This is a genomic window from uncultured Agrobacterium sp. (assembly GCF_913777885.1).
GTDB lineage: Bacteria > Pseudomonadota > Alphaproteobacteria > Rhizobiales > Rhizobiaceae > Agrobacterium.
Genome location: NZ_CAJYTV010000001.1, coordinates 1 through 113,991, shown reverse-complemented (window position 1 = coordinate 113,991; position 113,991 = coordinate 1). Strand labels below are relative to the sequence as shown.

107 protein-coding genes, 1 tRNA gene and 1 pseudogene (1 of these 109 only partly in view) are annotated in these 113,991 nt (G+C 58.1%); 66 read left to right on the top strand and 43 right to left on the bottom strand.

The features are described 5' to 3' along the window. The 8 genes from murA to yacG all read left to right on the top strand — a co-directional run. A protein-coding gene (gene murA / locus QZ869_RS00545; protein ID WP_296097716.1) for a UDP-N-acetylglucosamine 1-carboxyvinyltransferase crosses the window boundary here: on the top strand, positions 1–590 show its 3' end. It extends 703 nt beyond the left edge of the window; only the last 590 of its 1,293 coding nucleotides appear in the window; its start codon lies off the left edge, out of view; it ends in the stop codon at positions 588–590. A 177-nt stretch (positions 591–767) separates the two neighbouring features. Beyond that, positions 768–1,205, top strand: coding sequence for a DUF2948 family protein (locus QZ869_RS00540; RefSeq protein WP_296039095.1), 438 nt, complete (start codon positions 768–770; stop codon positions 1,203–1,205). A gap of 140 nt (positions 1,206–1,345) precedes the next feature. Continuing rightward, positions 1,346–2,644 (top strand): histidinol dehydrogenase, encoded by a 1,299-nt coding sequence (hisD, locus tag QZ869_RS00535; protein WP_296039094.1) that lies wholly within the window; start codon positions 1,346–1,348, stop codon positions 2,642–2,644. Positions 2,645–2,647: 3 nt separating this feature from the next. After that, a complete protein-coding gene (locus tag QZ869_RS00530; RefSeq protein WP_296039092.1) occupies positions 2,648–3,121 on the top strand; it encodes a UPF0262 family protein in 474 nt (157 codons plus the stop codon). A gap of 2 nt (positions 3,122–3,123) precedes the next feature. Next, on the top strand, positions 3,124–3,603 hold the full coding sequence (locus QZ869_RS00525) for a low molecular weight phosphatase family protein (protein WP_296102001.1): 480 nt from the start codon (positions 3,124–3,126) through the stop codon (positions 3,601–3,603). A gap of 107 nt (positions 3,604–3,710) precedes the next feature. Continuing rightward, on the top strand, positions 3,711–3,929 hold the full coding sequence (infA, locus tag QZ869_RS00520; protein ID WP_027673809.1) for a translation initiation factor IF-1: 219 nt from the start codon (positions 3,711–3,713) through the stop codon (positions 3,927–3,929). A gap of 30 nt (positions 3,930–3,959) precedes the next feature. Beyond that, positions 3,960–4,583, top strand: a complete 624-nt coding sequence (locus tag QZ869_RS00515; protein WP_296101999.1) for a Maf-like protein — start codon at positions 3,960–3,962, stop codon at positions 4,581–4,583. 5 nt (positions 4,584–4,588) lie between these two features. Beyond that, positions 4,589–4,801: a DNA gyrase inhibitor YacG gene (gene yacG, locus QZ869_RS00510; RefSeq protein ID WP_296018266.1), complete on the top strand. Its 213-nt coding sequence runs from the start codon at positions 4,589–4,591 to the stop codon at positions 4,799–4,801. Positions 4,802–4,848: 47 nt separating this feature from the next. On the opposite strand, the gene QZ869_RS00505 is transcribed toward yacG, so the two are convergent. Further along, positions 4,849–7,029 carry a DUF1217 domain-containing protein gene (locus tag QZ869_RS00505; protein ID WP_296101997.1) on the bottom strand — a complete coding sequence of 727 codons (2,181 nt, stop codon included), beginning with the start codon at positions 7,027–7,029 and terminating at the stop codon, positions 4,849–4,851. A 313-nt stretch (positions 7,030–7,342) separates the two neighbouring features. On the opposite strand from QZ869_RS00505, the gene flhA reads away from it, so the two are divergent. The 6 genes from flhA to QZ869_RS00475 are packed head-to-tail and all read left to right on the top strand — an operon-like array spanning position 7,343 to position 12,110. Next, entirely contained in the window at positions 7,343–9,433 is a 2,091-nt protein-coding gene (flhA, locus tag QZ869_RS00500; RefSeq protein ID WP_296018268.1) for a flagellar biosynthesis protein FlhA, read from the top strand. Further along, on the top strand, positions 9,430–10,182 hold the full coding sequence (fliR, locus tag QZ869_RS00495; RefSeq protein WP_296018269.1) for a flagellar biosynthetic protein FliR: 753 nt from the start codon (positions 9,430–9,432) through the stop codon (positions 10,180–10,182). Before flhA ends, fliR begins: the two co-directional genes overlap by 4 nt. A gap of 5 nt (positions 10,183–10,187) precedes the next feature. Further along, complete coding sequence (locus QZ869_RS00490) at positions 10,188–10,595, top strand: hypothetical protein (protein ID WP_296039083.1); 408 nt, start codon at positions 10,188–10,190, stop codon at positions 10,593–10,595. 41 nt (positions 10,596–10,636) lie between these two features. Then, positions 10,637–11,191, top strand: coding sequence for a rod-binding protein (locus QZ869_RS00485; RefSeq protein ID WP_296018272.1), 555 nt, complete (start codon positions 10,637–10,639; stop codon positions 11,189–11,191). A 23-nt stretch (positions 11,192–11,214) separates the two neighbouring features. Beyond that, positions 11,215–11,580: a hypothetical protein gene (locus QZ869_RS00480; RefSeq protein ID WP_296018273.1), complete on the top strand. Its 366-nt coding sequence runs from the start codon at positions 11,215–11,217 to the stop codon at positions 11,578–11,580. Next, a complete protein-coding gene (locus QZ869_RS00475; RefSeq protein ID WP_296018274.1) occupies positions 11,577–12,110 on the top strand; it encodes a hypothetical protein in 534 nt (177 codons plus the stop codon). The genes QZ869_RS00480 and QZ869_RS00475 overlap by 4 nt, the downstream gene beginning before the upstream one ends. A gap of 225 nt (positions 12,111–12,335) precedes the next feature. Here QZ869_RS00475 and fliP read toward each other — a convergent pair whose 3' ends face one another. The 10 genes and pseudogenes from fliP to flgB all read right to left on the bottom strand — a co-directional run bounded on the left by fliP (position 12,336) and on the right by flgB (position 18,550). After that, positions 12,336–13,073, bottom strand: a complete 738-nt coding sequence (fliP, locus tag QZ869_RS00470) for a flagellar type III secretion system pore protein FliP (RefSeq protein WP_296018275.1) — start codon at positions 13,071–13,073, stop codon at positions 12,336–12,338. After that, positions 13,070–13,633 carry a flagellar basal body-associated FliL family protein gene (locus QZ869_RS00465; protein ID WP_296018277.1) on the bottom strand — a complete coding sequence of 188 codons (564 nt, stop codon included), beginning with the start codon at positions 13,631–13,633 and terminating at the stop codon, positions 13,070–13,072. Before QZ869_RS00465 ends, fliP begins: the two co-directional genes overlap by 4 nt. 79 nt (positions 13,634–13,712) lie before the next feature. Next, positions 13,713–14,438: a flagellar basal body L-ring protein FlgH gene (gene flgH, locus QZ869_RS00460; protein ID WP_296018278.1), complete on the bottom strand. Its 726-nt coding sequence runs from the start codon at positions 14,436–14,438 to the stop codon at positions 13,713–13,715. Then, positions 14,435–14,965 carry a MotE family protein gene (locus QZ869_RS00455; protein ID WP_296018279.1) on the bottom strand — a complete coding sequence of 177 codons (531 nt, stop codon included), beginning with the start codon at positions 14,963–14,965 and terminating at the stop codon, positions 14,435–14,437. Before QZ869_RS00455 ends, flgH begins: the two co-directional genes overlap by 4 nt. Next, a pseudogene (locus QZ869_RS00450) lies at positions 14,962–15,999 on the bottom strand (flagellar basal body P-ring protein FlgI); the annotation flags it as partial. The gene QZ869_RS00455 and the pseudogene QZ869_RS00450, both read right to left, overlap by 4 nt. A gap of 83 nt (positions 16,000–16,082) precedes the next feature. Next, entirely contained in the window at positions 16,083–16,571 is a 489-nt protein-coding gene (flgA, locus tag QZ869_RS00445) for a flagellar basal body P-ring formation chaperone FlgA (protein ID WP_296101996.1), read from the bottom strand. A gap of 17 nt (positions 16,572–16,588) precedes the next feature. Next, positions 16,589–17,377, bottom strand: coding sequence for a flagellar basal-body rod protein FlgG (gene flgG, locus QZ869_RS00440; protein WP_296018281.1), 789 nt, complete (start codon positions 17,375–17,377; stop codon positions 16,589–16,591). Between the two features lie 18 nt (positions 17,378–17,395). Then, positions 17,396–17,743 carry a flagellar hook-basal body complex protein FliE gene (locus QZ869_RS00435; RefSeq protein ID WP_296018284.1) on the bottom strand — a complete coding sequence of 116 codons (348 nt, stop codon included), beginning with the start codon at positions 17,741–17,743 and terminating at the stop codon, positions 17,396–17,398. Next, positions 17,743–18,159, bottom strand: coding sequence for a flagellar basal body rod protein FlgC (flgC, locus tag QZ869_RS00430; protein ID WP_296018286.1), 417 nt, complete (start codon positions 18,157–18,159; stop codon positions 17,743–17,745). Before flgC ends, QZ869_RS00435 begins: the two co-directional genes overlap by 1 nt. Position 18,160: 1 nt before the next feature. Then, the gene (flgB, locus tag QZ869_RS00425; protein ID WP_296018288.1) at positions 18,161–18,550 is read right to left on the bottom strand and encodes a flagellar basal body rod protein FlgB; all 390 of its coding nucleotides are present in this window, start codon (positions 18,548–18,550) and stop codon (positions 18,161–18,163) included. A gap of 208 nt (positions 18,551–18,758) precedes the next feature. On the opposite strand from flgB, the gene QZ869_RS00420 reads away from it, so the two are divergent. The 3 genes from QZ869_RS00420 to QZ869_RS00410 all read left to right on the top strand — a co-directional run bounded on the left by QZ869_RS00420 (position 18,759) and on the right by QZ869_RS00410 (position 22,455). After that, on the top strand, positions 18,759–20,516 hold the full coding sequence (locus QZ869_RS00420; RefSeq protein ID WP_296101994.1) for a hypothetical protein: 1,758 nt from the start codon (positions 18,759–18,761) through the stop codon (positions 20,514–20,516). Between the two features lie 111 nt (positions 20,517–20,627). Further along, positions 20,628–21,527, top strand: coding sequence for a bifunctional methylenetetrahydrofolate dehydrogenase/methenyltetrahydrofolate cyclohydrolase FolD (gene folD, locus QZ869_RS00415; protein WP_296101991.1), 900 nt, complete (start codon positions 20,628–20,630; stop codon positions 21,525–21,527). Positions 21,528–21,726: 199 nt separating this feature from the next. Continuing rightward, positions 21,727–22,455 (top strand): hypothetical protein, encoded by a 729-nt coding sequence (locus tag QZ869_RS00410; RefSeq protein ID WP_296101990.1) that lies wholly within the window; start codon positions 21,727–21,729, stop codon positions 22,453–22,455. 102 nt (positions 22,456–22,557) lie between these two features. Here QZ869_RS00410 and QZ869_RS00405 read toward each other — a convergent pair whose 3' ends face one another. After that, positions 22,558–23,586, bottom strand: coding sequence for a LacI family DNA-binding transcriptional regulator (locus QZ869_RS00405; RefSeq protein WP_296039112.1), 1,029 nt, complete (start codon positions 23,584–23,586; stop codon positions 22,558–22,560). A gap of 274 nt (positions 23,587–23,860) precedes the next feature. Here QZ869_RS00405 and QZ869_RS00400 point away from each other — a divergent pair, with 274 nt between their 5' ends. From QZ869_RS00400 to QZ869_RS00375, 6 genes are all read left to right on the top strand, one after another. Next, positions 23,861–25,222: an ABC transporter substrate-binding protein gene (locus QZ869_RS00400; RefSeq protein ID WP_296075852.1), complete on the top strand. Its 1,362-nt coding sequence runs from the start codon at positions 23,861–23,863 to the stop codon at positions 25,220–25,222. 97 nt (positions 25,223–25,319) lie between these two features. Continuing rightward, positions 25,320–26,333, top strand: a complete 1,014-nt coding sequence (locus tag QZ869_RS00395) for a carbohydrate ABC transporter permease (protein WP_296101988.1) — start codon at positions 25,320–25,322, stop codon at positions 26,331–26,333. Position 26,334: 1 nt separating this feature from the next. Beyond that, complete coding sequence (locus tag QZ869_RS00390; RefSeq protein ID WP_296039066.1) at positions 26,335–27,495, top strand: carbohydrate ABC transporter permease; 1,161 nt, start codon at positions 26,335–26,337, stop codon at positions 27,493–27,495. A gap of 38 nt (positions 27,496–27,533) precedes the next feature. Further along, positions 27,534–29,189 carry an alpha-glucosidase family protein gene (locus QZ869_RS00385; protein WP_296101987.1) on the top strand — a complete coding sequence of 552 codons (1,656 nt, stop codon included), beginning with the start codon at positions 27,534–27,536 and terminating at the stop codon, positions 29,187–29,189. A 21-nt stretch (positions 29,190–29,210) separates the two neighbouring features. Further along, positions 29,211–30,299: an ABC transporter ATP-binding protein gene (locus tag QZ869_RS00380; protein ID WP_296101986.1), complete on the top strand. Its 1,089-nt coding sequence runs from the start codon at positions 29,211–29,213 to the stop codon at positions 30,297–30,299. Between the two features lie 377 nt (positions 30,300–30,676). Beyond that, positions 30,677–31,033: a hypothetical protein gene (locus QZ869_RS00375; protein ID WP_296039111.1), complete on the top strand. Its 357-nt coding sequence runs from the start codon at positions 30,677–30,679 to the stop codon at positions 31,031–31,033. A gap of 64 nt (positions 31,034–31,097) precedes the next feature. Here the strand turns inward: QZ869_RS00375 and QZ869_RS00370 are convergent, their stop codons facing one another. From QZ869_RS00370 to QZ869_RS00345, 6 genes are all read right to left on the bottom strand, one after another. Beyond that, on the bottom strand, positions 31,098–32,459 hold the full coding sequence (locus QZ869_RS00370) for a metallophosphoesterase (protein ID WP_296101985.1): 1,362 nt from the start codon (positions 32,457–32,459) through the stop codon (positions 31,098–31,100). A gap of 190 nt (positions 32,460–32,649) precedes the next feature. Beyond that, positions 32,650–34,467 carry a phosphogluconate dehydratase gene (gene edd, locus QZ869_RS00365; RefSeq protein ID WP_296101983.1) on the bottom strand — a complete coding sequence of 606 codons (1,818 nt, stop codon included), beginning with the start codon at positions 34,465–34,467 and terminating at the stop codon, positions 32,650–32,652. 108 nt (positions 34,468–34,575) lie between these two features. Further along, positions 34,576–35,274, bottom strand: coding sequence for a 6-phosphogluconolactonase (gene pgl, locus QZ869_RS00360; protein ID WP_296101982.1), 699 nt, complete (start codon positions 35,272–35,274; stop codon positions 34,576–34,578). Positions 35,275–35,286: 12 nt separating this feature from the next. Beyond that, entirely contained in the window at positions 35,287–36,762 is a 1,476-nt protein-coding gene (gene zwf, locus QZ869_RS00355) for a glucose-6-phosphate dehydrogenase (RefSeq protein ID WP_296101980.1), read from the bottom strand. A gap of 157 nt (positions 36,763–36,919) precedes the next feature. Beyond that, complete coding sequence (locus QZ869_RS00350) at positions 36,920–38,206, bottom strand: FAD-binding oxidoreductase (RefSeq protein ID WP_296015673.1); 1,287 nt, start codon at positions 38,204–38,206, stop codon at positions 36,920–36,922. A gap of 10 nt (positions 38,207–38,216) precedes the next feature. Then, a complete protein-coding gene (locus QZ869_RS00345; protein WP_296015671.1) occupies positions 38,217–39,653 on the bottom strand; it encodes a glutamine synthetase family protein in 1,437 nt (478 codons plus the stop codon). A 127-nt stretch (positions 39,654–39,780) separates the two neighbouring features. Here QZ869_RS00345 and QZ869_RS00340 point away from each other — a divergent pair, with 127 nt between their 5' ends. After that, positions 39,781–40,965 (top strand): NAD(P)/FAD-dependent oxidoreductase, encoded by a 1,185-nt coding sequence (locus QZ869_RS00340; protein ID WP_296101979.1) that lies wholly within the window; start codon positions 39,781–39,783, stop codon positions 40,963–40,965. Positions 40,966–41,089: 124 nt separating this feature from the next. Here QZ869_RS00340 and QZ869_RS00335 read toward each other — a convergent pair whose 3' ends face one another. Further along, positions 41,090–41,590 (bottom strand): hypothetical protein, encoded by a 501-nt coding sequence (locus QZ869_RS00335; protein WP_296101977.1) that lies wholly within the window; start codon positions 41,588–41,590, stop codon positions 41,090–41,092. On the opposite strand from QZ869_RS00335, the gene QZ869_RS00330 reads away from it, so the two are divergent. Further along, positions 41,580–42,449 (top strand): LysR family transcriptional regulator, encoded by an 870-nt coding sequence (locus QZ869_RS00330; RefSeq protein ID WP_296101975.1) that lies wholly within the window; start codon positions 41,580–41,582, stop codon positions 42,447–42,449. The two genes, QZ869_RS00335 and QZ869_RS00330, sit on opposite strands and share 11 nt — an antisense overlap. A 100-nt stretch (positions 42,450–42,549) precedes the next feature. Here the strand turns inward: QZ869_RS00330 and QZ869_RS00325 are convergent, their stop codons facing one another. Together QZ869_RS00325 and aceA are read right to left on the bottom strand one after the other, a co-directional pair. Continuing rightward, positions 42,550–42,795 carry a hypothetical protein gene (locus QZ869_RS00325; protein ID WP_296015665.1) on the bottom strand — a complete coding sequence of 82 codons (246 nt, stop codon included), beginning with the start codon at positions 42,793–42,795 and terminating at the stop codon, positions 42,550–42,552. A gap of 87 nt (positions 42,796–42,882) precedes the next feature. Beyond that, on the bottom strand, positions 42,883–44,172 hold the full coding sequence (aceA, locus tag QZ869_RS00320; protein ID WP_296101973.1) for an isocitrate lyase: 1,290 nt from the start codon (positions 44,170–44,172) through the stop codon (positions 42,883–42,885). Between the two features lie 240 nt (positions 44,173–44,412). Between aceA and QZ869_RS00315 the strand changes: the two genes are divergently transcribed. From QZ869_RS00315 to QZ869_RS00290, 6 genes are all read left to right on the top strand, one after another. Then, the gene (locus QZ869_RS00315) at positions 44,413–45,831 is read left to right on the top strand and encodes a short-chain fatty acyl-CoA regulator family protein (RefSeq protein WP_296101971.1); all 1,419 of its coding nucleotides are present in this window, start codon (positions 44,413–44,415) and stop codon (positions 45,829–45,831) included. 298 nt (positions 45,832–46,129) lie between these two features. Beyond that, positions 46,130–47,227, top strand: a complete 1,098-nt coding sequence (locus tag QZ869_RS00310) for a polyamine ABC transporter substrate-binding protein (RefSeq protein ID WP_296039045.1) — start codon at positions 46,130–46,132, stop codon at positions 47,225–47,227. An 84-nt stretch (positions 47,228–47,311) separates the two neighbouring features. Next, positions 47,312–48,469, top strand: coding sequence for an ABC transporter ATP-binding protein (locus tag QZ869_RS00305; RefSeq protein WP_296101969.1), 1,158 nt, complete (start codon positions 47,312–47,314; stop codon positions 48,467–48,469). 11 nt (positions 48,470–48,480) lie between these two features. Next, positions 48,481–49,389, top strand: coding sequence for an ABC transporter permease subunit (locus QZ869_RS00300; protein ID WP_296015656.1), 909 nt, complete (start codon positions 48,481–48,483; stop codon positions 49,387–49,389). A gap of 3 nt (positions 49,390–49,392) precedes the next feature. Further along, the gene (locus QZ869_RS00295; protein ID WP_296039041.1) at positions 49,393–50,205 is read left to right on the top strand and encodes an ABC transporter permease; all 813 of its coding nucleotides are present in this window, start codon (positions 49,393–49,395) and stop codon (positions 50,203–50,205) included. A 58-nt stretch (positions 50,206–50,263) separates the two neighbouring features. Beyond that, positions 50,264–52,222, top strand: a complete 1,959-nt coding sequence (locus tag QZ869_RS00290; RefSeq protein ID WP_296101967.1) for an acetoacetate--CoA ligase — start codon at positions 50,264–50,266, stop codon at positions 52,220–52,222. A 237-nt stretch (positions 52,223–52,459) separates the two neighbouring features. On the opposite strand, the gene QZ869_RS00285 is transcribed toward QZ869_RS00290, so the two are convergent. Both QZ869_RS00285 and QZ869_RS00280 read right to left on the bottom strand, forming a co-directional pair. Further along, positions 52,460–54,085, bottom strand: a complete 1,626-nt coding sequence (locus tag QZ869_RS00285; protein WP_296102045.1) for an iron ABC transporter permease — start codon at positions 54,083–54,085, stop codon at positions 52,460–52,462. Between the two features lie 125 nt (positions 54,086–54,210). Then, positions 54,211–57,993: an ATP-binding protein gene (locus QZ869_RS00280; protein WP_296101966.1), complete on the bottom strand. Its 3,783-nt coding sequence runs from the start codon at positions 57,991–57,993 to the stop codon at positions 54,211–54,213. Positions 57,994–58,306: 313 nt separating this feature from the next. On the opposite strand from QZ869_RS00280, the gene QZ869_RS00275 reads away from it, so the two are divergent. The 3 genes from QZ869_RS00275 to QZ869_RS00265 all read left to right on the top strand — a co-directional run bounded on the left by QZ869_RS00275 (position 58,307) and on the right by QZ869_RS00265 (position 60,878). Next, positions 58,307–58,383: transfer RNA gene (locus QZ869_RS00275), tRNA-His, on the top strand. 235 nt (positions 58,384–58,618) lie between these two features. Next, positions 58,619–60,154: a Ppx/GppA phosphatase family protein gene (locus QZ869_RS00270; RefSeq protein WP_367115302.1), complete on the top strand. Its 1,536-nt coding sequence runs from the start codon at positions 58,619–58,621 to the stop codon at positions 60,152–60,154. A 1-nt stretch (position 60,155) separates the two neighbouring features. Next, positions 60,156–60,878 (top strand): RlmE family RNA methyltransferase, encoded by a 723-nt coding sequence (locus tag QZ869_RS00265; protein WP_296101962.1) that lies wholly within the window; start codon positions 60,156–60,158, stop codon positions 60,876–60,878. A 2-nt stretch (positions 60,879–60,880) separates the two neighbouring features. On the opposite strand, the gene QZ869_RS00260 is transcribed toward QZ869_RS00265, so the two are convergent. Next, positions 60,881–62,278, bottom strand: a complete 1,398-nt coding sequence (locus tag QZ869_RS00260) for an MFS transporter (RefSeq protein ID WP_296101961.1) — start codon at positions 62,276–62,278, stop codon at positions 60,881–60,883. A 194-nt stretch (positions 62,279–62,472) separates the two neighbouring features. Between QZ869_RS00260 and QZ869_RS00255 the strand changes: the two genes are divergently transcribed. The 3 genes from QZ869_RS00255 (at position 62,473) to QZ869_RS00245 (ending at position 65,703) form a co-directional block, all read left to right on the top strand. Further along, entirely contained in the window at positions 62,473–63,468 is a 996-nt protein-coding gene (locus QZ869_RS00255; RefSeq protein ID WP_296101959.1) for an MBL fold metallo-hydrolase, read from the top strand. A gap of 219 nt (positions 63,469–63,687) precedes the next feature. Next, entirely contained in the window at positions 63,688–65,193 is a 1,506-nt protein-coding gene (gene guaB, locus QZ869_RS00250; RefSeq protein WP_296015641.1) for an IMP dehydrogenase, read from the top strand. Positions 65,194–65,301: 108 nt separating this feature from the next. After that, positions 65,302–65,703: an MAPEG family protein gene (locus QZ869_RS00245; RefSeq protein WP_296015690.1), complete on the top strand. Its 402-nt coding sequence runs from the start codon at positions 65,302–65,304 to the stop codon at positions 65,701–65,703. An 11-nt stretch (positions 65,704–65,714) separates the two neighbouring features. On the opposite strand, the gene QZ869_RS00240 is transcribed toward QZ869_RS00245, so the two are convergent. Both QZ869_RS00240 and QZ869_RS00235 read right to left on the bottom strand, forming a co-directional pair. Beyond that, positions 65,715–66,602 carry a hydrogen peroxide-inducible genes activator gene (locus tag QZ869_RS00240; RefSeq protein ID WP_296074939.1) on the bottom strand — a complete coding sequence of 296 codons (888 nt, stop codon included), beginning with the start codon at positions 66,600–66,602 and terminating at the stop codon, positions 65,715–65,717. Positions 66,603–66,675: 73 nt separating this feature from the next. Then, positions 66,676–67,626 carry a LysR substrate-binding domain-containing protein gene (locus QZ869_RS00235; RefSeq protein ID WP_296015639.1) on the bottom strand — a complete coding sequence of 317 codons (951 nt, stop codon included), beginning with the start codon at positions 67,624–67,626 and terminating at the stop codon, positions 66,676–66,678. Positions 67,627–67,824: 198 nt separating this feature from the next. Here QZ869_RS00235 and QZ869_RS00230 point away from each other — a divergent pair, with 198 nt between their 5' ends. Continuing rightward, a complete protein-coding gene (locus QZ869_RS00230; RefSeq protein WP_296101957.1) occupies positions 67,825–68,121 on the top strand; it encodes a DUF1127 domain-containing protein in 297 nt (98 codons plus the stop codon). A 154-nt stretch (positions 68,122–68,275) separates the two neighbouring features. On the opposite strand, the gene QZ869_RS00225 is transcribed toward QZ869_RS00230, so the two are convergent. The 6 genes from QZ869_RS00225 to QZ869_RS00200 form a co-directional block, all read right to left on the bottom strand. Continuing rightward, a complete protein-coding gene (locus tag QZ869_RS00225) occupies positions 68,276–69,649 on the bottom strand; it encodes a glutamate--cysteine ligase (protein WP_296097661.1) in 1,374 nt (457 codons plus the stop codon). 140 nt (positions 69,650–69,789) lie between these two features. Further along, positions 69,790–70,527 carry a 16S rRNA (uracil(1498)-N(3))-methyltransferase gene (locus QZ869_RS00220; RefSeq protein WP_296101956.1) on the bottom strand — a complete coding sequence of 246 codons (738 nt, stop codon included), beginning with the start codon at positions 70,525–70,527 and terminating at the stop codon, positions 69,790–69,792. 33 nt (positions 70,528–70,560) lie between these two features. Further along, positions 70,561–72,069 carry an inorganic phosphate transporter gene (locus tag QZ869_RS00215; RefSeq protein ID WP_296101955.1) on the bottom strand — a complete coding sequence of 503 codons (1,509 nt, stop codon included), beginning with the start codon at positions 72,067–72,069 and terminating at the stop codon, positions 70,561–70,563. Positions 72,070–72,128: 59 nt separating this feature from the next. Continuing rightward, entirely contained in the window at positions 72,129–72,602 is a 474-nt protein-coding gene (locus tag QZ869_RS00210; protein WP_296016928.1) for an NUDIX hydrolase, read from the bottom strand. Between the two features lie 168 nt (positions 72,603–72,770). Continuing rightward, the gene (locus QZ869_RS00205) at positions 72,771–73,526 is read right to left on the bottom strand and encodes an HAD-IIB family hydrolase (protein WP_296101953.1); all 756 of its coding nucleotides are present in this window, start codon (positions 73,524–73,526) and stop codon (positions 72,771–72,773) included. Beyond that, on the bottom strand, positions 73,523–74,860 hold the full coding sequence (locus QZ869_RS00200; protein ID WP_296101952.1) for a glycosyltransferase family 1 protein: 1,338 nt from the start codon (positions 74,858–74,860) through the stop codon (positions 73,523–73,525). Before QZ869_RS00200 ends, QZ869_RS00205 begins: the two co-directional genes overlap by 4 nt. Before the next feature lie 219 nt (positions 74,861–75,079). Between QZ869_RS00200 and QZ869_RS00195 the strand changes: the two genes are divergently transcribed. Next, the gene (locus QZ869_RS00195) at positions 75,080–76,357 is read left to right on the top strand and encodes a DUF3422 family protein (RefSeq protein WP_296016923.1); all 1,278 of its coding nucleotides are present in this window, start codon (positions 75,080–75,082) and stop codon (positions 76,355–76,357) included. 32 nt (positions 76,358–76,389) lie between these two features. Here QZ869_RS00195 and QZ869_RS00190 read toward each other — a convergent pair whose 3' ends face one another. Beyond that, positions 76,390–77,295 (bottom strand): LysR family transcriptional regulator, encoded by a 906-nt coding sequence (locus QZ869_RS00190; RefSeq protein ID WP_296101951.1) that lies wholly within the window; start codon positions 77,293–77,295, stop codon positions 76,390–76,392. A 112-nt stretch (positions 77,296–77,407) separates the two neighbouring features. Between QZ869_RS00190 and QZ869_RS00185 the strand changes: the two genes are divergently transcribed. The 3 genes from QZ869_RS00185 to glcF are packed head-to-tail and all read left to right on the top strand — an operon-like array spanning position 77,408 to position 81,374. Further along, positions 77,408–78,841 (top strand): FAD-linked oxidase C-terminal domain-containing protein, encoded by a 1,434-nt coding sequence (locus QZ869_RS00185; protein ID WP_296101950.1) that lies wholly within the window; start codon positions 77,408–77,410, stop codon positions 78,839–78,841. A gap of 17 nt (positions 78,842–78,858) precedes the next feature. Then, a complete protein-coding gene (glcE, locus tag QZ869_RS00180; protein WP_296102043.1) occupies positions 78,859–80,055 on the top strand; it encodes a glycolate oxidase subunit GlcE in 1,197 nt (398 codons plus the stop codon). A 2-nt stretch (positions 80,056–80,057) separates the two neighbouring features. Continuing rightward, positions 80,058–81,374 carry a glycolate oxidase subunit GlcF gene (gene glcF, locus QZ869_RS00175; protein ID WP_296101948.1) on the top strand — a complete coding sequence of 439 codons (1,317 nt, stop codon included), beginning with the start codon at positions 80,058–80,060 and terminating at the stop codon, positions 81,372–81,374. A 160-nt stretch (positions 81,375–81,534) separates the two neighbouring features. On the opposite strand, the gene QZ869_RS00170 is transcribed toward glcF, so the two are convergent. Continuing rightward, positions 81,535–82,257 (bottom strand): L,D-transpeptidase, encoded by a 723-nt coding sequence (locus tag QZ869_RS00170; RefSeq protein ID WP_296097645.1) that lies wholly within the window; start codon positions 82,255–82,257, stop codon positions 81,535–81,537. A gap of 182 nt (positions 82,258–82,439) precedes the next feature. On the opposite strand from QZ869_RS00170, the gene QZ869_RS00165 reads away from it, so the two are divergent. Next, positions 82,440–83,069: a DNA-3-methyladenine glycosylase I gene (locus tag QZ869_RS00165; protein WP_296101946.1), complete on the top strand. Its 630-nt coding sequence runs from the start codon at positions 82,440–82,442 to the stop codon at positions 83,067–83,069. Positions 83,070–83,077: 8 nt separating this feature from the next. After that, positions 83,078–83,509 (top strand): hypothetical protein, encoded by a 432-nt coding sequence (locus QZ869_RS00160; RefSeq protein WP_363315092.1) that lies wholly within the window; start codon positions 83,078–83,080, stop codon positions 83,507–83,509. A gap of 5 nt (positions 83,510–83,514) precedes the next feature. Here QZ869_RS00160 and QZ869_RS00155 read toward each other — a convergent pair whose 3' ends face one another. After that, positions 83,515–84,552, bottom strand: a complete 1,038-nt coding sequence (locus QZ869_RS00155) for a putative sulfate exporter family transporter (RefSeq protein WP_296101944.1) — start codon at positions 84,550–84,552, stop codon at positions 83,515–83,517. Positions 84,553–84,633: 81 nt separating this feature from the next. Between QZ869_RS00155 and QZ869_RS00150 the strand changes: the two genes are divergently transcribed. Next, on the top strand, positions 84,634–85,548 hold the full coding sequence (locus tag QZ869_RS00150) for a LysR family transcriptional regulator (protein WP_296101942.1): 915 nt from the start codon (positions 84,634–84,636) through the stop codon (positions 85,546–85,548). Positions 85,549–85,611: 63 nt separating this feature from the next. Here the strand turns inward: QZ869_RS00150 and QZ869_RS00145 are convergent, their stop codons facing one another. The 4 genes from QZ869_RS00145 to QZ869_RS00130 all read right to left on the bottom strand — a co-directional run bounded on the left by QZ869_RS00145 (position 85,612) and on the right by QZ869_RS00130 (position 87,965). Next, the gene (locus tag QZ869_RS00145) at positions 85,612–85,986 is read right to left on the bottom strand and encodes a DUF305 domain-containing protein (RefSeq protein WP_296101940.1); all 375 of its coding nucleotides are present in this window, start codon (positions 85,984–85,986) and stop codon (positions 85,612–85,614) included. A 730-nt stretch (positions 85,987–86,716) separates the two neighbouring features. After that, a complete protein-coding gene (locus QZ869_RS00140) occupies positions 86,717–87,481 on the bottom strand; it encodes a hypothetical protein (RefSeq protein WP_296101938.1) in 765 nt (254 codons plus the stop codon). 3 nt (positions 87,482–87,484) lie between these two features. Beyond that, entirely contained in the window at positions 87,485–87,754 is a 270-nt protein-coding gene (locus QZ869_RS00135; protein ID WP_296101937.1) for a type II toxin-antitoxin system RelE/ParE family toxin, read from the bottom strand. After that, positions 87,738–87,965, bottom strand: coding sequence for a DUF6290 family protein (locus QZ869_RS00130; RefSeq protein WP_296016896.1), 228 nt, complete (start codon positions 87,963–87,965; stop codon positions 87,738–87,740). The genes QZ869_RS00135 and QZ869_RS00130 overlap by 17 nt, the downstream gene beginning before the upstream one ends. A 153-nt stretch (positions 87,966–88,118) precedes the next feature. Here QZ869_RS00130 and hisS point away from each other — a divergent pair, with 153 nt between their 5' ends. The 5 genes from hisS to QZ869_RS00105 are packed head-to-tail and all read left to right on the top strand — an operon-like array spanning position 88,119 to position 92,299. Then, positions 88,119–89,636, top strand: coding sequence for a histidine--tRNA ligase (gene hisS, locus QZ869_RS00125; protein WP_296101935.1), 1,518 nt, complete (start codon positions 88,119–88,121; stop codon positions 89,634–89,636). A 6-nt stretch (positions 89,637–89,642) separates the two neighbouring features. Next, positions 89,643–90,011, top strand: coding sequence for a VOC family protein (locus tag QZ869_RS00120; protein ID WP_296016893.1), 369 nt, complete (start codon positions 89,643–89,645; stop codon positions 90,009–90,011). 16 nt (positions 90,012–90,027) lie between these two features. After that, entirely contained in the window at positions 90,028–91,149 is a 1,122-nt protein-coding gene (locus tag QZ869_RS00115) for an ATP phosphoribosyltransferase regulatory subunit (protein WP_296101934.1), read from the top strand. Then, positions 91,146–91,844, top strand: coding sequence for an ATP phosphoribosyltransferase (gene hisG, locus QZ869_RS00110; protein ID WP_296097633.1), 699 nt, complete (start codon positions 91,146–91,148; stop codon positions 91,842–91,844). Before QZ869_RS00115 ends, hisG begins: the two co-directional genes overlap by 4 nt. 44 nt (positions 91,845–91,888) lie before the next feature. Continuing rightward, a complete protein-coding gene (locus tag QZ869_RS00105; RefSeq protein WP_296101932.1) occupies positions 91,889–92,299 on the top strand; it encodes a GFA family protein in 411 nt (136 codons plus the stop codon). A gap of 50 nt (positions 92,300–92,349) precedes the next feature. Here the strand turns inward: QZ869_RS00105 and QZ869_RS00100 are convergent, their stop codons facing one another. The 3 genes from QZ869_RS00100 to groES all read right to left on the bottom strand — a co-directional run bounded on the left by QZ869_RS00100 (position 92,350) and on the right by groES (position 95,019). Beyond that, on the bottom strand, positions 92,350–92,796 hold the full coding sequence (locus tag QZ869_RS00100) for a DoxX family protein (RefSeq protein WP_296101930.1): 447 nt from the start codon (positions 92,794–92,796) through the stop codon (positions 92,350–92,352). Positions 92,797–93,010: 214 nt separating this feature from the next. Then, positions 93,011–94,645: a chaperonin GroEL gene (groL, locus tag QZ869_RS00095; RefSeq protein ID WP_296016884.1), complete on the bottom strand. Its 1,635-nt coding sequence runs from the start codon at positions 94,643–94,645 to the stop codon at positions 93,011–93,013. Positions 94,646–94,722: 77 nt separating this feature from the next. After that, a complete protein-coding gene (gene groES / locus QZ869_RS00090) occupies positions 94,723–95,019 on the bottom strand; it encodes a co-chaperone GroES (protein WP_062425989.1) in 297 nt (98 codons plus the stop codon). A gap of 169 nt (positions 95,020–95,188) precedes the next feature. Here groES and chrA point away from each other — a divergent pair, with 169 nt between their 5' ends. The 6 genes from chrA to QZ869_RS00060 all read left to right on the top strand — a co-directional run bounded on the left by chrA (position 95,189) and on the right by QZ869_RS00060 (position 103,127). Continuing rightward, on the top strand, positions 95,189–96,508 hold the full coding sequence (gene chrA / locus QZ869_RS00085; protein WP_296101928.1) for a chromate efflux transporter: 1,320 nt from the start codon (positions 95,189–95,191) through the stop codon (positions 96,506–96,508). Between the two features lie 102 nt (positions 96,509–96,610). Next, positions 96,611–97,459, top strand: coding sequence for a TIGR01459 family HAD-type hydrolase (locus QZ869_RS00080; protein WP_296102040.1), 849 nt, complete (start codon positions 96,611–96,613; stop codon positions 97,457–97,459). A gap of 113 nt (positions 97,460–97,572) precedes the next feature. Next, positions 97,573–98,553: a bifunctional riboflavin kinase/FAD synthetase gene (locus QZ869_RS00075; RefSeq protein WP_296101927.1), complete on the top strand. Its 981-nt coding sequence runs from the start codon at positions 97,573–97,575 to the stop codon at positions 98,551–98,553. Positions 98,554–98,792: 239 nt separating this feature from the next. Beyond that, positions 98,793–101,696, top strand: a complete 2,904-nt coding sequence (gene ileS / locus QZ869_RS00070) for an isoleucine--tRNA ligase (protein WP_296101925.1) — start codon at positions 98,793–98,795, stop codon at positions 101,694–101,696. 234 nt (positions 101,697–101,930) lie between these two features. Further along, entirely contained in the window at positions 101,931–102,563 is a 633-nt protein-coding gene (locus QZ869_RS00065; protein WP_296016870.1) for a hypothetical protein, read from the top strand. A gap of 81 nt (positions 102,564–102,644) precedes the next feature. Further along, a complete protein-coding gene (locus QZ869_RS00060) occupies positions 102,645–103,127 on the top strand; it encodes a GNAT family N-acetyltransferase (protein ID WP_296101923.1) in 483 nt (160 codons plus the stop codon). Positions 103,128–103,144: 17 nt separating this feature from the next. Here QZ869_RS00060 and QZ869_RS00055 read toward each other — a convergent pair whose 3' ends face one another. Continuing rightward, positions 103,145–103,597 carry a nucleoside deaminase gene (locus tag QZ869_RS00055; RefSeq protein ID WP_296016867.1) on the bottom strand — a complete coding sequence of 151 codons (453 nt, stop codon included), beginning with the start codon at positions 103,595–103,597 and terminating at the stop codon, positions 103,145–103,147. 72 nt (positions 103,598–103,669) lie between these two features. On the opposite strand from QZ869_RS00055, the gene QZ869_RS00050 reads away from it, so the two are divergent. From QZ869_RS00050 to QZ869_RS00005, 10 genes are all read left to right on the top strand, one after another. Further along, positions 103,670–105,655 (top strand): pseudouridine synthase, encoded by a 1,986-nt coding sequence (locus QZ869_RS00050; protein WP_296101921.1) that lies wholly within the window; start codon positions 103,670–103,672, stop codon positions 105,653–105,655. Next, positions 105,655–106,212, top strand: coding sequence for a 16S rRNA (guanine(966)-N(2))-methyltransferase RsmD (gene rsmD / locus QZ869_RS00045; protein ID WP_296041489.1), 558 nt, complete (start codon positions 105,655–105,657; stop codon positions 106,210–106,212). Before QZ869_RS00050 ends, rsmD begins: the two co-directional genes overlap by 1 nt. Before the next feature lie 109 nt (positions 106,213–106,321). Further along, positions 106,322–107,260: a patatin-like phospholipase family protein gene (locus QZ869_RS00040; protein ID WP_296101920.1), complete on the top strand. Its 939-nt coding sequence runs from the start codon at positions 106,322–106,324 to the stop codon at positions 107,258–107,260. 91 nt (positions 107,261–107,351) lie between these two features. Beyond that, entirely contained in the window at positions 107,352–108,698 is a 1,347-nt protein-coding gene (locus QZ869_RS00035; RefSeq protein WP_296101166.1) for a TldD/PmbA family protein, read from the top strand. Positions 108,699–108,784: 86 nt separating this feature from the next. Beyond that, positions 108,785–109,594: a 3'(2'),5'-bisphosphate nucleotidase CysQ gene (locus tag QZ869_RS00030; protein WP_296101919.1), complete on the top strand. Its 810-nt coding sequence runs from the start codon at positions 108,785–108,787 to the stop codon at positions 109,592–109,594. Between the two features lie 71 nt (positions 109,595–109,665). Continuing rightward, entirely contained in the window at positions 109,666–109,902 is a 237-nt protein-coding gene (locus QZ869_RS00025; protein WP_296016853.1) for a DUF4170 domain-containing protein, read from the top strand. Between the two features lie 206 nt (positions 109,903–110,108). Beyond that, positions 110,109–111,425, top strand: a complete 1,317-nt coding sequence (waaA, locus tag QZ869_RS00020) for a lipid IV(A) 3-deoxy-D-manno-octulosonic acid transferase (protein ID WP_296016851.1) — start codon at positions 110,109–110,111, stop codon at positions 111,423–111,425. Between the two features lie 3 nt (positions 111,426–111,428). Next, positions 111,429–112,169: an HAD family hydrolase gene (locus tag QZ869_RS00015; RefSeq protein ID WP_296101917.1), complete on the top strand. Its 741-nt coding sequence runs from the start codon at positions 111,429–111,431 to the stop codon at positions 112,167–112,169. A gap of 166 nt (positions 112,170–112,335) precedes the next feature. Then, on the top strand, positions 112,336–113,367 hold the full coding sequence (lpxK, locus tag QZ869_RS00010; RefSeq protein ID WP_296101916.1) for a tetraacyldisaccharide 4'-kinase: 1,032 nt from the start codon (positions 112,336–112,338) through the stop codon (positions 113,365–113,367). Between the two features lie 108 nt (positions 113,368–113,475). Further along, positions 113,476–113,790: a hypothetical protein gene (locus QZ869_RS00005; RefSeq protein ID WP_296016842.1), complete on the top strand. Its 315-nt coding sequence runs from the start codon at positions 113,476–113,478 to the stop codon at positions 113,788–113,790. Positions 113,791–113,991 lie beyond the last annotated feature (201 nt).

Genomic DNA, 113,991 nt, shown 5'->3' with positions numbered 1-113,991 from the left:
GTGCGCGCCACCGCGTTCTTCCCGACCGCATCGAAACCGGCACCTACGCCATGGCAGTCGCCATGACAGGTGGCGACGTCGTGCTTGAAGGCACGCGCGCTTCGCTGCTCGACAACGCCATCGAAACGCTTCGGCTTGCCGGTGCCACCATCACGGAAACGCAGACCGGCCTTCGCGTGGTGCGCAACGGCAACGGCATTCGTCCCGTCGATGTCGTGACCGAACCATTCCCCGGCTTCCCGACGGATTTGCAGGCGCAGTTCATGGCCCTGATGACCAGGGCCGACGGCGTATCACACATCACCGAAACGATTTTCGAAAATCGCTTCATGCATGTGCAGGAACTGGCCCGCCTCGGCGCCAAGATTTCGCTCTCGGGGCAGATGGCGCGCATTGAAGGCGTGTCGCGTCTGCGCGGCGCACCGGTGATGGCGACCGACCTGCGCGCATCCGTTTCGCTGGTCATTGCCGGACTTGTTGCCGAAGGCGAAACCATGGTGTCGCGCGTCTATCACCTGGACCGCGGTTTCGAGCGTCTCGAAGAAAAACTGAACCGCTGCGGCGCGAAAGTCGAGCGCGTTAGCGACTGAGCCTTCATCGCCGATCCTTAACGAGGGGCCGTGTCCGTTGAAGAACCGGCCCCGACTGCCTATCTCAAGATCAACCACTTGAACGATGACGCGAACAACCCGTGTGGTGCGCGTCGTACTTCGCATATGTTGAACGCGAGAGCGCGGACCTGTCCGCGAGATGAGGACCAAGAAACGATGAGCGGCCTTAAACTCATGGCGCTGGATGGCGAGGATCTCGCCATTATTTCCACTCACATGCAGGACAGTGTCTTCAAGTTGAAGGACGTGTCTTTCGATCCCCGTCCCGGCCAGCTCGTTCTGTCAGCCAACCGTTTCGTTTGGGAGCATGGCGGCAAAACGAACCATCCGCCGGAGCGGTGCCGGTCTGCGCTGGTCCTGAAGCGTGTTGCGTCAGTCCGCTCCAGCGGCATCAACCGCAACGACAAGGAACAGGTCCATTCGCTTCTTGCCATCCGTTTCATCCAGAAGGGCGATGGACCCGACGGCACAATTGAGCTCACGCTCTCTGGAGGCGGGGCTATCGCGCTCGATGTGGAATGTATCGAGGCGCAGTTGACCGATCTGAGCGGTGCCTGGGAAACCGAGTCCAGACCTGTCCATCCGGCGGACTAATTAGAAGCGGTGAAGCGGGCGGGGAATTGCCTTGCCCGCATGTTTCGATTTATGCCACATACCCATGTGCCGTCTGCTTTCGAGGCGGCTGAGAGTTTCGCCTCGCCGGCTCCGGGAGGCTTCAAAAAGGGTGAAGTGAAGTGGCAATCTGGCTGGAGCAATCGTCTTCTGATTTCGAACGGGATTTCGCTGCGTTCCTGACGACGAAACGTGAGGTTTCGGAGGATGTGAACGCTGTCGTGCGAGACGTTATCGACGATATTCGCAAGCGCGGCGACGAGGCTCTGGCGCATTACTCTTTGAAGTTCGATGGGCTGGATTTTTCAAAAACCGCCATGCGTGTCACGGAAGCGGAAATCGATGCGGCGGTGAGCGCGGTCGATTCTGAGGTTCTGGATGCGCTCAAGCTTGCGGCGCAGCGGATCGAGAAACATCACGCACGGCAGATGCCGAAAGACGATATCTATGAAGACGATATCGGCGTCGGCCTCGGCTCCAGATGGACCGCCATCGAAGCCGTTGGTCTGTACGTTCCAGGGGGCACTGCAAGCTATCCAAGCTCTGTGCTGATGAATGCGGTGCCGGCGAAGGTCGCGGGCGTCGAGCGTATCGTCATGGTCGTTCCGGCCAACGCGGGAAAGATCAATTCGGCTGTGCTCGCAGCGGCGCGTATCGCCGGTGTCGAGGAGATCTACCGCATAGGCGGTGCGCAGGCTATCGCAGCCCTGGCCTACGGCACTGAGACCATCGCCCCCGTTGCCAAAATCGTTGGACCGGGCAATGCTTATGTCGCGGCCGCCAAACGCCAGGTGTTCGGCACGGTGGGCATCGACATGATTGCAGGCCCGTCTGAAGTGCTGGTGATCGCCGACAGGCATAACGACCCGGACTGGCTGGCGGCCGATCTTCTGGCGCAGGCCGAACATGATCCGGGTGCGCAATCCATTCTCATCACCGATGATGCAGACCTGGGCCGCGCTGTCGAAAAAGCTGTAGAGAGACAGCTGAAACAGCTCTCGCGTTCTGAAACTGCGACCGCAAGCTGGCACGACTTCGGTGCGATCATTCTGGTCGATGATCTCTCCAAATCTGTTCCGCTGGCCAACCGTATCGCGGCCGAGCATCTCGAACTGGCGGTGGATGACCCGGAGACACTGATGGCGGGCGTTCGCAACGCGGGTGCGATCTTCGTTGGTCGTCATACGCCCGAGGTCATCGGCGATTATGTCGGCGGATCGAACCACGTTCTGCCGACGGCGCGCTCGGCCCGTTTCTCCTCTGGACTCTCTGTTCTGGATTTCGTCAAGCGCACCTCCATCCTGCGGCTTGGCCCCGATCAGTTGCGCCAGCTCGCACCTGCTGCCATCACGCTTGCCAATTCGGAAGGGTTGGACGCGCATGCGCGGTCGGTCTCCATTCGTCTCAATCCGGAAGGGTAGGAGATGGCGGCAGGCGACTTCAGACTCTGCGACGTCGTGCTGGACGAAAGCATCGGCCGGTCGACGCCTGACGTGGAACACGAACGCGCCGTTGCCATCTTCGATCTGATTGAGGAAAACTCCTTCGAGCCCCTCGGTCATGAGGGCGGGCCTTATCGGCTCAATATTTCGCTGGTGGAAGCAAAGCTCGTTTTCTCCATCACGACGCAGGAAGGACAAGATGTTGCCACACACATTCTGTCGCTGACACCCTTCCGTCGGATCATCAAGGACTACTTTCTGATCTGCGAAAGCTACTACGAGGCGATCCGCTCATCCACGCCAAGCCAGATCGAGGCGATCGACATGGGACGGCGCGGCATTCACAATGATGGATCCCAGACACTGATGGACCGTTTGTCGGGAAAGATAAAGGTGGATTTCGATACCGCCCGTCGCCTCTTTACCCTCGTCTGTGTCCTCTATTGGCGGGGTTAGGCATGGAAGGTCCGGCCGCTCCAGACTTGAAAGAAAAGGCCCCACGCGCCATATTGTTCATGTGCGGCATGAATTCCATTCGCTCTCCCATGGCGGAAGTCCTTGCCAAACAGCTCGTTGCGCCCGGAATTTATATCCAGTCCGCTGGAGTGAGGGCTGGCGAACGTGACCCCTTCGTCGATGCGGTTCTAGATGAATCCGGACTGACGCTCGGCAAGCATAAGCCACGTACGATGGATGAGATCGAAGATGACTTCTTCGATTTGATCATAACCCTGACACCCGAGGCCCATCACGCCGCACTCGAATTGACGCGCTACAATGCGCTCGATGTCATCTATTGGCCGACGATGGATCCGACGGTGGAGACGGGCTCTAGAGAACAGAGGCTGGAAGCCTATCGCGAGGTTCGCGATCACCTGAAAAAGCTCATTTCGGAGCGTCTGCCGCAACGCGCGCAGCCATTTTCGGAAACGCTTTGAAGCAGACGACAATTTAGGTTCACAAATGTGCGGCGATTGTGTAGTTTCCGCGCAATTTTCCCGGGCAGTTTTCGCCCGGCATCATCAACAGGAAGAAACAAACCTATATGACAAAAGAAGAAGTCCTTGAATTCCCGGGCGTCGTGACCGAACTCCTGCCCAATGCGACGTTCCGTGTGAAGCTGGAAAACGAGCATGAGATCATCGCTCACACGGCAGGACGCATGCGCAAGAACCGTATTCGCGTTCTCGCTGGCGACAAGGTTCTGGTCGAAATGACACCTTACGACCTGACAAAAGGCCGCATCACCTACCGTTTCAAGTAATCGCCCGACAGATCGGACGGCTGGCAGAGCATGACAGACCCAAAACAAAAGCTGATTCTGGCTTCCGGATCGCCACGCCGTCTTGAGCTTCTTCATCAGGTTGGTATTGAGCCTTCGCGGCTGATGCCGATGGACATCGACGAAACCCCCGCGCGCCTCGAACATCCCCGCACGCTCTGCCGGCGCTTGTCGCTGCAGAAGGCGCAGGCCGCTTACAAGGCGGTCAAAGGCGAGCTGGCCTGGCGGGATGCCTATATTCTGGGATCGGACACGGTCGTCGCGGTTGGACGCAGGATTGTCGGCAAGGCGGAATATATCGAAGACGCCTCGGCAGCCTTGCACCTTCTCTCCGGCAGAAGCCATTGGGTCTATACCGGAATCTGCCTGATCACGCCCAGTGGCAGGGTTCGCCAGAAGGTGGCCGAAACCAAGGTCCGTTTCAAGCGTTTGTCGCAGTCCGAAATAGAAAACTATATCGCGTCGGGCCAGTGGCGCGGCAAGGCCGGAGCCTATGGGATACAGGGTATTGCTGGCTGTTTCGTTCAGAAACTCACCGGCTCCTACACCAATGTGGTTGGCCTGCCGCTCTACGAAACGGCCTCACTTCTGGCCGGTGAAGGCTTCGAGGTGACGTCTGGCTGGCAGGAAGGCTGAAAGCCATGTCCCAATCCAAAGTCACGCCGCTGAGAAAGGCGCAGCCTTGCCCTGAATGCGGAAAGCCCTCATCGCGGGAAGATTATCCCTTCTGCTCGGATCGCTGCCGCTCTCTCGATCTCGCGCGCTGGCTGAATGGCGCCTACGCCATTCCTGTTGCCGATGATGAAGAGCATGCTGAAAATCGCCGCCGTAGCGATTCCGATAGCGAGTATTGATCCGGGCTTCTGCTCGGAAACAGAACTCCCCCTGAAATTACGCAGCTTTAACCCGATCTCAACTGGGCAACGGCAAGCAGCGTATCCGCACTGATTGTCGCCGATCGTCCCATAAGGGTCAGGGCCGGGGACTGGGTGCTGCTGTTTTGCGTGTCATAAAGCGCGGTGAAGCGCTTTACCAGCTTGTCGACATATTCAGGGTCGCTCAGCTTATTCACATCGATATATTTTTTAACGAGGTCGGCCTGCTTGGCAACATCCATGTTGGCGATGGAGGAGGGCAGGTTATAGGTCGTCTTGAAGAACGCGAAGAGTGCTGTGTCGCCGATAATACCGTAGGGGCTGGAAACCTCTGGCGCCTTGCGCTTGAAGTAGAGCGCGAGGCGAACGCCGTCATTCTGTTGGCCCTGCTGAACTTCCAATGTCTGCTGAAGATACTGGTTGGTCGTTTCCAGAATGGCGCCGCGCTGCTGAACGCCTTTCATCGTGCTTTCGTCCAGCTTCCCCTGGTCGCTGAAGTTGAAGGAGGCAACGATTTCCGCGAATTTGTTGCTGCTTTGCGTGTTGACGAAGCTCTTCGGATCGGAGAGGTCCGACTTGAACATCCTGCGGAGATCTGCGGTCGAAACCTCCTTCGGATCAAGTCCATTCGCTTCCAAGACGAACTTGGTCAGGCGCGTGTCTTTGAGCAAATCGTCTGCTGTTTTGATGCTGGCAATAGTCGAGGTGTAATAGGCAATCTCTTTATCGGCGGCCTTGGAGGCAGTCTCTTTGGCAGCATCACTCAGGCCTCTGAGCTTGAGCGCTTTGTAATCGGTGGTCACCTGGGTGATCATTCGCTCCGACTGGGCGGTCAGCGGCGCTTCCGCCTCGCCGGTGGAGGTGAAATTGAAAGCTTTGACCAGTTCCACATATCGGTCGTCACCCAGCCTGTTGACGTAGCTTTTCCGGTCGTTGACGTCGCTTGAGAGAATTTTCTTGAGCTCGGAGTTCGACACTTCATCCGGATTGATGCCGAACGCCCTCAGCGCAACATCCCAGATTTCGGTCACTGCATTGTTGTTCTTGTCGTCATCCTTCGCATTGGAAACGAAGAAATCATCGACTTTCGTGACTTTCGCGATGCGGTTCTCGTAGTTGGTCACCGCGTCGGCGATCTTCTTGTCCGAGTCCTTGGTGAACGCCTTCACATATTGCGTCGCAAGGCTGCTCGCCTGCGCCGCTGTCTGGGGAGTGCTGCCAGCGGCAAGAGAACCGTCGCTTTGAAACTCGAAGGCTGAGAGCAACTTGGTGTTGCCATAGGTGGTGGCAAAGTTCTGGCTGTACATCAGGCTTGCAACGCTGCTCGCCATAATGGCAGGGTTAAGGTCGAAGGCCGTCTTGACGTAAGCGACGAGACGGCTGTCCTTGACCAGATCCTGCGCACTTTGGACCTGGGAAACATGCTTGTCCCAGTACCGTTGGTTGGCTTCCAGTAAGGTCTTGGAAGGATAGGTCGACATGCTGGCGACGTAGTCGAGCTTTAGATCTTCCGTCTGATCGCTCGTCTGCGCCTGGCCGTTTATGGTTCCGTCGGCATTGAAATTGAACAGACCCGTGAGCTTCTTCCAGGCGGGGTTCGACGCCGTGTTGGCAACGCTTTGGGGATCGTTGAGATCGCTCGTCAAGACCTGTTTCAGATACGCCTTCGATGTGTAGGTTGAATCAAGCCCGACGGCGTCAAGTACGTAGGCACGCAGCCGCGTATTGTTGACAAGATCGTCAACGCTCGTCACCGTACCGATGCGGGAGGCGAAATAGGCCGACTCTGTCTTGATATTCGTTTCTTCGGCAGTGAAAGAGGCCTTGTAAGCTTCGGTCGTACTATCCGCCTGCGCCGTGTTTTGAGCTACCTTGGTGTCGCCCTTGAAGTTGAAGGCCTGGGCAAACTGGAGATAGCGCTTGTCGGTCAGCGTATTGGCAAAACTCTTGCTGTCGCTGAGATCGCTTTCCAGCACTTTGCGCATGAAAGCCTTGCCATAGGTCATCTCCTCGAGACCGTATGCCTTCATCGCATAGGAATAGAGCCGGTAGTCGCCAAGCAGATCGTCGACGGTCTTTACCTTGCCGATATTGGCTTCGTAATATTCGGTGTCACGCTTGACGGACGCCTGACTCTCCACCTTGGACAGAGATGCCTTCATGTCCCGGTTAATGGTGAGATAGCTGTTATATGTCGACACAACCATGACAAGCCTTAGTTCGTTGAAGACCGTTCATGGTCTACGGATACGCGGTCATGGCGCAAATACTACACGCCACCATATTACAAGATGACGGTTGACCAAAGCTAAAAATTCTTTTTTCGCCCGTAAAACCCGGAAAATGCGGGCTTTTTGATCTCTTCTGGCCACTGTTCCTTTATGATGCCTGCCTCCACTCTCGCGCAAGCTTGAGGCGTTATTGCTCGGTTGTTGATCTGCGTCCAACAGGTCGGCAAGCCTTTTCATGATGGGAAGGTTTTGGATCGCCTGCCGGTTCTCATGATGAGATGGAGTTAAAATGGCTACCCCGCCCAGCGTAATGCCACTTCCGAAAGTCGCCCCGCGCGGACGCGACATTGGGTTTGCAGCGGGCATCGTTGCCATCTTGTGCATTCTGTTCCTGCCGATCCCACCCTTCATGATCGATATGGGACTGGCATTCTCCATCGCCTTTTCTGTTCTGATCCTGATGGTGTCACTGTGGATACACCGTCCGCTTGATTTCTCCTCATTCCCGACGATCCTGCTGATCGCCACCATGATCCGCCTGGCGCTCAACATCGCGACGACGCGTGTGATCCTGTCGCATGGTCACCAGGGCCACGACGCCGCAGGTGGCGTGATTGCAGGCTTTTCGAGCCTGGTCATGTCCGGCGACTTCGTCATCGGTCTGATCGTCTTCCTTATCCTGATCGTGGTGAACTTCATCGTCATCACCAAGGGTGCCACGCGTATCGCAGAAGTCGGCGCCCGCTTCACCCTGGACGCCATTCCCGGCAAGCAGATGTCGATCGATGCGGATCTGTCGGCAGGTATCATCAACGAGAAGGAAGCACAGCTTCGCCGTCGTGAGCTGGAAGAGGAAAGCTCCTTCTACGGTGCGATGGACGGTGCGTCGAAATTCGTTCGCGGCGACGCCATCGCCGGTCTGCTCATTACCATGATCAACGTCTGTGGCGGCATCATCATCGGCGTCTTCCGCCACGGTATGCCGGTTGGCGAGGCGGCTGACGTCTTCGTCAAGCTTTCCGTTGGTGACGGTATCGTCACGCAGGTGCCTGCTCTGATCGTTTCGCTGGCGGCTGGCCTTATCGTCACCCGTGGCGGCACCCTCGGCTCCACCGATACAGCCGTCATCAACCAGCTGAGCGGTTATCCGAAGGCACTGTCCGTTGCCTCCGGACTGATGTTCATTCTTTCTCTTGTGCCGGGTCTTCCCTTCCTGCCCTTCGTTTCCCTCGGTGCAGGCCTCGCGCTTGGCGCGTGGTTCATTCCCCGCCAGATGCAGCGCGATAAGGACGTCGCTCAGGCCGAAGAAGACCAGAAGGTGGCCGACGCCAACCAGGCTGAAAGCGAAACGGTCAAGAGCGTCTTGCGCACCACGGAGATTGAGCTTGCACTTGGCAAGCAGGTGTCACCGCGACTTCTTGGCGCGCATCAGGAACTCGGTTTCCGCGTGGGCAAGATGCGCAAGAAGTTCGCTGCGCAGTACGGTTTCGTCGTGCCGGAAATCAAGGTCACCGACGATATCGCCATTCCCGACAAATCCTACCAGATCCGCATCCATGGAACGACGGTCGCAGCCAATACGCTGCGCGTCGGTGAAGTGCTCGTCATTACCGGCAAGGGCCGGCGTCCTTCGGTTCCTGGAGACGATGTCAGAGAACCCGCTTTCGGCATGCCAGCCGTCTCGGTTCTGGAGCATTTCGTCGACGATCTGAGACGCGAAGGCTTCCACCCGATCGACAATATTTCTGCTCTGTTGACGCATGTCAGCGAGGTCATCCGCAACAACCTTCCGATGCTGCTGTCCTACAAGGACGTCAAGGTGCTGATCGACCGGCTCGATCCGGAATACAAGAAGCTGGCCGACGAGATCTGCTCATCTCACATGTCCTATTCAGGCCTGCAGGCCATTCTGAAACTTCTTCTGGCCGAGCGGGTGTCCATCCGCAACCTGCATCTCATTCTCGAAGCCGTCGCCGAACTGGCACCGCACCTGCGCAAGACCGAACAGATCGTCGAGCACGTACGCATCCGCATGGCCCAGCAGATCTGCGGCGACTTGTCCGACAATGGCGTCCTGCGGGTCTTGCGTCTTGGTACGAAGTGGGACGTGATCTTCCAGCAGGCGCTCAAACGCGATCCGAAGGGCGATGTCGTCGAGTTCGATATCGATCCGCGCCAGGTCGAAGAGTTCAGCAACGAGGCGACGAAAGTAATCCGTGAATATATGGATGTCGGACTGCCATTCGTGCTTGTCACTCTGCCTGAAACACGCGCATATGTGAGAATGATTACGGAACGACTCTTCAGCACCTTGCCCGTGTTGTCGCATGTCGAACTGGCAAAGGGCACGGAAATCAAGATACTCGGCTCCATTTCATGATTTCGGATCCACAAGGAACCATCATGGCGCTGTTCCTGGCCTTTTGCCGGATCGGCGCCTGTCTTATGGCGATGCCTGGATTTTCTTCAGCCCGGCTTCCTGTACAGATCAGATTGTTCCTTGCCTTGACCCTGTCGCTCGCGCTCCTGCCATTGCTGTGGGATGTGATCTATCCAGTGACGCAGGGCAATATCGTCGCCTTCTTCAAGGCAATGGTCTTTGAAACACTCGTAGGAGCGATGTTCGGACTCATTGCCCATCTCTATCTGCTTGGCATGCAGTTTGCCGCAACCGTCATGGGTACGGCGATAGCGTTTACCGGTCCACCGGCGCAGGATGTGCTGGAGGATACCTCGGAAAGCCAGCTTGCCAGCATGCTGACTTTCGGCGTCTTGCTGCTGCTGTTCATTCTCGATTTTCACCACGTGATCTTCAAGGCGCTGGTGGAGTCCTATACCTCTATCCCGCTTGGCGGACCCGTGACGGCGCAGCGCATGTTGATTAGCCTCACCGATACGCTCGCGGCCTCCATGAACGTTGCTATCCGGGTTGCGAGCCCCTTCATCCTGTACGGCTTCCTGTTCAACGTGGCGATTGGTCTGATCAACAAGCTAGCGCCACAGATACCGGTCTACTTCATCTCCACGCCCTATGTTCTGGCAGGCGGCTTGCTGCTTCTCTACTTCGGTATCGCCGCGGTGGTGAACCAGTTCGTCAACGGTTTCTTCCTCGTTTTTGCGAATATGTGAGTGACATGGCGGATCTATCGAAATCGAAGAAGCTCGACAGATTGGTAAAGGTTCAGGGGCACCTGAAGAAGATGGTCGAGAACGAATTGGCCATCACCACCCGCGAGCGGACCGAGCTTGCCGAACGGATCGAGGAGCTCACCGGCTATCTGACCACCTATGATCCGCTTCATCAGGATATGCTCAAACATTATGTGATGCGGCACAGTCGTCTGATGGCCCGCGATGTCCGTCTGGAGGCCATTCAGCAGGTTCAGGAAAACCAGCTGCTGAAGGAAACCAAGAAAGGCGAGAAGCTGGAGGACAAACGCGACAGCGCCCGCGAAGATGAGGCGAGGGAGCGTGACGACAACAGCATCTACGAACTTGTCGATCTGCAGATCAGCCTGAAGTCCAGCCTCCAGCAAGGTTAGGCGCTTATCGTCATCCGATCAAAACGTGAAAGGATGACGACGTGGCGATTTCTCCTCCAAGCGATCTTGTGCTTGATGTGGTCAATGCGGCCGACCCTATGCAGGTCTCCGCTGCGCGCGAAAAGCTGCGGGCGGTTAGTGCGACGAAGGAAGCTTCGGTGCTGACGGCCAGCAATGCCGGTTTTGCATCCGCCATCAACAGCTTCGAAACGCCGGAAAGCAAGGCGGGCTTCTCTCGGGTTCATGCGTCGAGCGATCATGAGAAAATCCCAGAAACCTACCGGAAGTTCGAAGCAAGCGTACTCAACACCTTCATCCAGAACATGATGCCGTCCGAAACCGAGGAAGTCTACGGCAAGGGCGTGGCCGGCGACTTCTGGAAAGGCATGATGTCCGAGCAGATGGCAGACGCCATGTCCAAGAAGGGCGGCATCGGCATTGCCGAACAAGTCTACTCGCAGGCGCTCCAGCACCAGCGCAACGCAGCCCCCGTGTCGGCCGGCAATGAGGACGACAAGAAGATCGCGATGAGCATGGTCACCGAGTTTCAGCGCCGCATCTTCTCTGACACCGACACCAAGAAAACCCAAAGCTGAGCAAGGCGGAGAGCTGAAGCAAGATGGAAATTGTCAATAACGACTACAGAATTCAGGCTGTTCTTGGCCGTCTCGAAACGGTCATCGACAACGAGAATGCCCGGATCGGTAAAGAGCCTGATTTCGATTTCAAACTGTCGAATGCCCATAAGAGCCGCTGCTTGTATGAATTGACCATGCTGATCCGCGATGTCGACGGGCCAAAGATCGCCGACGCTCATCGACAGCAAATCCTGGACATCAAGGCCAAGCTTGCCATCAATACACGTCGGGTCGAGGCCAGCCTCAAGGCTGTCAAGGCAGTCGTCGATCTGCTCAAGGACGCCCAGAAAAAGGCCGAGGATGACGGCACCTACTCGCTGCAACAATTCGCTCGTGAGGCGCAATGATTAAGCTGATTGCCACGGGGGTCTGGGTTCTTATCCTGACCCTTGGCGGGGTCTTTGCTGCTGCCAAGTTCGGCCAACCGCCGGCCGAGGATCATAAGGCCGATGCGCCGCCGCCTCCGCAGTATGTTCAGGGCGATCTGCTGACGCTGCCGGTGGTCAACGGCGGCAAAGTGTCCGGTTATTTTCTGGTGCGCTCCACGCTACTGGTCGATTCCGTCATGATGAAACAGATCAACGTTCCGATGCCGGCTTACATGACGGACGAGTTCTACGGCCTTCTTATCGGCGACAAGGTCCTCGACGTGAAGGATGCGGGCAAGTTCGATGTGGCAGCCTTTAAAACGAAGATCAAGGATGGCATCAACGCGCGGATGGAAAAGCCGCTCGTTCAGGACGTGCTGATCCAGCAGATGGACTTCATCTCCAAGGAAATCATCGATTCCAAGGACCCGACGCGCAAGCCGCAGAAGATCGTGATCAATACCGATCCAGAGCCGCCGAAACCGGCAGCGGCCAGCCCATCACACTGACCGCATCACCCCGTAAAGACACGGGGGGAATGTCCGGACCGACGATTCCAGTTGCAAGTTTCCCACGCAACAACATCGGTCCGGATGTCGGAATTACTTCAAAAAGCGACCATGCCAGGATGCTCTGTCGCGGGAAGCGTCGTTTTCGCAGTCTATCACGCGAAAGGACGTCAAAGTGTCGGCAAGCTCGGCGCTACGCGCCTGTTCCACTGGGGCGAAAAAGCTTCAGTAAAACGATCTTACCAGTGAGCCGACTAGCAGATTCCAGCCATCGATCAGCACGAAGAACAGGATTTTGAACGGGAGCGAGATGGATGTCGGCGGCAGCATCATCATGCCCATGGCCATGGTGATGGTCGCGACCACCATGTCGATGACGAGGAACGGCAAGATTACCAGAAAGCCGATTTCAAAGCCGCGCCGGATCTCGGACAGCATGAAGGCCGGGACGAGAATGCGGTATTGCGGCTGCGTACCATTCATCGTTTCCTGGCCGCGCTCGCTTGCTAAATCGACGAAAAGAGCCAGATCCTTCGGTCGCGTGTTGGCCAGCATAAAGGTGCGGAAAGGTTCTGCCGCCCTCTCGATCGCCTGCGCTTCCGTGATCTGGTTCTGCATCATCGGCTGGATTCCATCGTTCCACGAGCGCTCGAAGGTCGGCGCCATGACGTAGAAGGTCATGAACATCGCCATGCTCGTCAGGATCATGTTGGATGGCGTCGTTCCAAGCCCCATGCCCGAGCGCAGAATGGAAAAGGCGATGATGAACCGGGGGAAGCTCGTGACCATGATCAGGATGCCGGGCGCGATCGAAAGGATCGTCAGCAATCCGAAGGTACGAATGATCCATGCCGCAGCAGAGCCGTCGACAGGCAGATTTAACAAATCAGCCGGTGACTGCTGCGCAAAAGCAATCCCTGGGACCAGGGCGAAAGCAATCAGGCAGATGAGGGTGCGAATCATTCTATCACGAAGGTTTTGAATAAAACCTTGGATACGCGCCCTTTCGATCTGAGGTCAACAATCTCTGTCAGGTCATCCCTAAGATATTGGAAGCCGCGTGGGCCCTGAATTTGCTGGAGGGGCACTGTTCTGACATAGGCCATGAGTTCCTGGTGCAGTTCCTGCACCAGTGCGGGATCGGACGGGCCGTTGAATTGCAGGGCAAGTTCGAGCCTCACCCAGTTCTCCGCCGGATATCCTAGGTTGGTAATGATGGGATCGAGGTTTACCAGGCTTGGACCTGCCGCTGCGCCATGTCCCTCACCCTTGGGTGCTTCTCCATGCGCCTCTGCCTTCGGTGCCTCATGCCCGCCGGCTGCGGCAGTCTCTGCGGGCGCCTCAGGCGCGGGTGCCGGGACCGCAGTTGCCGTCGAGGCAGGTGGAGCCGGCACGAAAAGCATCTTGCCGACGAACCAGCCGCCGCCCAGCCCGAGAAGAGACAGAACCGCGACCGCGCCAATAACCGGAATAGGCGAGCTTTTCTTGGGTGCCGGTCCTTCAAGTGCCAACTGGTCGGTCATGGGTCTGTTGCCTGTCTATGATTTGCAGCTGGCCGAGCCGCGCCCTAACTGCCCTGTAGTACGAGATTTCGCGCGATCGTCAGATCGGCGAGAAGAGGTCGACGACCTGCTGTCCGACCGGCGGCTGCTGAACTTCCATCAGCCTGCCGCGGCCGCCGTAGGAGATGCGTGCTTCGGCGATCTTTTCGTATGACACGGTGTTTTCCGAATTGACGTCCTGCGGTCTGACGATGCCTGCGACGTTGAGGATGCGGATCTCGTGATTGACGCGCACTTCCTGCGAACCGCTTATCAGCAGGTTGCCGTTTTCCAGAATGCCTGTCACGACCGCCGCCACGAGAAGCGTCAGCTTTTCTGCGCGGTTTATCGAGCCCTTGCCGTTGGCTTCGCTGTCGTTGTCGAAGCTTAGAGACGAGTCCGCTTGTGGCTTCCAGCCGAGGATCTCCGCGTCTGCCTTCCAGCCGGTTTTTCTATTATTCTTCCGGCTGCGGTCAGTCTGGTTATCGAATGACGCCTTGTCGTTGATCTGAATGTTGACGGTCAGGATGTCGCCGATATTGAGCGCTCGCGAGTCCTTGAAGAGCGCCGCCTTGCTGTCGCTCCAAAGAGAATAGCCGCTGGCCGCATGCAGCGGCTGTTTCGGATAAGCCGACAATTGGGGGGCCTGACTGAACTGCAGGCCGCTCCCAATCGGGCTCATGGCCGGCGCATTGCCGATTTCTCTCAGTGTCTGGTTCTTCGTGACGCTCTCGCATCCGGTCAGGATGCTCGCGGCTGAAAGGGCGAGGATGAGCGCTTTTTTCATGACGGATCTCTTGATGTGTTTTTATCGGTCGCACTGGCCATGATCGAAGCGACAGTCGCCGCTTTCTTCGCGTCCATTTCGCTGAGGATCAGCCCGGACTGGCGTGCCGGCAGTTTCATGATGATGGCAGCGGCAATACCGGGGTTCAGTTCTTGCAGCTGAGGTGCAGCTGCATCCGGCTTCATCGTCTTGTAGACATTGACGAGATTGGCTTCTGCCTGCTGGAGGAAATCGTTGCGGCGCTTCAGCCAATCCTCATATTCGGCCTTGCGTGCCTCAAGGGTGGCAACGCGCGCATCGATATCCTGCTGGAGCTTCTCAAGATCCTGCTTTTGCATCAGATAACGCTGGTCGCGCGCCTGATCGATAATGTTGGTGCAGTATTGCTGGATTTCCTGCCCGCTGGTTTCGCCCGTGGTGACACGCACCTGCTCCTGGGCTCGTGCCGATGGCAGCGCGCCTGCAACAACGAAAAGGGCGAGAAGAACGCGCTTCGGCGTGAATATCTTGGAAGCGGTAACCGTCATTGCAATACCAACTCTGCCTGAAGCGCGCCTGCGGACTTGATGCCTTGAAGAATGGCGATGATGCCGTCCGGCTTGACGCCCATGTTGTTCAAACCGGCCACCAGCGACCGAAGGCTCGGACCTTCGAGAATGGCGACGGGGCCTCCGCTTTTGTCGGCCTGGATATCCGTCTGCGGCTGCACGGCTGTCTGACCGCGTGAGAAGGGGGCGGGTTGAATAACCTGTGGTGATTCAGTCACTTGCACTGTCAGCGTACCGTAGCTCACCGCCACCTTCGAAACGCGAACGTCCGCGCCTATGATGATGGTTCCCGTGCGCTCGTTGATGACGACCTTGGCCGGCGTATCGGTCTCGACTGCGAGGTTTTCGATGCTTGCCATCAGACGCGTCAGATCCGCCGTTCGTGGCTTCTGGATATAGACGACCTGTGAATCGCGCGCTTCTGCGATCGGCTCGCCGAAAGATGTACGGGCATAGGAGTTGATGGTGTCGGCAACGCGGATGGACGTCGAAAAATCCGGGTTCCTCAATTGCAGTACGAGATTGACGGAATCCTTGAATTGCGACGGCAGCTCGCGTTCGATAATCGCGCCACTTGGGACGCGGCCTGCGGTCGTGACGCCCTGTGTCAGCTGCGCTGCCTGCCCTTCGGCGTTGAAACCGGACACGATCACTGAGCCTTGCGCGACAGCGTAGATCTGGCCGTCGGCACCGGACATGGAGGTCATGATCAGAGTGCCGCCACGCAGGGACGAAGCATCGCCAAGAGAACTGACGCTGACATCCAGCCTGCTGCCGGGGCTGGCAAAGGGCGGCAGATTGGCCGTGACCATGACAGCTGCGACATTCTTCGAGGTGGTCTGGTTGCCCTGCATCGAAATGCCGAGATTTTGCAGCATGGCGCGCATGGACTGTTCGGTGAAGGGCGAGGAACGCATGCTGTCGCCGGACCCCTGAAGGCCGACGACAAGACCATAGCCGATCAACTGGTTTTCACGCCCGGCCTGCAAGGATGCGATATCCTTCACCCGCGCCACCGTCTGGGCTACGCCCTCGGATGCAGCCGCAAGGAACGTCATGGTCGCAATTGCCGCGACGAGAAAACCTTGACGAAAACTCATTGCTGGAGGACCTCCACGGTTCCGTCGCGCATTGCCGTGCCGTTGATCGTCACGCCGGTGTCCTTGTTTCGGACACGCACCACATCGCCCGCCATTGCATCTTCGATGGCAACGCCGGATGCTGACAGGTTCATGCCGTTCTTGCTGTAGGTGATGCGGACCGTTGCGCCTCGTTCCACCGCATAAGGATCGCGCAGGTCGCCGAGAGGAATGGTGCGTCCTGCGACAAGCGTCCTCTTGGACACTTTTCCGACGACGTCCTTGACCGATTCCGAGTAGCCCGGCGCGATGTTGGGATTGGTGACGGGAACCTCCGTCACCAGGCCGTGGGTAATGACTTCGCCAGAAAAAATCGTGGCTGTGGGGACGACAGCGAATTTCTGCTGCGACATTGCAAGCCCCGGTGCGGACATCGACACAGCCAATGCCATCACGAAAACTGCTTTGCGACCTTGAACAGGCATGATTTTCGGGCGGAACTTCATGTTACCCTACCTTCTCGTTACTTCAGGTTCTGGCTGACGATCTGAGCCATCTGATCGGCGGTGGTGATCACCTTTGAGTTCATTTCATAAGCGCGCTGGGCGGAAATCATGTCAGTGATTTCCTTGACGGAATCGACGTTGGAGCCTTCGAGGTAGTTCTGCTTCACGTAGCCGAAGCCGACCGACTGAGGCGTGGCATCGACAGCTGCACCTGAGGCGTCCGTCTGCGCAAAGAGGTTGTCGCCAAGCGGGCGCAGGCCAGCTTCGTTGGCGAAGTTGCTCATGCTCAGCTGGCCGACTTCGGTCATCTGTGTGGCCGTGCCGATACGAACCGAAACGATGCCGTCCGCACTGATCTTGGTTTCGGTCGCGTCCGTCGGAATGGTGATCGCCGGCAATACCGGATATCCGTCCGTCGTCACCAGACGTCCGGTGGAGTCCATGTTGAAGGCGCCCGCACGGGTGTAGAGCGTGGCATTGTCGGGACCCTGCACGCGGAACCAGCCCTTGCCGATGATAGCGACGTCGAGGTCGTTACCGGTTTGGGAAACGGGGCCCTGGATGTGAAGCTTGCGGACAGCCGATGTCTGGACACCGAGACCGATATTGGCGCCTTCCGGCACCATCGCCTGGTTTGCGCGGTTCATCACGCCCTGCGCACGTTCCGTTTGGTACAGCAGGTCGGTAAATTCGGCACGGCCGCGCTTGAAGCCGGTGGTGTTGATGTTCGCGATGTTGTTCGCGATGACCTCAAGGTTCGTCTGCTGGGCATCCATGCCCGTCGCTGCGATTGCTAAAGCTCTCATTTCTTAGGTCCTCACGGGTCAAATCTGCATTTTAACGACATCGAGATAAGCCGAAACGAGCCTGTCTCGCAGTGCTACGGCCGTCTTGAGGGTCTGGTCCGCCTGCATCACGGCATCGACGACCTCGCGCGTGCTGGCCTTGCCCTGTAGGCCGGCAAAAGACATGGCTTCGCTGGTCTTCAACGAGTCCATCGCGTCCTGTGCGACACCGCCCAACACGCTGGCGAAAGTCGGGCCGACAGTCGCGGTAGCGGCTGTGGATACGGCTGCGCCAGCGAAGGAGGTCAGTCCGCTCGCCACACCCTTGAGGCTGTCCATGGCGGAGTTGCTGGTCAGCGATTTTACGTTGTTGATGGAGTCGATCATCACGTAGCCTTCAATAGGTCTATGGTTGAGGTAATCAGATCGCGGGCCTGCTTGATGACCTGGAGATTGGCTTCATAGCCGCGGTTTGCTTCGCGAAGATCGGCCATTTCGATCAGCATGTTGACGTTCGGCAGCTTCACCATGCCCTTGTTGTCCGCAGCCGGGCTGTCCGGGTCGTATTCCTCGGTGAAGTTGGATTTGTCGAAGCCGAGCTTCTTGACCTGAACGAGATTGGTTCCGGTTGTGCGATCCAGCTCGTTGGCGAACGTTATCGTCTTGCGGCGATAGGGGTCGGCACCTGGCGTGTCGCCCGTCGTTCGCGAGTTGGCAATGTTTTCAGAAACGATGCGTAGGCGCGTGGCCTGCACGTCCATGCCGCTTCCTGCAATTTTCAACGACGAGGATAAAGAGTCCATCTTACTTGCCCACCGCAGTCATCATCATGGTGTGGAAGGAGCGCACGAGCTGGGTGTTCAGCTCGAACTGCCGCTTGATCTCGCCCGTCTTGGCCATTTCCGTCGACAGCGAAACGGTATTTCCCGATTCCTGGACGCCAATTTCACTGGCGAGTGGCGCGTCCTTCAGGCCGATCTTGCCTGCACCCGTAACAGCCAGCTCCATATGGGCGGGGTTGGTGCGGGCCATCTGCATTCCGACCGACTTCAGTTCGGATTCGAAAGGCGCGACTTCCTTTGCGCGATACTGCGGCGTATTGGCATTGGCAATGTTGGTAGCGACGACTTCCTGACGGATTGAAAGCCACTCGGCTTGCCGGGAAGCCAGCGCAAACAGCTGAATCGGCTGCATGACAATTCTCCGTGTTTAACCTGCCATTGGTCTAGAGACACAATCTTGCGCGGGACTTACGGAGGACGACGATGCTATCGGCGGGAAGCGGCATCGTCAGGTTTTAGCCGATCATTAACCATTTGTTTGCCATGGCCGTTTAGGTTTCATTGATAGTTCCGTCAGATGAACGGTCCCACAGCCCTGCGGGTTTGCGATGGTTTTGCACTTGAAAAGACGTGTCGGTTCGGCCTCCGGGCAGCCAAAGACAGGCAGGTGGCGCCGTGCGGCCCTTTCGTCGTGCTTCGTTCTGACCCTGGCTGCCACAGGCGCCGTCTTGCCATCGCTTCTCGTTCCCGCTTCACCCGCAACCTATGTCTCTCATGCTGTGGTGAAGATCTCCACTCCTGGCGCAGGTTCGATCGATACCGACCGCCTTGCCGCCTCCGTGCAGCAGAGCATTCTATCCCCGCTTTCGCTCACACTCGCCATTTCGGACTTGAAGCTAAAGCCGGGCGATGTGATGGGTGTTGCTGAAGAGGGGAGGATCGCGATGCTTGCGAAGCTTCTTCTGGGGGATGTGCAGCAGCAAATTCCAGTGAACGCCATTGAAGAGGCGTTGCGCAGTTCGGTGAAAATCACCGCGTCTTCGAAGAGCAGTATTGACATCGACGCCATGGCTGCAACGCCCCAGGCTGCAACGCGTATTGTCGATTACCTCGCAGGCCAGGTCGCCAAGACTGCCGGCGACGAACAGGCGAGCCCGGAATTACAGGCGGTTGAAAAGGCGCGAGCCGCACTCGATACCGCCGAAGGCGCGTTGACGGGGTTCCAGATGCGCAACGGCAACGACATCGTTTCCCGCATTCAGAACCTGCAGCAGTCGCTTCACGAAGCCGATGCGACGACCGCGGCTCTTGGACAGAAGGAGCATGATCTCGCGCAAGCCGTCACAAAAGTTTCGTCTATGAGGGCGGACGATGTGCTGACAAAGGCGCTGCCACCACTTGCTCCTTTCGATGCCCTCGCTTCGGTCAGGGACAACTACACCACGGCGAAACTTGCGCTTGACGACGTCAATGTCGATCACGGCCCGAAGCACCCCCGCACCATTGCAGCGCAAGGCGCAGTCAATGCCGCTCGGTCCGCCGCGATGCCCGCATTGCGCCGGGCTCTGGAAAGCGTCAAAGGCGAATTGAAGGAGGTTTCTGCCAGCCTCAACGCTCAGACGCGCCAGAAAACCGCAATCGAGGATGAGTTGCGCGCCATGGGGGCCGCACCCGCTGAACTCGCAAAGCTGGAGAAGGCTTTGGACAGCGCCAGGCGCGAGTATCTGGTTGCCAGCCAGAAGGCCGGTCCGTTTGCTGCCCCCGCCATCTCCTCAGTAGTCGCTAAACCGGCGTCGCCCGGTGTACTCCAGGATCAGAACTCCGGTATCATGAACGGCGTCATGGCCGCTGGCGGCGCGCTGTCTGGCATGCTGCTGGCACTTTTCCTGATGAGCTTCCGTCGTTCCAAGACAGAAGAGCAACATGAGATCGCCCCGCAGGAGGACGTTTCCAACACCGTGATCATCGACGACGCCTCGGCAAACGCCGAAGCTGCTCGCGATCAGTACTTCCAGATCGAACCCGATATTTTCCATGATATCGTCGCAGATGACATCGAGCTTCGCTCTGACGACCGGGCCTATGATCTTGAGCCGGACGAAGAGCCCCATTACGGCCTCCACGACGAGCCAGCCAACGATATTCCGCTCGATGAGCGTGTACGCCAGGTTCTTATGGCCAACCGCGTTCGGATGGAGAAAAAGGTGGAGCAGGGCGATGGATCCTGGCTGCCGCCTTTGCTTGCCGCAGCCTTGGAAGGCAAGGCTGAGCATATAGGGGCCGAGACGGAAGAGGTGCGTGCCCTGCGGCGGGAAATCGCCGCGCTGAGGCAAAGAGTGAGCGGCTTTGCCGAAGACGACATGCGGCGTCGCGCCTGATCCACTGATTTCTCCTTGCAATCTATAGCGTCGCGCAGCATTAGGGTTTCGCTCTAGGCAGGGTTCGCGGGCGAGCCGAGTCCCGCCGTGATGTTCTCAGGAGGCAGTCATATGGTGGTTGTGATCGACGGCAAGGCCAAAGCGGTATCCGTGACGGATGCTGTGAAAGACGCGGCGGAGCGGCTGGAGCGTGAAACCGGCAAAAAGCCCGGTCTGGCTGTGGTCATCGTCGGTGACGACCCTGCAAGCCACGCCTACGTGAACTCCAAGAGCAAGATGGCAAAGCAGTGCGGCTTCAACTCTGTGCAGCACACGCTGCCGGAAGAAACGACACAGCAGGAGCTTGCTACCCTGGTCGCGACGCTGAATGCGGACGCATCGATCCACGGCATTCTCGTTCAGTTGCCGCTTCCCAAGCATCTCGATTCCGATCCGATCATCCAGTCGATTCTGCCGGAAAAGGATGTCGATGGTCTGAGCGTCTTGAATGCCGGAAAGCTCGCTGTCGGCGATCTGAAGACAGGCCTGCTCTCCTGCACCCCGGCCGGTGCCATGCTTCTGGTTCGCAGCATCCATGGCGATGATCTGTCCGGCCTGAACGCCGTGGTGATCGGTCGTTCCAACCTGTTCGGCAAGCCGATGGGTCAATTGCTGCTCAACGCCAACGCAACGGTGACGATGGCGCATTCGCGCACTAAGGATCTGGCCTCCGTCTGCAAGTCCGCCGACATTCTGGTTGCCGCCGTCGGTCGCGCGCAAATGGTGAAGGCCGATTGGGTCAAGCCCGGCGCGACCGTCATCGATGTCGGCATCAACCGCATTCCCGCACCCGAAAAGGGCGAGGGCAAGTCGAGGCTCGTCGGCGATGTGGCGTTCGAAGAGGCAAGTGCGGTCGCCGCGGCCATCACGCCTGTCCCCGGCGGCGTTGGTCCGATGACGATTGCCATGCTGATGGCCAACACGGTGATTGCTGCGCACAGAGCGCTCGGCAAAGACGCGCCGACGTTCTGAGTTCAAAACCGAAAATATAAAAACATTCGGACACAAGACCGGATAGGTTTGTGCTGAATGCTGTTCTGCAAGAATGGTTTTAGCTCCGAAGAGTGGCGGCAGATTTTGCTTGCCATGCTCCATCAGTCGTTTGTGTTTGTCACCGACGCGGCGTAACCTGAAGATCGGCCACGCATGCCGGTTCTATAAGGACGCCGCAATGATTTCAGAAACCTTCGCAATCATCAGCAAGAATTTCCTATTTTACGTCGTTACAGTTTCTCTCATCATTGCTGCAATTATTCTGGATGATCATTTTTCTCACACATCGAGTCAGACCACGGGTTTCATCTGGATTTTGCTTTCACGATGGACGCAGGTATCCATGCTATACAATCGAAGATTTAAAGATCAGGGTCGACAATATTATTCACTGTCAAAAGATCTTGGTTTCTTCGGTAAAAATATTCTCATTATTCTATTGGCCACCGTCTCAGCCATCGCGACGGCGGTCTACTTCGGAAGCAATCAGGGCAATTTTACCGGTTTGGTGTTGATTTACGGTATTCTGTTTTCGTTGATCGTGTCTTCTGTTCTCTACGCTTTGATCGGCACGTGGCTACCTGCTGGGCTTTACGGATCTGCAACTCGCTTTGGTGACGCGCTTAGACGTGGATCTCGCACTTTCGCAAAGACCTTCGCCAGAATTTTCATCGCGATGGCGATCCCGGCCGCAATCTCTTTTATCGTCACCGCATTGATGTTCGCTCGCGGTGATTCCGGGAGCATCTTCGTCGCTGGAGTGATTAATTCCCCCTCTTTGCTAATTGCTATCTGCCTAAGCACGTTGGAGGCCGTGAGCGTCACTTACGTATCGGTTGTGCTAACGCGGGAATATATGCGCGCGGAGGGTTTGTCAGTGATGCCGACACTCGAGGCTGCGACGTAAAGTTGGGCATCGCCGGCCATAGGGGCTTGGGTTTTAACTGAGGCGGTCAGCTGCAGTTTGCATCAAATTTTACTGAGGCCACTAAGACAGCCGGGGGTAGATCTAACGAGGAGCGGGACCGGTCGAGGCGCGCACCACCAGTTCCGCTTTCCAAAGCTCCTGAAATGGCTCGTTGCGGCCGGTTTTGATCTGGCCGATCAGCCGCTCCGCAACCCGCATTCCTGCCGCTCGCAATGAAGATCGAGTTGTGGACAGGGGGACGGAGAAGTTTACCGGCTTCAAAAGCGGCAATACGTCGTCATGGGCGATGAGTGAAATATCTCTGCCGGGTCGCAGACCTCTCTGGTTGAGCGACCGGATGGCGCCAAGTGCCAGGGCAGTGGAGGCGCAAAGCACGGCAGTCGGCTTTTCAGGCTGGTCGAGCAGGCGCTCCATCGTCAAGAATCCTGCCTCATCCGTCATGACGCTGTGACTGACCTTGTCGGGGTGGAGCGATAGGCCCTGTGCAGCAAGCGCCGATTCCACGCCGCGATAGCGGCGAAACGCGAAGTCATAGCCGTCGGGACCGTTGATCAGCGCAATATTCTGGTGCCCAAGTTGCAAAAGTAGCGAGGCGGCGTCGTGGAATGCGCCCTCATTGTCGACATCCAGATAGGGGTAGTCAGGCTCGACGCCCCAGGATCGGCCGTGAACCATGAAGGGGATAGACAGGCTCTTCATCATCGCGATGCGGCTGTCGTTCTTTTTCATGTAAGCCAGATAAATTCCATCGACAGTGCCGCTTGCTGCAAGATCTTTCAGAACCTCTTCCTCGTCGCTAGGCTCAGTGGGCATGATGACGAGATGAAAGCCGTTCTTTGCCGAGACTTCGCCAAGCCCGTTGAGGAACTCTCCGAAGTGAACGTCGGACTGATGGTCCGGTCCCGTCTGCATGACGAGGCCAATGGAGCCGACCTTGCCGGTCGCCAGCCGCTGCGCTGCCGCGTTGGGTCGATATCCGTTCTGGCGCGCCGCCTCGATGATCTTCCGGCGCGTCTCGGCATTGACTTCGGGATAGCCGTTCAAGGCGCGGCTGATCGTCGTCTGAGAGATGCCAAGCAACTGCGATAGTTGTTTCAGATTCATGCCCAGCCTCCCTCTGCTGCTCAAGCCCGCGGACTCTGGAAAGGGACGGCTCCTCCACCGTCTCCAAACCGCTTTGAAGGCTAGCAAGTGTTGGAGCGCTAGACAATTCAAAAAACTCTGCTGCAGCGCAAATACAGTCTCTCGCACAGCAAAAGAGGACCAAATTTGGGATGATCATCAACCCTCTTGACTCTAAGCAATTCTCAATGAGATGAATAGGCAGCCAAAGCGCTTTGAAAAGACACGCCGAAGCCGATTAATGTGATGGGAGGTAGATCACATGAAAAAATTATTTTTAACGACCGTTGCCGTTGCCACGCTTCTGTCGGGCGCATCCTTTGCCGCCGATCTCAAATTCAAGCCGGGTGAAGACAGCAAGTTCAACTGGAAGAGCTACGAAGCCTTCAAGGCCGCCAATTCCAGCCTGAAGGGCGAAACGCTGACCATCTTCGGACCGTGGCGCGGCGAAGACGAAGCGCTGTTCCAGTCCGTGCTGGCCTATTTCGCCGATGCGACCGGCGTCAATGTCCGTTATTCGTCTTCGGAAAATTACGAACAGCAGATCGTTATCGACACGCAGGCGGGCTCGCCGCCAAACGTCGCGATCCTGCCGCAGCCTGGCCTTCTGGCTGACCTCGCCGCCAAGGGACTTCTCACTCCGCTCGGTGACGAGACGGCAAATTGGGTGAAGGAAAATTACGGCGCGGGCCAGTCCTGGGTCGATCTTGGCATGTACAAGAACAAGGACGGCAACAAGGCCTATTTCGCCTTCCCGTTCAAGGCCGACGTCAAGTCGCTGGTCTGGTACGTTCCTGAGAACTTCGAGGAAGCCGGTTACAAGGTGCCGGAAACCATGGAAGATCTCGTCAAGCTCAGCGACCAGATCGTGGCCGATGGCGGCACGCCATGGTGCATCGGTCTCGGCTCTGGTGGCGCGACCGGCTGGCCGGCAACCGATTGGGTCGAAGACTTCATGCTGCGCACGCAGCCGCTCGACGTCTACCAGAAGTGGACGACGAACGAGGTGAAGTTCAACGATCCGCGTGTCGTTGCCGCAATCGAGGAATTCGGCAAGTTCGCCAAGAACGATAAGTATGTTTCGGGCGGTGTTGCCGCTGTTGCCTCCACCGACTTCCGTGACAGCCCGAAGGGCCTCTTCGACATTCCACCGAAGTGCTACCTGCACCGTCAGGCTTCCTTCATCCCATCCTTCTTCCCCGAGGGAACGAAAGTCGGAACGGATGTCGACTTCTTCTACATGCCGACCTTCGCTTCCAAGGCAGATCTTGGCAAGCCGGTTCTGGGTGCTGGAACGCTCTTCACCATCACCAAGGATTCCAAGGCTGCGCGCGCGCTCGTCGAATTCCTGAAGACGCCGATCGCCCACGAAGTGTGGATGGCGCAGTCCGGCTTCCTGACACCGTTCAAGGGCGTCAACAAGGACGCCTATGCCAATGATCAGGTGAAGCGTCAGGGCGAAATTCTGACGACGGCCACTACCTTTGGCTTCGATGGTTCCGACCTCATGCCTGGCAAGATCGGCGCTGGCGCGTTCTGGACCGGTATGGTCGATTTCGTCGGTGGCAAGTCTGCCGAACAGGTCGCCAACGACATTCAGAAGGCCTGGGACGGCCTGAAGTAATCCTCAGATCCAGCCCGGCCGTCATTGATGCCGGGCTGTTCAGATAGAACGGCGCGGACCACACGGGCCGAATACACGCAAGATCGGGGAGGGAATGATGATCACGCAAATCGTATCCGCGCTGGGTGTCGTTATTGTCGGCGTCTTTGCCTGCGCCGCCTATTACTGGCTGTCGGACAAGGCGTTGCAGTTTATTTTTCCGGTGCGGGACGGCGATGTCATTCACGCTTCGCGCAATCTCAACCGCCGCGCGGCCATTCGTCCCTGGCTCTTCGTCGGGCCGGCCCTGCTGCTGCTTGCCGCCTATCTTGTTTACCCGGTCGTTGCGACCTTCATCCTGTCCTTTTACGATCGCACAGGCACCAATTACGTCGGCTCCGCCAATTATGTCTGGGCTTTTTACGACGCCGGTTTCCGCCAGTCGATCTTCAACAACATTCTCTGGCTCGCCGTCGTGCCAGCCGCCTGCACCTTCCTTGGTCTCGTTATCGCTGTGATGACTGACCGCATCTGGTGGGGTAACATTGCAAAGTCCATCGTCTTCATGCCGATGGCGATTTCCTTCGTCGGCGCGTCCGTCATCTGGAAATTCATTTATGAGTATCGCGGCGAGGGGCAAACGCAGATCGGCCTGCTGAACGCGCTCGTCGAGTTCTTCGGCGGCAATCCGCAGGTGTGGATTTCCATGCCCTTCTGGAACAACTTCTTCCTGATGATCATCCTGATCTGGATCCAGACCGGCTTCGCCATGGTCATCCTGTCGGCGGCCCTTCGCGGAATCCCTGAAGAAACCATCGAAGCTGCTGTCATCGACGGTGCCAATGGCTGGCAGATTTTCTGGAAGATCATGGTGCCGCAGATATGGGGAACCATCGCCGTTGTTTGGACCACCATCACCATCCTCGTCCTCAAGGTGTTCGATATTGTTCTGACCATGACCAACGGTCAGTGGAACACCATGGTTCTTGCCAATCTCATGTTCGACTGGATGTTCCGCGGCGGTGGTGATAGCGGGCGAAGTGCCGTTATCGCGCTTGTCATCATGGCAGCCGTCACGCCGATCATGATCTGGAACATCCGCCAGGCAAACCGCGAGATGGAGGGCCGCTGATATGACCATCGCAACCCGTCTGCGCCGCATCGGCCTGCCCCGTCTTATCGTCCATGCCAGCGTCCTCTTCATCGTTCTGCTCTGGCTTTTGCCGACACTCGGCATTCTGGTCAGCTCATTGCGCGATAAGGATCAGATCGTCGTCTCCGGCTGGTGGACGGCCTTCTCCAGTTCCAATCAAACGCAAGCGTTGCGTCTTGCCGATCCATCCACACAGACCCAGCAGGGAGACCGCTTCGTTATTGCCGGGAACGTCTTTGGTGAAGGCAAGAGCGGCCATGTCTCCGCCTTCGGCGTGCGTGTTCAGGAACCGGCAGCCTTCAAGGCCGGTACGTCTGCCGATCTCGGTGATGGCGAGACGCTCCAGCTCAACGAGGACGGCAGCTATCAATATAGCAAGAATGCCAGCTTCGAAGGATCGCGCGCAAAACGCGTCTATGTCGTCGTTTCCACGCCGCCAATCTTCACGCTCGACAATTATCGCACCGTGCTCCTCTCCGAAGGGATCGGTCAGTCCTTCGTCAACTCTCTGACAGTCGCCATTCCCGCAACCATCATTCCGATATTGATTGCGGCGTTCGCCGCCTACGCGCTCTCTTGGATGCGCTTCAGTGGCCGTTCGTTGATGATTGCACTTGTGGTCGGTCTGATCGTCGTACCGTTGCAGATGTCGCTCATTCCGCTGCTCCAGCTCTATAACTGGATCGGCAACGTCTTTGGCGTGCCGTCCAAGACCTATGCCGGCATCTGGTTGGCACACACAGCCTTCGGTCTGCCGCTCGCCATCTATCTGCTGCGCAATTATATCTCAGGCCTGCCGAAGGAAATCATCGAGAGCGCTCGCGTCGATGGCGCCAGCGATTTCGAAATTTTCGTCAAGATCGTCTTGCCGCTGTCCTTCCCGGCGCTCGCCTCCTTTGCCATCTTCCAGTTTCTCTGGACCTGGAACGACCTGCTCGTCGCCATGGTGTTCCTCGGCACACAGAAGGATGAACTGGTGCTGACTGGTGCGTTGAACGCGCTGCTCGGCTCGCGTGGCGGCAACTGGGAAATTCTTACCGCGTCGGCCTTCGTCACCATTATCGTGCCGCTCTGCGTCTTCTTTGCGCTCCAACGTTACCTTGTGCGCGGCCTCTTGGCTGGCTCCGTCAAGGGAGGCTGATCGAACCCATGAATGCTTTCAATCAACAGGACAATGCCATGACCGCGACCGTTTCTTCCGCTCTCACTCCCGACAAGGATTGGTGGCGCGGCGCTGTGATCTACCAGATTTATCCGCGCTCCTATCAGGACTCCAACGGCGATGGCATCGGAGACCTGAAGGGCATCACCTCCAGACTGGAACACATTACCAATCTCGGCGCGGATGCCATCTGGATCTCGCCCTTCTTCACTTCGCCCATGCGGGACTTCGGCTACGACGTCTCGAACTACGTCGATGTTGATCCGATGTTTGGCACGTTGGCGGATTTCGATGGCCTTATTACTGAGGCACATCGCCTTGGTATCCGCGTGATGATCGATCTGGTTCTGTCTCACACCTCCGACCAGCATCCCTGGTTCGTGGAAAGCCGGTCCAGCCGCAGCAATCCGCGGGCGGATTGGTATGTTTGGAGCGATGGCAAGCCGGACGGCACGCCGCCCAACAACTGGCTGTCGATCTTCGGTGGTTCCGGTTGGCAGTGGGACCCGACCCGCATGCAATATTACATGCACAATTTCCTGACCTCGCAGCCGGACCTCAATCTGCATAACCCGGAAGTTCAGGAAGAGCTGTTGAACATCACCCGCTTCTGGCTGAAGCGCGGCGTCGATGGCTTCCGCCTCGATACGATCAACTTCTACTTCCACGACAAGGAACTGCGCGACAACCCTGCACTTGCGCCAGAACGCCGCAATGCTTCGACCGCGCCTGCCGTGAACCCTTATAATTTCCAGGAACATATCTACGACAAGAACCGCCCGGAAAACCTCGAATTCCTCAAGCGCTTCCGCGCCGTTCTGGACGAGTTCCAGGATATCGCCGCTGTCGGCGAAGTCGGTGACAGCCAGCGCGGTCTTGAAATCGTCGGCGAATACACGTCGGGCGATGACAAGATGCAGATGTGCTACGCCTTCGAATTCCTGGCGCCGGATGCGCTGACGCCGGCCCGCGTTGCAGAGGTCCAGGCATCCTTCGCCAAGGCGGCTCCTGAAGGCTGGGCCTGCTGGGCTTTCTCCAACCACGATGTCGTGCGCCATGTGACCCGCTGGGGTGATGCGGTCGAGGACAAGGATGCTTTCGCCAAGGTGCTGTCGGCTCTTCTGATGACCCAGCGTGGCTCTGTCTGCATTTATGAGGGAGAAGAGCTTGGCCTGACGGAAGCCGACATCGCCTTCGAAGATCTGCAGGATCCCTACGGCATTCAGTTCTGGCCGGAATTCAAGGGCCGCGATGGCTGCCGCACGCCAATGGTCTGGGATGCCGGCCACGCGCAGGCAGGCTTCTCCACTTCCGACAAGACATGGCTTCCTATCCCGACGGAACACAAGATGCGCGCAGTCAGCGCGCAGCAGGGCAACGAAGGCTCCGTTCTGGAGCACTATCGCCGCTTCTTGGCGTTCCGCAAGCAACACCCTGCCTTTGCAAAGGGCAAGATCGAATTCCAGGACGCGGATGCGACTGTCTCGAGCTATACCCGCACGCTTGGCAACGAAACCGTGCTTTGCCTCTTCAACCTCTCCGCAGTCGCAGCAACGGCAAAACTACCGGACGGTGAGTGGGACGTCTTGGAAGGCCACGGCTTTTCGGCTGAACGGACTGGGACGACCGTAGAACTTCCGGCATGGGGCGCGTTTTTCGCCCGGCACGCGTAACAGGATAGGGAGGAGCACCGCATGACTGGACTTATTCTCAAGGGCATCCGTAAATCCTATGGTGAGGTCAAGGTCCTGCATGGGATCGACCTCGATATCAAGCAGGGCGAGTTCATTGTCTTCGTCGGTCCGTCCGGCTGCGGCAAGTCCACGCTTTTGCGCATGATCGCCGGTCTGGAGGAAATCACTGGCGGCGAAATGTATATCGACGGCCAGTTGGTGAATGAGATCCCGCCGTCACGGCGCGGCATCGCCATGGTGTTCCAGTCCTATGCGCTCTATCCACACATGACGGTCTACGACAACATGGCCTTCGGCATGAAGATCGCAAAGGAAAGCAAGCAGGAGATCGATCGTCGTGTTCGCGCTGCCGCCGAAATCTTGCAGTTGACGCAATATCTGGAGCGTCTTCCGAAAGCGCTCTCCGGTGGCCAGCGTCAACGTGTTGCCATCGGTCGCGCTATCTGCCGTAACCCCAAAGTCTTTCTCTTCGACGAGCCGCTCTCGAACCTCGATGCCGCGCTTCGCGTTGCGACCCGCATCGAAATCGCCAAGCTCAGCGAAAAGATGGCCGACACCACCATGATTTACGTGACTCACGATCAGGTGGAAGCCATGACGCTGGCAGATCGGATCGTGGTGTTGAATGGCGGTCGCGTGGAGCAGGTGGGTGAACCGCTGGAGCTTTACGAAAACCCCGCCAACCTCTTCGTCGCGCGCTTCATCGGCTCGCCGGCCATGAATATCATTGCCGCTACAGTAGAAAGTGCCGGTGAGACGACCATGCTCAAACTTGCCGACGGCAAGTCGCTTGCCGTTCACATCCCGACCGCGCAAAGCGAACAGGGCAAGGCGGCATCCTTCGGCGTGCGTCCCGAAGACCTGTCAATTGCGACCGGCGACGACTATCTCTTCGAGGGCAAGGTTTCCATCGTAGAAGCTCTGGGTGAAGTGACACTGCTCTACCTGGAGGCCCCGTCAGGTGAGGAGCCGATCATCGTCAAAATTCCTGGCATAGCACCTGTGAAGAAAGGCGAAACATTGCGCTTCTCTGCGCCGTCCGAAAAGCTACATCTTTTCGATGCACTCGGTAAAACATATCGGCGATAGTTCGCCGATATCTGCCCTACTGGTTTCAAAGACGTTTCTGCGCCAAGAAGCGGAAGTCGCTTTAGGTGTGTATCTCGTTTGCAGAGGGCTGACTTGCAAACGATACGCTCCAATATGAAACCTATTTCGGCATCGTCCATTTTGCTTGCTCTTCTGGAGAAGCCTTCATCGGGAAACGAGGCTTTTCCAGTCGCAAGGCGGTTTGAAATAGTGACCTTTACGAGGGAGGTCTGGCTGTCACCCCGTCGCCGTCATTTGAGAGAAAATTAAACTCTTCTGTTTTAGGATTCTTCGGTAAAGACTTGGAAAGGAACGTCGCGTTGAACGTGCGGGCAAATCTCGGTAAGCCGACCTACTTGAGCAAGGAAGAATCTTTCATGTACGACCGTGAAGGTCGGTTCAAGATGGAAGATACGATGAACGCGGCGCGCATCGAATATACCGAGAAAGCCGTCATGAACATGGCGTCCCGCCGTTGCGACGTCGTCAGGATTTCCCGGTCCGAAGCCGTTCTCGCATTTATCACGCAGTGTAGCTTGCCTGCTGAGTTTTATCTGGACATCCCAGACGCCCGCATCAACAAGATCGGCTGCGTGTTGATGAAGACAAATGCCAACAACACTGTGCAGGTTCGCTTCCTTCGCCTTCTCAATCAGAAGGAAATGGATCGCATCTTCGTCTTCAGCACCCATCCCGCCCATCGTGACCGGACGTTGGATCTGCGATCCTTTTGATCTGTGGCCTGCGAGAGACTTTCCGGCAAACGAAACTCGGATCTTGCGTGAGATCTTGCCTTCCTTACGCGAGCCCTTCAAGCACCGTTTGTTTGAGTTTCACATTCTCGACCTCGCTGAAAACAAGATCGTCACGACCGAAATAGGACTTATGGTTGGTGGCTGACCAATCGTTGCAAACAAGCTTGTAACGCTCTTTCGTTGCGGGCTTGTCCGGCATCGCGTAAAGATAGTCGCCGGTGCGTTTGGCGAGTGGAATATCGCCATCCTGGTTGCAACGGCTCAGAATCCGGTCCAGCACTTCGCCATCGACCTCCGTCACCAGCAATTTGCCCTCGAAGCGCAGGCACGCGTTGAAATCGTAGCGGCGAATGTCGCCTTTTGGCAGGCCAGCACCGAAGGAGGTGTGGCCCACGAATCCTACATCTGCGCTGGCCTTTGCGGCAATAAGCTCGGCCACGCGACGCCCTGCCTCATCCACAGTCATCGCTTCTGCCGTTTTGGCCACAACCTCCCGTTCTTCTGGTGTCAGATGTTGAGCAAGCGTTTTTTCGATTTGCGCGCCAAGGGCAGGGGAGGCCGCTGCGTTGCGATCGACCGCTATGGTCTCGATGGCTGCAGCTTGGCCGGGCGCTTCGATGGTTGCAACTGCCATTGAGGTGCACCACGATCCGGTGTGAATGTAGCGCGTGGCACCGACCTCATGCAGGAAGTTCAGGTGGTCATGGCCGCCCACGACCAGCGTGCCATCTGGCAGCACAGGCAGGATGTCACGGTCCGCCACCACACCGGCATGACTCATGACGATGTTGATGGCATCCGGCCTGACGATCTCGGGAAGGTTGGTCTTCGCCCATTCCACCGGCTCCGGGATTGTCAGCGCATCGCGCGCTACCTTCGGATAGGTGTTGATGGCGTTGGTGGCGAGCCCGGCCACGATGACCTTGCGTCCGTCCACTTCGAACGTCTTGCTTGCTGGCGCGTAGGGCGCGCCGCTCCGCTTGTCGATGATGTTGGAAAGTACGGTGATGCCGAGCCCCTTGGCCCGGCTGACGAAACGGCCAAGGTCGTTGTCGAGATCCGCCTCATGGTTGCCGATGTTCACCACGGTGGGTGCGAGCTTGGCAAGTGCAGCAAGGAAGCTCCACTCGATCTCACCTTGAGACCGCATCGCAACCGTATTGCCGCTTTCGAATAGGTCGCCATTCAGGAGAATGATGTGTGGGCTTTTGTCCGCGGAAATGCGCGTCTCGAACGCTGCGAGAAGCTGTCCCATACGCTCGTAGGCAGAGTGCAGGTCGGAGATGACGATGGCACGCAGCGGAGCCTTCTGATCGGCGGAGGCCGGCAAACGCATGAGCGGCAGCATGGCAGTTCCGGCCATGAGCTTCAGCGCATTACGGCGCGGGCGTGAGAAAAACGTCATACTGCCCCCATCAATTCAGCCTGCGGCACCGCCCCCGCGGCTGGCTGCACACGCCCTATAGGGCGACTATCACAGACGCATGACAGCAGAGGCGCGAGCCTTCACGTCAATAGGGGAGAACTGGAGAGGGGATGTCAAGGCGTGGCGCCAGAGCACGGCGGGTGCTCTGGCTGGGCGATGACTGGGCAGATCAGTGAAAGACGCTCGCGCCCTGATCTGCCGGACCGGCGTTGCGGCGGAAGGGAGCAAAAAGCTCACGGCCCATGCCCCACTCATTAGCAGAGAGATCGGCCCGTGCTGGCTCGCGCTTGGAAAGCTCTGCCGCCGAAACCAGAACCTCCAATGTGCCCGATACGGCATCGAGACGAATAATGTCTCCATCGCGGATGAGCGAGATCGGCCCGCCATCGCATGCTTCCGGTGTGACGTGAATGGCGGCGGGCACCTTGCCAGATGCTCCCGACATGCGTCCATCTGTGACGAGCGCCACCTTGAAGCCGCGATCCTGAAGCACACCGAGCGGCGGGGTCAGCCGGTGCAATTCCGGCATTCCGTTGGCCTTCGGTCCCTGGAAACGCACGACGGCGATGAAGTCGCGGTTCAGCTTGCCGTCCTTGAAGGCGTCCTGCAACTCCTGCTGATCGTGAAAGACGATGGCAGGAGCTTCGATAATATGACGCTCCGGCTTGACGGCGGAAATCTTGATAACGGACTTACCCAGATTGCCGGTCAGCATCTTCAAACCGCCCGTCGGCTGGAACGGTGTTTCGATACGCGAAAGAACTTTCGGATCGTGGCTCTCTTCCGGCGACGCTTCACGCTGAATGCTGCCGTTTTCGCCAAGCTTGGCATCGATCGTATAGGCTTCAAGCCCCTGACCGAAGACGGTGCGCACGTCATCATGCACGAAGCCCTGCTTCAGCAGTTGCTTGATCAGGAAGCCCATGCCGCCAGCGGCATGGAAATGGTTCACATCCGCAAGACCGTTCGGATAGACCCGCGCCAGAAGCGGCACGATGTCGGAGAGGTCGGAGATATCCTGCCAGGTCAGAACGATGCCCGCGGCCCGCGCCATGGCGATCAGGTGCATGGTGTGGTTGGTGGAGCCGCCTGTTGCATGCAGGCCGACCACGCCGTTCACGACCGAGCGCTCATCGATCATCTCCCCCGCAGGCGTGAATTCGTTGCCCTGCGCGGTAATCGCCAGCGCCCGCTTCACGGCTTCCTTGGTCAACGCGTCTCGCAGCGGCGTATTCGGATTGATGAAGGAGGAGCCGGGCATATGGAAACCCATGATCTCCATCAGCATCTGGTTGGAATTTGCGGTGCCGTAGAAGGTGCAGGTGCCGGGGCCGTGATAGGACTTGGACTCGGCCTCCAGCAGTTCGGCGCGACCGACCTTGCCTTCCGCATAGAGCTGGCGAATGCGCGACTTCTCGTCATTCGGAAGGCCGGTCGTCATCGGGCCGGCCGGAATGAAGACGGCTGGCAGATGGCCAAACGTTAGTGCTGCGATCACCAGGCCTGGCACGATCTTGTCGCAGACGCCGAGATAGACGGCGGCATCGAACATGTTGTGCGACAGGCCGATGCCGGCTGCCATGGCGATGGCGTCACGCGAAAACAGCGAGAGCTCCATGCCGGGCTGGCCCTGCGTGACCCCGTCACACATGGCGGGGACTGCACCCGCCACCTGCGCAATGCCGCCTGCGTCCTTGGCCGCATCACGGATGATCTGTGGGAAGACCTCGTAGGGCTGATGAGCCGAAAGCATATCGTTATAGGCGGTGACGATGCCGAGATTGGGAACCCGGTCGCCGGCAAGGATGTCCTTGTCGGCGGGGGAACAGACGGCAAAGCCATGAGCGAGGTTACCGCAGGAAAGGGTGGAGCGATGAACGCCCTTTGAGACCTGGAGACGAAGCCGCTCGAGATAGATCTCGCGATAAGGTTTCGAACGTTCAACGATACGGTCGGTAATTGCCTGAACGCGTGAGTCGGCAGCCATGGGCTTCATCCTGTCCTTCTGTGGAGCGTCGGCCACAGGTTTGGGAGAGCGGGCCGACGATCTTGTTTCATTGAAATACTGGCAGAGACGCCGCACGAATGCGGATCGTTACGGCGCCCAGTAGATGTTGAGTGTCGAATCCGCCCTGTTCAGCACGGATCGTATCGGCATCTCGTCCTCATCCAGATCGGACTGGGCCTTCGCAAGCGTTTCCTTTTTCGCCGCACCTTCAATGTGCAGAACGAGGAAACGCGCATCGTGGAGAGCCGAGAGGTTGAAGGTCAGTCTTTCCTCACCGGCGTTTTCCGCAGCCATGGTCAGGATGGTGCGAGGCTCGTCGAGATCGAGCGCTTCTTCCAGATTGTCACCGCCGGGAAAGAAGGACGCGGTGTGTCCATCGTTGCCCATGCCCAGGATCACGATATCGAAAGGATCGCAAATGTCTGCGGTCTTTGCTGTCGCCAGGGTTGCTGCGTCTTCAGGTGAAGCGGCAGACTGATAGAGTGGAACGAAATAGGCGGCCTTGGCTTCGTTTTGAAGAAGGTTGTCTGCGACCAGCTTGTGGTTCGAGCGATCATTGTCGGCAGGCACGAAACGCTCATCCACCAACGTGATGCTGACGCGGGGCCATTCCAGCTGTTGCTTTGACAGCGTCTGGAAGAAGAGCTTCGGTGTAGAGCCGCCCGAAACTGCCATGCTGGCAGCCCCGCGCTCGTCGATCGCGGCCTTCAGCTGAGAAACGACATCGCTGGCGAGTTTTTCCGCCAGTTCAGTCCCATTGGTGAAGACGTGCATGTTCGGTTCCATCCGCGTTTCCACTCAATCGGCCTCATGCCAGGTACGTCCGTCGCGCTCGATCAGCGCAATCGCGCCGCTCGGTCCCCAAGTGCCTGACGTATAACCCTGGACGCCCTGATTGACGGCTTCCCAGCTTTTCAGGATCGGATCGACCCAGTTCCACGCCGCTTCCACTTCGTCGCGGCGCATGAAGAGCGTCTGGTTCGAGCGGATAGTATCCATCAACAGACGCTCATAGGCATCCGGGTTACGCACGTTGAAGGCTTGCGCGAAGCTCATATCGAGCGAGACCTGACGCAGGCGCATGCCGCCCGGACCCGGGTCCTTGATGAGCAGCGACTGCTTAACGCCTTCGTCCGGCTGCAGGCGGATCACCAGCTTATTGGCTTCGATCTTGCCTGCGGCGTCGTCGAAGATCGAGTGCGGAATCTGCTTGAACGTGACCACGATTTCAGACACACGCGTGGCAAGCCGTTTGCCGGTGCGGATGTAGAAGGGAACACCTGCCCAGCGCCAGTTGCCGATTTCCGCCTTGAGAGCGACGAAGGTCTCCGTGTTGGAAACGCCGCCTTCAAGCTCTTCCAGATAGCCCTTCACCGCGCCGCCTGCCGATGCGCCTGCGCGATATTGTCCGCGCACGGTGTTCTTTTCGACATTGGATTGGTTGATCGGCTTGAGCGCGCGCAACACTTTCAGTTTCTCGTCGCGCACCGCTTCGGCGTTCATCGAGGAAGGGGGCTCCATTGCCACAAGGCAAAGCAGCTGAAGAATATGGTTCTGCACCATATCGCGAAGCGCGCCAGCCTTGTCGTAGTAACCTGCGCGGCCTTCAAGCCCGACGGATTCCGCGACCGTGATCTGCACGTGGTCGATATGTGTGGAATTCCACAGCGGCTCGAACAGGGCGTTGGCAAAGCGCAGAACCATCAGGTTCTGAACGGTTTCCTTGCCGAGATAATGGTCGATACGGAAGATCTGCTCTTCCTTGAAGACGTTGCCGAGCGTGTCGTTCAGCTCCAGCGCGGAAGCCAGGTCACGGCCAATCGGCTTTTCCACCACGATGCGAGTGGATTTGGTGATCAGCTTGTGGTCACGGATCTTGGAGGCGATGTCGCCAAAAATTCCCGGTGCGACTGCAAGGTAGAATGCACGGGTGCGATCCTTGCCTTCGTCGAGAAGCTTCTTCAGCTTGTCCCAGCCATCGTCTGACTTGGCATCGACCGGAATATAGAAGAGGCGCGCGCAAAACTTGGCAACCTGCTCCTCATCATATTCGCCAGACTTCAGATGCTCCTTCAGAGCGTCCTGTGCGAATTTGCGATATTCCTCATGTGTCATGACAGACCGGGAGGCGCCGATGATGCGGGTCGGCTCAGTCAACTGGCCTTCCACCTGGCGGTGGTAAAGGGCAGGCAGAAGCTTGCGTTCTGCCAGATCGCCAGTGCCGCCAAAGACCACGCAATCAAAGGGGTCAACGGGAATAATTTGACTGCTCATGTCGATTCTCTCGATCTCTACACGTTAGGGGGCATCCATAATCTAATCGATTTAAAAATGCCAGAGTTGACGTAACAAATAATGAATTTTGCCGCTGGCCAGTTATTCCACTGAGGGGTCCAACCGGCACTTTTGCGCAATGCGGAGGCAGACCAGTTTAAAACCTGTCTCTCAACGCATACCACGTCAGTGCCAGGAACAGGAGTGGCGCCCTCAGCGATGCCCCACCCGGAAACGATGGTACGTCGAGCGCGGCAAACTGATCCAGCGCCTTGTCCTTGTTGATCACCATATCGGCGTAAAGCTTGCCGCAATAGTTGGACAGCATTACCCCATGGCCGGAATAGCCGCCAATGGAGAGCACGCCGGGCATGACTTCGCGCACGAATGGCTGGCGTGTCATGGTTATTCCGACGGAGCCACCCCAGGCATGGGTCATCTCCACATTGCCAAGTGCCGGATAGATTTCTGCAATCTGCTTGCGGATGTGCTTGGAGATGTCGCGCGGCGAATCGGCCGTGTATGCTTCACGCCCGCCGAAGAGCAGGCGGTTGTCCGGCGTCTTGCGGAAGTATCGCACGACGAAGCGCGAATCGGCGACCGCTTCCTTGTCCGGAATGATGGATGGGAACTCGTCGAGCGGTGCCGTTGCCCCGATGAAGGAGCGGATCGGCATAACATGTGCTGCGGTGACATTCTCCAGATTGCCGATATAGGCATTGGTCGCGATCAATACCCGGGTTGCGGTGATCGTGCCGGTATGTGTCTCGATCAGCGTCTTGCCGCCCGACTGGCGGATCGCCGTGGCCGGCGTCATTTCGAAAATGTCGGCGCCCGCCGCCTTTGCGGCCCTCGCCAGTCCGACCAGCAGTTTCAATGGGTGAATATGGCCGGTGCCGGTATCGCGCACACCGCAATGATAGTGGGACGACCCCAAGCGATCTGCAGTTTCCGCCTTCTCCATGAAGGCAATCTGCTCATAGCCATAACGGCCTGTCATGGCATCAACGCTGTCGCGATAGCTCTTCTCGTAGGCGCGCTTGTGCGACACGTTCAACTGGCCGGGCAGAAACTCCATGTCGATCTGGTTGTCACGGGCAAAATCCAGCACATAGTGCTTGGCGTTTTCTGCAAGATCGAAGAGCGCCTTGGAGCGCTCGAAGCCGATCTTCTCTTCAAGCTCATCCGGCCAAGCGCGCTGCCCGGTGCCGAACTGCCCGCCATTGCGACCAGAGGCGCCATCGCCAAACCGATGCGCTTCGATCAGCGTGACGGAAATGCCTGCACGCGCCAGAGTGTAGGCCGCCTGAAGACCGGTGAAGCCGCCGCCGATAATGGCGACGTCCGCAGTCCGCGAACCATCCATCGCCGGATAGGTCGGCCTTTCGGCAACCGTATCCTGATACCATGAAACGCCCGGCGCTATCGGGCTCTGCCATGCCATATCGTTCACCTCAAACGTTCAGCAGTAGGAACTCGCGCTCCCAAGGACTGATCACCTGCATGAAGGTTTCGAATTCGCCACGCTTCAGGCCAGCGTAAAGACCGACGAATTCGTTGCCGAAGATGCGCTCGAACTGCTGCTCCTGCTCGAGCAACGCAACAGCCTCGAGCAGACCACGCGGAAGCTCGATCGAGCCTTCATTCGCCGTCTCGTAGGTCGGCTCGGTCGGCTCGATATTGTTCATGATGCCGAGCCAGCCGCAGCCGAGCGAGGCCGCGAGCGCGAGATACGGATTGGCGTCCGAACTTGGCAGGCGGTTTTCCACGCGCCGCGCCTGCGGGCCCGAGATCGGCACGCGAAAAGCGGTGGTACGGTTGTCGTAACCCCAGGCATTGTTGACCGGGCAGGCCATGTCCGGCGTCAGGCGTCGATAGGAATTCACATAGGGGGCAAGCATCACCAGCGCGTTGGGAACGTAGCGCTGCATTCCACCGACGAAGGAGAAGAACTCTTTCGACGGGCTGCCGTCCTTGTTGGAAAACACGTTTTGTCCGGTCTCGATATCGATGACGGACTGGTGAATATGCATGGCCGAACCGGGCTGGGCCTGCATGGGCTTGGCCATGAAGGTCGCGTAGATCCCGTGTTTAAGCGCCGCCTCGCGAATGGTGCGCTTGAAGAGAAACACCTGATCGGCAAGCTCGACCGGATCGCCATGGCGAAGGTTGATTTCCAGCTGTGCCGGACCCTCTTCGTGGATGAGGGTGTCGATCTCCAACCCCTGCTTCTCGGAGAAGTGATAGATGTCATCGATCAACTCGTCGAATTCGTTGATGCCGGCGATCGAATAGCTCTGTCCGCCGACGATGGAGCGGCCTGAACGGCCCTTCGGCGGATGCAGTGGGTAATCGGGGTCGTCGTTCATTGCCACGAGATAGAATTCGATTTCCGGCGCAACGACCGGCTTCCAGCCTTTTTCCTGATAAAGAGCGAGCACGTTCTTCAAGACGTTGCGAGGCGTATAGGAAACGGGTTTGCCTTCCTGATCCACCACGTCGCAGATGACCTGCGCAGTCGGATCGCTCTCCCATGGAACGACCGAGAGCGTGGAGAGATCGGGGACCAGCTTCAGGTCACTGTCACGCGGCTCGTAGCGGAAATTCGCGGTCTCGTCCGGATAATCGCCGGAAATCGTATGGCGATAAAGTGCGGATGGGAGTGCAAGAGATGTGTCACCGGTGAACTTCGCCGTCGGCATCATCTTGCCGCGTGGCACGCCAGCGAGGTCGGGGGTGATGCATTCAATGTCTTCGATGCCGCGTGCCTTCAGCCATTGCGCCGCTTCGCGCCAGGTGGAGACGCCGCGGGTAGAGGAGAGCTCAACGGGTGGTTTTTTCGCCATGGTTGCCGGTTTCTTCGGGCGGAGCATGGTTTTCTTGGGGGGCATAAATCACCGGGGTCTGTTTCGACTGGGTCCATAATAGTCAGACTTTGACAATTGGCGAGAGGGGAATGCGCATTGACAAGAAGCCTGACTTCGAAAAGAGGGAGTGCAACAAGGTTAAGGAAAATCCATGACGGAAAAATGTGATGTGCTGATTTTGGGGGCGGGCGCCGCAGGCATGATGTGCGCCATCCGCGCCGGTCAGCGCGGCCGCTCCGTCATCATTCTCGACCACGCCAAGGCGCCGGGCGAGAAAATCCGCATCTCCGGCGGCGGGCGCTGCAACTTCACCAACATCCATGCCGGGCCAAAGAACTACCTGTCGAAAAACCCCCACTTCGCCAAATCGGCGCTCGCCCGCTATACGCCGCGTGACTTTCTAGATCTGGTCGAGAAGCACAAGATCGCGTGGCACGAAAAGACACTCGGTCAGCTTTTCTGCGACGACAGCGCCAAAGACATTATCCGCATGTTGCTGACGGAGATGCAGGCGGTGAATGCCAAGCTGCGGCTCCAGTGCGAGATCACATTGGTAGAAGGTATGGCAACGGGCGGTTTCCGCGTGACGACGTCGCAGGGAGCGATCGAGGCGAAAAGCCTCGTCGTCGCCACGGGCGGGAAATCCATACCCAAGATGGGCTCCACCGGTTTCGCCTATCGTCTCGCCGAGCAATTCGGTCTCTCGCTGGTCGAGCCGCGCCCTGGTCTTGTGCCACTGACGCTCGATCCGGCACAGTTGGAACGGCTGTCGCCTCTCTCTGGCGTTGCGGTCCCGGCAGATGTCTCGCACGGGAAAACGGAGTTTCGCGAGGCGCTACTCTTTACCCATCGCGGCTTGAGCGGCCCGGCCATTTTGCAGATCTCCTCTTATTGGCGAGAAGGGGATACGGTTCGCCTGAAGCTTGAGCCGGAACAGGACATTGCCGAAAAGCTCAAAGCCGCCAAGAAAGCCAATGGGCGTCAATCCGCCCAGACGGTGCTTGGAGAGATTTTGCCAAAGCGGCTTGCGCAGCATCTCGTAGAGCAATCGAGCCTCACCAAACCTCTTGCCGATCTTTCGGACAAGATGCTGAGCGCTCTTGCGGCAAGCGCACAGGATTGGCAGATCACGCCCTCTGGTTCAGAAGGATATCGCACTGCCGAAGTTACCCTCGGCGGCGTCGATACCAGCGACCTCGACTCCAGGACCATGCAGGCAAAATCGGTGCCCGGGCTCTATTTCGTCGGCGAGGGTGTGGATGTGACTGGCTGGCTTGGAGGCTATAATTTTCAGTGGGCATGGGCGTCCGGTTACGCCGCAGGAGAGACCGTCTAGCGGCAATTCCAGTCAGCCTGCGTCCACGGAATTGCTCGAACGCCTTTCTCTGACGCATCCCGAATGTAGAGCGAAAACCACTTTCGCCAGAATTGCTGCAATGCCGCGATCCTTTAACATCTTGTTAAGAGGCCCGAGTCATGCTGACCTCTATGCCAGCACAACGCGAGTTGGAACATGAGGTCTCGCTGGACGCCGGAACCCGGCATTGAACGGTCAAGTTTTTCGTTGGAAGCCGCTCATGATGATGTCCAGAAATCGCGCTCGCGCCGTCGCTATTGCCCGTGCCCGCAATGACAACCTCCTTTTTGCCTTTCGTCTCAGCCTGATCGCGGCTGGTGCTGTCGCGGCATTGCTGGCCATTGCGTTTTAAGGCTTCAAGCCAAGACTTCAGTGCTGCAAATGCGCGCCGGATGATGCCTGGTGCGCAGGTTTCAGCGTAAAATTTTTCCTCTGCTTCCCGTCTTGCTTTCTGACCTTCAGGTGCTGGCACCTTGATGAGGGCAAAGGCCAAAAAAATATGCTGCATGATGAACTCCTTCCGATGAGCTTCATCATGTTGCACCGCCATTTCTGCTTTATCTGCCGCCGAAAGCGCCTTATGTTTTTTATTTATGAAAAACATTGGATGGGACACGTTTCAGCTTTTTCTTGACGTTGCACGGGGAGGCGGGCTGACTGGCGCGGCAAGCACCTCGGGCTTTAGCCCTGCGACGATCGGTCGCAAAATGCTTGAGCTTGAGCAGAAGCTTGGTAAGGCACTCTTCGTCAGGAGCCAGACGGGATATGCGCTGACGGGCGACGGTCGCACTCTTTTCGATAGTCTCCTTGCTATGGAGGAGGCCGCCGGAACGATCGATGGCTGGCTAAAATCGAGCGTCGCCACGTCTCTCGTCCGGATCGCGCTCGGCACATGGAATGCGCAGCTGATGATGAGCAACTTCGCAGCCATATGCAGCGAACGAGACAGCTTTCGCATCGACCTCTTCATTGCCGAGCAAAGAGCGACGCTCGCGCACCGCGAAAACGATATCGGCATCCGCGCTTTTGAACCGCATGAGCGCAATCTGGCGGCGATCAAGACCGGTGATGTGGCTTATGCGGCCTATCGTTTGCGCAATGCGCCTCAATCGGTCGCGGATCGCTGGATTGCGGTCGACAAGGAGAATGCGATTTCCGCGTACCTGCGCTGGCCGCATGAGGCTGCGCCAGACAAGATCCTGGTAACGGTAAACCGCCCCTCAGCGCTGCGGGAACTCATTCTGTCCGGCGCAGGCTCTGCTGTCCTGCCGTGCTTCATCGGCGATGCCGATGCACGGCTGGTGCGGGAGGGTGATGAAATTGAGGAGCTTCGTCATCAGCAGTGGGTGGTGATGAACAATGAGGACCGCCACCGCCGCGATATACGGACGGTGGCAGATCGAATGATCAAGTTGATCAGGCAGAATTCAGACCTTTACGCCGGTCGGACTGCTGGGCGTTGAAGCGGATCACGATCTCTCAGTTGCGCTTTAACGCTTCAGGTCCTTCTTCAGCCGCCTGTCGTTTTCGCTAAAGCCGCTCCATACATATGCGCGACGTGCTTTAGGCCGCAGCCTTGTTTTGCGCGACGATGACCGGGATCAGCAGATCGCCCCAGTTCCCGTCGCCGCCGTGATGGCGGGCAGAGCGGACGAGCTCGACGGAGATGCCTGCCTCGACCGCATTCATGACCGCCTGATTGAGGCGGTGGAGATCGTTTGCCAGCATGCGGATAGCAGCCTGCTGGTCCTGCGTCATGGCAGAGGACTGTTCTTCTGCCCGTTCTCTAACTCTCGAAATCGAAGCCATTGTCTTTCCTCCTCAAAGAGCATGCCGCAAACTGGCTGAATGACGGCATGCGTTAAAACAAGATCCAAAGCGTCTGAGCTTCAGCGGTTATTCTGCGGCCGGGCGGAACTGGTCGTGCTCGGTCGATTCCTTCATGGCAGTGGTGGATGAGGTGCCGCCGGAAATTGCGACGGAGACCGCATCGAAGTAGCCTGTACCGACTTCCCGCTGATGCTTTGTTGCGGTGTAGCCGTTGATTTCGGCTGCAAATTCCGCTTCCTGAAGCTCCGAATAGGCGGCCATCTGGCGATCCTTGTAGCCGCGTGCCAATTCGAACATGCCGTAATTCAGCTGGTGGAAACCGGCAAGCGTAATGAACTGGAACTTGTAGCCCATGGCGCCAAGTTCGCGCTGGAACTTGGCAATCGTCGCATCGTCCAGGTTTTTCTTCCAGTTGAAAGATGGCGAACAATTATACGCAAGCTTTTTGCCGGGATGAACCTTGTGAACGCCTTCGGCGAATTTGCGGGCCTGCTCCAGATCCGGCTTGGACGTTTCGCACCAGATAAGGTCGCAATAGGGCGCGTAGGCATTGGCGCGGGCAATGCAGGGCTCAAGCCCGTTCTTCACCTGATAGAAACCCTCGACGGTGCGACCGGCATCATAATCGACGAAGGGTCGATCCCGCTCGTCGATATCGGATGTCAGAAGTTTTGCCGCTTCCGCGTCTGTTCTGGCGATGACGAGGGTTGGAACACCCATGACATCTGCCGCAAGCCGCGCCGCCGTGAGGTTACGGATATGCGCCGCCGTCGGGATAAGAACCTTGCCGCCCAGATGACCGCACTTCTTTTCCGATGCCAGCTGGTCTTCGTAGTGAACACCCGCCGCACCCGCCTCGATGAAGGCTTTCATGATTTCGAAGGCGTTGAGCGGACCGCCGAAGCCGGCTTCGGCATCGGCAACGATCGGCGCGAACCATGTGTCGACCGAAAGACCTTTGCCTTCGGCGGTCTCGATCTGGTCGGCGCGCTGAAGCGTACGGTTGATGCGCTTGGCAAGTTCAGGTGCGGCATTCGCCGGATAGAGCGACTGGTCAGGATACATGGCGGATGCGGTGTTTGCGTCTGCCGCAACCTGCCAACCCGAAAGATAGATGGCCTTCAGACCGGCGCGAACCATCTGCATGGCCTGGTTGCCGGAAAGCGCACCGAGTGCATTGACGAAGCTTTCTTCGTTGATGAGCGTCCAAAGGCGGTTCGCGCCCATTTCGGCCAGCGAGTAGCGGATGTCGATCGAGCCGCGCAGCTTCAAAACGTCTTGCGCCGCATAGGTGCGCTCGACGCCATCGAAGCGTCCCTGTGGAGCGTTTGGAACAAGCTTGTAAAAATCAGTCATCTCTCTCTCCCATGTCTATGTGCTGTCGATCTTCGTCGCCGCTGCTTATCTTGAGCTGCATCGATCTGATGTGACAGAATTTACATCTCTCGATTTCGAATGGCTATATGAAAAGGAAAAACAGTGACTTGAAACGAGTTATGATGTATTGTCTTTGACAGAAGGCGCGTGTAAAATTGTAAATTTAGTAAATACGATCTTTGCTGTAACGTTGTTAGCTTTTGTTAAAAGTGGGGGATGATGGCGGAGACCAAGATATTCGCGGGGCCACGGGTGCGACGGGTGCGCAACGGCTTGGGGCTGACGCAAACTGCCATGGCGGAGGCATTGTCCATTTCTCCGTCTTATCTCAATCTCATCGAACGAAATCAGCGGCCGCTCACGGTGCAGCTGCTGTTGAAGCTCGCATCCGTCTACAAGTTCGATCTCGACGATTTGCAAGGCGAAAGCGGTGGCATTACCAGCCAGCTGCGGGAAGTCTTTGCAGATCCGTTGCTTGCGGATGAGATCCCTTCACCCCAGGAGCTGGTTGAAGTTGCGGAAGCCGCGCCGAATGCTGCCATAGGTGTCGTCAAGCTTTACAGAGCCTACAGCGAGCAGGCGAAGCGTTTAAGCGATCTCTCCGAACTCTTGGCGCGCGAGGGGCATCAGACGACCCTATCGGCTGCCCGCCTGCCCATTGATGAGGTCCGGCAAGTCTTCGAAAGCAGGCCCGGACATTTCCATGTCATCGACACGGCGGCAGAGGCTTTCCACGCCACGCTCGGCGCTGGCGACGATCTGACCTCGGCGTTGAGGTCGTGGTTGCAGAAAAACCATGGCATCGTCGTGCGTAGTCTGCCCGTGCATGCCATGCCGAACCTTAGACGCCGCTATGACCGGCACTCCATGCGTCTGTTTCTCTCCGAGCGGCTTTCGGGCCACGATCAGCTTCGCGAACTGGCCATGGAGGTCTCGCTGCTCGCGCTGACTTCGGAAATAGCGCAGGAGCTGGAGGGGCTTGCGCTTTCCGGTGAGGAAGCCCGGCGCATCGCCCGGTTCGAGCTGGCGCGCTATGCCGCACATGCCTTGATGATGCCCTATGCGCCCTATCTGGCTGCGGCCCAACGGGCGCGCTACGATATCGATGTGCTGCGCGCGCGCTTCAATGTGTCTTTTGAACAGGCGGCCAATCGCCTCGTTACCCTGGCAAAACCGGGGTCGCACGCGCTACCGTTCTTCATGATGGAAACCGACAGTGCAGGGAACCGCTTCCGCAAGGCCGGAGCGCAAGGCTTTCCGCAGGCAAAGTTCGGGGGCCTCTGTCCTCGGCTGAATATCCATGCCGCTTTTGCTCAGCCGGGGCAGGTTCTGGTCGAAAGCGTGCAGATGCCGGATCGTGAAACCTATGTGACCATCTCGCGCACGCTCGAAGGACCGCAGGCAGGCTTCGGCGAGCGGGTGCGCCGTACTGCATTGATGTTGGTGGTTGAGATGGCGCATGCCAAGGAGATCGTCTATGGCGATGCCGCCGGCGCGTCGGGCCTTGCCATCGCTATTGGGCCGTCGTGCAGGCTTTGCGAGAGGCAGGGATGTCTATCGCGTGCGGAGGCGCCTTTGACGCGCCCGCTTGGTCTCGACGAAATGGTGACCGGTCTCAGCGTCTTCGATTTCCAATAGAACGCCGTGTCTTCTGCTGGACACATTAACGACGCCCGACCCTTTTGGATCGACTTATGGGCGCAAAAATAGGGCCCCGGCTTTCGCAACGATACCATCGGGTGGCCCGGCAAAACCGGCGCCGCGGGGCTTTTGCGGTGATGGGTGGTGGGTCGTGCATATTTGCTCCACAGCGTCCTTTGCTCGAAATTTTCGCACTGCACATTTCTGCTTGCCGAGGCAGCTTTTCCTTTTTAGTCTCACGACAAAACAAAGGGGTTTGCGCAGTTTCTCATCATGCGCCACATCAGGAGAAATCATGAGTTACCGATCGCTTCGTTTCACTCTGGCTTTTGCCACGGCCGTTCTCTCTGCCGGCGCTGCCTTTGCCCAGGAAAAGGTCGTCCACGTCTATAACTGGTCGGACTATATCGACCCTTCGATCCTTGAGGACTTCACCAAGGAGACTGGCATTAAGGTCGTCTATGACGTGTATGATGGTAACGAGGTGCTGGAGACGAAGCTCCTGGCAGGCAATTCCGGCTACGATGTCGTAGCCCCCACGTCGCCCTTTCTTGCACGCCAGATCAAAGCCGGTGTCTATCAGAAGCTCGACAAGTCGAAGCTTCCGAACCTCAAGAACATGTGGCCGGAAATCACCACGCGTCTGGCGCAGTACGACCCCGGCAATGAATATGCCGTCAACTATATGTGGGGCACCACCGGCATCGGCTATAATGTCGCCAAAGTGAAGGCCGCATTGGGTGACGTGAAGATCGACAGCTGGGACGTCCTGTTCAAGCCGGAAAATGCCAAGAAGTTGCAATCCTGCGGGATCAATATTCTCGACGCTTCCGACGAGACCTTTGCGATTGCCATGAACTACATCGGCAAGAATCCCGACAGCAAGGACACTGCCGATCTCGAGGCTGGCGGCGATGTCTACAAAGCGATCCGCCCTTACGTGAAGACGTTCAACTCATCGGCCTATATCGATGAGCTGGCTAATGGCGATAGCTGCATCACCATCGGCTGGTCCGGCGACATCCTGCAGGCCAAAACCCGTGCAGAAGAAGCCAAGAACGGCGTCGAGGTCAATTATGTGATTCCGAAGGAAGGCACCTATATCTGGATGGATTCCTTCGCCATTCCTGCTGACGCCAAGAATGTCGAGGCGGCACACACCTTCATCAACTATATGATGAAGCCGGAAGTTGCTGCCAAGGCTTCAGATTTCGTCCAGTATGCAAACGGTAACCTGGCCTCCCAGGCGGTGATGAATCAAGCGGTTGCGAAAAACCCTTCCGTCTATCCAGACGAGGCGACGATGAAGAAGCTCTTCACCATCTCGCCCTATGGGCCGCGTGAGCAGCGCGTTCTGAACCGCGTCTGGACCCAGATAAAAACCGGAAGCTGATCCGTATTTGGACAGAAGGGGCAGGCAGTGAAAGCCTGCCCCTTTGACGTTCCGCCCTTTTCGCGAAACAACACAGAGCAGGTCATGGCGAAATCACTCGGTCCGGTAAAACGCAAATTCTCTCCCTGGACAGACCCCTCCTCGGTACCTTTCATCCGGTTCGAAAACGTGACCAAGCGGTTTGGTGATTTCACCGCCGTCGATAATCTGACGCTTGACATTTACGAGCGCGAATTCTTCTCGCTGCTGGGACCATCGGGTTGCGGCAAGACCACGCTGATGCGCATGCTGGCAGGCTTCGAGGAGCCGACGTCTGGTCGCATTCTGCTGCAGGGCAAGGACATTTCCGGCGTGCCGCCCTATAAGCGTCCGACCAATATGATGTTCCAGTCCTATGCACTCTTCCCTCACATGTCGGTGGAGAAGAATATCGCCTTCGGCCTGGAGCAGGATGGCCTGCCGAAACCCGACATCGCTGCGCGCGTCGACGAAATGTTGCGCCTCGTCAAGCTCACGGAATTTGCCAAGCGCAAGCCGAGCCAGCTTTCGGGTGGTCAGCGACAGCGTGTAGCTCTTGCGCGGTCGCTTGCCAAGCGGCCAAAGGTTCTTCTTCTGGACGAACCGCTTGGCGCGCTGGACAAGAAGCTACGTGAAGAAACCCAGTTCGAGATCATGGATCTGCAGCAGACGCTCGGCCTCACCTTCCTGATCGTTACCCACGATCAAGAGGAAGCCATGACGGTTTCGGACCGGATCGCGGTTATGGACAAGGGCATCGTCGTTCAGGTGGCAACGCCTGCCGAAATATATGAGGCGCCGAATAGCCGCTACGTGGCCGACTTCATCGGTGACATCAATATTTTCGAAGCCAAAGTCGAGAGCAAAACGCCTGCCGAAGCCAAGCCCGCGCAGGTAATGTTGGATTGCGAAGGCCTGAAGGTGACGGTGGAGCAGGATTGCGCCGCCGGCGTTGGCAGCCCGGTCGCTTTTGCGGTTCGCCCGGAGAAGGTTCGCATCTCGCTCGATGCGCCTGCCGATGGAACGATGAATGTCGCACATGGCGAGGTTTGGGACATCGGCTATCTCGGGGATTTCTCCATCTTCATCGTCAAGCTGGATGATGGTCGCATCATGCGCGCCGCCCAGGCCAATGTCTCGCGCCTCGTCGATCGCCCCATCACATTCGACGACAAAGTCTGGCTAACCTGGAAAACCGATTCCGGCCTTGTTCTGACCCGATAGGAGAGTGACAGATGGCGATCCCTTCTCCTGAAAGCCGCCGGAATCCACTGCAATGGCTGGTGGTGGCTGTTCCCTATTTCTGGCTCCTGCTATTCTTTGCGGCCCCCTTCTTCATCATCGTCAAGATATCGCTCTCCGATACGGCCATTGCCATGCCGCCCTATGTGCCGGTCTTCGAAGGCTTCAGCCGGATCGGGGAGTTCTTCTCGCAACTCGATTTCGACAATTACCTGTTTTTGACCGAAGACCCGCTCTATATCGAGGCCTATCTGTCCTCGTTGCGGATCGCGGTCATTTCGACGCTGCTGCTTCTTTTGATCGGCTACCCCATGGCGCTCGCCATGGCGCGGGCACCGAGCCACATTCGCCCGACTTTGGTCATGCTTGTCATCCTGCCGTTCTGGACGTCGTTTCTGATCCGCGTTTACGCCTGGATCGGCATTTTGAAGCCGGAAGGGCTTTTGACGGTTCTGTTCCAGACGCTTGGAATTCTCGGCCCGGACGAGCAGGTCAACATCTTCCGCACCGAGATTTCCGTCTTCATCGGCATCGTCTATTCCTATCTTCCCTTCATGGTGCTGCCGCTCTATTCGGCTCTGGAGAAACTCGACAACACGCTTCTGGAAGCTGCCGCCGATCTTGGCTGCCCGCCCTGGAAGGCCTTCTGGAAAATTACCTTCCCATTATCATTGCCAGGTGTGGTGGCAGGCTCGATGATCTGCTTCATTCCGATCACCGGTGAGTTCGTCATTCCCGATCTTCTCGGCGGCGCTCAGACGCTGATGATCGGCAAGACACTCTGGACCGAATTCTTCGGCAATCGCGATTGGCCGCTTGCCTCGGCGGTAGCCGTCCTGCTCTTGCTGTTGCTGGTCGTGCCGATAGCCATCTTCCAGAACCAGCAGAAAAAGGCGGGATGAGCGATGAAACGCGGTAAGTTCGACACGACCATCCTCACCCTCTGCTTCGCCTTTCTCTACATCCCGATCCTGATCCTGGTGATCTATTCCTTCAATGCCTCGAAGCTGGTGACCGTCTGGGGCGGGTTTTCATTTCACTGGTATCAAGCCATGTGGTCGAATGAAGGGCTGATGGATGCGGCATGGATCACCGTGCGCGTGGCAGTTCTGAGCGCTACCATCGGAACGATCCTTGGGACGCTAGCCGCCCTGTCGCTGACACGCTTTGCGCGCTTCCCGGGCCGCATATTGTTTTCCGGAATGATTTATGCGCCGCTCGTCATGCCGGAAGTCATCACCGGCCTGTCTCTCTTGCTTCTCTTCGTGTCTATTGGTGTCGATCGCGGTTTCTGGACGGTGGTCATCGCTCACACGACCTTCACCATGTGCTACGTAGCGATCGTCGTTCAGTCCAGGCTTCTGACGTTCGACCGTAGCCTGGAAGAGGCAGCGCTCGATCTCGGCTGCCCGCCGGTCAAGACCTTCTTCCGCATCACTCTGCCTCTCATTCTGCCAGCGGTCGTTGCAGGCTGGATGCTGGCATTTTCCCTGTCGCTGGACGATCTCGTGATCGCAAGCTTCACCACGGGGCCTGGCGCCACAACGCTGCCGATCAAGATCTATTCGCAGGTCCGACTGGGGGTGACACCGGAAATCAACGCGATCTGCACCATCCTCATTGCGTTGGTGACGATAGGGGTGATCTGCGCTTCGATCACATCCAAGCGGAACGAGCTCCAGCGTATGAGAGATGAGCATGCCGCTGCCAAAGGCTGAATGATATTCAGCATGCCCGACAAAGGCGTATCGTGACTGGGGCGGGAGGAGGCCACCAATGACTGATACAAATCCACTCTGGGTGCCCTCGGCCGAGCGTATTGCGCAATCGCCCATGACACAATTCATGCAATGGTGCGCCGATCGATACGCATCGAGCTTCGCAAATTATGATTCCTTTCACCGTTGGTCAGTGGATGAGCCCGAAGCCTTCTGGAGCGCAGTCTGGGCCTATTGCGGTGTCATCGGAGAGCCGGGATCACGAGTTCTGATCGAACGCGGAGATATGTTGAAGGCGCGCTTCTTCCCGGATGCCGAGCTGAATTTCGCCGAAAATCTCTTGATCCGCAGCGGGCCTGAAGATGCCATTATCTTTCGTGGCGAAGACAAGGCCGACGAGCGCTGGTCCTGGGATCGGCTAAGCGAGGAAGTCTCGCGGTTGCAGCAAGCGCTTAGCGATAAGGGTATCGCGCCCGGCGACAGGATCGCCGCCATGATGCCAAACATGCCGCAGACGGTCGCGCTGATGCTGGCAGCCACATCGCTCGGTGCGGTCTGGTCGTCATGTTCACCCGATTTCGGCGAGCAGGGTGTGCTGGACCGTTTCGGCCAGATCGGCCCGAAACTCTTCATCGCCTGTGACGGCTACTGGTACAATGGCAAACGTCAGGAGGTCGTCGGTAAGGCGAAAGCCGTGGCTGAGAAACTTGGCGTCACGCTACTTCTCGTGCCCTATGCAGGTTCTGCCGCCGATGCAGATCGGACGGATGAGCCGGGCCTTGTTCGATATGACGATTTCATTCGGGCCTATCGCGGTAGAAAGCTGCGCTATAGCCGTCAGCCCTTCAACCACCCGCTCTACATTCTCTTTTCTTCCGGCACCACCGGAGTGCCGAAATGCATCGTGCATTCGGCCGGCGGAACGCTTTTGCAGCACCTGAAGGAACATCGTTTCCACTGTGAATTGAAGGAGGGGGAGCGGCTGTTCTACTTCACCACCTGCGGCTGGATGATGTGGAACTGGCTCGTAACCGGGCTTGCCTCCGGCGCCACGCTCTGTCTTTACGACGGTTCGCCTTTCGCACCCGACGGCAACGCGCTGTTCGACTATGCGGAGAAGGAACAGTTTGCGGTCTTCGGCACCTCAGCCAAGTATATCGACGCGGTACGCAAGGCCGGTCTTGAGCCTGGAAAGACGCATGATCTTTCGGCGCTCAGGCTCGTCACGTCTACGGGGTCGCCGCTGTCGCCGGAAGGCTTCTCCTTCGTGTATGATAGTATCAAAAGCGACATACAGCTTGCATCTATCTCAGGCGGAACCGACATCGTCTCCTGCTTCGTGCTCGGCAATCCGGTAAAGGCGGTCTGGAAAGGTGAGATTCAGGGTCCGGGGCTTGGTCTTGCTGTGGACGTCTGGGACGACGCGGGCCAGTCTGTTCACGGCGAAAAAGGCGAACTCGTCTGCACCGCTCCCTTTCCCTGCCAGCCCATCATGTTCTGGAACGACGCGGATGGAGAGAAATACCGCGCAGCCTACTTCAGCCGTTTCCAGAATGTCTGGTGTCATGGCGACTTCGCCGAATGGACCGCCCATGGCGGGCTGATTATTCACGGACGCTCGGACGCGACCCTGAACCCGGGCGGCGTGCGCATCGGTACAGCCGAGATTTACAACCAGGTCGATACGATCGATGAGGTGCTGGAAGCGTTGTGCATCGGCCAGGATTGGGACGGCGATGTGCGCGTGGTACTCTTTGTTCGTCTGAAAGAAGGCGTCGCGCTCGGTGATGCCCTCACTGCACGGATCAAGAACCGTATCAGAACGGGCGCTTCGCCGCGCCATGTTCCGGCGAAGATCATTGCCGTTGCCGATATCCCGCGAACCAAATCCGGTAAGATCGTTGAACTTGCGGTTCGTGATGTCGTCCATGGACGCCCGGTCAAGAACAAGGAAGCGCTGGCCAATCCGGAAGCGCTTTCGTATTTCGAAAACATCGCTGTGCTGCAGAGCTTATGATGCTTGAAGCTTCGCAACGATTTGATAAATCCACTCTGTTTGCGGCGAGCTGGCACTCGCTAGGATTTGTTGCCCGTCAATGGTTGGATGTGTTTTTAACCTTCTCTTAAATTGAATTGTCCAAAACTGGGTTCAACGCGGGTCCATTCAATGAGCGGATGGAGAGCCGGTGGCTCCAAAAAACATGATGTATTTTTAGATCCTACTCTCGTTGAAAGCACAAATTCAGTGGCAGCGTCAGCTGCCTCTTTTTTGCGCGTCAGTATCCAGAGCGCTCGAAACGAAAACGACCGGGACAAGTCCAGCAGCGATGATGACGAGCGCCGGAAGTGCCGCATCCTGGACGCGCGCGCGCGAAGCGCTTTCATAGACCAGCGTTGCCAGCGTATTGAAGTTGAACGGCCGCAGCATCATCGTGGCGGGAAGTTCCTTCAGCGACTCGATGAACACCAGAAGAGATGCTGTAATTGCGGCGGGCCGGATGTTGGGAAGCAGTACACCCAACAATGTTTGAAGCCGCGTGCGACCAAGTGTTCGCGAAGCCATGTCGAGATGCGGCGACAGTTTCTGGAAGCCGGCATCGACCGTGCCTTCTGCAAGCGTCATGAAACGCACCCCATGGGCATAGATAATGGCAAAGGCCGTGCCGGATAGGAGGAGGCCGGTCGAAATGCCAAGATCGGCGCGCATCAGTCCGTCCACGGCATTGTCCAGGCCGGCAAGTGGGATCAGTACGCCGATCGCCAGTACCGTGCCGGGAATGCCGTATCCGAGCGAGCCGAGGCGAACCGCAAAACGTGTTGGCCATGCGGGACGCTCCCGTTGCGCATAGGCCAACAGAAATCCGCCCAAAAGAGTGAGAAGCCCGACGGGAATGGAAACCTCAAAACTATGGAGGAGCGCTTTGAACAGTTTCGGATCGGTGATGCTATTCAGGCGTTTGAGCGCATAGCTGCCGAGAACGAGTACGGGAACCGCAAAGCCTGAAAGGAAGGGGAGGGTGCAGGCGAGGCTGGCGAGACACGCTTTCATGGGCGCGAGCTTAACTCTGGCCGCCCGCTGATGCATCGTTGTCGCCTTGCCGGCGGCGAAGCGCTGTTGTCTGCGGGCTCTGCGCTCGATGACAATCAAAGCCGCGACGATGAAGACAAGGCACGCGGCAATTTGCGCTGCACCTGCAAGATTGCCGCGGTTCAGCCACGTCTCGTAAATCGTAAACGTCAGCGTATGGACACCGAGATACTCCACGGCACCAATATCGTTCAGCGTTTCCATCATCACCAGCGCGAGGCCGATGATGATCGCAGGGCGTGCCATCGGCAACTGCACCGATAGAAAAAGCCGTAGCGGCCCCACACCAAGTGTCCTTGCCGCATCTGTTGCGAACCGCCCCTGCAACCCAAAGGCCGCACGCGCCGACAGGTAGATGTAAGGATAGAGCACGGAGCCCAGCACCAGCACGGCCCCACCGAGCGAGCGGATATCGGGAAACCAGTAATCCCGGATGGTCTGATAGCCGAGAAGCGCGCGCAGACCGCTTTGCACCGGTCCGGCAAAATCCAGAAACTCGCCGAAGGCATAAGCTGCGAGGTAGGATGGGATCGCAAGCGGCAACACCAGAGCAAACGACAGCAGCCGCCGGAAGGGAAAGTCGAACATGTTGACGAGCCAGGCCGTCGTCACGCCGACGATCGTGGTGAAGGCACCGGTCATCGCCAGCAGGAGAAGCGTTTGTGCACCCGACCGAGGCAGCACGTTGACGAGCAGATGCTGCCAGCCAACGGAGCCGCCCGTAAGGGCGATGACGATAATGGCGATGAGCGGCATTGCGACCAGCGCAGAGAGAAGCATCGCCGCGATCATCAGCGGGCTGAAACGCGGTCCACTCCGCATTGATGCGAGGCTTGAATGTTCGGATGGCTGCAAGGCGTTTGTCCCTCCGTAGTCGTGCATTCGTTGACCACGGATGTTGCTAGTCCCTCACCGTGTCAATTCGCAAGAACCCGCTGCGATGGAAAGCTGATTTCCACCAGAGTTCCTTCATTCGGCGTCGAGGTGATGGCGAAATTGGCGCGATTGGCATCCACCATCGCTTTTGTCAGAGGGAGCCCGAGACCCGTGCCGTCGCCGCGTACCCGACTGCTGGATGCCGACACCTGACGGAACGGTTTCATGGCGTGTTCCAGTTCCGAGCGCGTCATGCCGATGCCTGTATCGCGGACGCGCAGGACCACGCTGCCATTTGCCTCATAGGCTGTGGACACGACGATCTGGCCGCCGGATGGCGTGAACTTGATAGCGTTCGACAGGATGTTGAGCAGAATCTGCTTGATTGAGCGCAGGTCGGCCACGACAGGCGGCACCGATTGCGACAATGCCGTACGGATGATCACACGCTGATTGTTGGCTTGTGGCTGAACAAGAGAAACCGCTTCTGCTATGGTTTCGTTGAGCACCACCGCCTTGAAGTCCACATCCATCTGCCCGGCTTCGATTTTGGAGATGTCCAGGAGATCGTTGACGATATCGAGGACGTGGCGGCCGGACCGCACGATGTCGTTCGAATACTCGATATAGCGCGGATTGCCGATCGGTCCGAACCGCTCGGTCGCCATCATGTCGGCAAAGCCGATGATGGCATTCAACGGTGTGCGGATTTCATGGCTGACGCGGGCCAGGAAATCGGTCTTGTGCGCATTGGCGGTTTCCGCAGCGCGCTTTGCGTTGCGCAGGTCTTCCTCTGTGCGCTTCCATTGCGTGATGTCGCGGATGACTGCGCAATATCCGTTGGTGGATTTGAGCCTACCGATCGTCATGAACAATGGCAGGAAGCCACCGGAGGCTTCGCGGCCAATGACTTCGCGACCATCATTCAGCACACTGGCGACACCGTTATTGGCAAGGCCCGAAAGATAATCCAAAATGGCGCGCTGGCTTTCATGCGCAAACAGCGTAACGAATGGCCTGTTGGCGATTTCGGCATTGTCGTAATTGAAGAGGGCGCTGGCAGAGCGGTTGAGCGAGCGAATATTCCCGTCTTCGCCCACTAGAACCACGCCGTCCGTCGCCGTTTCGAGGATGGAGTGAAGCTCCTCGATTTCTCCCTTCATCCGCGCGGCATCATGTGCCTCTTCAGGCGCAGAAGCCTCGAGCGGGGTGACGGAATCACGCGCGCCTTCAAGCGGGATGAGAGACAGCATCAGGGCGCTGGCGTTTTCCCACCGGACCGACTGGAGCTTTGCCCTCACAGGGATGAGTTCGTTCTCGGCACTGACGGCCACCATGCCACCGCTCTGTTCGGAAAACGTTTCCAGTTCATCCCGCTGAAGAAGCGCATCCAGGCCGCCGAGCGCCGCCAGTTCCTCAACATCTCCATAGCCGGTTAGACGCAGAAATTCCGGATTGGCGTGGATCAACTGATCGCCGCTGTGGATGAGAAGAGCAACCGGCATCTGGTCGACGGTTTCGGCCGTTAATCCCGTCGTCAAACGAGAGGATAGCGCGACTGCCACTTCATCTTCGCCATGGCCTTGCTCTTCATTGTCTGGCGCGACCTGCGCTTCCTCGCTGTCGCCATCCTTACCGATCATGCGGCTTCCGATTGGCGGATGAGTAAAAGCGACAGGCGCGTCTCCGCGCGTGTAGTCCTTGAACGCATCGTCATCGGTCTTCGTCGCTGCCTCTTCGTCGGCAATGACGTCGATGGGCGCGTTATCATCCGCCTGGATATGCGGCTCTTCGACCTCTGGCGACGCTGCGACGGCGTCGTCAACAGCTGCTTCGACCGCATTTTCGCTCAGAGGAGAATCCGACTTTGCCGCTTGCGAAACAGAAGTTTTATCGTCCTCAGCCTCGACGGGCTTCAAGGTCCGTCCGATTTCACGAAACGCTGCCTCTTCGCTGGCACTCAGACCATCGCGGCGATTGCGGTGCTCCTCGATGCGCACGACCTTGTCGGAATAGCGCCGGCCCTGTGTCTCAGCTATTTTCAGCACCGGAACCTCATGCTCCGGCGGTTGGTGAAAACGCTTCTGCTGCGTGTCTTGAACAGGGTACCCGGTTTCCGCTTCAGCCGAAACGTCATCTGCTTCTCTCTCGAAAGAGGAAGGAACGGTTTCAGGCTGAGCTGGTGACTCAACGGTTTCAGATGCACCCGCATCGACCGTGCGCTCCTCGCTCTCCTCACTTTCCTGATCTTCCGGATAGGGTTCTCCACTCAAGGCAAGCCCTGCCGCATGCGGATCTTCGACCGCATCCGCGACACGAACGATACCAAATCCTCTGAAGCCATCGAACTCGCGCGTGCGAGTATAGGTTGGAAGCGCTGCTAGATCGATGGGGACCGCGAGGGAAGTGCCTTCCACCGGCCAAAAGATCGTCTTGCCCGACCACGTGTCGCGACGCTTCAGCAGCTCGGCAATCTTGCCTTCCGGATCAAGATTGAAGAGCGCGGCGAGATCGGAAAAGCTCATGCCTTCGACGGCAGCCGCCTTCGGTCCGACGGCTTCTGCAAATTCATGCGAAATGGAACTGAAGCACCCGGCTGCGTCGATTTTCCAGACGAAGCGACTTGCTCGACCGTTGGGGTCAAACTCGAAGCGCGAAGAGCTCGCCGGACCTTTGTCATCGACTTGCGTTTCGGCTCGCGCACCCGTAGGCGACACATCTTCAACCGCCTTGTCATTCTCCGATTGAGAAGAGCCTTCTTCCGGCGTCCGCATATCCTCGTCGACACTGACAGGCTCGCTGTAGCTGGAACCTTCGTCGGGTGTCGTAGCCACTTGCCGCTCGTCGTCGTCTACCGTCGCAACATCGTCTGCGGGGGAAGCTCTCTCAGACACCTCCAACTCTTCGTCCGTATCTTGCTTGTAGGCGAGTGAAACCGACAGGTCCTCGTCAAAAAGCGCGTCGGCAATATTGTCATCATCCGCGTCCTGCCGCGCTTCGTCCGTTTCTTCGATCTGCTGGACTGCATCGAGAACGCTTTCGAACGCCAGTTGCTGCGCGAGGGATGGTTCTGGCGCTGTTTCCGCTCTCTCTTCGGCAATCTCGATCTGGGTTTCGGGCCGCACCTCCATAAAATCGGAGGAGGGGTCGAGCGTGCCGAGCGCGGTTTCAACCACGAAGACCAGATTGAGGGCCGGGTCCTGTGTCAACTGCGCGGTGGCTGCGGGCATATATCCCTTGCCGGTAGGGACGGGACGCTTCACCAGTTTACTCCCGTGGCGCGCCGCCATGGAGATCAGCGTTCGGGCGGTCTGCGGCGCGATCGCAAGATCGCCGAACCTGGGCGAGGCAGCAATCGTCGCCCCGGTATCATCCATCACCGCCATATGAATATCGGGATCGTCGAAACCCTCGATCATCCGGCTCGCGCGATCTTCGAGCGACGGAATCGATTGGTCCAGTACGGCCGAAAACAGCAATAGCGGCTGCTTCGGCCCCACTTCGATGACTTCGAGAGCCGCAGACACCGCCACGCTGCGGAAGCCGGATAGAATGCGGATCATGAATTTTTGACGATCACCGATCGCATGCAGCCTGCTTGCCGCACCGGCGACCTGCCGGAACGCCACGTCCTGCACCTTCGGCCCATGCTCGATGAAATCATAGATCATCGCTGCGCCGAAAAGAGCAGCACCGCGGCCATTAGCCCAAAGCGCATTTTTGAGGTCCATCGAGAACAGCGCAAGCGCCTCGCCATTGGCGAACTTTTCCCGCACGCGCTCATGAACGGCTATGTCGATAAACGGGTACTGAACGGCGGGCATGTCGGAACCTACTTTGGCACTACGTGACCTTCGCTGCCGCACGGCCTCCTCATGAGGCACAACACAGCCTGCATCGGCGTGACGTTAACAGAATCTTAAATAACTTCACAGGGCCGCTGGGTCCATAATCGCCGCTGGGAATTGGGAAATAGAGTTAATATCACATGGACCGGAGCTCCACCGTTACGGGTGATGGCCCAACCCGGGAAAACAGACTTGCTTTCCATGGGTTTTTTCGCAAAAATTAGAGAAGGACTTGCAAAAGGGAAAAACTCCCCGTATGTGAGCCCCGTAACGCGAAAGCGTCTTTTGTGCGGTTGTAGCTCAGTTGGTTAGAGCGCAGGTTTGTGGCACCTGAGGTCGGTGGTTCGACCCCACTCAACCGTACCATTCTCTTCTCCCCGTTAGTCAATTCGTCACACCGACTTGCGGGGAGAAGAGAATTTTTCTTTTTGATCTATCCCCTGCAGACTGTTCATCCTTGTCCGAAATGACATGCACGATTTTGCGCGCGACCAAAAATCGGTTGGCTAGAATGTCACATACTGGTAAGGTCTCCCCAACGTAACCTTATGAACGCCAGCGGCATGCCTTCGGGCTTTTGCGCGGCGGAGTGGAAAAAACAGTGATTGACCCCGGCAACGGCTCAAAGCCGTCGGAACCAGGGGCGTCGGTGGCAGAAAAAGGGAAGGCGAAGCGTTCCCGTCGTGGCAAGGGCAAGCGAGGCGGCAAGAACCGTTCCGCGTCTGCTTTGCCGCAGCTGCATATTGCCGACTCCCGTCAGGATGCTCCACCACCAGGCGGTATCGAGCCTGGAACGGAGCCGCGCAAACGCAAACGCCGCCGGCGTTCCGGCGGGCAGGGCGCTCAGAAAGCACATCCAGGCATTGCGGCAGACGGTTTGAAGCCGGACCTATCGGCGCGTACCGACCAGTTTCCATCCGGAAAGAAAAAATCGCGCAATCGCAAGCGCCCGCATCGTGATCCGCAGGGAAGGCCACTGGTGCCGAGCCAGGCGCCCCGGCCTGTTGCGAAGCAGAATGGCGCAGGCGCCAATGGTGCAGCGGTGGCAGTCGAGCACACAGGCTTTGCGCATTCGCGGCATGCGGGCGGACGCGAGGCCTTCGAACCCAGCGCCGACATGTATGCCGCGCTCGATCTCGGCACCAACAACTGCCGCCTTCTGATTGCGCAGCCGACACGCCCGGGCCAGTTCCGCGTGGTCGATGCTTTTTCGAGAATCGTTCGCCTCGGGGAAGGTCTGGTTTCCACCGGTCGCCTTTCCGATGACGCGATGGATAGGGCTGTTGAAGCCTTGAAGGTCTGCGCGTCAAAGCTTGCCGGACGGCCTATCCGTCGCATGCGGCTGATTGCCACCGAAGCCTGCCGTGCGGCGACGAATGGCGAAGAGTTTCTCGAACGTGTCACGCGTGAGACAGGCCTCAACCTCGAAATTATCAGTCGTGAGACGGAAGCGCGCCTTGCCGTCTCCGGCTGCTCTTCCCTGGTGGGACGTGAAGCCCGCTCCGTCGTGCTGTTCGATATTGGCGGCGGCTCGTCGGAAATAGCTGTCATCCGGTTGAACGAAAACCGCTCGAACCGGCTTGCCAACCACATCACCCACTGGACCTCATTGCCGGTCGGCGTGGTGACGCTCTCGGAGCGCCATGGTGGTCGCGATGTGACGCCTCAAGTCTTTGAGGCGATGGTAACAGAAGTCGAAGGACTGCTCGGCGCATTTCACTGCCCGCCGCTTTCAGATCAGTCGACGCCTGATGACTTCCATCTGATCGGTACGTCCGGCACGGTGACGACGCTTGCCGGAGTTCACCTCGACTTGCCGCGTTACGATCGCCGCAAGGTCGATGGGCTGTGGCTATCCGATGCCGAAGTCACGGCTATGCAGGAAAAACTCTTGGCCTGGGACTTTGCCGGTCGCGCTGCCAATGCCTGCATCGGGCCGGATCGTGCAGACCTCGTTCTGGCCGGTTGCGCAATCCTGGAAGCGATCCGCAGACGCTGGCCCGCCCGGCGCATGCGGGTTGCAGATCGCGGGCTGCGCGAAGGCCTGTTGACCGATATGATGGCAGATGATGGCGCATGGCGCCGTAACAGGTTACGCCGTATACAGACGCATGGCAGAACAGAGCGGAAGGGTTGATATGAGCAAGGCGCCCACGAGCACCAACCGTACCGGACGCAAGATTGGCCAGAAGGTGAAGAAGACGAAGCTGAAGGCCTCGTCTCGCCGCTGGCTGGAGCGTCATATCAATGACCCTTACGTGCAGCGCGCCAAGCTTGAAGGGTACCGTGCGCGCGCGGCTTTCAAGCTGTTGGAAATCAACGATAAGCATCAGATCCTGAAGGATGCGCATCGCATCATCGATCTGGGTGCAGCGCCGGGCAGCTGGTCGCAGATCGCTGCCAAGGTGACTGATTCCACCGAGGATGATATCCGTGTTGCCGCGATCGACTTTCTGGAACTCGATCCCATACCTGGCGTAAAGATTCTGCAACTCGACTTCCTCGATCCGAAAGCACCGGAGCTTTTGATGGAAGCCGTCGGCGGCACGCCAGATCTCGTGCTTTCCGATATGGCAGCGCCCACCACCGGCCACCAGAAGACCGACCACATCCGCACCATGCATCTGTGCGAGGTCGCAGCCGATTTCGCCGTTCAGGTTCTGGCCGAAGGCGGGCATTTTCTTGCCAAGACCTTTCAGGGCGGCACGGAGAAGCAGCTGCTCGATATGCTGAAGCAGAACTTCAAGCAGGTCATCCACATCAAGCCCGCCTCGTCGCGGTCCGAATCGGTGGAGATGTTCCTGCTCGCCAAGCACTTCAAGGGCCGCAAGACGGTCACGTCAGAGGCGGCGGACGCTTAGAATTATTCTGCAGGCTGTGAGACTTTGCGTCTGTGGCCTGACACTTCAGAGCCCGCCCCTTTATCCATCGCCATAAGCGGCAGTGTGGCAAACAGCGATACCATCGCGACAATCATGAATGCCAGATGGAAGTTGGCAAGCTCGAGGTGGCGACCTGAGAAGTAGGCACTGACCTCAAGGATCGATGCCGCAAAGGCTACGCCAAGCGCCAGGCTGATCTGTTGCAAAACGGACGCCATCGATGTCGCCTGGCTGGCTTGACGATCGTCGATATCGGAATAGCTGAGCGCATTGGTGCCAGTGAAGAAGAACGACCGAGCAAAACCTGCTGTTACCAGACAGATCATGATCAGCGAATAAGGCGTCTCGGGCGTGAAAAAGCTGTTGGCAAGCGTTGTACAGGCGCCGACGATGCCAGCGCTGAGCAGGGTTCCCTTGAAGCCGGTTGCGGCGAAAACACGCCGTGCCATGAACTTGGTGGTGATCGCGCCGATGGCGCCCGCGAAGGTGATCATGCCCGATTGAAACGGGTTAAGGCCAAACCCGATCTGCAACATCAGCGGCATCAGGAACGGTATAGCCCCGGTCGAAATGCGAAACACTGTGCCGCTGATCGAGGCGGTTCTGAATGTGGCGTTGCGAAAGATCTTGAAATCCAGGATCGGCGCGGGATGGATTTTTGCATGGCGAACATAAAGCGCGCCGCAGACGAAGCCGATGATGATGGAGGCAATGCCCACAAAGGGCGGCAGAGCGGGGAGGCTGACCACAGAAAAGCCGAACACAACCCCGGAGGCCGCAAGGCCGGACAGCACGAAGCCGGCGATATCCATCGGTGGCGGATTGGTAGTTTCGATTTCCGGCAGGTAGATCGTCGCAAGCCAGATTCCGATAATACCGATCGGGACATTGATCAGGAAAATCCAGTGCCAGGAAAAGTACGTGGTGATGAAGCCACCGACGGGTGGTCCCGTCAGCGGGCCGACAAGACCCGGAATGGTCAGAAGCGCCATGGCGGAAACGAGATCGGTGCGCTTGGTGGTGCGCAGCAGAACGAGACGACCGACCGGCGTCATCATCGCGCCGCCCATGCCTTGCAGGAAACGTGATACGACGAATTCGACGACAGAGCCTGAGACCGCACAACAGATCGAGCCGACCACGAAGATTGCGATGGCAAAACGGAAAATCTTCTTTGCGCCGAACTTGTCGGCCATCCACCCGCTGATGGGAATGAAAATAGCAAGCGAAACCATATAAGCGGTCAGTGCGAGCTTCAGCGTGATGGGGCCGACATTCAGGTCCTTGGCAATTGCAGGCAGTGAGGTCGCAATGACAGTGGAATCCATCTGCTCCATGAAAAGGGCGACGGCAAGGATTAGCGGAATGATTCTGTTCATGGCTTGATTGCGGCCCACCCCGCACCGGCAAAAGTTCGAACCACTTACTACTCCTGGTATCTCGACTTGCCAACTAAACATTTGGCAAGGATTGGCACGCTACCGCCTTCACGACGCTGTGAGAGCTTGCCACTGAACCGAAATACCTAGACGCTCGTTAAACTCCTTGGACCCCACAAGCGGAGACTTTCACGATGGACAGGATGAATATCAGCCGACGCACACTTCTGGGAACGGCAGGCGCGGGCGCCGTCGCGCCGTTCGTATTGAGCGGAGCAGCGGCTGCTCAGACTTCACAGCCCCAGACATCTATGGAGATCAATCACGCGATGCCGCCGGAAACCAACCGTTTCAAGCTGGGAGAATTTGAAGTTCTGGTTGTCAAGGATGGTGCTCGTCCTTCCGGCAAGCCGGGTGAAACCTTCGGAACGAACCAGAGCCCGGAAACTGTAGCGGAGTTGCTGGAAAAGAATTTCCTGCCCACCGACCAGTTCGTCAACAGCTTTTCTCCTGCCATGATCAATACGGGCAAGGACCTCGTGCTCTTCGATACCGGCTTCGGCGAACAGGGCCGCGAAGCCGGCAATGGCCGTCTGCTCGAGGGTCTTGCTGCTGCGGGATATACGCCGGACGACGTCACCGTCGTGGTCCTGACCCACATGCACGGAGATCACATCGGCGGACTGATGGAGAAGGGCAAGCCAGCCTTTCCGAAGGCCCGTTATGTCTTCGGCCAGAAAGAGTATGATTTCTGGACGGATGAAAAGCGTGCCGGCACGCCCGCTGAAAGTGGTCACAAGGCGGTGCTCGCTAACGTGAAGCCGCTGGCGGAAAAGGCGACATTCATCGATGACGGCGCTGAGGTGGTTCCTGGCATCACCGCCATCGCAGCCTTTGGCCACTCGCCGGGCCATATGATTTTCAACGTGGAATCCGGCAGCAAGCGGCTGATCCTGACGGCTGACACGGCAAACCACTTTGTCCTGTCGCTTCAGCGGCCGGATTGGGAAGTCCGCTTCGATATGGATAAAGCCGTCGCTGCGGCGACCCGCAAGAAAGTCTTCGATATGGTGTCGACCGATCGCGTCCCGTTCCTCGGCTATCACATGCCGTTCCCGTCTGTCGGCTATGCAGAGAAGCTCGAGACTGGATACAGGTTCGTGCCCAAATCCTACCAGTTCGACATCTGATCGGCAGACGCATCTGAGAGAACTCCTAAGCCGCGGTCGATAAAGCCGCGGCTAATCGGCAACATGGTGCATCGCACATGTTTCCCGGTTTTCTCTATTCCCTTCCCGTCATAACCGTGTTACCAGCCCTCGCCAACTTCCAAGCAATCCTTTGCAGGACCGTCGGGGTGAACATTCGTTCCGGATCGGCCATGCATTTCATACTGAAGGAATTTGGCCATGGCACGCATCATTGAAACTCCCACTGGTCTCGACGCGCTGACGTTCGATGACGTTCTCCTCCAGCCGGGGCACTCCGAAGTCATGCCCGGCCAGACGAATATCGCGACCCGCATTGCGCACGATATCGAGCTCAACCTTCCCATTCTATCTTCCGCGATGGACACGGTCACCGAAAGCCGCCTGGCGATCGCCATGGCGCAAGCCGGCGGCATTGGCGTCATTCATCGTAACCTGACCCCGATCGAACAGGCCGAAGAAGTTCGTCAGGTTAAAAAGTTCGAAAGCGGCATGGTCGTCAATCCCGTGACCATTGGCCCGGACGCAACGCTGGCTGAAGCCCAGTTGCTGATGAAGGCACACGGCATTTCCGGCATTCCGGTCGTGGAAAATGGTGGCAGCGGCGGCCATAAGATTGGTCGTCTCGTCGGCATCCTGACCAACCGCGACGTGCGTTTTGCTTCCGACCCTGCGCAGAAGATTTACGAATTGATGACGCGCGAAAACCTGGTCACCGTCAAGGAAAGCAGCGTCGACCAGCAGGAAGCCCGCCGCCTTCTGCACAAGCACCGCATCGAAAAGCTGCTTGTGGTGGACGGCAAGGGCAACTGCGTTGGCCTCATCACCGTCAAGGATATCGAGAAGTCGCAGTTGAACCCAAATGCGACGAAGGATGCGCAGGGCCGCCTTCGTGCCGCAGCAGCCATCAGCGTCGGTGACGATGCCATCGAGCGCGCCGAGCGTCTGATCGAGGTAGGCGTTGACGTTCTCGTGGTCGACACGGCGCATGGTCACTCGCAGCGTGTTCTCGATGCTGTCAGCCACGTCAAGAAGATGTCGAACTCGGTTCGCGTCATCGCCGGCAACGTTGCGACATCGGCTGGCACCAAGGCGCTGATCGATGCTGGTGCGGATGCCGTCAAGGTCGGTATCGGCCCAGGCTCGATCTGCACAACGCGCATCGTCGCAGGCGTTGGCGTTCCGCAACTGGCGGCCATCATGTCCGCCGTCGAAGCAGCGCATGCGGCAGACATTCCGGTGATCGCCGATGGTGGCATCAAGTTCTCCGGCGACCTTGCCAAGGCAATAGCGGCAGGCGCATCCGCCGTGATGATCGGCTCGCTGCTGGCGGGTACGGATGAAAGTCCAGGCGAAGTGTTCCTATATCAGGGCCGCTCGTTCAAGGCCTATCGTGGCATGGGTTCCGTCGGTGCCATGGCGCGTGGTTCGGCAGACCGTTACTTCCAGGCAGAAGTGCGTGATACGCTGAAGCTCGTGCCGGAGGGCATCGAAGGCCAGGTTCCTTACAAGGGTCCTGTCTCCGGCGTGTTGCACCAGCTGGCTGGTGGCCTGAAGGCGGCAATGGGCTATGTCGGCGGTGGCACAATCAAGGATTTCCAGGAGCGTGCCACTTTCGTGCGCATCTCCGGCGCCGGCTTGCGTGAAAGCCACGCGCATGATGTGACCATCACCCGCGAAAGCCCGAACTATCCGGGCGCTGTTTGATCTGCTGCCTGCTTCGGGTAAAAGACTGAGATGATTTGAACGCTCTCCAAACCCTGTTTGGAGAGCGTCTTTGTTGATAGGAGAAGAAGTATGTCGCCCACGACTGCCATGTTCTGGCCAATGATCGCTCACGCATTTCTGGTGTTCTGGCTCTATGGGCTGCTGGCATATCGCCGCAAGAAATTTACCTTTGTCGATGGCGACGCCGTGCGCCGTTTCCGCGATGCGGGCGAGGAGGCGCCGGAAAGCAAGCTGGTCAACAAGAACATTGCCAACCAGTTCGAGCTGCCGATGCTCTTCCACGCGGCGTGTCTGCTGCTATATATCACGGATGCGGACAATATCGTTACCATCGTGCTCGGCTGGATTTTCGTTCTGTCGCGCATTTTCCATTCCTACATCCACGTCACCAGCAACCGGCTGCGCTACCGCGGTCCGGCCTTCATCACAGGTTTCGTGGCATTGCTTCTGATGTGGGGATGGCTCTTCATCTGGCTCGCGCTAGAGTAGGAATTGCGAGCCTAGCGGATAGATTGCCTGATGGCATCGGCAAGAGCGGCGATGTCGCCTTTGCGTCCGCTCGCCATGCGCCAGACAAGGCCGATCTCCCTTGCTGGGGCCGGATCGGCAAAGGGAACGATGCGGAGATTGTTTCGCATCGTCTCCGTGGGAATGGCAATTTCCGGAATCAGCGTCATTCCCATGTCATGCGACACCATCTGCAGCAATGTCGCCATCGAGGTTGCGCCGTAGTTGACGAGGCTGCGCTTGCCCGCGGTGCCGCAGACCGCCAGTGCCTGATCGCGAAGGCAGTGCCCTTCCTCCAGCAGCAGCAACCGGTCCATGTCCACCTGGCCCTCATTGACGGGGGAGACAAGAACCTTGTCGTCGCTCTTTGCGGTCGCCATGAAGAAGCGATCGGTGAACAGGTGGCACGTCTCCAGCCCTTCCCCTTCCACCGGGATCGCGGCAATCACCGCATCCAGCTTGCGAGCGGAAAGATCCGATAAAAGACGGTCGGTGACGGTCTCCTTCAGTTCGATCTCGATCAGGGAATGATGCGCGCGAAGATGCGGTACCAGTTTCGGCACGAGATAGGGCGCTATGGTAGGAATGATCCCAATTCGAACCAACCCTTCCAGGGCGCCTGAGGTTTTTCGCGCGGCTTCTTCCAGCCGTTCCACCTCCAGAAGAATGGCCCGCACGTGCTGCAAGACCTCGTCGCCTTTGGGGGTGATGGTGATATCGCCGCGACTGCGCTCCACAAGTTTGACACCGAGATGCTCCTCCATATCCATGATCTGCACGGAAAGCGCCGGCTGGCTGATATGGGCTTCGGCCGCCGCCTTGCCGAAATGCAGGGTGCGTGCGAGGCAGTCGAAATATCGCATCTGTCTAAGCGTAAGCATGATAGGAGTTTCCTATCAATAAAAGCTCATCTTCGAAAGCTGGAATTATCAACCAAGAAAGAGGCGCGAGAGCTTACCAGCCCGGTGCGACGTAGGTGGATTTGAGCTTTTGCATACCGGGCAGCATCTTCACGCGTGAGTCCAACTCCTCAGGGGGAGGGCTGAGCGTGATATTGTCGAGGCACGCAGTGATGTGATCGGTGATGGCATTGATGAGCGAGGGCGACAGCCCGGGACGCTTCATCAGGCCGATCTGTACCGGCGGCAGAGGCGGAAAGCCATCGGCCGACGTCAGCACCCGCATGCCGGTTCGAAGTGTGGATTCCGGCAGGACCGAGACCGCCATGCCGGCAAGAACGGCAGCGGCAATCACGGTGGAAGACCAGCTGGTGAACAGGACTTGGTAATCCCGGCCATCGGCATCGAGAGCCGAGCAGGCAAGCTGCCGCCAGTGGCAATCGCGTCGCCCGACAGCAAGCGGCACGGGCGCATCATCGCGCAAGGGATGGTTTGCCGACGTGACCCAGCAAAGAGGCTCGGTACGTACGATGTCCGATACCCGCGTCCGTGGATTATGCGTCACAAGAGCGATGTCGAGTTCGCCTCGCGCCATCTTCTCCGCAAGGCTGATCGACGGCTCGCAAACGATGTAAAGCTCGACATTCGGATGCGTCTTGGCAAAGCGCCCTATGATCTCGGGCATGTAACGGTCGGCATAATCATCAGGCGTGCCAATGCGTAACGTCCCTTCCAGCCGGTTGTCATCGAAGGCTGCAACCGCCTCGTTGTTAAGGCGGATGATACGGCGAGCATAATGCATCAGCTTCTCACCCTCCGCCGTCAGCCTGTTGCCACGCCCGTCCTTGGCGAAAAGCTGCTTGCCTAGCCGCTCTTCAAGCCTGCGCATTTGCATCGAGACTGCAGATTGTGTCTTGAACACCCTGTCCGCAGCCTTGGTGAAGCTGCCCGTATCGACAATGGCGATGAACGTATGAAGCTGGTCAATATCGAGCGGAGCGGTCAAAGCAGCCATCCATAAGAGCAATTGATATCTGACATTAGAAACATTCGTTGGACTGATCAATAGACTTGCGACATTTTGACGCTCAAGACATCCGATCAACCTGGTCAACGCTTTCGAGCGGCGGCCTCAACCTCACCAGTGTCTTCGTGCGAGAGCATGAAGCGACATCTTTACGTGCCCAATCGGAAGGACCTTGTCATGCGCACGGCAGAACGGAAAATGGAATTGCAGATTGCCGCCCCCGGAGTCTCGATTGAGACGCGTTGGAACGTGGCTCTCAATGGCATGGCGAAACTCGCGCGTTCCATCATGAACCGTATGGCCGTGAACAAGCTGACGGACATGACCGATCAGCAACTCACAGATATCGGACTGACGCGTGGCGATGTGGTGAGCGCGCTGGAGGCCGGCTTTCTAGATGATCCAAGTATGCATCTGGCGCGGGCGGCCAGGACCCATTCAGGTACGCGATTTACGCGGCTTCGCAAGCCGTGACGTCCCATGCCGAGAACGGGATCCCGGCATCAAGTTTCCCCGCAGGGTGATTGCCAATAGCCCTGCCTTTGCCCGGTGTCAGGTCCCAAGCCGCACCGGGCTTTTTTTCGTCCGGATCGTGAATGTCGCGCCGCTGCCCGTGAGGGCAGCGCACTTAATACTGATAGTCTTCGAATACGGGCAGAACCGACTGCTGCCAGCGGCCATGGTAGAGCGCCAGCATGTCGTCTGCGAGCGTCGCCTTTTTGGCAAGAACCTCTTCCAGCGGTGAGAGGAAGACGCTTTCATCCTGTCCATCACGGTTCAGTCGCGCCCGGCTTTGCAAGCCCTTGCGGGATATCGCTACAACGTCGCGTGCCACGTCCAGCAGGTCGCGTCCCGCGATCGTCGCCTTCAGGCCTGCCGTTGGAACGGCATCGCGAAGCGCGATCACATCATCCACTTTCCAGTCCGCGGTGAACTGGTCGGCTGCAGCCAAAGCATCGTCGTCGTAGAGGAGGCCGACCCAGAAGGCCGGCAGCGCACAGATGCGCCGCCATGGACCGCCATCGGCGCCGCGCATTTCGAGGAAACGCTTGAGACGCACGTCCGGGAACAGCGTGGAGAGATGGTTCGTCCAGTCACCCAGATTGGGTTCCCAGTCGGCAATCACACCCTTCAGCGCGCCCGCCATGAACTGGCGGAAGGTGATGTCGGTACAGTCGCGATATTTGCCGTCGCGCACGATGAAGTACATCGGCACGTCCAGCGCCCATTCGACATAGTCCTTGAAGCCGAAATCCGGCTTGAACGTGAAAGGAAGAACGCCGGAACGCTGGTTGTCGGTGTCGCGCCAGATATCGCCGCGCCAGGAGAGCAGCCCGTTCGGCTTGCCTTCGGTAAAGGGCGACGAGGCAAAAAGCGCGGTTGCAAGTGGCTGAAGCTTCATCGAAACGCGCATCTTGCGGCGCATGTCCTCTTCCGAGGAGAAGTCCAAATTAACCTGGATGGTGCAGGTCCGGTACATCATGTCCAGACCCTTGGTGCCGACCTTGGGCATGTAGTTGGTCATGATCGCATAGCGCGACTTCGGCATCTGCGGTGTTTCACCATATGTCCAGAGCGGGCTGCCGCCCACGCCGAGGAATCGAATGCCCATCGGTTCGGCGATCTCGCGCAAGGTCGCCAGGTGCTGGTTGGATTCCCGACAGGTCTCGTGCAGATTTTCCAACGGCGCGCCGGACAGCTCGAACTGGCCGCCGGGCTCGATGGAAATTGCGCCCATGCCGCTCGGTTCGCCAAGGCCGATGATATTGTGCCCATCCATGATCGGCTCCCAGCCGAGCTTTTCCTGCATGCCCTTCAGCAGTGCGGAGATGCTGGCCTCACCGAAATAGGGTACTGGCTTGTTGCCATCACGGAAAAAGGCAAACTTCTCGTGCTCCGTACCGATCCGGAATTTCTCTTTCGGCTTGCAGCCTTCGGCCAGATAGTCTGTCAGTTCCTGTACGGAGGAAATCGGCGTCTGGTCAGTGGTGTCGCGGGCCATGAAATTACCTTGTTGTCTTTGCCGCCTGCGCAGCGATGTTGCCATCGCTGATAGGGTGCCGCCACGGTGCAAGCAAATGAATTTCTTTTAAGCATGAATTCATGCCGGAAATTTGTACGAGCGCGACATCTTCCGCTGGATTATTCCCAGTCGCCGATGCTTGCCTGAATGACTGCAAGCGCTGCGACCGCTGCCGTATCGGCCCGCAATATGCGGGGTCCGAGTGGTATGGGCGTCACCCAGGCCTTGCTGCGCAGCAACTGCCTTTCCTCCTCTGAAAAGCCGCCCTCCGGTCCGACGAGAAGGGCCAGTTGCTTTTCGTTGATCGCTCGAAGCGCGGGCAGGGGATTTTGCCCGGTATCGCCTTCATCGCAATAGATGATACGGCGGTGAGGCGACCAGCTTTCAAGCAGGTCTTTCAGCCGGACAGGTTCTTCGACCTCCGGCACAGCCAGAATACCGCATTGTTCCGCAGCTTCGATGACGTTTGCCCTGAGCTTGTCGAGATTGGTGATCTTGCCCTGTACATGCTGAGTGAAAACCGGCCTCAGAACGCCGGCACCCATTTCCACCGCTTTCTGCACGAGATAGTCCATGCGTCCGGTCTTCAGCGGCGCAAAGATATAATGCAGGTCGGGTGTTTCCGGCTGAGGCCGTGTCTCTTCGAAAGGTCTCAGCACGATCTTCTTGCGCGTTGGGAATGACAGGCTGGCCTTCCATTCTCCATCGCGACCGTTGAAGAGGAGGATTTCTGAGCCATCGCCCATGCGCAGTACATTAGCGAGGTAGTTGAACTGGTCGCTGTCTGCTTCCACGGGCTCGCCGAGCCGCAAGGACTGGCTGACGAAAAGCCGCTGCATTCTGAAATTGGCGCGCATGTTGGTACTTCGATAGGTTGATGATCTGTCCGCTCATATAAACAGAAGATGCATGATTGCGTAGAGCGTTGCTGCCAAGGCCGCACTTGCTGGCAGCGTTACGACCCAGGCGGCGATGATCGTCATAAAATGCGACCGGCGGACAAGATAACGCCGCCGCGTCTCCGAGGTGTTTTCGTCTGGTTCGTCCGCGGAAGAATTGGCTGGCGCAAGGCTCTTTCGCAGCGCCTCCTGTTGCTTTCGGCCCTGCTGCGTATACCACTCGCGAAAGAAGCCGACCCCGAAGACAGCGCCAATTGCAGTATGCGTTGTGCTGACCGGCATGCCGAAATGCGAGGCTGTGAGAACGGTGAGTGCCGTCGAGGTGGACACGCAGAAGGCACGCATCGGGTTAAGCTTGGTGATCTGCTCGCCGACGAGCCTGATCAGGCGCGGTCCAAACAGCAGGATGCCGCAAGACAGCCCGAAAGCACCAATCAGCATGACCCATTGCGGTGCCGGTGCAAAAACCTCGGTGAGGTTGCCATAATCCGCACGCACGATAGCGACCACTGGCCCGATAGCGTTGGAGACATCGTTGGCGCCGTGACCGAAGGACATAAGTGCTGCTGCGAAAATCAGCGGCCATTGAAACAGCGTGCGAAGCGATTGATTGCGATTTTCCAGACCCTCGGATTGGTTGCGGATGAGCGGAATACAAAGGCGCCAGCCGATGAGGCCAACGGCGAAGCCTGCTGCGAGCGATACGCCGGTTGGAACATCGATGACCCGATGCAGCCCGAAGCGCATCAGATATGAGGTCATCACTCCTCCCATCACGCCAAGCAGCACCGGTACCCATTTGCGGGCTGCGGCGATCTTGTCATCGCGATAGATGATGAACTCCTTGATGAATGCGAGAAGGGCGATGGCAAAGAAGGCGCTGATGAATGGGGTGAGCACCCAGATCAGCGCAATGCCGAGCAGCGACGTCCAGTCCACCGCACCAATGCCGAAGGCTGCGGTGCCGGCACCTGCCACCGCGCCAACGATGCTGTGCGTGGTAGAAATTGGCGCCTTGAGCAGGTTGGAAATATTGACCAAAAGAGCGGCTGCTAGGATGGCTCCGAGCATCGCCCAGGCAAAGACATGCGGGTCTGGTACGGTTCTGACATCGACGATGCCGCTGGCAATCGTTTCGACAACATTACCACCGGTGACGAGCGCACCGAAGATTTCACAGATTGCGGCAATGATGAGAGCAGCGGTCAGCGGCAGTGCCTTTGAGCCGACGGCCGGTCCCACATTGTTGGCAACGTCCTTGGCGCCGATATTCATCGCCATATAGGCGCCGATGATGGCTGCGGCGAGCGTGATGACCGCGCCTGGCGTACTGCCGGCATAGGAACTGGCGACCAGCGCGGTCACGACCAGGAACAGAAGTGCAGCGCCCGGTGCTACCAATCGCTGGCCAAGATGATTAACCGCCTCCTCGACGCGGGTCATCTTGTCGAGATCCTTGTCAAGCGTTGGTTTTTTGCGATTTTCAGGTGATTGCGCCATGGAAACGCTCTATGGCGCCAATGGTCGCGAGTGCCTGTCGTATTGGCACCACATCGTCGTCATTGAGAGCCGACAGCGTGTTGCAGGGCCGACGGCGTTCCCCGAGCCATCTGTTTGCCGAATACGACGAAAAGCTGCTTCAGCTCGGTCTCGTTGACCCGCTTTTGCGCCTCCTCAGGCGAAACCCACTCGAGTGTCCGGCTTTCCTTCTCGGGAAAGTTTTTGATAAGATCCGTCACTTCCAGAAGGTGAACCTGAACAAGACAGGTAACCTTCACACCGTTTTTCAGCTTCTTCTCATAGTGGAAAAATCCGAAAGGCTCTTTCTGTGTGTTGCCTCGGACGCCAGCCTCTTCGAAGGCCTCGCGCTCGGCAACTGCATGAGCCTTCTTGCCCTGCATTGGCCAGCCCTTCGGGATAACCCATCGACCTGTGTCCCGGCTGGTCAGCAACAGCACCTCCACATCGCCATTGTGTTTGTTACGGCGGTGGCAGATGGCGCCATATTGCTGGCGTGGGGGACGACGCAGCATCAAGCTGACATCTTTGGCCAATCGGCTCAGGAGCTTCAACGCTAAGTATTCCTTTCGAAGAACGTGAATGAAATCTCAAGCCGATCCGTGTTCGGCAAGTTTCATTTTCTCTTTCCGAAGGAGTCGGGTCAATGCGGATTTGCTGCTCTTGCACCAGTATTTTTGTAATTACTGATGCATGGTGGCAGGGTTCATCCAGTGTTTTAGTCCCGATATAACGCCATCCGCTTCTTCTTCAACCGAAATCACTACATTGTGTCTTCCGGTTGCGTAGGATTTGAGTTCAGGAAGCGCGTTGCCGACAGCGATGCCTCTGGCTTGAGGGAGTTCGAACATCGCACGGTCGTTTCCCGTATCGCCTGCTACTACGGTCTCACCAAGCTCGAAGCCGAGACGATCGCAAAGCCAGCGAATTGCCGCTCCCTTGTCCGCTGCGCGCGGCAGGATGTCGAGGTCGCGACCGCTGGAATAGACGATACGTGCCATGATCGCATTGTCACCCAAACGCCGCTCGATATCGGACAACAACGCTTGATCGGCGTCGTGTAGATACCAACTCGACTTCAGGCCATGTTGATACTGATCAGGCTGTCGACGGATCTCGGGCACACCTTGCATCACGCGGGCAATTTCATGCGGATCGAACCCCGATCCGAGGAAAGACACATAATCTTTCGACAGTGTCGGGTCATTGGAGCAGAACAGCATCGTGCCCACGCCACCGATAATGTAGTCGGGGCGGGGCAGCGGCACTGTCTCGATCAGATCGAGTTGATCATCGATCAGTCGACCGCTGTTGAAAACCAACAGCGGGCGTTCGGCATCCGGAAGAGAATGCCAGTAATCGCGAAAGCGTGCCGTCGCCTCGTTATTGCCGACGAGAGTCCCGTCGAGATCGGAGGAAAAAAGCCTTACAGGTTTCAATCGCCATCATTCCATGGTTCGGCCCAATCGGACTCTTCCAGCACGGGCATTATCGGACGCCCTTCGATGACCGAGAGCAACTGTTGGGCAATGCCCGTCCAGGTAAACAGACTGCGGGCCTTGTGCGCGCCCATGCGTGACAGTCGTCCGTAAAGGCGTTCATGCTTGAACGGCTTCATCATTGTAATGCCGAGATCTTCCTTGTCGAAGGGGTCGGCGAAAAGTGCATGACGCCCGTAGCTCACGGCGCGAAACAGTCCACCGTGGATCGTAACGACCGTGGGCGTACCACTCGCCATCGCCTCTATCGCCGTCATGCCGAAAGGCTCGTAGCGGCTCGACAGAACAAAAAGATCGGCTGCCCGATAGATATCGGGCAAATCCTCGTCTGAGACGTAACCGGAGAAATCGACCTTCTCCTCAAGTCCGAGTTCCTTCACTCGCTCCCTGAGCTGATTGAGGATCGTTGTTTCCTGGCTGTCCATATTCTCGCCGCCGACGGCGAGATGGAGGCGCGCGTCGGGTTCACGCTCGGCCAAAACTGAAAAGCCGTCGATCAGTAGGTCGTAACCCTTGTTTGTCGCAAGCCTCCCCAGTGCCAGCACCGTCCTGCCCCTGAAGCCGAAGCGCTGGCGCAGCATCTGCCGTGAGGCTTCCGATACGGGGAAGAACCGGTTGTCGTCATATCCCGGTGGGATCATGTGGACCTGCTTGCGCTTTAGTCCATAGTCTTCGAGGAGCACGTCGAGCTGCACCGGCGTCGTGGCGATCACCATATCGCAGCTACGGTAGATGATCAGCTCGTGCTGGATGCGTTCCTTGAAGTTGAATTCGAGTTCGAACGTATCCGCCTTCTCGGGGTAGTCGGTTTCCATCTGGCGCTTTTTCCAGATACCGAGCGAGTGGGGAGTGTGAAGGTGCGGGATCTTCAGCGCTTCAGACAGCCTCTGGCCGGCCACGCCCGCATCCCAGTAGTGGCTGTTGATGAAGGAGTAGGTGAGGGCGTTTTTCTTGATGAAGCGCAGCGCGTTCTCGCACCACTCCAGAAGGTGGCGGTGGAGATATTCCTTTGGAATGAATTCCTTTCCGCCGCAGGGAATGCGCACGACGCGAACGCGTTCGTCCACCTCATCGATCTCTGGCTGGTCCTCAAAGCGCCGGGTGTATAGATCGACCGTGTAGCCGAGTTGACCGAGTTTTTTTGCGAGTTCGAGGACATAGACGACCTGTCCTCCCGTGTCGGCTGCGCCAAGCGGCGGGTGTGCGGCGACGTAGCCATGCGTCGATATGAGTGCTATCCGCGGATAGCGTTCAGTTTCGCTCGTGGTAGTCATAGCGTCCCATCTTGGTAGAATTTTCCAATAACCCGTCAAGAACGTCTCAAAGTTGATAAAGTTCCCGGAAAAATTGCTTTAATAGGATTTTCTTTCTTCAGGCGCCAACGACTATATCTCTGGGCAAGGGGTGTTTTAGCAATTCGCCTGCGGCAACTCGGCATCTGCCCATGCGGCTTGCGATTTGATAAATCTGTATGATTGAGACGGAGAGGGCTGATGGCCAGGGGACGATTTGCATTTGCCAGTGCGCCGGAGAGGTCATTGGCGCTAGGGGAAATTCATGCGAGGCCGACCGTATTGCTCGGCTCGTCACGCATTATCATCCAGCTGGCCTTCATGATGGATGGTGGCGCCTCCGTACATCATTCGGCGATTGCGGAAATGTCGCGTAGCCGTGGTGTCGCGCCACCGGAACGCGATGCCCGTCACCACGCCATGCCTTGCGGCCTAGGCACGCTCAGATGGGAAAGACATACCGAGTTCTCTACCTGGTTCTGGGATGGGCCGGCGCCGGAAAAGGTTGGCGGCGAGATCGTTGGCGATCCTTTTGGAGATGGCTTTTCGCCGCCCGGCTCGCTGATCTCTGCGGTCAGGCTCGAAATTCGTGACGATGGACCGGAAACCGCCAACGCAGAAAGCCATTTCGATCCGATCAGTCTATGCCACAGCACCGTTCGCGAAGGGCAGGCGTCCATCCTTACCGACTTCCGCCAGGATCGCGATGGGCTGACGCAGTTTCTTCTGCTCGACCGGGGCCTCACCGATTCGGCGCGTGGAGGTATCGTGCAGCGTCTGCTGGACATCGAAACCTACCGGACGCTCGCCATGCTCGGATTGCCGTTGGCCCAGACACTGTCGCCGGAAATCCGTCGTATCGAAGACGGTTTGACCGCGATCACGCAGCGGATGAAGAACGGTGCGCGAGAAGAAGCCGATGCGCTTCTGGCCGAAATGACCCGCCTTGCCGCAGAACTGGAGGCCAACGCGGCGCTTAGCCTCTATCGCTTCGGCGCAAGCCGCGCCTATGACGTCATTGTCCGCGAGCGCATTCGCACACTGGCTGAAACGCCGATCCATGGACACGAAACCATGGCCACCTTTCTGGAACGGCGGCTGGCGCCTGCCATGCGCACCTGCCAGTCGGTTGAGGAACGCCAGGCCAACCTGTCTCGAAAGCTGTATCGTGCCACATCGCTGGTGCGCAGTTGGATCGATGTCGAGCTCGAGCGGCAGAACAGCGTGCTTTTAAACAATATGAACAGGCGTGCTGCCATGCAATTGCGGCTGCAGCAAACAGTCGAAGGCCTTTCTGTCGCTGCCATATCCTATTACGTCGTCGGGCTGATCGGCTATCTCACCAAGGCAGTGACGCATGACCTGCTGCCGATCGATCCGGCCGTGATCACCGGCGCATCGGTTCCCATTGCCGTGATCGGCGTATGGTGGGTGGTGCGCAATATCCGCAAGCGCCACGCGGCGGACGCTCCGCATTAGGCCGAGATTCCTATTCCGATCAGGTTTTGACCCTAGAATGCATCCGTGTCCCAGTAGGGAACGGGACCATATAGGTTCGCCAGATAATCGATGAAGAGACGAACCTTTGCGGGCAGGAACCGGCGGCTGGAATAGACCGCCGAGAGCGCCACGTTCTTCGATCCTTCATAGGCCGGAAGCACCTGAATGAGCGCGCCGCATTTCAACTCCGGCCCGATATCCCAGGTGGATCGCAGCGCAATGCCAAGCCCGGAAATTACCGCCTCGCGTATCACCTCCGACGAATTGGTCACAAGCAGGCCTTCAGGGCGCAAATTGAACGCTCCGTCCGGTCCTTCCAGCCGCCAAAGATCGTTGTTGTGTGCTGGTAGGCAGCGATGGTTCTTCAAATCCTCAATGGTGTCGGGCAGCCCGTGTTCCTCAACATAGGATCGCGAGGCGCACAGCACGCGGCGGACCGGCGCAAGCCGTCGTGCGACAAGGCTGGAATCCGAGAGATCGGCAATGCGGATGGCGAGATCGTAGCCACCAGCAACGATATCGATGAAGTCGTCGCTGAGCGTCAGGTTGATGGAGAGCGATGGATGCCTGTCCATGAAGCCTTTGAGATGCGGTGCCACATGCATTCGCCCGAACGAGGTGGAGGCTGACACTTTTAACGTTCCGGCCAGAGAGTTTGACCGGCCTGAGACGAAGTCTTCCGCCTCCTCCAGCCCTTCCAGGACGGATAGAATTCTCTGATGAAATCCCTGGCCCGCCTCTGTTAGCGAGATCTGGCGTGTCGTGCGCTGAAACAGCCGCGCGCCGAGCTTTTCCTCCAGACGCTTGATGCGCTTTGAAATCACGGCGGGCGAGTAGCCAAGTTCCTTCGCTGCCACCGACATGCTGCCGGAGGCAGCAACGCTGGCAAAGACCTCGAGATCACCAAGATTTGTCATCGGTCCCAGCCATTCTTTCCAAATTGGAAATAATCTCTAGCATTTGCGCAGCTTGCCACCAAGGCCTAAACTCCGCATAGGATGGGTGAGATGAGGGAGGCATCGGCAAATCATGTCGCAAGCAATAGAATTCTTGAAGCCACGCGCCTCGGTGCTCTCCAGCCGGGGAAGGATCATTGCCGATCTTGCCGATCTGCTTCCCCCCGACTGTCTCGTCCACGAGCCGAGAGAGCTCGTACCTTTCGAGACGGACGCCTTTGTTTCCTATCGCAGACTGCCATTGGCTGTAGCGCTTCCAAGAACCACGGCGCAGGTCTCCGCTGTTTTGAAATACTGTCATCGCTACGGCATACCCGTAGTTCCAAGAGGTGCCGGTACGTCGCTCTCCGGCGGTGCGATCCCGCAGGAAGATGCGGTGGTGATCGGCCTCTCGAAAATGTCTTCGATCCTTGAACTGGACTTGTTCAACCGCACCGCAACCGTCCAAGCAGGTGTCACCAACCTCTCCATTTCCGATGCAGCCAGTCCGCAAGGGTTCTTCTACGCGCCCGATCCGAGTTCGCAATTGGCCTGCACCATCGGCGGCAATATCGGCATGAATTCCGGTGGAGCGCATTGCCTGAAATATGGTGTCACCACCAACAATCTGCTTGGGGTGAAAATGGTGCTGGTGGATGGCACGGTGCTGGAACTTGGCGGTAAGCATCTCGACGCATCAGGCTATGATCTTTTGGGTCTCGTCTGTGGCTCGGAAGGTCAACTCGGGATCGTCACCGAAGCGACGGTGCGCCTGATCGCCAAGCCGGAAGGCGCGCGTCCGGTGCTCTTCGGTTTCGAAAGCTCGGAAGAGGCTGGCTCCTGCGTGGCCGACATTATCGGTTCCGGGATCATTCCTGTGGCGATCGAGTTCATGGACAAGCCGGCCATCGAAATCTGTGAGGCTTTTGCCCACGCAGGTTATCCGCTCGATGTCGGCGCGCTCTTGATCGTCGAGGTTGAGGGCTCTGAAGATGAGATGGATGCCATGCTGGCCGATATCGTCGCAATTGCTCGCCAGCATGCAGTGAAGACCGTGCGCGAGTGTCAGTCGGCGATGGAGGCGGCTGCCATCTGGAAGGGCCGGAAATCCGCTTTCGGTGCAACTGGCCGGATTGCCGATTATATCTGCATGGATGGCACGGTGCCGCTCAGCCAGCTTTCTCATGTGCTGAAGAAGACGAGCGAGATCACCGACGCGCTCGGCCTTCGCGTCGCCAACGTTTTCCATGCCGGTGATGGCAACATGCATCCACTGATCCTGTTCAACGCCAATGATCCAGACGATGCGGCGCGCGCCGAAGAGGCGGGCAACCAGATACTGAAACTCTGCGTCGATGCAGGCGGCTGTCTGACCGGGGAGCATGGTGTCGGCATCGAGAAGCGCGATTTGATGCGGCATCAATATTCAGACGCCGATCTGGCGCAGCAGATGGCAGTTCGCGCCGCCTTTGACGAAGACTGGATATTGAACCCGTCCAAGGTCTTTCCTTTGGAGAGCAGAGCTTGATGGACACCGCATACCCCATTTTCACGCCCCAATCGGAATTAGAGGCGGCAGCTATCATTGGTGAACGCGCAGAAGCAGGACGTCCGATCGCCATCATCGGTGGCAATACGCGTGCTGGCTTTGGCAATCCCGTACAGGCAGATGCGGCATTATCGTCGCGAGCCTTGAGCGGCATCGTTTCTTATAATCCCGCCGAGATGGTGATGACCGTCAAGGCCGGGACGCCAACCGCCGACGTGCAGGCCGCTTTGACCGAGGCCAGGCAGATGATGGCCTTCGAGCCCATGGATCATCGCGCTATCATGGGCACGACAGGCGAACCCACCATTGGCGGCGTTTTTGCAGCCAACGTCTCTGGTCCGCGCCGTTATGTGGCCGGTGCTGCGCGAGACAGTCTGCTCGGCATCCGCTTCGTCAATGGCAGCGGCGAGGCGATCAAGGCCGGTGGGCGAGTGATGAAGAATGTCACCGGTCTAGACCTCGTCAAGCTTCTTGCGGGCTCCTACGGCACGCTCGGTTTGCTGACGGAGGTAACCTTCCGCGTGTTGCCGGTTCCGCCTGCTGAAGTGACGCTTGTTATTTCGGGGCTGGAAGATGAGACAGCGGCCAATGCTATGGCAGCGGCGATGGCAACCAGCCTCGAAATCTCCGGAGCGGCGCATCTGCCGGAAAGTGTTAAGTCCCGCTTCCTCAATGGGCTGCTTCCCGAAGGTGCCGCGACCGTGCTTCGACTAGAGGGGCTTGCAGCCTCGGTCGAGGCGAGATCGCAAAAGCTGAAGACGCTTCTGGCATCCGTTGGGACAATGACCTCTCTTGAGCGCGGCGAGAGCCGCACACTCTGGCAGGAAATCCGCGATGTAGCGCCGTACGCGGGCAACGCGTCCAAGCCGCTCTGGCGGGTGTCGATTGCGCCCTCACAGGGCCACAAGCTGGTCGCCGCGCTCCGTCTGGAGGCAGGCATTGATGCCTTCTATGACTGGCAGGGTGGGCTTGTGTGGATGCAGATGGAAGCCGATCCGGAGGCGCAACTGCTGCGCGGTTACATCCGTTCGCTCGGCGGTGGTCACGCCACGCTTCTTCGTGCAGCGGATAATGTGCGACGAACGGTTCCGGCTTTCGAGCCCTTGAATGCGGTCGAATCAGCGCTGTCTCAACGTATCAAGCACAAGCTCGATCCGGCGGGGCTCTTCAATCCAGGCAGAATGGGGATCTGATCATGCAAACCTCCTTCACGGCTGAACAACTGGCCGATCCGCATGTTGCCGAGTCTGAAAAGATCCTGCGTAAATGCGTGCATTGTGGCTTCTGCACGGCCACCTGTCCCACCTATGTCACACTCGGCAACGAGCTCGATAGCCCGCGCGGGCGCATCTATCTCATCAAGGATATGCTTGAGAACGACCGTCCTGCCGACCGCGAGGTGGTGACACATATCGACCGGTGCCTGTCCTGTCTTGCCTGCACCACCACCTGTCCGTCGGGTGTGGATTACATGCATCTGGTGGATCACGCGCGCGTCCATATCGAAAAGACCTATCGGCGCCCGCTGATGGACCGGTTGATCCGCGGCCTACTGGCCGCCATCCTGCCCTATCCCGCACGCTTCAGGCTGGCTTTGAAGCTTGCGAAAATCGGGCGCCCGCTGTCACCGCTCCTGCTTAAGGTCTCGGCATTGAAGCCGCTCGCCGCCATGCTCGATCTCGCACCCAATTCGATTTCCGCGCCACCTGTCGCTCGGCATTCCGCTCCCGCCGCTGAAGGGCAGAAGCGAGGCCGGGTCGCAATCCTGACCGGCTGTGCTCAGCCGGTTCTCGACCCGGGCATCAACGAGGCCACTGTCAGGCTCCTGACCCGTCTGGGTATCGAGGTGGTCGCACCGAAAGGGGAGGGCTGTTGCGGTGCGCTGGTCCATCACATGGGGCGCGAAGAACAGGCGCTCGCTTTTGCCCGCCAAAACGTCGATATCTGGATGCGCGAGGTGGAACAGGGCGGGCTCGACGCGATCGTCATCACCGCATCCGGCTGCGGCACAACGATCAAGGATTATGCCCATATGCTGCGGCTCGATCCGGACTATGCGGAAAAGGCAGCGCGCGTTTCCGCTTTGGCAAAGGACATAACGGAATATCTGTCGACACTCGATTTGCCGGTGTTGGAACGTAACGGGCTATCGGTAGCCTATCACTCTGCTTGCTCAATGCAACATGGCCAGAAAATCACGATGGCGCCGAAGCTATTGTTGAAAAATGCGGGCTTCGTCGTGCGTGATCCCGCAGAGGGACATCTCTGCTGTGGCTCTGCCGGGACCTACAACATCATGCAGCCGGAGATTTCTGGCCAGTTGAAGGCGCGCAAGATTAAGAACATCGAGGCCACCAAGGCCGATATCATCGCAACTGGCAATATTGGCTGCATGACGCAGATCGCCACCGGCACTCCGATGCCGATCCTGCATACGGTCGAGCTGCTGGACTGGGCCTATAGCGGTCAAAAGCCACCGAAGTTAAGCCTGAAACAAAAAACGAGCGGCTGAGCCGCTCGTTTTTCTTCGGTTGCTGCTAAAAGCGCTTACCGTTCCCCCTGGCATCCCCCGCCAAGCTCGTGAAATCAATTTAGCCGTTCCGCCAAAGCTCGCAAGTAGAAGTGTGAAGCGTGATGGTGTCTTAAATCAAACTTACAGCCAGGCGTTGCTATCAGATCACAATAACCCTCGTGCCGACCTTCACGCGCTCGTAAAGGTCAGTGACATCTTCGTTGCGCATGCGGATGCAGCCGGACGAATTGTTGCTGCCGATGGTCCATGGCTGGTTGGTGCCGTGGATGCGGTAGAGCGTCGAGCCCAGATACATGGCACGCGCGCCCATCGGGTTTTCCGGTCCGCCTTCCATGAAGGCCGGAAGATAATGACCCTTGGCGGCTTCGCGCGTGATCATTTCCTTCGGTGGCGTCCAAGTCGGCCACTCCGTCTTGCGGGTGATTGCGTGCGTTCCCGCCCACTCGAAGCCCGGCTTGCCGACGCCCACACCGTAACGGCGTGCCTTGCCACCCTCCATGACGAGATAGAGCAGTCGGTTCGGCGTATCGATGACGATCGTGCCGGGTGCTTCTTTCGTGTCGTAATTAACGATCTGCGGCAGGAACTGCGGGTCGATCCTCACACGCGGCGCATTGGGTCGTGCAGCCACGGCCTGAGGACGCTGCTGCACGCCGCGGCGCTGGAAAAGCGGCTGGCGCTGTGGCGGTTGCGGATAGACGACCGGACGCACATCGCCACGACCCATCTGTGTTACCCACGGCGCTGTCAGATCAGGGCTGACGACGATCGGCGGGCGCTCGCGGTAACGGTCATTTGCCATTGCCGGAGTGAGAGCGGCAAACACGGCGCTCAACGCTAGAAAGACGGTTTTCATCGACATCGGGTGGACTCTTTTACATGACACCGGAAAATGATCGTCACGTTCGCACGTGCAGACCAGCGAATGGTAAAGAGACCTCAGTCGAAATCGCTATTTCGCTGAAACCTTTCGATAAGGTTAGCAGGCGGTTTTAAAACAGGGTGAATCAATGGTAAGAACCGGGCTGAAAGAGACGGTGCCGCATGAGTGAAGACGGGTTGTTGACGGGCGAGGATGGCAAGGTCCGCTGCTTCTGGCAGCAGGGACTGGAAGATTACCGCCGCTACCACGATGACGAGTGGGGCCACCCTGTCACCGACGACAAGCGATTGTTTGAGAAGATCTGTCTTGAAGGATTTCAGTCCGGTCTTTCCTGGCTGACGATTCTGCGAAAGCGGGAGAGCTTTCGCGCCGCCTTCGCTGGCTTCGACTTCAAGAAGGTCGCAGCCTTCACCGACGCCGATATAGAGCGCTGCCTTGCCGACAAAGGCATCGTGCGTCATCGCGGCAAGATCGTTTCAACCATCAACAATGCCAAGCGCGCCGTCGCCCTTCGCGATGAATTCGGCACGCTGGCGCGCTATTTCTGGAGCTTCGAGCCCAAGCAGGAAGAGCGCCCGGATGTCTTCGACTACGCAACCCTGCGCGCCAATCCGACGACGCCAGCCTCCATTCGACTGTCGAAGGACCTGAAGAAGCGTGGCTGGAGTTTTGTCGGGCCCACCACCGTCTATGCTTTCATGCAGGCCATGGGCATGGTCAACGACCACATAGAGGGCTGCCATTGTCGCCCCCGAATCGAAGCGCTGCGGCAGGAGTTCGTACGGCCTTGAAGACATTTATCAAATGCGCCCTTGCCAGCCTTCTTTTCTTTTCTGTTGCGGCGCCCGTCGTCGCCGAGCAGCGGAACGTCGACGGCATGTGGCTCGATGATGGGGAGCAGTTGAAGGCTGTCGAAATGCCGGCCTCCGGCAATCTGAGCCTGAACGGTTGGACCCGCCAGGGCAGGGGTGAAGTCTATCGTCTCAAGGTGAAAGCCGGCGAAACGCTGAAGGTGTCGCTCGCTAGCCGCAGCGAGTTCGTCGTCATGGCGATTTTTGATTTCGGCAAACCGGACGACGATGCGATCTTCTTCAGCGACACCGGCAACAACACCACGGTGATCACACCGAAAGAAGACACCGAGTGGCTGATCCGGCCCATCCTGGTCTTGAGTTCATCGCGTCGTGGCCTTGGTGCCAATTATACGATCACCGTCGAACGCCAACCGTAGGCGGCTTATCCTGCGATCGCGATCAGCCCGACCGATAGTGCGCAGAGAAGTAGCAGCGATGCTGTGGCCGCCAGGATGACCTTGCCGCCCGCATGACGCAGGGAGCGGATATCCACCGAAAGACCGAGGGCTGCCATCGACATGATGGTGAGCACATTGGCAAGGCCGCTGATGGGTGCCAGCGCAATATCCGGGATCAGGCCGAAGGAACGGGCCATGATCATCAACACGAAACCGATGATAAACCAGGGCACCATCCGTTGTAGATCGAGCCGACCGCTCGCACCACGGCCATGGATGATCGAAAGCGTGGTGACGACGGGCCCCAGCATCAGCACGCGGATGAGTTTGACCACCGTACCGGTCTGAACCGCAACCGCGCCCATCGGTGCGGTTGCAGCCAGAACCTGCGGTACGGCGTAGACGGTCATACCCGCAAACATGCCATAATGGATCGCATCCATTGAGAGGAGAGCGGGAAGTGCCGGCATGATGACGACTGCTGCGACGCCAAGGACGGCGGTAAAGGCGATGGCTGCGGTCACGTCCTGAGCCTTCGCGCCGATGGCGGGTGCAGCCGCCGCAATGGCGGAGTTGCCGCAAATCGAATTGCCGCAGGCAACGAGGATGGCAAGCTTAGAGTCAAGACCGATCATCCGGCTGATGGCGTAGCTACCGGCGAGCGACAATGCAACGATGATGGCGATACCGAAAATCAGCAAGCCGCCAGCGCCTTTGAGAATTGAGAGGCTGAGCGAAGCGCCAAGAAGCACAACGGCGATCTCCAGCAGCGTCTTGGCGCTGAACTTTATACCAACCGTTGTCGCTTCCGGAAGCCTGGTAAAGCTTTTGAGCAGCACGCCGAACACGATCGCAATCACCAAATCTCCAAGCCAGGCATGGCCGGCCACGCGTACCTGCGCCTCCTGCGCAATGATCGCAGCGACGCTGATGGCGCCGCATAAAAATATGCCAGGGAGCAACCGAATTGACGGGAAGCGCGACAGGGACAGGGATGAGGTCAGTGAACGATGATGTGCCATATGATCATCATCTTACGAACGTCCGTTCCATTCCATCAAATAATATGGCATATTTTATTCGGCAAAATCGAATGATAGAAAATGACGTTTGAGCAATTGAGAATTTTCGTTGCTGTCGCGGAAAGACAGCATCTGACGCGTGCTGCGGAAGCACTCGGGCTGACGCCCTCGGCCGTCAGCTCCGCGATCAAAACGCTTGAGGCTTACTACAATGTCGAACTGTTCCACCGCGTCGGTCGTGGTATCGAGTTGACGGAGAGCGGTCGCGTCTTTCTGGACGAAGCGCGCTCTACCTTGAACCGCGTGCGCAGCGCCGAACTGATCCTTGCTGAAATGGGCGGTCTGACGCGTGGTGAAATCCGCGTCTTCGCCAGCCAGACAATTGCCAGCTACTGGCTTCCATCCATTCTCATGCAGTTCAAGCAGCTCTATCCCGGCGTGACGGTCACGCTTGAGGTCGGCAATACACGCACGGTGACGGAGGCGGTCCTGAAGGGTGTAGCCGAGATCGGCTTCATCGAGGGCGATATCGATGAGCCGGCGCTCTCCGTCCGCCCCATCGTGTCCGACAAACTGCTCGTCGTGGTCGGGCCGCTGCATCCTTTCTCGGACGGTCGGCAATTGAAAGCGCAGGATATTCGCTCAACGACATGGGTGCTGCGCGAGCAGGGCTCGGGTACGCGCTCCGCCTTCGAAGCCGCGTTGAAGGCCATGGGCATGTCTCTTGCCGATCTGCAGGTAACGCTGGAACTGCCATCCAACGAGGCTGTGGTTGCGGCAGCGCGCGCAGGCGGCGCGGCTGCGGTGGTGTCGGCGTCCGTCGCGGCACTGATGCTGCGACAGGGGTTGCTCACCCGCGTCGGCATCGACCTGCCTGCACGCCAATTTTCGCTTCTCATGCACAAGGAGCGGCACCCAAGCCGCGCATCGCTGGAGTTGGAGCGTCTAAGCCGGGAGTTTGCCGGAAGCTACAAGGCGGGTCTGACGGGGCTTTGACCACGGGTCGCCGAGAAGAGGAAGCGCCCGATGGCGCTCCCTCCAAACACACCTACTGTGTGATCAGTAACCCTTCGACTTCAGCCATTCTTTCATCATGGCGATTTCCGCTTCCTGCGCCTTGATCACCTCTTCGGCGAGTTTACGGATTTCCGGGTCCTTGCCATATTGCAATTGCACCTTTGCCATATCGATCGCACCCTGATGATGCGGGATCATGCCTCGGACGAAATCGACATCGGCATTGCCGGTATAGTCCTGCTCCATGGCCGCGTGCATTTTTTTGGAAACCTCCATGAAGGCTTTGGTCGAGGCGCTGTTCGTGGCCTCCTGCTTGGGCATGGAGTGGCCGGCATGAACGGAGTGGTCCTGCGCAAGCGCGGGCAGCGCCATGAACGCGCCGAAGGCGACGGCGATGGAAATGATCTTGATAGACATGGGATATCCTTCCTCTGTCGGAAATTCGATTGAAACGTGAATGTCGAAATCGGATCAGACTCGGGGAGGGGGAAGAGGTGGCGTGGGAGCATCGCCAACAAGGCTCGCTTGCAAGCCCGGTACCGGAGCGGCGTGAGGCGGTTGGCCTTTTTCTGCGAAGGCAATATCTGGAATAAGGACGAGGCACGCCGCACAGAAGGGCGCGTGCGTCATGCTCTTTTCATGCGGGCACGGAGCGCTTTGGGCTCCCGTGTCTTCGGAAGCATCCGCCATGTCGTGATCGACAGGATGACTCTTGGCCATGCCGGATGAGTGGTTCTCGCTCTCAGGCATGGACATATCCATCGCCGCCGTAGCCGGCATCGCGCCGTAGATCAGGCAAGCAAGAAACATCAAGGTACGAACCATTAAGCGCATGCGGTTACTTTAGAGCGTTTCCTTGTTAAATGGAAACAGTTCTGTTGGTTCAAACGGGATCGACTGATTGTCCGGATGGCGCGTGTCGTAGCCAACGCATACGGCCAAGCCGTCCAGGCAAGCAGGTGACCCGTTTCAACCAATCCAAAGGGCCGGGCATCTTTCCGCCAGGATCAAAGACGATCGGCTCGACCGTACCTTGGGGTATGCCCTTCGCCGATCGCCTTTGCCCTGACGAAAACCTGCTCCGGCAGAACGTTGCCATTTAACAAGGAAACGCTCTAACGCATCAATCGCGGTCAGAAAATGGCGCTCATCTCACCTCGCTGGCAACGACCCTGTGAAGGATCTGATAGTTCTTGCTTTCCTCGCCGAAGGGCGCAACGGGCCAGTCCCATTGATGCGCGACATTCGGAACAGGCGCTCCATGCAGCAGGTCTTCCTGCTGATGCACTTTGCCGCTTTTGTCGATGATCTCGAAACTCGTATCGGTAAGAAGACAGACCTTGCAGGGCAAGCCTGAGAGACCGTCGATATGCGCCTGAACCAGGCGTTGGAGCGTGTCCTGCGGCATGCGGCTTGCCCCGTCCTGCTCCATCCTATGACGCGCGCCGGTGCCGATTTGCGACAGCAGATTAGCGGAGACGACGAGATCGAGATATGGCACTTGCCGCAGAAAGCTCAACGGCTCGATCATGCTGCTCGTCTTCAGCGCATCATAGCCAGAGAGATCGCGGCTATTGAGAACGACATTGCGGTATTTTCGGCCATAGAGCTTCATCCGCACGCTCGCCAGATGCACCAGATCGACCAGCACTAGCGTATCGAACCCTGCCGCAAGCTGCCGCCACGGCACATCCCGCAACAGGCCGGAACCAAGAATGACGGCGGTACGTCGTTGTTTCAGTTTCAAGGCCGTCGATAGGATGAAGCGCTTGCAGTTCTCCTCATGCTCTCCCCACGGCTTCTCGCATCTATTGGCGCGCGCCCACAAATTGACGGAGTAGCGGATATGCGGACGAAATTCCGGCGCTGTTTTCCAGTATGTGCCAGCATAGTTCAGGGCTTCGAGGATCATGGATTAACGGTAGACTTCCCGGCGATGACCGATTTCGACCACGAGAACGACAAGCTTCTGATCCTGAATGTCAAAGATGATACGATAGTCGCCGACGCGGTAGCGCCAGAAATTGCCGAGTTCGGAGCCTTGCAAGGCTTCACCCGTTTGCCTCGGACTGTTGAGTTGCAGCAGCCGGTCGTGTAAAAATGACCGAATGCCACGTCGCGTTTGTGGATCGAGTTTCTTGATCTGTTTCTGAACGAGAATGTCGTATTCAATTGTCCAGGTCACGCCAAAACTCCTCGGCGCTTACAACCTTCGACTCGCCGCGCTGTATACGCCGCATCGCTTCTTCCGCCAGATACAGATCTTCCATATCCTCGATATGTTTTTCTATCGCCTCGCGGATGTAAAAGGCCGACGTCCGTCCGGTGCGCTCGGAAAGCGCCTTCAGGCGTTCATAGGTCTCGTCCGGTAGACGGATGGCGGTTTGCTTGCTCATGCGGTTCTCTCCCGAAGAGATTGGGATGCGTGTATCCCGTTTAGCAGTTTTTCGCGCCAAAGGCCAGCAAATCCGCGGACCTCCGGCCTTGCCGCATGGGGCGTCATCCTCTAAGACACCGGCTTGATTTCAAGAGACAATTGGACTGGCATCATGAGCGAAAAAGCAAAAAAGCCTCAGAAACTGAAAGCCCGCCTGCCGCGCGGCTTCGTGGATCGTTTGGCTGCCGATATCCATGCCACCAATGAGATGATCGAAAAGATTCGTAAGGTCTATGAGCTTTACGGCTTCGATCCGGTCGAAACCCCGCTGTTCGAATATACCGATGCGTTGGGCAAGTTCCTGCCGGATAGCGACCGCCCGAATGAAGGCGTGTTTTCGCTTCAAGACGATGACGACCAGTGGATGAGCCTGCGCTATGATCTGACCGCGCCGCTCGCCCGTCACGTCGCGGAAAACTTCAACGAGATCCAGCTGCCTTACCGCACCTATCGCGCAGGCTATGTCTTCCGCAATGAGAAGCCCGGCCCGGGTCGCTTCCGCCAGTTCATGCAGTTCGATGCCGATACCGTCGGTGCCGCTGGCGTCCAGGCAGATGCGGAAATGTGCATGATGATGGCCGATACGCTGGAAGCCCTTGGCATCAAGCGCGGCGACTATGTCATCCGTGTCAATAACCGCAAGGTTCTGGATGGCGTGATGGAAGCCATCGGTCTTGGCGGCGAAGAGAATGCTGGTCGTCGTCTCAACGTTCTGCGTGCCATCGATAAGCTCGACAAGTTCGGGCCGGAGGGCGTGAAGCTGCTGCTCGGTCCCGGTCGCAAGGATGAGTCCGGCGACTTCACCAAGGGTGCGGGGCTCGACGAGGCGCAGATCGAAAAGGTTCTCTTCTTCGTCGGCATCAAGGATTATGCCGCAAGTGCTGCCGATCTAGCGAACCTCGTTGCCGGTACCTCAAAGGGTGCGGAAGGTGTCGAGGAATTGAATGTCATTGGCGCACTCGTCGCAAGCGCAGGTTATGACGACGACCGCATCAAGATCGACCCATCGGTCGTGCGCGGGCTCGAGTATTACACAGGCCCTGTTTATGAGGCTGAACTGACATTCGATGTCACCAACGAAAAGGGCGAGAAGGTTGTCTTCGGGTCCGTTGGCGGCGGCGGTCGCTACGATGGTCTGGTGTCCCGCTTCATGGGCCAGCCGGTTCCGGCAACCGGTTTCTCCATCGGTGTCTCGCGCCTGATGACGGCGTTGAAGAACCTTGGCAAGCTCGGTCAGGCAAAGGTGCTCGCGCCTGTTCTCATCACCGTTATGGATGGCGATGTGGAGAGCATGGGGCGCTACCAGCGCTTCACGCAGGCACTGCGAGCGGAAGGCATTCGCGCCGAAATGTATCAGGGCAACTGGAAGAAGTTCGGCAATCAGCTGAAATATGCCGACCGCATGGGCGCCCCCATCGCCATCATCCAGGGTGGCGATGAGCGTGCCGAAGGCGTGGTTCAGATCAAGGACCTGATCGAAGGCAAGCGCCTCTCCGGAGAGATCGAGGACAACGCGACATGGCGCGAAGCGCGTGTCGCGCAAGAGGTCGTCGCCGAGTCTGAACTGGTTGCCAAGGTCAAGGAAATCCTGGCCGCCCAGGCCGAAGACCGGCGTCGGGCAGAAGGCTGATCGGCCATGACCATTCTCCGCCTGGATCACGTCCAACTGGCAATGCCTGAAGGTGGAGAAGACAAGGCGCGGACGTTTTATGCGGGCCTTCTCGGTCTTCAGGAGGTTGCAAAGCCTGCCAATCTTGCGGGCCGCGGCGGATGCTGGTTTGCGCGTGGCGATGTCCGCGTGCATCTCGGCGTCGCGAAAGATTTCATCGCCGCCACCAAGGCCCATCCCGCCTTTGTAGTAGATGATCTGTCTGGACTTCTAAAAAGACTTGAAACGGCAGGCTGCCCTGTGGTTGAGGATGAGCCACTGGAAGGGTATGACCGCTTCTACGTGAATGATCCCTTCGGAAACCGCATCGAGATGATGCAACCGCTCGAACCGTGACGAAAAGTACCGCTTCATGCCCCTGATCGACATGCCGGAATTTTCCGGAGAGCTGCTGGACGAGTTTGCGGCGCGCAAAACGGTGCGGGTCAACACACCCGTTATCCAGCCAGCTGCCCCCTTTCTGGATATGGCCGGCGAGGATTTGCGCCGTCGTATTTTCCTGACCGAAAGCGAAACGGGCGAGAGCCTGTGCCTACGACCGGAATTTACGATCCCCGTCTGCCTGCGCCATATCGAAACGGCAACCGGCACGCCGAAACGTTACGCCTATCTCGGCGAAGTGTTTCGCCAGCGGCGCGAGGGCGGCAATGAGTTCTATCAGGCCGGCATCGAAGATCTGGGCGATGGCGATGTCGCCGCTGCCGATGCCCGCGCGATTGGCGACGCTTTCGGCATTCTGAAGCGCTTGCTGCCGGGCCGCTCGCTCTCGGCGCGTCTGGGGGACCAGAAGGTCTTCGAGGCGGTGATCGCAGCACTTGGCCTGCCGCTCGGCTGGCAGAAGCGTCTGGTTCAGGCCTTTGGCGACACGGTTCAACTCGATGCGCTGCTGGAAAGCCTCGTCAGCCACAAGCCGATGACCGGGCTCGACGCTCGCGTGGCCGGACTGCTTGCGACCGGCGAGGAGAAGGTTCTGGTCGATTATATTGACAGCGTCATGCAAGAGACCGGCTATTCCACCAATGCCAGCCGTTCCCCGCAGGAGATCGCGAGACGCCTCCGCGAAAAGCTGGCGCTCGCCGCCACCCGCCTGCCGGACGACAGCTTCCAACTGCTGAAGCAGTTTCTAAGCCTTCAGGCACCTTTGTCGGAGGCATCTAAGACGCTTTCCGACTTTGCCGAAAAGGCAAAGCTGAAACTTGGGCCAGCACTGTCCGATTTCGGTTCCCGCGTGGCAGCCCTTGCCAATAGCGGCGTCGATTTGCAGGCCGTGACTTATGGCGCGGCTTTCGGTCGCCCGCTCGATTACTATACCGGCCTGGTCTTCGAAATCACACAACAGGGGCAAACCGCGGTGCTGGCAGGCGGTGGACGCTTCGATCGCCTGATGACGCTGCTTGGCGCCACCGACACCATTCCTGCCGTCGGTTTCTCGCTCTGGCTGGACCGTATCGAAGCTGCGAGGGCCGCTGCATGACAATCACTATAGCGCTGCCCTCCAAGGGACGCATGAAGGACGATTCCTCCGCCATCCTTGAACGCGCCGGGCTGAAAATCACCGCTATCGGCAGCGATCGCTCCTATCGCGGCCGGATCGAAGGGCGTGACGATATCGAGATCGCCTATCTCTCGGCATCCGAGATCGCCCGTGAGATTGGCAACGGCACCGTCGATTTCGGCGTGACGGGCGAAGATCTCGTGCGCGAAGATCTGAGCAACGTCGATGCACGCGTGGAGTTCTGCGCGCGTCTCGGCTTCGGCCACGCGGATGTGGTGGTCGCCGTGCCGGAAATCTGGCTCGATGTCGATAGCATGGCCGATCTCGGCGACGTCGCCTCCGAATTTCGCGCCCGCCATGGCCGCCGTCTGGCAATCGCCACCAAATACTGGCGGCTGACGCAGCAATTCTTCTCGCGCCAGCATGGCATTCAGCTCTACCGCATTGTCGAAAGCCTCGGTGCGACAGAGGGCGCGCCTGCGGCAGGCCAGGCGGATATCATCGTTGATATCACCTCCACGGGTTCGACGCTGAAGGCCAATCACCTGAAAATCCTGACGGACGGCATCATTCTGAAATCCGAAGCCTGCTTTGTTCGCGCCAGAAAGGCGGAGCACGAGGGCGATTCTGTCGTCCGAGAGATCGTCTCGCGCGTCAAGACGGCGCTTGGCTGACGACATATTTTGTCTATGCTGTTCTCCTTATGAAGGAGAGTGTCATGCGCATCACAGGCCAATGCCACTGCGGCAACGTTAGGTATGAAGCAGAAGCCGATCCAGAGCATGTGGTCATCTGTCACTGCACGGATTGCCAGCGTTTGACCGGTTCACCCTATCGCGTAACGTTGCGGGCAAAGCGTCAGAACATCATCCTGACTGGCGTCGAACCGAAGCTCTACAGAAAGAAAGCGGAAAACGGGAATATCCGTCTGATGCATTTCTGTAGCGACTGCGGCGCGCCGCTCTTCAGCAGTGCGGAGCAGGAGACCGGCACCTGGGGCATCCGCTGGGGCTCGATCAATGAGCGTGCCGCTTTAGAGCCGCATGTGCAGATATGGGCGCGATCGAGGGCCAAGTGGGTTGATGACCTCAAAGAAATCCCTGCGCACCCCAAGGAACCCCAGAAATAAACAAAGCCGCCGGATTGCTCCGACGGCCTCTGGAGGAATAACTCTCTATCTCAGGCGTGGGCAAGCTTGACGCCGCGCATCGCGTCGACCGAGTACGCACCGGCGCCGAAAGCTCCGAGAAGGATATAGGCGCCAGCCAGCGTAATGTTCTTCATCAGCATAATTCCATTCAGCGTGTTAATCCAGCCGAGAGCCGCATCTGGCCAGCCGGGAACGGCAACGGTGCCGCTGTGGAAGACGAGGCCGGTGAAGACGCAGAATGCGGCCAGTGCGAAAGCGGCAATCTTGGTCTGGAAGCCAACGAGAACGGCAAGCCCGGTCAGGAGCTCAAACAGACCGGCAAGGTAAGCAAGAGCGGTTGCCGCAGGCAGGCCAGCGCCGGTGATCATGCCAGCTGTGCCGGCAGGGTCCATCAGCTTGCCAAAGCCGGAGTAGACGAAGATGAAGGAAAGAAGGATGCGTGCGACGAGCACGAGAGCGTTCTGACTGCTGGACATTGCGGTGTCTCCGTTTGGGCTTTCGTTCAAGCCGTTGAGTGAAAATCTGGAGACAGTTCTGGCGGATTTTTTTAATTGACGAAAGATAAACGAGAGAAGACTGTTCGTCTTCAAAAAGTGAACAATGGATGAGCTTCATCCTGGCTTTCAGAGCGCCAAAACAAAAGGGCGGTCCGAAGACCGCCCTTTCTAAATCCCAGAGGGAATGGACTGATTAGAAGTCCATGCCGCCCATGCCGCCACCTGGCATCGCAGGCATTGCGGATTCCTTCTTCGGCAGCTCGGCAATCATGGCTTCCGTGGTGATCAGCAGCGAAGCAACCGAAGCTGCGTTCTGCAGAGCCGTACGGACAACCTTGACCGGGTCGACGATACCCATGGCAATCATGTCGCCATATTCGCCAGTCTGAGCGTTGTAACCGAAGTTGTCGTCAGCCTTGTCGAGAACCTTGCCAACAACGATCGAAGCTTCGTCACCGGCGTTGTCTGCGATCTGGCGAACCAGCGACTGCAGAGCGCGGCGAACGATATTGATACCAGCTTCCTGGTCGTCGTTCACACCCTTGACGGTGATCTTCTGAGCGGAACGAAGCAGAGCGGTACCACCGCCAGCAACGATGCCTTCCTGAACAGCAGCGCGGGTTGCGTTCAGAGCGTCGTCGATGCGGTCCTTGCGCTCCTTCACTTCAACTTCCGTTGCACCGCCGACGCGGATGACGGCAACGCCACCAGCGAGCTTAGCAAGGCGTTCCTGCAGCTTTTCGCGGTCATAATCGGAAGAGGTTTCTTCGATCTGAGCCTTGATCTGGGCAACGCGGCCTTCGATGTCGGTCTTCTGGCCGGAGCCGTCAACGATCGTGGTGTTTTCCTTGGAGATGGAAACCTTCTTGGCCTTGCCGAGCATGTCGAGAGTGACATTCTCGAGCTTGATGCCGAGGTCTTCGGAAATCACGGTACCACCGGTCAGGATCGCGATGTCTTCGAGCATGGCCTTGCGGCGGTCGCCGAAGCCAGGAGCCTTGACGGCAGCGATCTTGAGGCCGCCACGCAGCTTGTTGACGACGAGCGTTGCAAGCGCTTCGCCTTCGACGTCTTCAGCGATGATGACGAGCGGCTTGCCGGTCTGAACAACGGCTTCGAGAACTGGAAGCATGGCCTGCAGGTTGGAGAGCTTCTTCTCGTGAAGGAGAATGTAAGCGTCTTCGAGGTCAGCAACCATCTTTTCAGGGTTGGTTACGAAGTAAGGCGACAGGTAGCCGCGGTCGAACTGCATGCCTTCGACGACTTCGAGTTCGGTTTCAGCGGTCTTGGCTTCTTCAACGGTGATAACGCCTTCGTTGCCGACCTTCTGCATGGCTTCCGCGATGTCGCGGCCAACCTGCGTGTCGCCGTTGGCGGAGATCGTACCAACCTGAGCAACTTCCTCAGAGGTGTTGATCTTCTTAGCCTTGGCCTGCAGGTCCTTGACGACTTCTGCGACGGCCAGATCGATACCGCGCTTCAGGTCCATCGGGTTCATGCCGGCGGCAACAGCCTTCTGGCCTTCGCGAACGATAGCCTGAGCAAGAACGGTTGCCGTCGTGGTGCCGTCACCAGCGATGTCGTTGGTCTTCGAAGCAACTTCGCGGACCATCTGTGCGCCCATGTTTTCGAACTTGTCTTCCAGTTCGATTTCCTTGGCGACGGAAACGCCGTCCTTGGTGATGCGCGGTGCGCCGAAGGACTTGTCGATAACAACGTTACGACCCTTCGGGCCGAGCGTGACCTTCACTGCGTCAGCGAGAACGTCGACGCCCTTGAGCATCTTTTCGCGCGCCGAGCGGCCGAATTTTACTTCTTTGGCTGCCATGTTTCAAAACTCCTGGTTTCGAATGGCCGGAACAATGTCCGGCTTCAAGATTACGGAAAATGGGGAAGGCGGCTAGATCAGCCGATAATGCCCATAATGTCGGCTTCCTTCATGATGAGAAGGTCTTCGCCGTCGAGCTTTACTTCTGTGCCGGACCACTTGCCGAACAGGATGCGGTCGCCGACCTTGACGTCGAGAGCGACGATCTTGCCGGACTCGTCACGCGCGCCGGAACCGACGGCTACGATTTCGCCTTCCTGCGGCTTTTCCTTGGCGGTATCAGGAATGATGATGCCACCCTTGGTCTTCGCTTCAGACTCAACGCGACGAACCACAACGCGGTCGTGCAGCGGGCGGAAATTGGTGCTTGCCATTGTCTATTCCCTCGATCAAATGACATTCGCGGATCGGATACGATCCGCCTGGATTGATGTTAGCACTCTCATTTGCCGAGTGCTAGCGGCAGTGAGATAAGCAGGGCCTAAGGCACTGTCAAGAACGGCCTGTCGGAAAAATTTCATGTAAAATGGTTACTGCGGTTGCATGACAGATTTTTTGCGCCCTGAATCTTCTCCCGTCCATCCGACCCTTTCGGAGCTGTTTTTCGTTTTCGGCCGAGTCGGCCTTTTAAGCTTCGGCGGACCGGCCGGGCAGATCGGCATGATGCACCGCGTGCTGGTCGACGAGAAACGCTGGCTTTCGGAAGAGCGGTTTCTGCACGCGTTGAATTACTGCATGCTTCTTCCCGGACCGGAGGCGCAGCAACTGGCGACCTATGCCGGATGGCTGCTGCATGGCAGGCGCGGCGGCGTCATCGCCGGCACACTCTTCATCCTGCCCGGATTTCTCGTTATCGTCGCACTGGCCGCCGCTTACGCGCTTTATCAGGATACACACTGGCTTCCGGCACTGCTCTTCGGCCTGAAGGCCGGCGTGTTGGCCATCGTGATTGAAGCTTTGCTGAGGGTGGCGAAACGAGCCCTGAAAAGCCGCTTTCTGATTGGTGTCGCAGGAGCAGCCTTCATCGCGCTTTTCTTTTTCGCCGTTCCTTTTCCGCTTGTCATCCTGGCCGCCGGTGTCGCGGGTTTTCTGAAAGCTAGAGGAGGGCCGTCAGTGAAGCGTGATGCGGCAAGCAAGGCACCCTCTCTTTTGCGGCAACTGCGTGGAGTTTTGGTCGGCCTCCTCATCTGGCAGATGCCACTCCTGCTGTTCTGGCTTCTGGCCGCGCCTGGCTCGCTCGTAGAATTGCAGGCATTCTTTTCGCGGCTTGCAGTTGTTACCTTTGGCGGTGCCTATGCGGTTCTTACCTATGTGGCGCAGGTCGCCGTGGAAACGCATCACTGGATGAGCGCAAGCGAGATGCTGGATGGCCTGGCGTTGGCCGAGGCAACACCCGGACCGCTCGTTCTCGTCCTCTCCTATATCGGTTTTCTCGCAGCCTTCCGCCATCCGGGCATGCTGGATCCCATGCTGGCAGGTGTGCTGGGCGCGAGCGTTGCCGCATGGGCGACCTTCGTCCCGAGCTTCATCTTCATTTTTCTCGGAGCGCCCTATGTTGAGCGTCTGAAAGACAATGCAGCCCTGTCAGGTGCGTTGTCTGCCATCACCGGCGCGGTTGTGGGCGTCATTCTCAACCTTTCGGTCTGGTTCGGCCTGCATGTGCTTTTCGGCAAGGTGGATCGCGTTGAGCTTCTGCCGCAGATCAATTTGGGCATGTCCTTACCAGAATGGAGCTCGCTCGATCTGGCGTCGCTTGCGCTTTTCATCGTCTCGGCAATCATGCTCTTTCGTTTAAAGCTTGGCATGGTCCCGGTTCTTGGTGTCTGCCTGGCGGCAGGCTTGATCAGGCTCTGGCTCGTCTGACTCGGTAGCTCCCTGACTGGTCCTTTTGTCTTTTTCTCTTGCCATTGCTATCTGCCTTTGCGATGTCACGAGCCTGAAATGATGGAAAGAGTTGGACGCTTCATGGCCCACCGCATTGCCACGCTTGGCGACGTTACCTCCCAATTCGATGTGATTTTCTCCGATGTCTGGGGCGTACTTCACAACGGCGTGACGTGTTTTCCCGCCGCCGGTGCCGCATTGGCCGATGCGCGGGCAGACGGAAAGACAGTCGTTCTGATCACCAATTCGCCTCGCCCCGCAATCGGCGTTATTCCGCAACTGCGCGCACTCGGCGTTCCGGACGAAGCCTATGATCGCATCGTCACCTCGGGCGATGTTACGCGAGAGTTGATTGCTGAAGGTCCGAAGAAGGTTTTTCTGCTTGGTCCGGAGCGCGATCTGCCGTTGTTTGACGGTCTTGATGTGACTGTGGTCGGAGAGGATGAGGCGGAAGCTGTCGTCTGCACCGGCTTCTTTGACGATGAGACGGAAACGCCGGAAGACTATACCGATATGTTGAAGGCCTTCGTGGCCCGCTCTGCGCCGATGATCTGCGCCAATCCGGACCTGGTGGTGGAGCGCGGCGAGCGTATCATCCCTTGCGCTGGCGCTATGGCTGTCTATTTCGAGCAATTGGGCGGCGAGGTGCGTATCGCCGGCAAGCCACATGCGCCGATCTACGAGGCGTGCTTTGCCGCGGCAAAAGAAGTGCGCGGCGAGTTCAGCAAGGATCGTGTTCTTGCAATCGGCGATGGCATGCCGACCGATGTGAAGGGTGCCATCTCCGCGGGTCTCGATCTCCTCTATATCAGCGGCGGTATTCACGCGGCTGAGTACACGTTGAATGGGGAGATCGACGAGGCGCTTCTCAACAGCTATTTGAAAAGCCAGAATGCAGCCCCCGGCTGGTGGATGCCGCGCCTGGCCTAAAGCGAAATGCGATCTTTCAGATCCGCTTCTTTCGCTTTAGGTCCTTGTTTGTCGCATGTCGTTATCGCAAAACCGGTGGCCACTTTTGCGCGACACGCTTTAGAAAGTTTCCGATGACCGTGTTCCATCGCAATGAGAAGAAAGAACCGCTTCCGGACGCATTGAAGGGTGGCGTTGTCGCGATCGGTAATTTCGATGGTGTCCATCGCGGCCATCGCGCCGTTCTGGATCAGGCACTAGAGCTTGCAAGATCGCGCGGCGTTGCAGCCCTTGTCCTGACATTCGAGCCACATCCGCGCACGGTTTTCCGGCCGGAAACGCCGGTCTTTCGCCTAACGCCGGCGCCGCTGAAAGCCCGCCTTTTGGAGGCTGAGGGCTTTCAATCCGTCATCGAATATCCGTTCGACAAGACATTCTCGCAGCGTTCGGCAGAAGATTTCGTCAAATCCATTCTGGTCGACTGGCTGGGTGCTGGTGGCGTCGTCACCGGTGTCGATTTCCATTTCGGTAAGGGTCGCGAGGGCGGTCCGGCCTTTCTGATGCAGGCAGGTAAGCGCCATGGCTTTGATGTGACGCTGGTAGATTCGTTTCGTGATGAGGGTTCGGACGTGATTTCATCAAGCCGTATTCGGGACTGTCTGGCGAAGGGCGATGTGGTCGGTGCCGCAGGTTTGCTTGGCTATCGCTTCACGGTGGAAGCAGAGGTTATTCGCGGACAGCAGCTTGGCCGCACACTCGGTTACCCGACAGCCAACATGGCGCTGCCACCCGAAACGGAGTTGAAGCCTGGAATCTATGCCGTGCGCTTCAGACAGGTTGACGGAACGCTGCATGACGGTGTGGCAAGCTTCGGCTATCGCCCGACGGTAACGGAGAATGGCGCAGCCCTTCTTGAAACCTTTATCTTCGATTTCAGCGGTGATCTTTACGGCCAGATGTGTTCGGTTTCCTTCTTCGGCCACCTGCGCGATGAGCTGAAATTTGATGGGCTGGAGCCACTTGTCGTTCAGATGAAGAAGGACGAGGAGGAGGCTAGAGCGCTTCTTTCAGGCGTCACGCCGCTCAGCGACGTCGATGCCAAGATCGCTTTTTGACAAAGCGAGCCGCTGCCTGCGATCAATTCCCTTTTCAAACAGACTGAAACGGCTTAAACAACCGGCCATGAACCAATTTCGGTCGACGTTCATATCCCGAATTATTGGCCCGGCCTTCCGCCCGCTCTGAGAGCCGGAAGGTCCGGGATTTTGGCGCTTGTTCCCAAGTGCCTTCGCTAAGCCCTCTTTTTTGTTGAGACGGCGCGAGCCTTATTCGGCGCCGCGATAATGGTACGATCATGAACGACACCGCAGAAAAAATCGATTACTCCGCAACGCTTTACTTGCCGCAGACGGATTTCCCGATGCGCGCCGGCCTGCCGCAGAAAGAGCCGGAGCTGGTCAAGCGCTGGCAGCAAATGGACCTCTACAAGAAGCTGCGTGCGTCTGCCGCCGGCCGCGAAAAATTCGTGCTGCATGATGGCCCTCCCTATGCGAACGGCAACATCCACATCGGCCATGCGCTCAACAAGATCCTGAAGGACGTCATCACCCGTTCCTTCCAGATGCGCGGTTACGACTCCAACTATGTTCCAGGTTGGGATTGCCACGGCCTGCCGATCGAATGGAAGATCGAGGAAGCCTATCGCGCCAAGGGCAAGAACAAGGACGAGGTTCCGATCAACGAATTCCGCAAGGAATGCCGTGACTTTGCCGCGGGCTGGATCAAGGTTCAGTCGGAAGAGTTCAAGCGCCTCGGCATCGAGGGCGATTTCGACAACCCCTACACCACGATGAACTTTCACGCCGAAGCGCGCATCGCTGGCGAACTCTTGAAGATCGCCAAGAGCGGCCAGCTCTATCGTGGCTCCAAGCCGGTCATGTGGTCGGTTGTCGAGCGCACCGCACTGGCGGAAGCCGAAGTCGAGTATCACGATGTCGAAAGCGACACGATCTGGGTGAAATTCCCGGTCGTCGAAGGCTCGGACGAACTGGCAGGCGCGTCCGTCGTCATCTGGACCACGACGCCATGGACGATCCCGGGCAACCGCGCGATCTCCTTCTCGTCACGCATCCAATATGGCCTCTATGAAGTCACCGCTGCTGCCAATGATTTCGGTCCGCAGCCGGGCGAAAAGCTCGTCTTTGCCGATAAGCTCGCAGCCGAATGCTTTGCCAAGGCAAAGCTCGAGTTTGCTCGCCTGCGTGATGTGAAGGCCGATGAGCTTGGAAAGCTTGTCACGGCCCATCCGCTTGTCGCTCTCGGTTACGATTTCAAAGTGCCGCTGCTCGATGGCGATCACGTCACCGACGATGCCGGTACAGGCTTCGTGCATACCGCTCCCGGTCACGGTCGCGAAGACTTCGACGCCTGGATGGCGCAGGCACGCGAGCTGGAAGCGCGTGGTATCTCGGCAAAAATCCCCTTCACTGTCGGTGATGATGGCTTCTACACGGAAGATGCTCCCGGCTTCGGCCCCTCGGCAGAGGGCGGCGCTGCCCGCGTGATGGACGATAACGGCAAGAAGGGTGATGCCAATGAGCGCGTCATCAAGGCGCTGATTGGTGCAAACAACCTGTTTGCCCGTGGCCGCCTCAAGCACAGCTATCCGCATAGCTGGCGCTCGAAGAAGCCTGTGATCTTCCGCAACACGCCGCAATGGTTCGTCTATATGGACAAGGAACTCAGCGACGGCACCACGCTGCGCTCGCGAGCCCTGTCTGCCATCGACGACACCCGCTTCGTTCCTGCCGGCGGCCAGAACCGCCTGCGCGCCATGATCGAAAACCGCCCGGATTGGGTCCTGTCGCGCCAGCGTGCCTGGGGCGTTCCGATCGCCGTCTTCGCCGACGACAAGGGCGAGGTTCTGGTGGACGAAGCGGTCAACGCCCGTATCCTCGAAGCGTTCGAAGCCGAAGGTGCGGATGCGTGGTTCGCTGAAGGTGCAAAGGAGCGGTTCCTGGGCAACGACCACGACCACGCCAAGTGGCATCAGGTCAGGGACATTCTCGATGTCTGGTTCGATTCTGGCTCCACCCACACCTTCACGCTGGAAGACCGCCCGGACCTCAAGTGGCCGGCTGACGTCTATCTCGAAGGCTCGGACCAGCATCGTGGCTGGTTCCACTCGTCGCTCCTGGAAAGCTGCGCGACGCGCGGCCGCGCGCCTTACAACGCCGTCGTCACCCATGGCTTCACCATGGATGAGAAGGGCGAGAAGATGTCGAAGTCCAAGGGCAACGTCGTTGCGCCACAGGATGTGATGAAGGATGCGGGCGCCGATATCTTGCGCCTGTGGGTCATGACCACCGATTACTGGGACGATCAGCGTCTCGGCAAGGCCATCATCCAGACCAATGTCGATGCCTATCGCAAACTGCGCAACACCATCCGCTGGATGCTCGGCACGCTTGCTCACGACAAGGGCGAGGAGATCGCCTACGCCGATCTGCCGGAGCTGGAAAAGCTCGTCCTGCATCGCTTGAGCGAACTCGATAAGGTCGTGCGTGAGGGCTATGACAGCTTCGAGTTCAAGAAGATCGCCCGCGCGCTGGTGGATTTCTCCAACGTCGAGCTCTCGGCCTTCTACTTCGATATCCGCAAGGATGCGCTCTACTGCGATGCGCCGTCGTCATTGAAGCGTCGCTCGGCTCTTTACGTAATCGCCAAGCTCTTCGATTGCCTCGTAACGTGGCTGGCACCGATGCTGCCTTTCACCACGGAGGAAGCATGGCTGTCGCGATACTCGGATGCGCAATCCGTTCATCTGGAACAGTTCCCGACGATACCGGCGGAATGGAATAGCCCTGCGGTCGATGCCAAGTGGGAGAAGATCCGCAAGGTCCGCACGGTCGTGACAGGCGCGCTGGAAGTGGAGCGTCGTGAAAAGCGCATCGGCTCCTCGCTGGAAGCGGCGCCCGTGGTTCACGTTGCCGATCCGGATCTGATGGCGGCACTTGAAGGCCAGGATTTTGCCGAAATCTGCATCACCTCGGCAATCTCCGTTGTCGCTGGCGAAGGCCCGGCCGATGCATTCCGCCTTGGCGAGGTGCAGAAGGTGGCGGTCGAGCAAAAGCTGGCGGAAGGGCTGAAATGTGCCCGCTCCTGGCGGATCACCACTGATGTCGGCTCCGATCCGCAATATCCGGAGGTTTCGGCCCGCGATGCCGCGGCGCTGCGTGAGCTCGGTATCGGCGTCTGACACCTCCTCCGCTCAAGAAAATGGCCGGATGAATTGCGCTTTCGCCGTTCATCCGGTAAACCTGCCTGAAAATGGTCGGAATTACGCATCAAGGGGTGCATCCGGTCGTCGGGACATCTGCGCGTACATAGGAAGATCAGGGTGATTTTCTGGAAGCGTATCGCGTAGTTTTAATATGGAGAACGTCTGTTTTGCGTCATTCGTGCCGCGCGGCGTTCTGGGCGGAAGGGTTTCATGAGCATGACGCAGAGTTTTCGCATGTATCGCACCTTGGCAGGCATCTCTTTCGCTTGCTTGGCGCTGAGCGCATGCACCAGCCCGACTTACGGCACGGGTAAGTCTGCAAGCGAACAACTCCTTGACGACCTTGGCAATGCCACCTCTTTGACTGGCGACCAAAGCAAGCGCAACGTAAAGTACAGTCCGCGCCCCGGTCTGGTTGTTCCAGCAAAGGCTCGCGCCGATCAACTGGCACAGCCGCAGCAAAGCCTCGCCAATCGCGAAAACAACCCGCAGTGGCCGGAAACACCGGAGGAAGCTCGCGAGCGCCTTCGCCAGGAAGCCGAGGCGAACAAGGATAATCCCAATTATCGTTCGCCGCTCCTGGCCGGTAACGGCACGAACGGCCAGATGACCGAAAGCCAGAAGTGGGAAGCGTTCCGCAAGGCCAAGGCCGATGCGCAAGGCGGCACGGTCGTCAACACCAATACGCGCAAATATCTGACCGATCCTCCGGTAGAATATCGCAACGTGTCTCAGGACCAGTTGACCGATCTTGGGGAGCCGGAATTGAAGAAGGAAAAGGAGCGCAAAAAGAACGCCGCTCTGGCCGGAACCGGCAAAAGCTGGTGGAACCCCTTCCAGTAAGGGCTTCCATGGCCTTCCTTCCGAACGCGGCGCAATAGCGTCGCGTTTTCTGTTTCAGCATCTCTGTGAAAGGAATTTGTCATGACGTTGCTGATCCGGGACGCGGTTGCCGCCGATGCGCCCACCATCTTGCGCTTCATTCGTGAATTGGCCATCTACGAAAACGCCGAGCACGAGGTGAAGGCCACTGTCGAAAGCATTACGGCCTCCATTTTCGGAGAGGGATCCGTGACTTCCGCGCTGATCTGCGAGCGTGACGGTCAGCCGATCGGCTTTGCCGTATGGTTCCTCACCTATTCCACGTGGCTTTCCAGAAATGGTCTCTACTTGGAAGATCTCTATGTGACGCCGGATGCACGCGGCTCTGGAGCAGGAAAAGCACTGTTGAAGCGTCTGGCAGCAATTGCAGTGGAGAAAGGCTGTGGGCGCTTCGAGTGGAGCGTTCTGGACTGGAATGAACCGGCCATCCGCGTCTATCGATCCATCGGTGCCGAGGCGCAGGACGAATGGGTGCGATACCGTCTTTCAGGCGCAGCCCTCACGGCTTTTGCTTCAGCCGACTGATTTTTTTTGGGGCGCCTTCAGTCTCGCTTGGTCTGGAAGAACGCTCGCAGGATTTCGGCGCTCTCCACTTCTGCGAAGCCGGAATAGACATCGGGTGCATGATGGCATGTCGGCTGGCTGTAGAAGCGAACGCCACTCTCTACGCCGCCGCCCTTCGGATCGTTCGCGCCGTAATAGAGCCTACGGATACGGGCAAAAGAAATAGCCGCCGCGCACATGGTGCAGGGCTCGAGCGTGACGTAAAGATCGGCGCCTGGAAGCCTCTCCTGGCCAAGTTCTTCGCAGGCCATGCGCATTACGGCAATTTCGGCATGGGCGGTAACGTCGTTCAATTCACGTGTGCGATTGCCGGAACGGGCAAGGACGCGGCCTTCATAAACGAGCACGGCGCCGATCGGCACTTCGCCACGCGCACCCGCTGCCTGCGCTTCTTCGAGCGCCATGTCCATGAAATGCGTCGTTTCCGCCATGCTTGGTGCAATTTCCTCTTAACCGCCGCCGCGTGACCTGATAGGACACGGCAAACAACAGGCAAACAACAAATGACATTCAAAGACAAGCCGAAGCGCGCTGGTGGCAAGACATTCGACCGCGACAGGAAGCCGAAATCATCGGCTAAGCCGTCAGAAGCGCGTGAGAAAAAGCCTTTCAAGGAAAAGCCGGAAGTCGCAGCCGTCGAAACGACGGCCGGAAAGCCGGAGCGCATCTCCAAGATCATGGCGCGCGCAGGCGTGGCCTCGCGCCGCGATGTCGAGCGCATGATCATGGAAGGACGCGTGTCCTTGAATGGCGTGAAGCTGGATACGCCAGTCGTCAACGCGACGCTCGACGACAAGATCGAAGTCGACGGCGTGCCGATCCGTGGCGCGGAGCGCACGCGTCTATGGCTCTATCACAAGCCTGCGGGCCTCGTGACCACCAATTCCGATCCGGAAGGCCGTCCGACGGTTTTCGACAACCTGCCTAAAGAACTGCCGCGCGTTCTTTCGATCGGTCGTCTTGATATCAATACCGAAGGCCTGCTGCTGCTGACCAATGATGGCGGCCTGTCGCGCGTGCTTGAACTGCCGACCACCGGCTGGCTGCGCCGCTACCGTGTGCGCGCCCATGGCGAGGTTGATCAGGCAGCGCTCGACAAGCTGAAGGACGGCATTGCCGTGGACGGCGTGCTCTATGGCGCGATCGACGCGACGCTAGACCGTACGCAGGGCCACAATGTGTGGATCAGCATGGGCCTTCGCGAAGGCAAGAACCGCGAAATCAAGAACGTGCTTGGCGCGCTTGGTCTTGAGGTCAACCGCCTGATCCGCGTTTCCTATGGCCCGTTCCAGCTGGGCGATCTGCCGGAAGGCCAGGTCATCGAGGTCCGCGGTCGTATGCTGCGCGACCAGCTTGGACCGCGCCTGATCGAGGCCGCAGGCGCCAATTTCGATGCGCCGATCTATGACCACAAGTCCGAAGAAGATGAGGACGAAGCACCTGCCAAGCCGGCCAAGGCCGAGTGGGGCAAGCAGGACCAGGCCGAGCGCCGGTCGCGCGATGGTGACGAGCGTTCCACTGGCCGCTTTGAAGGCAAGCGCTCCGACAAGCCTGCCGGCAAGTTCGGAGCGAAGCCAGCCGGCAAGTTCGCCGGTAAGGGCAGGGACGAAACCGAAGCCGATGATCGCGGGCCGAAGCGTCCGCCTCTTGGCAGCAACCGTACAGCCAATGTCTGGATGGCGCCTGGCGCCAAGCCGACACGCGACGGTAAGGCGCGTAAGCTCTCTGCGCGCGCTGAAGCCGAGAGCGTCTTTAAGCAGCCATCGGCACAGGCTGAGGCCCGCCGCGCTGTCGTGCGCCATGCCGATGATGAGGGCGAATGGATCCGCTCGGATTCGAGCAATGAGGCCGGACGCGATGAAGGTCGCGGCCGAGGCCGTGGCGAGCGCTCTTTCGGCGACCGAAAGCCCCGTGAAGCTGGCGATCGTCCTGCACGCGGTTCGTTTGCGGACAAGCCTCGTGGTGACCGCAAGTTCGGTGATCGCCCCTTCGGCGATCGCAAGCCGCGCGAAGATGGCGAGCGCAGCGAACGGCCTCGCAACGACCGCCCCCGTGGCGAACGATCCTTCGGCGAAAAGTCCTTTGGCGATAGATCGGCCCGTTCGGATCGTCCGGCCCGTTCGTTCGATGATCGTCCTGCCCGCAGTGAGCGCTCATTCGGTGATCGCAAGCCACGCGATGACGGCGATCGCCCGGCGCGTAGCGAACGTCCCTTTGGCGACAAGCCCGCTGGTGCAAAACCTTTTGGTGCAAAGCCTTTTGGTGGCAAGCCCTCTGGTGGAAGACCATCTGGCGGCAAGCCTGGCTTCGGCAAATCCCGAGGTGAACGCTCCGAAGGCGGCAACGGCCCAAAGGGCTTCGGCGGCAAGGGCGGCAATAGAGGTTCCGGTGGTAAGCCATCGGGCGGCGGTGGTCGCGGCCCCGGTGGTAAACCATCCGGCGGTAGGCCGTCCGGTCCGAGAGGCGGCTCGCGAGGGAACGGCGGCTGATGCGGATCGTCGGCGGTGAGTTTCGCGGTCGCAGCCTGGCTGCGCCCAAGTCCAATGCCATCAGACCCACGATCGACCGGACGCGGGAAAGCCTGTTCAATATTCTGAGCCATGCTTATCCGGAAAGCCTGGACGGCACCCGTATTCTCGATGTCTTCGCGGGCACAGGTGCAGTTGGTCTGGAAGCGCTGTCGCGCGGCTGTCGGGTCGCCCTGTTCGTCGAAAACGGCGTCGAGGGCAGGGGGCTGTTGTGGGAGAATATCGATGCGCTTGGTCTGCATGGCCGAGCCCGCATCCTGCGCCGCGATGCGACCAAGCTTGGCGGGGTCAACAATATCGAACCCTTCGATCTTCTATTTGCTGACCCGCCCTATGGGCAGGCTCTCGGAGAAAAAGCCTTTCAGGCCGCCCATCTCGGCGGTTGGCTCGTGCCTGGCGCCCTGGCAATTCTGGAAGAGCAAGGCGATGTGGCCGTGATGGTCGATCCGGCATTCAAGCCTTTGGAAAGCCGCACCTTCGGCGACACCAGAATGCATTTCTACCGTTACGAGCCTTGAAGCCCCTCGGTTGACGCGAGAGGAGACCTCCCGCGTCACTGTCCTGTCGTCTTTATGTCATAGAGCCAGTGCCACGGTGACCGTCGCCACGCTTTGGCCAGGCGACCGCATGACAGGAAATGAGGCTGTTCTCGTGGCTGCGAAGAAAAAGAAACTCTCCGAAAAAAAGCGTAAGCGCAAAGAGTTGCCACCGGAAAGAAGCGATCCCACCTTTGCCGTCGCATTCGGCGGTGGCGGAGCGCGCGGCATCTGCCATATCAACGTTATAGAAGCGATGGACGAACTTGGTATTCGTCCAAGCGCGATTGCTGGCGCCTCGATCGGCGGCATCATGGGGGCTGGCATGGCCGCGGGTATGAGCGGCAAGGAAATCCGCGATTACACGCTGGCGCTCATGGGCAAGAAGGGCAGCGTTGCCAACAAGCTCTGGAGCCTTGGTCCAGCCTCTATGCGCCACGCCGCCTTCGGTTTTCGCTTTGGTCAGTTTAATCTCGAACTTATTCTTGATGCGCTTTTGCCTTCCGCGCTGCCGCGCGATTTCGCCGAACTCGGTGTCCCGCTCAAGGTGATCGCGACCGACTACTACGCCCAGATGGAAGTCATCTGCCAGGAGGGCGATCTGCGCCAGGCGCTTGCTGCATCCGCCGCCATTCCTGCGCTCTTTATGCCGATCCGCATGAATGATCGCATCATGATCGATGGTGGCATTTTCAATCCTGTTCCGTACGAGCATCTCCTCGATGAAGCCGATATCGTCATCGCAGTCGATGTCGTGGGTGGGCCGGAAGGTGATGGCACCACCATGCCGAGCCGCATAGAGAGCCTATTCGGGGCGAGCCAGTTAATGATGCAGTCAGCCATCGGTCTGAAGCTGCGAATGCGCCCCCCGCATATTTTTCTGCGCCCGCCAGTCAACCGCTTCCGCGTATTGGATTTCCTCAAAGCCCATGAGGTGCTGGCCGAATCTGATGTCATCAAGGATGATCTAAAGCGGCAGATCGACATGCAAATCGAGCTGTTTCATCGCGGGCGTGGCCTCGATATTTAAGCGCTTCTGCTCAAATGCAGGTGAAATGGCGCTTTGACCTTGATGCGGCAAAAGCGCGGCCATAAATGAAGGTCAACGAAAGGCCCGCCTCATGTCCTCAGAAATCGATTCGTCCAAGCTTCTCGACCGTGCAAGCGAACTCGTCGCTCTCGCCAAGCGTGCCGGTGCCGATGAGGCCGATGCGGTGATCGTCCGCTCCCGCTCGCAGTCGGTCGGCGTCAGGCTTGGGAAGGTTGAAAGCACCGAATCGTCGGAGAGCGACGATTTCTCGTTGCGTGTCTTCGTCGGCAAGCGGGTTGCGAGCGTGTCGGCCAACCCAGGCTTCGACCTGAAGACACTTGCCGAGCGCGCCGTTGCCATGGCTAAAGTTTCGCCCGAAGATCCTTTTGCCTGCCTTGCCGAGAAGGAGCGTCTTGCGACGTCTTACGATGACCTGCAGCTTTTCGATCCGACGGAGGTCTCCACAGATCAGCTTCGGGATGCGGCGCTGGCTGCGGAAGAGGCAGCACTTGCGGTAAAGGGCGTGTCGAACTCCTCTGGCGCTGGAGCATCCAGCGGCATGGGCGGGCTCGTGCTTGTGACTTCCCACGGCTTTGCTGGCAGCTATATGGGAAGCCGTTTCGGCCGTTCCGTAAGTGTCATTGCTGGCGAAGGCACGAAGATGGAGCGCGACTATGACTACGACAGCCGCCTCTATTTCGCTGATCTAGACGCACCGGAAGAGATTGGTCGCCGTGCGGGCGAGCGGGCGGTTCGGCGCGTCAACCCAAGGCAGATCGATACCGGCAGCAATATCACCGTTGTTTTCGATCCCCGTATCGCGCGCGGCTTTGTCGGCTCCATTGCAGGCGCTATCAACGGCGCTTCGGTGGCGCGCAAGACCAGCTTCCTGCGTGACAAGATGGGTCAGCAGGTCCTGAAGAAGGGTCTCTCCATCACCGACGATCCGCAGATCGTGCGTGGTCCATCCTCGCGTCCGTTCGATGGGGAGGGCGTGCGTGGTGAAAAGCTGGTGATGATCGAGGACGGTGTCTTGAGCCACTGGTTCCTCTCGACCTCAACGGCGCGTGAAATCGGCCTCGAGACCAATGGTCGCGGCGTGCGCGGTGGGACATCCGTCTCGCCCGCATCCACCAACCTTGCCTTGGAGCCGGGCGATATCTCGCCGGAAGATCTGATCCGCCAGGTCGGCACGGGCTTCTACGTCACGGAGTTGATTGGCCACGGCGCCAACATGATCACTGGGGAATATAGCTGTGGCGCGAGCGGTTTCTGGATCGAGAACGGCGAAACCTCCTTCGCGGTCTCAGAGGTGACGATTGCGTCGAACCTCAAAGACATGTTCATGCGTGTCACGCCCGCAAATGACGTCGACCGGAAATATGGTGTTGCAGCACCCACGCTTGCCATCGAAGGCATGACGATTGCGGGACGCTGACATGCTGATGTGCGGTTGCTTTCCAGCAACCGTCATGCGCATGTGAGAGCATGATTGAACATGTGCGATACGCGCAGAACGATGATATGACACCGAATGTTTTGGGATATGAGTGGCAGGCTGACCTTGACCTTGTATTGAGGGCTTCCCGCGAGGCGGGACAGGCGGCACTCCAGTATTTTCGCAAAGACCCGCAGGTCTGGTGGAAAGACGGCGGACATTCGCCGGTCAGTGCCGCCGATTATGCCGCCAATGAAATTCTCGAAGGTCTTTTGCGTTCTGCCCGGCCGGATTATGGCTGGCTCTCCGAAGAGACCACCGATAACGAAAAACGTCTTTCGCATGAGACGCTCTTCATCGTTGATCCGATCGACGGAACGAGAGCTTTTATTGGGGGCAAGGATACCTGGTGCGTCAGCGTTGCTGTTGTCCACAAGGGCCGACCGGTCGTTGCGGCCTTGGTGGCGCCTGCTCTGGCGGAGGAGTTCACTGCTGTTCAGGATGCGCAGGCCACTAAAAACGGCGCCGTCTTGCAGATTGCCGGCAACCGGGAAGGCCCAATTCAGCTCGCCGCTCCCGAGGATGTAATCGGACGTCTGCCGGCAGACTTCAGACCGTCTGTTCGGCGCATTCCGCATGTTCCTTCACTGGCTTACCGACTGGCGATGGTGTCGGACGGGCGGATCGATGGCACGCTTGTATTGCCGAATTCGCATGACTGGGATCTTGCCGCAGCCGATTTGATTTTGCAGCAGGCTGGAGGACAACTCGTCGATATGGACGGCAAGCCGTTGATTTATAACCGCGCACGCGTCAAGCAAGGCGCTCTTTGCGCGGCTGCCAACCACGTGTTGCCAACCTTGCTCATGCAGCTTGGGAGATCGAGGAGAGGTTGATTTTTGCGGCGAAATCCAGCAGATGGAAACTTCGTTGAACGCCTTTAAGAAGAAAGAAGAGACGACAGGACATGACGCAAGCGGATAACAAGAAACAGCTCCTTCACCTCGTATTTGGCGGCGAACTCGACAATCTTCAGGACGTGCAGTTTCGCGATCTGAACGCACTTGACATCGTAGGCATCTTTCCAGACTACGCGACCGCGCTCAGCGCCTGGAAATCCAAGGCGCAACAGACGGTAGACAACGCCCATATGCGCTATTTTATAGTGCATATGCACCGTCTTCTCGACCCTGAGAACAAATAACGTCTTTTCAGCCGTTTTTTTACTACTATAGTTCGTCATGTATACGGGTAGTGCGTCTCCATGGGAGAGACGCACAATATCTGGCGGTGAGCTATATTGTTTGTGCCGACGCCTGATCACAACAAAAAAGACGCATTTTCGTCAGAAGTAGCCGGGCATGAGAACGGGGAAAAAGCATTGCGGAAAGTGATCGAGGGCAGCATCGTATGAACAGCCGGATCGCACGTTTTGCCCTCTCGGGTTATAGAATAGCGGGCATGGCGGCTTATCCATTCGCTCGGCCCTACCTGTCTTACCGGGCGGCCAAGGGCAAAGAAGATAAACAGCGTCGGCTTGAACGTTTTGGCTATTCGAGTGCAGATCGCCCGCGCGGTCCGCTCGTCTGGTTCCATGCCGCAAGTGTCGGCGAAACGCTGGCTCTGGTTCCGCTCATTCGCGAAATCCGCAAGCGCGACATTCACGTGCTTCTCACCACCGGCACCGTAACGTCGGCCGATATCAGCCGCACCCGCCTCGGCGACGATGTGATCCATCAATATGTGCCGCTCGATATCAAGATCTGCATCAACCGTTTCCTCAATTACTGGGCGCCGGATGCGGCCATCACCGCTGAATCGGAAATATGGCCGGTCACGATGATGGAACTGGAGCGTCGGCATATTCCGCAAATCCGCGTGAATGCCCGTATTTCTGACCGCTCCTTCGACAGATGGCGGAGCCATTCCGACTTCGCCGAAGCTCTTTTCAGCAAGCTCGCTCTGGTGGTCGTCCAGTCGGATCTGGACGCTGAACGGTTTCGCGACCTCGGCTCCTGGCCTGTCGTAACGTCTGGCAATCTCAAGGGTGACACCGATCCACCGCCCTGTGATCAGGCGGTCTTGGACATTTATCGCCGACAGATCGGCAACCGGAAGACATGGGCAGCGATTTCCACCTTCGATGGTGAGGAAAAGGCAGCCGCCACCGTCCATGCGGCGATCAAATCCCGCAATGGCCAGTTGACCATTATCGTTCCACGTCATCCTGAACGTGGCGATGAGGTCGAAGCTATGCTGAAGAGTATGAACCTTAACGTCGCGCGCAGAAGCCGCAACGATGTGATCGGTCCCGACACGGACATTTTTCTCGGCGACAGCATTGGCGAGATGGGGCTTTATCTGCGGCTGACGGAGCTTGCCTTTGTTGGAAGATCGCTCACGGCTGAAGGCGGGCAGAACCCTCTGGAGCCGGCCATGCTTGGATGCGCGGTTCTTTCGGGCGCGCACGTGCAGAATTTCCGCGAGGCGTATCAGAAGCTTCTGCGCTCCGGCGGTGGCCGTATCATTCGCGATGTCGAGATGCTGGCGAAGGCCGTCCATTATCTGCTTGCCAACGACAATGAGCGCTACAAGATGATCGATGCTGGTGGAAAGGTCATCCAGGATCTGCGCGGCGCCTTGTCGCTGACGCTCAAGGCGCTTGAGCCCTATATCAACCCGCTGACGGTATCGGCGAAACTTCAGCCACGCAGCGCGGTGGGTTGAAAGTTGGCCGAACAGGTTTCACAGAAATCCACTGCCGCCATCGCCGCAGTCCTTTTCGATAAGGACGGTACGCTGATCGGTTACGACGCCAGTTGGGGGCCAGTTAATCGTGAACTCGCATCCATTGCAGCCAAGGGCGATGGGGAGCTTGCCGATCGGCTTCTGCTCGCATGCGGCATGGACCCCGTCACAGGACATGTTAAGCCCGACAGCCTGCTCGCGGCTGGCAATACGGCACAAATTGCCGCAGGATTGATTGCTGCGGGGTCGCCTTGTGATCTAAAGCCTTTGACCGAACGCCTCGATCGCCTTTTCACTGCGGCAGCAAGCCAGTCTGTGGCCGTCACAGATCTCAAGTCCTTCTTCGCGCGACTTAAGGACAGGGGCTATAAGCTTGGCGTTGCTTCGAGCGATAACGAAGCCTCCATTCGCGAGACGGCCAAACGTTTCGGCTTCGATGTCCATCTCGATTTCGTCGCAGGCTATGACAGTGGTCACGGCGTCAAGCCGCAGCCAGGCATGGTCCTCGGCTTCTGCGAGGCGATCGGCCTGACGCCAGAGCGCGTCGCAATGGTCGGCGATAACAATCACGATCTGCATATGGCTCGCAATGCCGGTGCAGGCTTGCGTGTCGGTGTGCTAACGGGCACTGGCTCGCGCGAAAGCCTGTCCGCCGATTGCGATTACTGCTTCGACGATATTACCGGAATAGAGGCATTGCTGCCGGAACGCGCCTCTGTCTGATTTCGGACAGGCTTTGCAATGTCGTTTCTTTTCTGGGATTTATAGGCGTCTGGCGATCTTTCCCCTTGATGTGTAGCGCACCTTATCGTCGCAAAACGCTGGACACTTTTGCGCGACATGTTGTAGCTCTTGCTACCATAAATGTGCCCATGGAGTTGATACGCCAATGGTGTCTGAAGCGCCGCCTTTCTGGTGGAGAAAAGCTGGCTGGGAAGCATGGGCACTAAGTCCCTTTTCATATCTCTACGGCCGTGTGGCGGGTCGACGGATGAAAACGGCCAGGCGCGCCTCGGTTCCCGTTCCAGTGATCTGCATTGGCAATTTCACCGTCGGCGGGGCAGGAAAGACACCCACGGCAATCGCTATTGCCCGCGCGGCACTCGACAGGGGTTTGAAGCCCGGCTTCCTCAGCCGCGGCTATGGCGGCACGCTTGACGTGACGACGCTGGTCGATCCGGATCACCATCGCTCCGCTGCTGTCGGCGACGAGCCGCTTCTACTGGCACGCGAAGCAACGACGGTCATTTCACGCAGACGCATCGAGGGTGCAGAGCGGCTGGTCAGAGAGGGTGTCGATCTGATCGTGATGGATGACGGTTTTCAGAGCGCCCGGCTGACATTGGATTACGCCCTCCTCGTTATCGATACGCGGCGCGGGATAGGGAACGGACATCTCGTGCCGAGTGGCCCGGTGCGTGCGCCGCTGGGCGAACAGATCCGGCAGGCGTCGGCTCTCCTGAAAGTGGGGGACGGGCAGGAGGCAGATGCGATCATTCGTACCGCAGCCCGTGCGGCAAAGCCCGTCTTTGTGTCCTACACGCAGCCGCGCCCCCTGCCAGGCATTGCCGGAAAACGTGTTCTGGCCTTTGCCGGTATTGCCGATCCCACCAAGTTTTACCGCACGGCCGAAGCTCTCAATGCGGAAATCGTCCTTCGACGATCGTTTCCCGATCATCATCAGTTCAGCGACGATGAACTAGCCGATCTGATGGAAGAAGCGAAGAAACAGGATCTCATGCCGCTGACGACAGCCAAGGATGCCGTGCGGCTTTCGGGCAAAACCGGGCCGGCGGCTGAGCTTCTCTGGATGAGCCAGGTTGTTGAGATCGACATGGTCTTCGACGATCCTCAAGCGGCCTCAACGATGATCGATACGGCCTTTGAAAACTGCCGTGCGCGCCGACTGCGTCAGAAATAGATAGAGAGCCTTCTTCCGCATATCGGCAAGGGCAAGGAACAATCGGCCGTTGCAGCCCTTTTACTCCCCAGTAGGCCCCATCCGGGCTCTGATCCGAGGAGGAGAGATATGCAGCAACCGAACGTGGAGAAGAAGACATTCACGCCGCGAGAAACCCGTCAGGGCTTCAAGGGTAAGCCAGTCCTGGCCATTCTCGTCATCAGCCTGTTTCTGGCACTCGCCGTTTGGCTGGTCGCAGAAATATGGGGTGAGAGTACCGCCCCTGCGACGACGGAAACGCCGCCGCCACCAGGTCCCGCCACATCCAGTCAGACGCTCAACCCCGGTGCGCAGGGCGGACAGAGTTTCGATAACAACCCGCCATCCGGCGCAACGCCACCGACCGAAGGCGTCGATAAAAATCCATCGACCCAGGCGCCATAAAGCGCCTGAACATTCTTGACATTGAGCAGACTGGCTGAGCTGGTCGCACGAAAAAGCCGGAGCGAGTGCTCCGGCTCAGACCGCTGACAAACCCGTCGATTTTTCGGCGGGTTTTTCTGTTTTAGGATGATGCTGTTTGTTGATCTGCGTGTGCGACGGTGAATGGGAGACAAGTTGAGGCTGATCGCCTCATCCCCACGC

What these genes read in the sequence shown, in the direction of transcription:
- QZ869_RS00120 (WP_296016893.1), top strand. Translation starts at nt 89,643, where the DNA reads ATGACCATTCTCCGCCTGGATCACGTCCAACTGGCAATGCCTGAAGGT.
- QZ869_RS00490 (WP_296039083.1), top strand. Translation starts at nt 10,188, where the DNA reads ATGGCGGATCTATCGAAATCGAAGAAGCTCGACAGATTGGTAAAGGTT.
- QZ869_RS00170 (WP_296097645.1), bottom strand. Translation starts at nt 82,257, where the DNA reads ATGTCGATGAAAACCGTCTTTCTAGCGTTGAGCGCCGTGTTTGCCGCT.
- flgB (WP_296018288.1), bottom strand. Translation starts at nt 18,550, where the DNA reads ATGCAGCCGATTCAGCTGTTTGCGCTGGCTTCCCGGCAAGCCGAGTGG.
- QZ869_RS00210 (WP_296016928.1), bottom strand. Translation starts at nt 72,602, where the DNA reads ATGCTGCGTCGTCCCCCACGCCAGCAATATGGCGCCATCTGCCACCGC.
- QZ869_RS00260 (WP_296101961.1), bottom strand. Translation starts at nt 62,278, where the DNA reads ATGAACAGAATCATTCCGCTAATCCTTGCCGTCGCCCTTTTCATGGAG.
- ileS (WP_296101925.1), top strand. Translation starts at nt 98,793, where the DNA reads ATGAACGACACCGCAGAAAAAATCGATTACTCCGCAACGCTTTACTTG.
- QZ869_RS00385 (WP_296101987.1), top strand. Translation starts at nt 27,534, where the DNA reads ATGACCGCGACCGTTTCTTCCGCTCTCACTCCCGACAAGGATTGGTGG.
- QZ869_RS00400 (WP_296075852.1), top strand. Translation starts at nt 23,861, where the DNA reads ATGAAAAAATTATTTTTAACGACCGTTGCCGTTGCCACGCTTCTGTCG.
- yacG (WP_296018266.1), top strand. Translation starts at nt 4,589, where the DNA reads ATGTCCCAATCCAAAGTCACGCCGCTGAGAAAGGCGCAGCCTTGCCCT.
- zwf (WP_296101980.1), bottom strand. Translation starts at nt 36,762, where the DNA reads ATGAGCAGTCAAATTATTCCCGTTGACCCCTTTGATTGCGTGGTCTTT.
- QZ869_RS00155 (WP_296101944.1), bottom strand. Translation starts at nt 84,552, where the DNA reads ATGGCACATCATCGTTCACTGACCTCATCCCTGTCCCTGTCGCGCTTC.
- QZ869_RS00215 (WP_296101955.1), bottom strand. Translation starts at nt 72,069, where the DNA reads ATGGCGCAATCACCTGAAAATCGCAAAAAACCAACGCTTGACAAGGAT.
- QZ869_RS00310 (WP_296039045.1), top strand. Translation starts at nt 46,130, where the DNA reads ATGAGTTACCGATCGCTTCGTTTCACTCTGGCTTTTGCCACGGCCGTT.
- QZ869_RS00225 (WP_296097661.1), bottom strand. Translation starts at nt 69,649, where the DNA reads ATGGCCCGCGACACCACTGACCAGACGCCGATTTCCTCCGTACAGGAA.
- QZ869_RS00290 (WP_296101967.1), top strand. Translation starts at nt 50,264, where the DNA reads ATGACTGATACAAATCCACTCTGGGTGCCCTCGGCCGAGCGTATTGCG.
- QZ869_RS00055 (WP_296016867.1), bottom strand. Translation starts at nt 103,597, where the DNA reads ATGGCGGAAACGACGCATTTCATGGACATGGCGCTCGAAGAAGCGCAG.
- QZ869_RS00230 (WP_296101957.1), top strand. Translation starts at nt 67,825, where the DNA reads ATGCGCACGGCAGAACGGAAAATGGAATTGCAGATTGCCGCCCCCGGA.
- QZ869_RS00345 (WP_296015671.1), bottom strand. Translation starts at nt 39,653, where the DNA reads ATGCCCCCCAAGAAAACCATGCTCCGCCCGAAGAAACCGGCAACCATG.
- QZ869_RS00140 (WP_296101938.1), bottom strand. Translation starts at nt 87,481, where the DNA reads ATGATCCTCGAAGCCCTGAACTATGCTGGCACATACTGGAAAACAGCG.
- QZ869_RS00335 (WP_296101977.1), bottom strand. Translation starts at nt 41,590, where the DNA reads ATGTTTTTCATAAATAAAAAACATAAGGCGCTTTCGGCGGCAGATAAA.
- QZ869_RS00115 (WP_296101934.1), top strand. Translation starts at nt 90,028, where the DNA reads ATGCCCCTGATCGACATGCCGGAATTTTCCGGAGAGCTGCTGGACGAG.
- hisS (WP_296101935.1), top strand. Translation starts at nt 88,119, where the DNA reads ATGAGCGAAAAAGCAAAAAAGCCTCAGAAACTGAAAGCCCGCCTGCCG.
- pgl (WP_296101982.1), bottom strand. Translation starts at nt 35,274, where the DNA reads ATGGAACCGAACATGCACGTCTTCACCAATGGGACTGAACTGGCGGAA.
- flgC (WP_296018286.1), bottom strand. Translation starts at nt 18,159, where the DNA reads ATGGACTCTTTATCCTCGTCGTTGAAAATTGCAGGAAGCGGCATGGAC.
- lpxK (WP_296101916.1), top strand. Translation starts at nt 112,336, where the DNA reads ATGGTGTCTGAAGCGCCGCCTTTCTGGTGGAGAAAAGCTGGCTGGGAA.
- QZ869_RS00105 (WP_296101932.1), top strand. Translation starts at nt 91,889, where the DNA reads ATGCGCATCACAGGCCAATGCCACTGCGGCAACGTTAGGTATGAAGCA.
- QZ869_RS00370 (WP_296101985.1), bottom strand. Translation starts at nt 32,459, where the DNA reads ATGACGTTTTTCTCACGCCCGCGCCGTAATGCGCTGAAGCTCATGGCC.
- QZ869_RS00220 (WP_296101956.1), bottom strand. Translation starts at nt 70,527, where the DNA reads ATGCGCGCCAATTTCAGAATGCAGCGGCTTTTCGTCAGCCAGTCCTTG.
- flhA (WP_296018268.1), top strand. Translation starts at nt 7,343, where the DNA reads ATGGCTACCCCGCCCAGCGTAATGCCACTTCCGAAAGTCGCCCCGCGC.
- QZ869_RS00395 (WP_296101988.1), top strand. Translation starts at nt 25,320, where the DNA reads ATGATCACGCAAATCGTATCCGCGCTGGGTGTCGTTATTGTCGGCGTC.
- hisG (WP_296097633.1), top strand. Translation starts at nt 91,146, where the DNA reads ATGACAATCACTATAGCGCTGCCCTCCAAGGGACGCATGAAGGACGAT.
- QZ869_RS00100 (WP_296101930.1), bottom strand. Translation starts at nt 92,796, where the DNA reads ATGTCCAGCAGTCAGAACGCTCTCGTGCTCGTCGCACGCATCCTTCTT.
- QZ869_RS00050 (WP_296101921.1), top strand. Translation starts at nt 103,670, where the DNA reads ATGACATTCAAAGACAAGCCGAAGCGCGCTGGTGGCAAGACATTCGAC.
- QZ869_RS00330 (WP_296101975.1), top strand. Translation starts at nt 41,580, where the DNA reads ATGAAAAACATTGGATGGGACACGTTTCAGCTTTTTCTTGACGTTGCA.
- chrA (WP_296101928.1), top strand. Translation starts at nt 95,189, where the DNA reads ATGACAGATTTTTTGCGCCCTGAATCTTCTCCCGTCCATCCGACCCTT.
- rsmD (WP_296041489.1), top strand. Translation starts at nt 105,655, where the DNA reads ATGCGGATCGTCGGCGGTGAGTTTCGCGGTCGCAGCCTGGCTGCGCCC.
- folD (WP_296101991.1), top strand. Translation starts at nt 20,628, where the DNA reads ATGGTGGTTGTGATCGACGGCAAGGCCAAAGCGGTATCCGTGACGGAT.
- QZ869_RS00540 (WP_296039095.1), top strand. Translation starts at nt 768, where the DNA reads ATGAGCGGCCTTAAACTCATGGCGCTGGATGGCGAGGATCTCGCCATT.
- QZ869_RS00200 (WP_296101952.1), bottom strand. Translation starts at nt 74,860, where the DNA reads ATGACTACCACGAGCGAAACTGAACGCTATCCGCGGATAGCACTCATA.
- QZ869_RS00380 (WP_296101986.1), top strand. Translation starts at nt 29,211, where the DNA reads ATGACTGGACTTATTCTCAAGGGCATCCGTAAATCCTATGGTGAGGTC.
- QZ869_RS00325 (WP_296015665.1), bottom strand. Translation starts at nt 42,795, where the DNA reads ATGGCTTCGATTTCGAGAGTTAGAGAACGGGCAGAAGAACAGTCCTCT.
- QZ869_RS00150 (WP_296101942.1), top strand. Translation starts at nt 84,634, where the DNA reads ATGACGTTTGAGCAATTGAGAATTTTCGTTGCTGTCGCGGAAAGACAG.
- glcF (WP_296101948.1), top strand. Translation starts at nt 80,058, where the DNA reads ATGCAAACCTCCTTCACGGCTGAACAACTGGCCGATCCGCATGTTGCC.
- QZ869_RS00075 (WP_296101927.1), top strand. Translation starts at nt 97,573, where the DNA reads ATGACCGTGTTCCATCGCAATGAGAAGAAAGAACCGCTTCCGGACGCA.
- fliR (WP_296018269.1), top strand. Translation starts at nt 9,430, where the DNA reads ATGATTTCGGATCCACAAGGAACCATCATGGCGCTGTTCCTGGCCTTT.
- groL (WP_296016884.1), bottom strand. Translation starts at nt 94,645, where the DNA reads ATGGCAGCCAAAGAAGTAAAATTCGGCCGCTCGGCGCGCGAAAAGATG.
- QZ869_RS00005 (WP_296016842.1), top strand. Translation starts at nt 113,476, where the DNA reads ATGCAGCAACCGAACGTGGAGAAGAAGACATTCACGCCGCGAGAAACC.
- QZ869_RS00295 (WP_296039041.1), top strand. Translation starts at nt 49,393, where the DNA reads ATGAAACGCGGTAAGTTCGACACGACCATCCTCACCCTCTGCTTCGCC.
- infA (WP_027673809.1), top strand. Translation starts at nt 3,711, where the DNA reads ATGACAAAAGAAGAAGTCCTTGAATTCCCGGGCGTCGTGACCGAACTC.
- QZ869_RS00480 (WP_296018273.1), top strand. Translation starts at nt 11,215, where the DNA reads ATGGAAATTGTCAATAACGACTACAGAATTCAGGCTGTTCTTGGCCGT.
- flgG (WP_296018281.1), bottom strand. Translation starts at nt 17,377, where the DNA reads ATGAGAGCTTTAGCAATCGCAGCGACGGGCATGGATGCCCAGCAGACG.
- QZ869_RS00435 (WP_296018284.1), bottom strand. Translation starts at nt 17,743, where the DNA reads ATGATCGACTCCATCAACAACGTAAAATCGCTGACCAGCAACTCCGCC.
- QZ869_RS00305 (WP_296101969.1), top strand. Translation starts at nt 47,312, where the DNA reads ATGGCGAAATCACTCGGTCCGGTAAAACGCAAATTCTCTCCCTGGACA.
- QZ869_RS00130 (WP_296016896.1), bottom strand. Translation starts at nt 87,965, where the DNA reads ATGAGCAAGCAAACCGCCATCCGTCTACCGGACGAGACCTATGAACGC.
- aceA (WP_296101973.1), bottom strand. Translation starts at nt 44,172, where the DNA reads ATGACTGATTTTTACAAGCTTGTTCCAAACGCTCCACAGGGACGCTTC.
- QZ869_RS00240 (WP_296074939.1), bottom strand. Translation starts at nt 66,602, where the DNA reads ATGCTTACGCTTAGACAGATGCGATATTTCGACTGCCTCGCACGCACC.
- flgH (WP_296018278.1), bottom strand. Translation starts at nt 14,438, where the DNA reads ATGAAAAAAGCGCTCATCCTCGCCCTTTCAGCCGCGAGCATCCTGACC.
- QZ869_RS00285 (WP_296102045.1), bottom strand. Translation starts at nt 54,085, where the DNA reads ATGATCGCGGCGATGCTTCTCTCTGCGCTGGTCGCAATGCCGCTCATC.
- QZ869_RS00145 (WP_296101940.1), bottom strand. Translation starts at nt 85,986, where the DNA reads ATGTCTATCAAGATCATTTCCATCGCCGTCGCCTTCGGCGCGTTCATG.
- waaA (WP_296016851.1), top strand. Translation starts at nt 110,109, where the DNA reads ATGAACAGCCGGATCGCACGTTTTGCCCTCTCGGGTTATAGAATAGCG.
- QZ869_RS00065 (WP_296016870.1), top strand. Translation starts at nt 101,931, where the DNA reads ATGAGCATGACGCAGAGTTTTCGCATGTATCGCACCTTGGCAGGCATC.
- QZ869_RS00185 (WP_296101950.1), top strand. Translation starts at nt 77,408, where the DNA reads ATGTCGCAAGCAATAGAATTCTTGAAGCCACGCGCCTCGGTGCTCTCC.
- edd (WP_296101983.1), bottom strand. Translation starts at nt 34,467, where the DNA reads ATGGCTGCCGACTCACGCGTTCAGGCAATTACCGACCGTATCGTTGAA.
- QZ869_RS00165 (WP_296101946.1), top strand. Translation starts at nt 82,440, where the DNA reads ATGAGTGAAGACGGGTTGTTGACGGGCGAGGATGGCAAGGTCCGCTGC.
- fliP (WP_296018275.1), bottom strand. Translation starts at nt 13,073, where the DNA reads ATGATTCGCACCCTCATCTGCCTGATTGCTTTCGCCCTGGTCCCAGGG.
- QZ869_RS00255 (WP_296101959.1), top strand. Translation starts at nt 62,473, where the DNA reads ATGGACAGGATGAATATCAGCCGACGCACACTTCTGGGAACGGCAGGC.
- QZ869_RS00245 (WP_296015690.1), top strand. Translation starts at nt 65,302, where the DNA reads ATGTTCTGGCCAATGATCGCTCACGCATTTCTGGTGTTCTGGCTCTAT.
- QZ869_RS00505 (WP_296101997.1), bottom strand. Translation starts at nt 7,029, where the DNA reads ATGGTTGTGTCGACATATAACAGCTATCTCACCATTAACCGGGACATG.
- flgA (WP_296101996.1), bottom strand. Translation starts at nt 16,571, where the DNA reads ATGAAGTTCCGCCCGAAAATCATGCCTGTTCAAGGTCGCAAAGCAGTT.
- QZ869_RS00300 (WP_296015656.1), top strand. Translation starts at nt 48,481, where the DNA reads ATGGCGATCCCTTCTCCTGAAAGCCGCCGGAATCCACTGCAATGGCTG.
- QZ869_RS00350 (WP_296015673.1), bottom strand. Translation starts at nt 38,206, where the DNA reads ATGGCATGGCAGAGCCCGATAGCGCCGGGCGTTTCATGGTATCAGGAT.
- QZ869_RS00060 (WP_296101923.1), top strand. Translation starts at nt 102,645, where the DNA reads ATGACGTTGCTGATCCGGGACGCGGTTGCCGCCGATGCGCCCACCATC.
- groES (WP_062425989.1), bottom strand. Translation starts at nt 95,019, where the DNA reads ATGGCAAGCACCAATTTCCGCCCGCTGCACGACCGCGTTGTGGTTCGT.
- QZ869_RS00340 (WP_296101979.1), top strand. Translation starts at nt 39,781, where the DNA reads ATGACGGAAAAATGTGATGTGCTGATTTTGGGGGCGGGCGCCGCAGGC.
- QZ869_RS00025 (WP_296016853.1), top strand. Translation starts at nt 109,666, where the DNA reads ATGACGCAAGCGGATAACAAGAAACAGCTCCTTCACCTCGTATTTGGC.
- QZ869_RS00515 (WP_296101999.1), top strand. Translation starts at nt 3,960, where the DNA reads ATGACAGACCCAAAACAAAAGCTGATTCTGGCTTCCGGATCGCCACGC.
- QZ869_RS00525 (WP_296102001.1), top strand. Translation starts at nt 3,124, where the DNA reads ATGGAAGGTCCGGCCGCTCCAGACTTGAAAGAAAAGGCCCCACGCGCC.
- QZ869_RS00530 (WP_296039092.1), top strand. Translation starts at nt 2,648, where the DNA reads ATGGCGGCAGGCGACTTCAGACTCTGCGACGTCGTGCTGGACGAAAGC.
- QZ869_RS00030 (WP_296101919.1), top strand. Translation starts at nt 108,785, where the DNA reads ATGACACCGAATGTTTTGGGATATGAGTGGCAGGCTGACCTTGACCTT.
- QZ869_RS00410 (WP_296101990.1), top strand. Translation starts at nt 21,727, where the DNA reads ATGATTTCAGAAACCTTCGCAATCATCAGCAAGAATTTCCTATTTTAC.
- guaB (WP_296015641.1), top strand. Translation starts at nt 63,688, where the DNA reads ATGGCACGCATCATTGAAACTCCCACTGGTCTCGACGCGCTGACGTTC.
- QZ869_RS00195 (WP_296016923.1), top strand. Translation starts at nt 75,080, where the DNA reads ATGGCCAGGGGACGATTTGCATTTGCCAGTGCGCCGGAGAGGTCATTG.
- QZ869_RS00280 (WP_296101966.1), bottom strand. Translation starts at nt 57,993, where the DNA reads ATGCCCGCCGTTCAGTACCCGTTTATCGACATAGCCGTTCATGAGCGC.
- QZ869_RS00455 (WP_296018279.1), bottom strand. Translation starts at nt 14,965, where the DNA reads ATGACGGTTACCGCTTCCAAGATATTCACGCCGAAGCGCGTTCTTCTC.
- QZ869_RS00315 (WP_296101971.1), top strand. Translation starts at nt 44,413, where the DNA reads ATGGCGGAGACCAAGATATTCGCGGGGCCACGGGTGCGACGGGTGCGC.
- QZ869_RS00265 (WP_296101962.1), top strand. Translation starts at nt 60,156, where the DNA reads ATGAGCAAGGCGCCCACGAGCACCAACCGTACCGGACGCAAGATTGGC.
- QZ869_RS00190 (WP_296101951.1), bottom strand. Translation starts at nt 77,295, where the DNA reads ATGACAAATCTTGGTGATCTCGAGGTCTTTGCCAGCGTTGCTGCCTCC.
- QZ869_RS00375 (WP_296039111.1), top strand. Translation starts at nt 30,677, where the DNA reads ATGTACGACCGTGAAGGTCGGTTCAAGATGGAAGATACGATGAACGCG.
- QZ869_RS00080 (WP_296102040.1), top strand. Translation starts at nt 96,611, where the DNA reads ATGGCCCACCGCATTGCCACGCTTGGCGACGTTACCTCCCAATTCGAT.
- QZ869_RS00040 (WP_296101920.1), top strand. Translation starts at nt 106,322, where the DNA reads ATGACAGGAAATGAGGCTGTTCTCGTGGCTGCGAAGAAAAAGAAACTC.
- QZ869_RS00465 (WP_296018277.1), bottom strand. Translation starts at nt 13,633, where the DNA reads ATGACCGACCAGTTGGCACTTGAAGGACCGGCACCCAAGAAAAGCTCG.
- QZ869_RS00035 (WP_296101166.1), top strand. Translation starts at nt 107,352, where the DNA reads ATGTCCTCAGAAATCGATTCGTCCAAGCTTCTCGACCGTGCAAGCGAA.
- QZ869_RS00390 (WP_296039066.1), top strand. Translation starts at nt 26,335, where the DNA reads ATGACCATCGCAACCCGTCTGCGCCGCATCGGCCTGCCCCGTCTTATC.
- QZ869_RS00475 (WP_296018274.1), top strand. Translation starts at nt 11,577, where the DNA reads ATGATTAAGCTGATTGCCACGGGGGTCTGGGTTCTTATCCTGACCCTT.